This window comes from Mucilaginibacter calamicampi (genome assembly GCF_042676765.1).
Lineage (GTDB): Bacteria > Bacteroidota > Bacteroidia > Sphingobacteriales > Sphingobacteriaceae > Mucilaginibacter > Mucilaginibacter calamicampi.
Map to the genome: position 1 here is coordinate 1 of NZ_JBHTHU010000020.1, position 115343 is coordinate 115343.

At 42.7% G+C, this 115343-nt stretch carries 111 protein-coding genes; 52 read left to right on the forward strand and 59 right to left on the reverse strand.

Going from position 1 to position 115343, the window contains the following annotated elements; translation table 11 throughout:
* Positions 1–89: 89 nt before the first annotated feature.
* Positions 90–773: an HAD family hydrolase gene (locus ACFQZS_RS14815; RefSeq protein WP_377101576.1), complete on the reverse strand. Its 684-nt coding sequence runs from the start codon at positions 771–773 to the stop codon at positions 90–92.
* A gap of 198 nt (positions 774–971) precedes the next feature.
* Here ACFQZS_RS14815 and lysS point away from each other — a divergent pair, with 198 nt between their 5' ends.
* On the forward strand, positions 972–2693 hold the full coding sequence (gene lysS / locus ACFQZS_RS14820) for a lysine--tRNA ligase (RefSeq protein ID WP_377101578.1): 1722 nt from the start codon (positions 972–974) through the stop codon (positions 2691–2693).
* A 241-nt stretch (positions 2694–2934) separates the two neighbouring features.
* Positions 2935–3144 (forward strand): hypothetical protein, encoded by a 210-nt coding sequence (locus tag ACFQZS_RS14825; protein ID WP_377101581.1) that lies wholly within the window; start codon positions 2935–2937, stop codon positions 3142–3144.
* Between the two features lie 54 nt (positions 3145–3198).
* Here the strand turns inward: ACFQZS_RS14825 and ACFQZS_RS14830 are convergent, their stop codons facing one another.
* Entirely contained in the window at positions 3199–3750 is a 552-nt protein-coding gene (locus tag ACFQZS_RS14830; RefSeq protein WP_377101583.1) for a DUF2892 domain-containing protein, read from the reverse strand.
* Positions 3751–3831: 81 nt separating this feature from the next.
* On the opposite strand from ACFQZS_RS14830, the gene ung reads away from it, so the two are divergent.
* Complete coding sequence (ung, locus tag ACFQZS_RS14835) at positions 3832–4503, forward strand: uracil-DNA glycosylase (RefSeq protein WP_377101585.1); 672 nt, start codon at positions 3832–3834, stop codon at positions 4501–4503.
* A gap of 112 nt (positions 4504–4615) precedes the next feature.
* Here ung and ACFQZS_RS14840 read toward each other — a convergent pair whose 3' ends face one another.
* Positions 4616–5086, reverse strand: coding sequence for an Lrp/AsnC family transcriptional regulator (locus tag ACFQZS_RS14840; protein ID WP_377101587.1), 471 nt, complete (start codon positions 5084–5086; stop codon positions 4616–4618).
* 113 nt (positions 5087–5199) lie between these two features.
* On the opposite strand from ACFQZS_RS14840, the gene ACFQZS_RS14845 reads away from it, so the two are divergent.
* The 3 genes from ACFQZS_RS14845 (at position 5200) to smpB (ending at position 8349) form a co-directional block, all read left to right on the forward strand.
* Positions 5200–5850: a metal-dependent transcriptional regulator gene (locus ACFQZS_RS14845; protein ID WP_377101589.1), complete on the forward strand. Its 651-nt coding sequence runs from the start codon at positions 5200–5202 to the stop codon at positions 5848–5850.
* Positions 5847–7730, forward strand: coding sequence for an Nramp family divalent metal transporter (locus tag ACFQZS_RS14850; protein ID WP_377101591.1), 1884 nt, complete (start codon positions 5847–5849; stop codon positions 7728–7730). Before ACFQZS_RS14845 ends, ACFQZS_RS14850 begins: the two co-directional genes overlap by 4 nt.
* Positions 7731–7896: 166 nt before the next feature.
* Positions 7897–8349 carry an SsrA-binding protein SmpB gene (gene smpB / locus ACFQZS_RS14855; RefSeq protein WP_377101593.1) on the forward strand — a complete coding sequence of 151 codons (453 nt, stop codon included), beginning with the start codon at positions 7897–7899 and terminating at the stop codon, positions 8347–8349.
* Positions 8350–8439: 90 nt separating this feature from the next.
* Here the strand turns inward: smpB and ACFQZS_RS14860 are convergent, their stop codons facing one another.
* Positions 8440–9096, reverse strand: a complete 657-nt coding sequence (locus tag ACFQZS_RS14860; protein ID WP_377101595.1) for a protein-L-isoaspartate(D-aspartate) O-methyltransferase — start codon at positions 9094–9096, stop codon at positions 8440–8442.
* Positions 9097–9422: 326 nt separating this feature from the next.
* Positions 9423–10253, reverse strand: coding sequence for a metallophosphoesterase family protein (locus tag ACFQZS_RS14865; protein ID WP_377101596.1), 831 nt, complete (start codon positions 10251–10253; stop codon positions 9423–9425).
* 179 nt (positions 10254–10432) lie between these two features.
* Between ACFQZS_RS14865 and ACFQZS_RS14870 the strand changes: the two genes are divergently transcribed.
* Entirely contained in the window at positions 10433–10744 is a 312-nt protein-coding gene (locus ACFQZS_RS14870; RefSeq protein ID WP_377101598.1) for a hypothetical protein, read from the forward strand.
* Between the two features lie 330 nt (positions 10745–11074).
* On the opposite strand, the gene priA is transcribed toward ACFQZS_RS14870, so the two are convergent.
* Together priA and ACFQZS_RS14880 are read right to left on the reverse strand one after the other, a co-directional pair.
* Positions 11075–13561, reverse strand: a complete 2487-nt coding sequence (priA, locus tag ACFQZS_RS14875) for a replication restart helicase PriA (RefSeq protein ID WP_377101600.1) — start codon at positions 13559–13561, stop codon at positions 11075–11077.
* 1 nt (position 13562) lies between these two features.
* Complete coding sequence (locus ACFQZS_RS14880; protein WP_377101603.1) at positions 13563–13949, reverse strand: DUF423 domain-containing protein; 387 nt, start codon at positions 13947–13949, stop codon at positions 13563–13565.
* A gap of 88 nt (positions 13950–14037) precedes the next feature.
* Between ACFQZS_RS14880 and ACFQZS_RS14885 the strand changes: the two genes are divergently transcribed.
* Together ACFQZS_RS14885 and ACFQZS_RS14890 are read left to right on the forward strand one after the other, a co-directional pair.
* Positions 14038–15618, forward strand: coding sequence for a hypothetical protein (locus ACFQZS_RS14885; protein WP_377101605.1), 1581 nt, complete (start codon positions 14038–14040; stop codon positions 15616–15618).
* A gap of 41 nt (positions 15619–15659) precedes the next feature.
* Positions 15660–17096: a DUF5723 family protein gene (locus tag ACFQZS_RS14890; RefSeq protein ID WP_377101607.1), complete on the forward strand. Its 1437-nt coding sequence runs from the start codon at positions 15660–15662 to the stop codon at positions 17094–17096.
* Here ACFQZS_RS14890 and tsaB read toward each other — a convergent pair.
* The 5 genes from tsaB to mscL all read right to left on the reverse strand — a co-directional run bounded on the left by tsaB (position 17093) and on the right by mscL (position 19357).
* Entirely contained in the window at positions 17093–17770 is a 678-nt protein-coding gene (gene tsaB / locus ACFQZS_RS14895) for a tRNA (adenosine(37)-N6)-threonylcarbamoyltransferase complex dimerization subunit type 1 TsaB (protein ID WP_377101609.1), read from the reverse strand. The two genes, ACFQZS_RS14890 and tsaB, sit on opposite strands and share 4 nt — an antisense overlap.
* Before the next feature lie 73 nt (positions 17771–17843).
* Positions 17844–18086: a membrane protein insertion efficiency factor YidD gene (yidD, locus tag ACFQZS_RS14900; RefSeq protein ID WP_377101612.1), complete on the reverse strand. Its 243-nt coding sequence runs from the start codon at positions 18084–18086 to the stop codon at positions 17844–17846.
* Positions 18083–18466: a ribonuclease P protein component gene (rnpA, locus tag ACFQZS_RS14905; protein WP_377101614.1), complete on the reverse strand. Its 384-nt coding sequence runs from the start codon at positions 18464–18466 to the stop codon at positions 18083–18085. The genes yidD and rnpA overlap by 4 nt, the downstream gene beginning before the upstream one ends.
* Positions 18467–18542: 76 nt before the next feature.
* Entirely contained in the window at positions 18543–18701 is a 159-nt protein-coding gene (gene rpmH, locus ACFQZS_RS14910; protein ID WP_377101616.1) for a 50S ribosomal protein L34, read from the reverse strand.
* A gap of 266 nt (positions 18702–18967) precedes the next feature.
* Positions 18968–19357 (reverse strand): large-conductance mechanosensitive channel protein MscL, encoded by a 390-nt coding sequence (gene mscL / locus ACFQZS_RS14915; RefSeq protein ID WP_377101617.1) that lies wholly within the window; start codon positions 19355–19357, stop codon positions 18968–18970.
* A gap of 153 nt (positions 19358–19510) precedes the next feature.
* On the opposite strand from mscL, the gene rpoN reads away from it, so the two are divergent.
* Both rpoN and ACFQZS_RS14925 read left to right on the forward strand, forming a co-directional pair.
* Positions 19511–20986, forward strand: coding sequence for an RNA polymerase factor sigma-54 (gene rpoN, locus ACFQZS_RS14920; protein WP_377101620.1), 1476 nt, complete (start codon positions 19511–19513; stop codon positions 20984–20986).
* 248 nt (positions 20987–21234) lie between these two features.
* Positions 21235–22443, forward strand: coding sequence for a carboxypeptidase-like regulatory domain-containing protein (locus ACFQZS_RS14925; protein ID WP_377101622.1), 1209 nt, complete (start codon positions 21235–21237; stop codon positions 22441–22443).
* Positions 22444–22489: 46 nt separating this feature from the next.
* On the opposite strand, the gene ACFQZS_RS14930 is transcribed toward ACFQZS_RS14925, so the two are convergent.
* Entirely contained in the window at positions 22490–23521 is a 1032-nt protein-coding gene (locus tag ACFQZS_RS14930) for an SMP-30/gluconolactonase/LRE family protein (protein ID WP_377101625.1), read from the reverse strand.
* A gap of 294 nt (positions 23522–23815) precedes the next feature.
* Here ACFQZS_RS14930 and ACFQZS_RS14935 point away from each other — a divergent pair, with 294 nt between their 5' ends.
* Positions 23816–25285, forward strand: coding sequence for a glycoside hydrolase family 130 protein (locus ACFQZS_RS14935; protein ID WP_377101627.1), 1470 nt, complete (start codon positions 23816–23818; stop codon positions 25283–25285).
* A gap of 122 nt (positions 25286–25407) precedes the next feature.
* Here ACFQZS_RS14935 and ACFQZS_RS14940 read toward each other — a convergent pair whose 3' ends face one another.
* From ACFQZS_RS14940 to ACFQZS_RS14985, 10 genes are all read right to left on the reverse strand, one after another.
* Positions 25408–26418 carry a glycosyltransferase family 4 protein gene (locus tag ACFQZS_RS14940; protein ID WP_377101629.1) on the reverse strand — a complete coding sequence of 337 codons (1011 nt, stop codon included), beginning with the start codon at positions 26416–26418 and terminating at the stop codon, positions 25408–25410.
* Positions 26415–28697, reverse strand: coding sequence for a glycosyltransferase family 4 protein (locus ACFQZS_RS14945; protein ID WP_377101631.1), 2283 nt, complete (start codon positions 28695–28697; stop codon positions 26415–26417). The genes ACFQZS_RS14940 and ACFQZS_RS14945 overlap by 4 nt, the downstream gene beginning before the upstream one ends.
* Before the next feature lie 264 nt (positions 28698–28961).
* Complete coding sequence (locus tag ACFQZS_RS14950; RefSeq protein WP_377101634.1) at positions 28962–30149, reverse strand: aspartate aminotransferase family protein; 1188 nt, start codon at positions 30147–30149, stop codon at positions 28962–28964.
* Between the two features lie 60 nt (positions 30150–30209).
* Positions 30210–30692 (reverse strand): hypothetical protein, encoded by a 483-nt coding sequence (locus tag ACFQZS_RS14955; RefSeq protein ID WP_377101636.1) that lies wholly within the window; start codon positions 30690–30692, stop codon positions 30210–30212.
* Between the two features lie 10 nt (positions 30693–30702).
* Complete coding sequence (locus ACFQZS_RS14960; protein ID WP_377101639.1) at positions 30703–31521, reverse strand: hypothetical protein; 819 nt, start codon at positions 31519–31521, stop codon at positions 30703–30705.
* 51 nt (positions 31522–31572) lie between these two features.
* Positions 31573–32127, reverse strand: a complete 555-nt coding sequence (locus ACFQZS_RS14965) for an RNA polymerase sigma factor (RefSeq protein ID WP_377101642.1) — start codon at positions 32125–32127, stop codon at positions 31573–31575.
* 106 nt (positions 32128–32233) lie between these two features.
* Positions 32234–32695, reverse strand: a complete 462-nt coding sequence (gene bcp, locus ACFQZS_RS14970) for a thioredoxin-dependent thiol peroxidase (protein WP_377101644.1) — start codon at positions 32693–32695, stop codon at positions 32234–32236.
* On the reverse strand, positions 32695–34398 hold the full coding sequence (locus tag ACFQZS_RS14975) for a M23 family metallopeptidase (RefSeq protein ID WP_377101646.1): 1704 nt from the start codon (positions 34396–34398) through the stop codon (positions 32695–32697). The genes bcp and ACFQZS_RS14975 overlap by 1 nt, the downstream gene beginning before the upstream one ends.
* Positions 34399–34491: 93 nt before the next feature.
* On the reverse strand, positions 34492–35103 hold the full coding sequence (locus ACFQZS_RS14980; protein WP_377101648.1) for a fumarylacetoacetate hydrolase family protein: 612 nt from the start codon (positions 35101–35103) through the stop codon (positions 34492–34494).
* Positions 35104–35247: 144 nt separating this feature from the next.
* Positions 35248–35739, reverse strand: a complete 492-nt coding sequence (locus tag ACFQZS_RS14985; RefSeq protein WP_377101650.1) for a T9SS type A sorting domain-containing protein — start codon at positions 35737–35739, stop codon at positions 35248–35250.
* 203 nt (positions 35740–35942) lie between these two features.
* On the opposite strand from ACFQZS_RS14985, the gene ACFQZS_RS14990 reads away from it, so the two are divergent.
* Positions 35943–37928: a KUP/HAK/KT family potassium transporter gene (locus ACFQZS_RS14990; protein WP_377101652.1), complete on the forward strand. Its 1986-nt coding sequence runs from the start codon at positions 35943–35945 to the stop codon at positions 37926–37928.
* 53 nt (positions 37929–37981) lie between these two features.
* On the opposite strand, the gene ACFQZS_RS14995 is transcribed toward ACFQZS_RS14990, so the two are convergent.
* Entirely contained in the window at positions 37982–38641 is a 660-nt protein-coding gene (locus ACFQZS_RS14995) for a GDSL-type esterase/lipase family protein (protein WP_377101654.1), read from the reverse strand.
* Positions 38642–38644: 3 nt separating this feature from the next.
* Positions 38645–39133, reverse strand: coding sequence for a cytidine deaminase (locus ACFQZS_RS15000; protein WP_377101655.1), 489 nt, complete (start codon positions 39131–39133; stop codon positions 38645–38647).
* Positions 39134–39245: 112 nt separating this feature from the next.
* On the opposite strand from ACFQZS_RS15000, the gene ACFQZS_RS15005 reads away from it, so the two are divergent.
* Positions 39246–40325, forward strand: a complete 1080-nt coding sequence (locus ACFQZS_RS15005) for an Ldh family oxidoreductase (protein ID WP_377101657.1) — start codon at positions 39246–39248, stop codon at positions 40323–40325.
* Here the strand turns inward: ACFQZS_RS15005 and ACFQZS_RS15010 are convergent.
* Complete coding sequence (locus tag ACFQZS_RS15010) at positions 40306–41013, reverse strand: LysE family translocator (protein WP_377101661.1); 708 nt, start codon at positions 41011–41013, stop codon at positions 40306–40308. The two genes, ACFQZS_RS15005 and ACFQZS_RS15010, sit on opposite strands and share 20 nt — an antisense overlap.
* Before the next feature lie 141 nt (positions 41014–41154).
* Between ACFQZS_RS15010 and ACFQZS_RS15015 the strand changes: the two genes are divergently transcribed.
* A complete protein-coding gene (locus tag ACFQZS_RS15015) occupies positions 41155–41628 on the forward strand; it encodes an ABC transporter substrate-binding protein (protein WP_377101663.1) in 474 nt (157 codons plus the stop codon).
* A 159-nt stretch (positions 41629–41787) separates the two neighbouring features.
* Here the strand turns inward: ACFQZS_RS15015 and ACFQZS_RS15020 are convergent, their stop codons facing one another.
* From ACFQZS_RS15020 to ACFQZS_RS15055, 8 genes are all read right to left on the reverse strand, one after another.
* Positions 41788–43866 (reverse strand): TonB-dependent receptor, encoded by a 2079-nt coding sequence (locus ACFQZS_RS15020; protein WP_377101664.1) that lies wholly within the window; start codon positions 43864–43866, stop codon positions 41788–41790.
* Between the two features lie 110 nt (positions 43867–43976).
* Positions 43977–45293: a PQQ-dependent sugar dehydrogenase gene (locus tag ACFQZS_RS15025; RefSeq protein ID WP_377101667.1), complete on the reverse strand. Its 1317-nt coding sequence runs from the start codon at positions 45291–45293 to the stop codon at positions 43977–43979.
* Positions 45294–45391: 98 nt separating this feature from the next.
* Positions 45392–46612, reverse strand: a complete 1221-nt coding sequence (locus ACFQZS_RS15030) for a hypothetical protein (protein ID WP_377101670.1) — start codon at positions 46610–46612, stop codon at positions 45392–45394.
* A gap of 38 nt (positions 46613–46650) precedes the next feature.
* Positions 46651–47952, reverse strand: a complete 1302-nt coding sequence (locus tag ACFQZS_RS15035; protein WP_377101672.1) for a hypothetical protein — start codon at positions 47950–47952, stop codon at positions 46651–46653.
* Positions 47953–48003: 51 nt separating this feature from the next.
* The gene (locus tag ACFQZS_RS15040; RefSeq protein WP_377101674.1) at positions 48004–49281 is read right to left on the reverse strand and encodes a hypothetical protein; all 1278 of its coding nucleotides are present in this window, start codon (positions 49279–49281) and stop codon (positions 48004–48006) included.
* A 36-nt stretch (positions 49282–49317) separates the two neighbouring features.
* Positions 49318–50628 (reverse strand): hypothetical protein, encoded by a 1311-nt coding sequence (locus ACFQZS_RS15045; RefSeq protein ID WP_377101676.1) that lies wholly within the window; start codon positions 50626–50628, stop codon positions 49318–49320.
* Between the two features lie 14 nt (positions 50629–50642).
* Complete coding sequence (locus tag ACFQZS_RS15050) at positions 50643–51902, reverse strand: hypothetical protein (RefSeq protein WP_377101677.1); 1260 nt, start codon at positions 51900–51902, stop codon at positions 50643–50645.
* Positions 51903–51964: 62 nt separating this feature from the next.
* Positions 51965–52486, reverse strand: a complete 522-nt coding sequence (locus ACFQZS_RS15055) for an NADPH-dependent FMN reductase (protein ID WP_377101679.1) — start codon at positions 52484–52486, stop codon at positions 51965–51967.
* Positions 52487–52803: 317 nt separating this feature from the next.
* Between ACFQZS_RS15055 and ACFQZS_RS15060 the strand changes: the two genes are divergently transcribed.
* From ACFQZS_RS15060 to ACFQZS_RS15090, 7 genes are all read left to right on the forward strand, one after another.
* On the forward strand, positions 52804–53607 hold the full coding sequence (locus ACFQZS_RS15060) for a ParA family protein (RefSeq protein WP_377101681.1): 804 nt from the start codon (positions 52804–52806) through the stop codon (positions 53605–53607).
* Between the two features lie 2 nt (positions 53608–53609).
* Positions 53610–54521, forward strand: coding sequence for a ParB/RepB/Spo0J family partition protein (locus ACFQZS_RS15065; protein ID WP_377101683.1), 912 nt, complete (start codon positions 53610–53612; stop codon positions 54519–54521).
* A gap of 43 nt (positions 54522–54564) precedes the next feature.
* Positions 54565–55206, forward strand: coding sequence for a DUF5683 domain-containing protein (locus tag ACFQZS_RS15070; RefSeq protein WP_377101684.1), 642 nt, complete (start codon positions 54565–54567; stop codon positions 55204–55206).
* 44 nt (positions 55207–55250) lie between these two features.
* A complete protein-coding gene (dapB, locus tag ACFQZS_RS15075; protein ID WP_377101686.1) occupies positions 55251–56009 on the forward strand; it encodes a 4-hydroxy-tetrahydrodipicolinate reductase in 759 nt (252 codons plus the stop codon).
* 23 nt (positions 56010–56032) lie between these two features.
* Positions 56033–57148, forward strand: coding sequence for a signal peptidase I (gene lepB / locus ACFQZS_RS15080; protein WP_377101688.1), 1116 nt, complete (start codon positions 56033–56035; stop codon positions 57146–57148).
* 352 nt (positions 57149–57500) lie between these two features.
* The gene (locus ACFQZS_RS15085) at positions 57501–58331 is read left to right on the forward strand and encodes an ankyrin repeat domain-containing protein (RefSeq protein ID WP_377101690.1); all 831 of its coding nucleotides are present in this window, start codon (positions 57501–57503) and stop codon (positions 58329–58331) included.
* A gap of 370 nt (positions 58332–58701) precedes the next feature.
* Positions 58702–58965: a CPCC family cysteine-rich protein gene (locus tag ACFQZS_RS15090; RefSeq protein ID WP_377101692.1), complete on the forward strand. Its 264-nt coding sequence runs from the start codon at positions 58702–58704 to the stop codon at positions 58963–58965.
* Positions 58966–59084: 119 nt separating this feature from the next.
* On the opposite strand, the gene ACFQZS_RS15095 is transcribed toward ACFQZS_RS15090, so the two are convergent.
* The 3 genes from ACFQZS_RS15095 to truB form a co-directional block, all read right to left on the reverse strand.
* Positions 59085–60128 (reverse strand): DUF2157 domain-containing protein, encoded by a 1044-nt coding sequence (locus tag ACFQZS_RS15095; RefSeq protein ID WP_377101694.1) that lies wholly within the window; start codon positions 60126–60128, stop codon positions 59085–59087.
* 391 nt (positions 60129–60519) lie between these two features.
* A complete protein-coding gene (locus ACFQZS_RS15100; RefSeq protein WP_377101697.1) occupies positions 60520–61449 on the reverse strand; it encodes a bifunctional riboflavin kinase/FAD synthetase in 930 nt (309 codons plus the stop codon).
* 129 nt (positions 61450–61578) lie between these two features.
* Positions 61579–62295: a tRNA pseudouridine(55) synthase TruB gene (gene truB, locus ACFQZS_RS15105; RefSeq protein ID WP_377101698.1), complete on the reverse strand. Its 717-nt coding sequence runs from the start codon at positions 62293–62295 to the stop codon at positions 61579–61581.
* 310 nt (positions 62296–62605) lie between these two features.
* On the opposite strand from truB, the gene ACFQZS_RS15110 reads away from it, so the two are divergent.
* Together ACFQZS_RS15110 and ACFQZS_RS15115 are read left to right on the forward strand one after the other, a co-directional pair.
* On the forward strand, positions 62606–63202 hold the full coding sequence (locus ACFQZS_RS15110) for a TetR/AcrR family transcriptional regulator (protein WP_377101701.1): 597 nt from the start codon (positions 62606–62608) through the stop codon (positions 63200–63202).
* 66 nt (positions 63203–63268) lie between these two features.
* On the forward strand, positions 63269–63997 hold the full coding sequence (locus ACFQZS_RS15115) for an SDR family oxidoreductase (RefSeq protein ID WP_377101703.1): 729 nt from the start codon (positions 63269–63271) through the stop codon (positions 63995–63997).
* Positions 63998–64094: 97 nt separating this feature from the next.
* Here the strand turns inward: ACFQZS_RS15115 and ACFQZS_RS15120 are convergent, their stop codons facing one another.
* The 3 genes from ACFQZS_RS15120 to ACFQZS_RS15130 all read right to left on the reverse strand — a co-directional run bounded on the left by ACFQZS_RS15120 (position 64095) and on the right by ACFQZS_RS15130 (position 67302).
* Positions 64095–64778, reverse strand: coding sequence for a helix-turn-helix transcriptional regulator (locus ACFQZS_RS15120; protein ID WP_377101705.1), 684 nt, complete (start codon positions 64776–64778; stop codon positions 64095–64097).
* 471 nt (positions 64779–65249) lie between these two features.
* Positions 65250–65915: a DNA alkylation repair protein gene (locus ACFQZS_RS15125; RefSeq protein ID WP_377101708.1), complete on the reverse strand. Its 666-nt coding sequence runs from the start codon at positions 65913–65915 to the stop codon at positions 65250–65252.
* A gap of 1 nt (position 65916) precedes the next feature.
* Positions 65917–67302: a glycoside hydrolase family 28 protein gene (locus ACFQZS_RS15130; RefSeq protein WP_377101711.1), complete on the reverse strand. Its 1386-nt coding sequence runs from the start codon at positions 67300–67302 to the stop codon at positions 65917–65919.
* A 123-nt stretch (positions 67303–67425) separates the two neighbouring features.
* Between ACFQZS_RS15130 and ACFQZS_RS15135 the strand changes: the two genes are divergently transcribed.
* Positions 67426–68313 (forward strand): dienelactone hydrolase family protein, encoded by an 888-nt coding sequence (locus tag ACFQZS_RS15135; protein ID WP_377101713.1) that lies wholly within the window; start codon positions 67426–67428, stop codon positions 68311–68313.
* 179 nt (positions 68314–68492) lie between these two features.
* Complete coding sequence (locus tag ACFQZS_RS15140; protein ID WP_377101715.1) at positions 68493–69743, forward strand: carboxypeptidase-like regulatory domain-containing protein; 1251 nt, start codon at positions 68493–68495, stop codon at positions 69741–69743.
* 86 nt (positions 69744–69829) lie between these two features.
* Here the strand turns inward: ACFQZS_RS15140 and ACFQZS_RS15145 are convergent, their stop codons facing one another.
* Positions 69830–70918: a glycoside hydrolase family 43 protein gene (locus ACFQZS_RS15145; protein WP_377101717.1), complete on the reverse strand. Its 1089-nt coding sequence runs from the start codon at positions 70916–70918 to the stop codon at positions 69830–69832.
* Positions 70919–71129: 211 nt separating this feature from the next.
* Here ACFQZS_RS15145 and ACFQZS_RS15150 point away from each other — a divergent pair, with 211 nt between their 5' ends.
* Entirely contained in the window at positions 71130–71933 is an 804-nt protein-coding gene (locus ACFQZS_RS15150; RefSeq protein WP_377101719.1) for a polysaccharide deacetylase family protein, read from the forward strand.
* 45 nt (positions 71934–71978) lie between these two features.
* Here the strand turns inward: ACFQZS_RS15150 and ACFQZS_RS15155 are convergent, their stop codons facing one another.
* Positions 71979–74300, reverse strand: a complete 2322-nt coding sequence (locus tag ACFQZS_RS15155; RefSeq protein WP_377101721.1) for a S41 family peptidase — start codon at positions 74298–74300, stop codon at positions 71979–71981.
* Positions 74301–74699: 399 nt separating this feature from the next.
* On the opposite strand from ACFQZS_RS15155, the gene ACFQZS_RS15160 reads away from it, so the two are divergent.
* On the forward strand, positions 74700–75452 hold the full coding sequence (locus tag ACFQZS_RS15160; RefSeq protein ID WP_377101723.1) for an SDR family NAD(P)-dependent oxidoreductase: 753 nt from the start codon (positions 74700–74702) through the stop codon (positions 75450–75452).
* Positions 75453–75467: 15 nt separating this feature from the next.
* On the forward strand, positions 75468–76658 hold the full coding sequence (uxuA, locus tag ACFQZS_RS15165; protein WP_377101725.1) for a mannonate dehydratase: 1191 nt from the start codon (positions 75468–75470) through the stop codon (positions 76656–76658).
* A gap of 58 nt (positions 76659–76716) precedes the next feature.
* Here uxuA and ACFQZS_RS15170 read toward each other — a convergent pair whose 3' ends face one another.
* Positions 76717–77616 (reverse strand): hypothetical protein, encoded by a 900-nt coding sequence (locus ACFQZS_RS15170; RefSeq protein WP_377101727.1) that lies wholly within the window; start codon positions 77614–77616, stop codon positions 76717–76719.
* Between the two features lie 322 nt (positions 77617–77938).
* On the opposite strand from ACFQZS_RS15170, the gene ACFQZS_RS15175 reads away from it, so the two are divergent.
* The 6 genes from ACFQZS_RS15175 to ACFQZS_RS15200 are packed head-to-tail and all read left to right on the forward strand — an operon-like array spanning position 77939 to position 82087.
* On the forward strand, positions 77939–78658 hold the full coding sequence (locus ACFQZS_RS15175; protein ID WP_377101729.1) for an SDR family oxidoreductase: 720 nt from the start codon (positions 77939–77941) through the stop codon (positions 78656–78658).
* Between the two features lie 3 nt (positions 78659–78661).
* Entirely contained in the window at positions 78662–79240 is a 579-nt protein-coding gene (locus ACFQZS_RS15180; RefSeq protein WP_377101731.1) for a hypothetical protein, read from the forward strand.
* Positions 79241–79246: 6 nt separating this feature from the next.
* Positions 79247–79528, forward strand: a complete 282-nt coding sequence (locus tag ACFQZS_RS15185) for an acyl carrier protein (protein ID WP_377101733.1) — start codon at positions 79247–79249, stop codon at positions 79526–79528.
* Positions 79528–80880, forward strand: coding sequence for a beta-ketoacyl-[acyl-carrier-protein] synthase family protein (locus ACFQZS_RS15190; protein WP_377101734.1), 1353 nt, complete (start codon positions 79528–79530; stop codon positions 80878–80880). The genes ACFQZS_RS15185 and ACFQZS_RS15190 overlap by 1 nt, the downstream gene beginning before the upstream one ends.
* Positions 80881–80886: 6 nt before the next feature.
* Positions 80887–81708 carry an enoyl-ACP reductase FabI gene (locus ACFQZS_RS15195; protein WP_377101735.1) on the forward strand — a complete coding sequence of 274 codons (822 nt, stop codon included), beginning with the start codon at positions 80887–80889 and terminating at the stop codon, positions 81706–81708.
* Positions 81689–82087 carry a holo-ACP synthase gene (locus tag ACFQZS_RS15200; protein ID WP_377101738.1) on the forward strand — a complete coding sequence of 133 codons (399 nt, stop codon included), beginning with the start codon at positions 81689–81691 and terminating at the stop codon, positions 82085–82087. The genes ACFQZS_RS15195 and ACFQZS_RS15200 overlap by 20 nt, the downstream gene beginning before the upstream one ends.
* An 84-nt stretch (positions 82088–82171) precedes the next feature.
* Here the strand turns inward: ACFQZS_RS15200 and ACFQZS_RS15205 are convergent, their stop codons facing one another.
* From ACFQZS_RS15205 to ACFQZS_RS15220, 4 genes are all read right to left on the reverse strand, one after another.
* Positions 82172–82600 carry an endonuclease domain-containing protein gene (locus tag ACFQZS_RS15205; protein ID WP_377101741.1) on the reverse strand — a complete coding sequence of 143 codons (429 nt, stop codon included), beginning with the start codon at positions 82598–82600 and terminating at the stop codon, positions 82172–82174.
* A 167-nt stretch (positions 82601–82767) separates the two neighbouring features.
* Complete coding sequence (locus tag ACFQZS_RS15210; protein ID WP_377101744.1) at positions 82768–83826, reverse strand: AAA family ATPase; 1059 nt, start codon at positions 83824–83826, stop codon at positions 82768–82770.
* A gap of 128 nt (positions 83827–83954) precedes the next feature.
* On the reverse strand, positions 83955–84665 hold the full coding sequence (locus tag ACFQZS_RS15215; protein ID WP_377101746.1) for a methyltransferase domain-containing protein: 711 nt from the start codon (positions 84663–84665) through the stop codon (positions 83955–83957).
* Between the two features lie 18 nt (positions 84666–84683).
* On the reverse strand, positions 84684–85466 hold the full coding sequence (locus ACFQZS_RS15220) for an alpha/beta fold hydrolase (protein WP_377101749.1): 783 nt from the start codon (positions 85464–85466) through the stop codon (positions 84684–84686).
* A gap of 108 nt (positions 85467–85574) precedes the next feature.
* On the opposite strand from ACFQZS_RS15220, the gene ACFQZS_RS15225 reads away from it, so the two are divergent.
* A complete protein-coding gene (locus ACFQZS_RS15225) occupies positions 85575–86639 on the forward strand; it encodes an NADH:flavin oxidoreductase/NADH oxidase (RefSeq protein ID WP_377101751.1) in 1065 nt (354 codons plus the stop codon).
* Between the two features lie 143 nt (positions 86640–86782).
* On the opposite strand, the gene ACFQZS_RS15230 is transcribed toward ACFQZS_RS15225, so the two are convergent.
* Positions 86783–88672 (reverse strand): SPFH domain-containing protein, encoded by a 1890-nt coding sequence (locus tag ACFQZS_RS15230; RefSeq protein WP_377101753.1) that lies wholly within the window; start codon positions 88670–88672, stop codon positions 86783–86785.
* A gap of 214 nt (positions 88673–88886) precedes the next feature.
* Here ACFQZS_RS15230 and ACFQZS_RS15235 point away from each other — a divergent pair, with 214 nt between their 5' ends.
* Genes ACFQZS_RS15235 through ACFQZS_RS15245 form a run of 3 tightly spaced genes read left to right on the forward strand, consistent with a single transcriptional unit; the run spans position 88887 to position 89994 of the window.
* On the forward strand, positions 88887–89045 hold the full coding sequence (locus ACFQZS_RS15235; RefSeq protein ID WP_377101754.1) for a hypothetical protein: 159 nt from the start codon (positions 88887–88889) through the stop codon (positions 89043–89045).
* Positions 89046–89076: 31 nt separating this feature from the next.
* Positions 89077–89538 (forward strand): nuclear transport factor 2 family protein, encoded by a 462-nt coding sequence (locus ACFQZS_RS15240; protein ID WP_377101756.1) that lies wholly within the window; start codon positions 89077–89079, stop codon positions 89536–89538.
* A 51-nt stretch (positions 89539–89589) separates the two neighbouring features.
* On the forward strand, positions 89590–89994 hold the full coding sequence (locus ACFQZS_RS15245; protein ID WP_377101758.1) for a hypothetical protein: 405 nt from the start codon (positions 89590–89592) through the stop codon (positions 89992–89994).
* Between the two features lie 93 nt (positions 89995–90087).
* On the opposite strand, the gene ACFQZS_RS15250 is transcribed toward ACFQZS_RS15245, so the two are convergent.
* The 3 genes from ACFQZS_RS15250 to ACFQZS_RS15260 form a co-directional block, all read right to left on the reverse strand.
* Complete coding sequence (locus tag ACFQZS_RS15250) at positions 90088–90702, reverse strand: RDD family protein (protein ID WP_377101760.1); 615 nt, start codon at positions 90700–90702, stop codon at positions 90088–90090.
* A 61-nt stretch (positions 90703–90763) separates the two neighbouring features.
* The gene (locus ACFQZS_RS15255; protein ID WP_377101761.1) at positions 90764–91096 is read right to left on the reverse strand and encodes a DUF5615 family PIN-like protein; all 333 of its coding nucleotides are present in this window, start codon (positions 91094–91096) and stop codon (positions 90764–90766) included.
* Positions 91097–91098: 2 nt separating this feature from the next.
* Positions 91099–91326, reverse strand: a complete 228-nt coding sequence (locus ACFQZS_RS15260) for a DUF433 domain-containing protein (RefSeq protein WP_377101763.1) — start codon at positions 91324–91326, stop codon at positions 91099–91101.
* A 75-nt stretch (positions 91327–91401) separates the two neighbouring features.
* Here ACFQZS_RS15260 and ACFQZS_RS15265 point away from each other — a divergent pair, with 75 nt between their 5' ends.
* Positions 91402–91863 (forward strand): nuclear transport factor 2 family protein, encoded by a 462-nt coding sequence (locus tag ACFQZS_RS15265; protein WP_377101765.1) that lies wholly within the window; start codon positions 91402–91404, stop codon positions 91861–91863.
* On the opposite strand, the gene ACFQZS_RS15270 is transcribed toward ACFQZS_RS15265, so the two are convergent.
* Positions 91864–92679 (reverse strand): class I SAM-dependent methyltransferase, encoded by an 816-nt coding sequence (locus ACFQZS_RS15270; protein ID WP_377101767.1) that lies wholly within the window; start codon positions 92677–92679, stop codon positions 91864–91866.
* A 46-nt stretch (positions 92680–92725) separates the two neighbouring features.
* On the opposite strand from ACFQZS_RS15270, the gene ACFQZS_RS15275 reads away from it, so the two are divergent.
* Entirely contained in the window at positions 92726–93691 is a 966-nt protein-coding gene (locus tag ACFQZS_RS15275) for a nucleotide-diphospho-sugar transferase (protein ID WP_377101769.1), read from the forward strand.
* Here the strand turns inward: ACFQZS_RS15275 and ACFQZS_RS15280 are convergent.
* The 3 genes from ACFQZS_RS15280 to ACFQZS_RS15290 form a co-directional block, all read right to left on the reverse strand.
* Entirely contained in the window at positions 93688–94752 is a 1065-nt protein-coding gene (locus ACFQZS_RS15280) for an acyltransferase (protein WP_377101771.1), read from the reverse strand. The genes ACFQZS_RS15275 and ACFQZS_RS15280 overlap by 4 nt on opposite strands.
* Before the next feature lie 91 nt (positions 94753–94843).
* A complete protein-coding gene (locus ACFQZS_RS15285) occupies positions 94844–96013 on the reverse strand; it encodes a glycosyltransferase (protein WP_377101774.1) in 1170 nt (389 codons plus the stop codon).
* Positions 96010–96891 carry a glycosyltransferase family 2 protein gene (locus ACFQZS_RS15290; RefSeq protein WP_377101775.1) on the reverse strand — a complete coding sequence of 294 codons (882 nt, stop codon included), beginning with the start codon at positions 96889–96891 and terminating at the stop codon, positions 96010–96012. Before ACFQZS_RS15290 ends, ACFQZS_RS15285 begins: the two co-directional genes overlap by 4 nt.
* A 194-nt stretch (positions 96892–97085) precedes the next feature.
* On the opposite strand from ACFQZS_RS15290, the gene ACFQZS_RS15295 reads away from it, so the two are divergent.
* The gene (locus tag ACFQZS_RS15295) at positions 97086–97790 is read left to right on the forward strand and encodes a glycosyltransferase family 2 protein (protein WP_377101776.1); all 705 of its coding nucleotides are present in this window, start codon (positions 97086–97088) and stop codon (positions 97788–97790) included.
* Here ACFQZS_RS15295 and ACFQZS_RS15300 read toward each other — a convergent pair.
* Positions 97787–98842 (reverse strand): glycosyltransferase family 4 protein, encoded by a 1056-nt coding sequence (locus ACFQZS_RS15300; RefSeq protein WP_377101777.1) that lies wholly within the window; start codon positions 98840–98842, stop codon positions 97787–97789. The two genes, ACFQZS_RS15295 and ACFQZS_RS15300, sit on opposite strands and share 4 nt — an antisense overlap.
* 79 nt (positions 98843–98921) lie before the next feature.
* On the opposite strand from ACFQZS_RS15300, the gene meaB reads away from it, so the two are divergent.
* Positions 98922–99812, forward strand: coding sequence for a methylmalonyl Co-A mutase-associated GTPase MeaB (gene meaB / locus ACFQZS_RS15305; RefSeq protein ID WP_377101779.1), 891 nt, complete (start codon positions 98922–98924; stop codon positions 99810–99812).
* 153 nt (positions 99813–99965) lie between these two features.
* Here the strand turns inward: meaB and ACFQZS_RS15310 are convergent, their stop codons facing one another.
* A complete protein-coding gene (locus ACFQZS_RS15310) occupies positions 99966–101255 on the reverse strand; it encodes an aminopeptidase P N-terminal domain-containing protein (RefSeq protein WP_377101781.1) in 1290 nt (429 codons plus the stop codon).
* Positions 101256–101408: 153 nt separating this feature from the next.
* On the opposite strand from ACFQZS_RS15310, the gene ACFQZS_RS15315 reads away from it, so the two are divergent.
* The 4 genes from ACFQZS_RS15315 to recG all read left to right on the forward strand — a co-directional run bounded on the left by ACFQZS_RS15315 (position 101409) and on the right by recG (position 105558).
* Positions 101409–102788, forward strand: coding sequence for an OmpA family protein (locus ACFQZS_RS15315; protein ID WP_377101783.1), 1380 nt, complete (start codon positions 101409–101411; stop codon positions 102786–102788).
* 97 nt (positions 102789–102885) lie between these two features.
* The gene (locus ACFQZS_RS15320) at positions 102886–103029 is read left to right on the forward strand and encodes a DUF6728 family protein (RefSeq protein ID WP_377101785.1); all 144 of its coding nucleotides are present in this window, start codon (positions 102886–102888) and stop codon (positions 103027–103029) included.
* Positions 103030–103056: 27 nt separating this feature from the next.
* Positions 103057–103437, forward strand: coding sequence for a RidA family protein (locus tag ACFQZS_RS15325; protein ID WP_377101787.1), 381 nt, complete (start codon positions 103057–103059; stop codon positions 103435–103437).
* 12 nt (positions 103438–103449) lie between these two features.
* Positions 103450–105558 carry an ATP-dependent DNA helicase RecG gene (recG, locus tag ACFQZS_RS15330; protein ID WP_377101789.1) on the forward strand — a complete coding sequence of 703 codons (2109 nt, stop codon included), beginning with the start codon at positions 103450–103452 and terminating at the stop codon, positions 105556–105558.
* Between the two features lie 172 nt (positions 105559–105730).
* Here recG and ACFQZS_RS15335 read toward each other — a convergent pair whose 3' ends face one another.
* Both ACFQZS_RS15335 and ACFQZS_RS15340 read right to left on the reverse strand, forming a co-directional pair.
* Complete coding sequence (locus ACFQZS_RS15335; protein ID WP_377101791.1) at positions 105731–108898, reverse strand: ATP-dependent DNA helicase; 3168 nt, start codon at positions 108896–108898, stop codon at positions 105731–105733.
* Positions 108899–109098: 200 nt separating this feature from the next.
* A complete protein-coding gene (locus ACFQZS_RS15340) occupies positions 109099–110826 on the reverse strand; it encodes a glycoside hydrolase family 3 protein (protein ID WP_377101792.1) in 1728 nt (575 codons plus the stop codon).
* Positions 110827–110956: 130 nt separating this feature from the next.
* Between ACFQZS_RS15340 and ACFQZS_RS15345 the strand changes: the two genes are divergently transcribed.
* The 5 genes from ACFQZS_RS15345 (at position 110957) to ACFQZS_RS15365 (ending at position 115255) form a co-directional block, all read left to right on the forward strand.
* The gene (locus ACFQZS_RS15345) at positions 110957–111592 is read left to right on the forward strand and encodes a porin family protein (protein WP_377101793.1); all 636 of its coding nucleotides are present in this window, start codon (positions 110957–110959) and stop codon (positions 111590–111592) included.
* A gap of 158 nt (positions 111593–111750) precedes the next feature.
* Positions 111751–111945 (forward strand): cold-shock protein, encoded by a 195-nt coding sequence (locus ACFQZS_RS15350; protein ID WP_377101794.1) that lies wholly within the window; start codon positions 111751–111753, stop codon positions 111943–111945.
* 103 nt (positions 111946–112048) lie between these two features.
* The gene (locus ACFQZS_RS15355) at positions 112049–112180 is read left to right on the forward strand and encodes a hypothetical protein (RefSeq protein WP_377101795.1); all 132 of its coding nucleotides are present in this window, start codon (positions 112049–112051) and stop codon (positions 112178–112180) included.
* A gap of 107 nt (positions 112181–112287) precedes the next feature.
* Positions 112288–113379 (forward strand): glycosyltransferase family 4 protein, encoded by a 1092-nt coding sequence (locus ACFQZS_RS15360; RefSeq protein WP_377101796.1) that lies wholly within the window; start codon positions 112288–112290, stop codon positions 113377–113379.
* A 40-nt stretch (positions 113380–113419) separates the two neighbouring features.
* Positions 113420–115255, forward strand: coding sequence for an ABC transporter ATP-binding protein (locus tag ACFQZS_RS15365; RefSeq protein WP_377101798.1), 1836 nt, complete (start codon positions 113420–113422; stop codon positions 115253–115255).
* The last annotated feature ends 88 nt before the right edge of the window (positions 115256–115343 follow it).

A 115343-nucleotide genomic window follows, 5' to 3' on the forward strand; every position in this document is an offset into this window, starting at 1 on the left:
CGTGTTAATGCGCATAACTCTTAGCTTTGGTTTGTAAAGCTAATCTGTTACCGAATTATCTGACCTTTACAGCAATGACAAAAGTATAATTATAACACCGCCAACACCTCCCTTATCCCCTCCACATTTTTAAACCGCTCATTATCTATACTTCCCTCAATCTGTTCATGCGCCCAGGTTATATGGAAAGGCACATGTATAGCATGACCGCCAATATTCAGCACCGGCAGCACGTCGCTTTTAAGGGAATTGCCTATCATTAAAAATTCTTCGGGCTGTATATCCAGGTGTTTAAGCAGTTTGCGGTAGTTGGGTTCGTCTTTTTCAGACATCACCTCTACATGGTGAAAATAATCTGTCAATCCTGATTTTTTGAGTTTACGCTCCTGGTCCAGCAGGTCGCCTTTGGTGGCTACTACCAGGCGATATTTACCTTTCAGAGCTGCAAGCACTTCTTCCACCCCATCCAAAAGTTCAATAGGCTGGTTCAGCATTTGCCTGCCAAGCGCTAATATCTGTGCAATGCCTTGCGCATTGATAGTGCCGCCACTTATAGTTAAAGCCGCTTCCATCATAGAAAGAATAAAACCTTTTATGCCATATCCGTACAAACCCAGGTTGGCAATCTCTATCTTCAACAATTCACGCTCAAGGTCGCGCTCAGAAGCGTATTCCGACATTAGGGCACAAAATTCCTCTTCGGATGCACGGAAATAAGGTTCGTTTACCCATAAGGTATCATCTGCATCGAAAGCGATTACTTTGATATTCATGGATGTAAAAATAAAGATTAGTTAACTAAAGATTGAAGATTGGTATAACCTGTTCATATTTAAAATCTCAATACACCATCAACAACGTTCAATCATAAGTACCAAACAACTAATCTTTAATCTTCAATATCTAATCTTCAATCACTAATCAACTAAAAACCCTATTTTTGCACCCTTAATAAAACATAGTTACAAAACATGAGTATTGCATTATCCGAACAGGAAATTATTCGCCGCGAATCATTACAACAGCTTCGCGCTTTAGGTATCAACCCCTATCCTGCCGAAGAGTATAAGGTTACCGCCTTCGCGCAGGACATTGCCGATAATTTTAACACTGCTCCGGATAAGTATAAACAGGTTACCATAGCCGGCCGTATCATGACGCGCCGTATTATGGGCAGCGCTTCATTCTTTGAGATACAGGATAGCACCGGCCGCATGCAGGTGTATATAAAACGTGATGACATTTGCCCCGATGAGGACAAAACTTTATACAATACCGTATTTAAAAAACTACTGGATATTGGCGATTACGTTGGCGTTAAGGGCTTTGTATTTACCACCCAAACAGGCGAGATCTCTGTACATACTGAGGAGCTGACTATCCTGGCTAAATCATTAAAACCGCTTCCCGTTGTAAAACGCGACGAGGAAGGCAACATTCACGATGGTTTTACTGACCCGGAATTGCGTTACCGCCAGCGTTATGTTGACTTAACTGTCAACCCAGATTTTAAACAGATCTTCATCAAACGCTCAAAAGTTATCAGCGCCATGCGCGATTTCTTTAATAAGCAGGGATGGATGGAAGTGGAAACGCCTATACTGCAAGCCATACATGGTGGTGCAGCGGCGCGCCCGTTCAATACCCACCACAATACGCTGGACATGCCGCTGTTTTTGCGTATTGCTAACGAGCTTTACCTAAAACGCCTTATTGTAGCAGGCTTTGATGGTGTTTATGAGTTTGGCAAGATGTTCCGTAACGAGGGTATGGACCGCACCCACAACCCTGAGTTTACCGCCATGGAGATCTATATAGCCTACAAGGATTATATATGGATGATGGATATGGTTGAAACTTGCCTGGAGCAGGTTACCCGCGCCGTACACGGCATTGCAGCCGTACAGGTGGGTGGCAACGAGATAAACTTTGCAGGGCCATACACGCGCTTGTCTATGTATGATTCTATCCTGAAATATACAGGCATTGATGTATCTGCTATGGACGAGGGCGGTTTACGCGAAACTTGCGCTGAACTGGGTATAGAGGTAGACGCTACCATGGGCAAAGGCAAATTGATTGACGAGATATTTAGCGCTAAAGTTGAGGCCAGCTTGATACAGCCAACCTTTATAACCGACTATCCAATTGAAATGACCCCGCTGGCTAAAAAGCACCGCAGCAAGGATGGTTTGGTAGAGCGTTTTGAATTGTTTGTTAACGGTAAAGAGATAGCCAACGCATACTCGGAGTTAAACGACCCGATAGATCAGCGTGAGCGCCTGGAAGAACAGTTGATATTGGCCGGTCGCGGCGATGATGAAGCCATGGCAATGGACGACGACTTTTTACGCGCGCTGGAATACGGTATGCCACCGACATCAGGTTTAGGTATTGGTATTGACCGTTTGGTGATGTTGCTGACCAACCAAAGCACTATACAGGAAGTGTTGTTCTTCCCGCAGATGCGTCCTGAAAAGAAAGCGAAAGTGGCTACTGCCGAAGATTTTATTAAAATTGGCGTACCAGCAGTATGGGTACCGGTATTAAACCAAATGGGCTTTAACACAGTTGAGGAACTAAAAGCTGCCAATCCTAATAAGGTTTATAATGATCTGGGCGGGATGCGCAAAAAACTTAAACTGGATATTGCCATGCCTACTAAGGACGAGGTGATGGCCTGGTTTGCGTAAATCACCCAAAGTCATGCTGAACTTGTTTCAGCATCTCATTGACAGGTAATGAAGCGATAAAACCGTATACTTAGCATTTGGGGTGCCGAAACAAGTTCGGCATGACTACTACCTTAAGCAAGTTACCTAACTAATAATTAACACAAGTTGTTAACAATTCTTTAATATAATAATAAAATAATCAAAACTTTGGCATTGAATGTGTTGCTTAATTTTACAAAACACATTAATTAGAAAAGTTATGACTAACTCTATATTGGAGATCACGGAAAACGAATACCTGATTAAACTGAACAGACAAAATTTTAACCTGTCATTTATCAGAAGTTTGTTAAAAATTGTTGAAGTTGCAGATCCGGCTGCCGAGGCTGAAGTAACAGAGCGTTACACGTCAAGAGCTGATTTTAGCAGATCAGAACCTGCCTACTTCGGTTCAATTGAAGAAAAATAGGCTTTAAAACCGTTGGTTTTAAAGCCTATTTTATTTTTTACCCTAACCTATTCCTCAATACTGCGGGCGAAAGCCTTTTACCACTTGTTGCTTATCCATTTGAGCTAACTGGCCTTTCATCATTTTTATCTGATCTGCCAGCAGTTTATTTTTATCATCCTTAGTAGCTTCTGATAAGTACATCTGCGCTTCGCGCTTGTTGCGCTTTGCCATTGATATGCCCGCCAGGCTTATCTTAGCTAACGCGATATTGTGCGACATGGTCATACCCAGCGATAATGCCTTTTTGAAATATTTTTCAGACTTCATTGGCTGCTTACGCGATTCGATTAAACCCATAAGCAAATTGTAATAACCATGCTGGCTTTTATATAACTGCTTTTCGTAATCGGTAATTTTCAACAACCACTCTTCAGCTTTATCAGTATTCTCTTTACGCAGAAAATATTGTGCTACCAGCATTTTCTCATTAAAGAAGAAGGTAAGCAGTATAATTGCTCCTATCAGGAGCACCGGTATGCCCCATCCCCAAAAACCAAAAACGCAAAGTGCTATTGATCCGCCTAAAACTGTGCAGGCTATTACAAGCCTTATAATATTTGACATAATTTTCTTTTATTCCTGTTAAAAATCAGAGTGCAAATATCCGTTTATTTGCACTGTAAATCAACAGTTGTATAAACATTTATGGCGGTAGAATTAGAGCAATCGTGGTTAACGGTTTTAGGTGATGAATTTGAAAAAGATTACATGCTAAAACTTAAACAGTTTTTAAGGGAAGAGAAACATGCCGGAAAAATAATTTACCCAAAAGGTGCCGATATTTTTAACGCGTTCTGGAAGACACTTTTTGATGATGTTAAAGTTGTAATCATAGGGCAAGATCCTTATCACGGTGCTAACCAGGCACACGGCTTGTCGTTTTCTGTGCAACAAGGGGTTGCTACGCCGCCATCATTACAAAACATCTATAAAGAACTGGCTACGGATATCCCCGGCTTCGTTATCCCCCGCAGCGGGGATCTTACACATTGGGCAGAGCAAGGCGTTTTATTGTTGAATGCCACGTTAACTGTTCGCGCCGGCGAAGCAGCATCTCACCAAAAAAAGGGATGGGAACAGTTTACCGATACCGTAATTAAAACCGTATCTGATAAAAAAACCGGCGTGGTATTTATCCTATGGGGTGCCTACGCGCAATCAAAAGCCGTATTGATAGATGAAAGCAAACACCTGGTTATTAAATCAAGTCACCCATCGCCCATGGCAGTAATAAAAGGAAATTTCTTTGGCTCAAAACCTTTCTCAAAAACGAACGCTTATTTGGAGAAGGCGGGGAAGAGGCCGATCAACTGGTAGCCCCCTCCGCCCCCTAAAGGGGGAACTTTGAAAACTACTAACAAAAGCGGCCTATCAATATTCATCGATAGGCCGCTTTTGTTTGGTGTTCCCCCTTCAGGGGGTTAGGGGGCTAATATTCCAAAGGAACTATCGGTTCTTTCTTACTCGTGCTCATTATCATCATGGTTTGGAAAGTTTTAACCACGCTGATGCGGCTTATTTTTTCCATAATGAGTTGTTCGTATGATTTAATATCGCGCACATATACTTTCAACACAAAATCGCACAGTCCGGTTACGTGATGACATTCTGTAACCTCTTTAATTTGTTTTATCTCGTCAATAAAAATTTGGATGGTATTTTTCTGATGAAAGTCAAGCGAGATTTGGATGAATGTTTTTATACCAAGGCCAAGCTTCTCCTCGTCAACCAAAGCATGGTAGCTTTTAATGTAGCCCGCGTTTTCCAGTTTGCGCACACGCTCTAAAGTTGGCGCGGGTGAAAGGCCGATCTCGGTTGATAATTGGAGATTGGTTATCCTTCCGTTTTCCTGTAATATTTTAAGTATCTGCAGATCAATCTTATCTAATTCGGCGGCCATAGTGACAAATTTTGTACAATCTACAAAATTAAATTTTTTTAAATATCCAATAAAAGAATAAAATTCTTTGTGTATTTTTAGACAAGTCTAAATTTTTAATTAGATTTGTTTAAATGAATACGTTAGCCGAAGAGAATTATTTAAAAGCCATATACCATTTGTCGTTAAACAACGTCAGTGTAAGTACCAATCAAATTGCTGCTTCGCTCAACACCAAGGCGGCATCGGTTACAGATATGCTAAAGAAACTCGCTGAAAAGGTTTTAATAAACTACGCTAAATACCAGGGCGTTAGCCTTACCCCGGCAGGCGAAAAAATTGCCGTGTGCATTATCAGAAAACACCGCCTTTGGGAGTATTTTTTGGTAGAGAAATTAAATTTTAAGTGGGACGAGGTACATGATATGGCCGAAGAAATGGAGCATATATCATCATTAGAATTGATAGACCGGCTGGATAAATTTATGGGATACCCCAGGCACGATCCGCATGGCGACCCCATACCCGACCGTGACGGTAACATTAAATTGAACCAGTTGGTAAGCGTGGCCGAACTCCCCGTAAATGCTTGCGGAATTGTTTCAGGCGTGCGCGATCATTCACCTTCCTTTTTGCAATATCTTGAAAAACTGCAACTGATCATCGGTAAAAAAATATCAGTTACTGAAGTAGTTGATTATGACCGGTCTGTAGTATTAAACAGCGAAGGCATCAACATTAACATAAGCCGCGAGGTGGCAAGTAATTTACTAATAGCTGTATGAGTACCGGAAAAGAATCGCTATCAAACGTGCACAGCTCGGTGCAAACTGCCAATAAAACCGGCTGGCGAAAGATATTGGCCTTTATTGGTCCGGCCTATTTGGTAAGCGTTGGCTATATGGACCCGGGCAACTGGGCTACAGATATTGCGGGCGGCAGCGCTTTTGGCTATAGCTTGATATGGGTACTGCTGGCTTCTAACCTGATAGCTTTACTGCTGCAATCATTAAGCGCACGGTTGGGTATTGTGCGGGGGCTTGACCTGGCGCAGGCATCAAAAAACACCTACCCACGCGTAGTTAATTTCTTCCTTTACCTACTTGCGCAACTGGCCATTATCGCCTGCGACCTTGCCGAAATAATAGGCATGGCCATAGGTTTACAGCTATTGTTTGATCTGCCTTTAATATGGGGCGTATCCCTTACCATTACAGACACCTTGTTAATGCTGTTTTTAATGAACAAAGGCATGCGAAAGCTGGAATTGTTCATTGTATCTATGATATTCATCGTCGGCCTGTCCTTTTTGGTAGAGATGTTTATAGTGCAACCTGATGTAATAGAAGTTGCCAAGGGCTTTGTACCGGGCAACTTATCTGGCAACGCGCTGTACATTGCTATTGGTATTATAGGGGCAACAGTAATGCCGCATAACCTGTACCTCCACTCATCACTGGTACAAACGCGGCAGATAGTACGTACCCACGAAGGCATTAAAACAGCCATAAAATTTAACTTTTTTGATACCGTAATTGCGCTGAACCTGGCATTTTTAGTAAATGCCGCTATTTTAATATTAGCAGCAAGCGCGTTTTATAAGAACGGTTATTTTGAAATTGCCGAGATACAGGATGCCTACAAACTACTTGAACATATCTTCGGCAGAACGGCGCCGGTTTTATTTGCAGTGGCGTTGATAGCCGCGGGCCAAAGCTCTACCATAACCGGCACCCTGGCGGGACAAATAATTATGGAGGGCCACATTAACCTGCGTGTTGAGCCCTGGTTGCGCCGCTTGTTAACACGGGTACTGGCTATTGTTCCGGCTGTATTTACGATATTATATTATGGCGAAGACGGCCTGGGCAAGTTGATTATCTTGAGCCAGGTGGTGTTGAGTTTGCAGTTGGGTTTTGCCGTTATCCCGCTTATCCATTTTACCAGCGACAAGAAAAAGATGGGTAAGTTTGCTATTGGCAAATGGGCCAAATTGGGTGCATGGGCCAGCGCGGTAGTAATTGTTGGTCTTAACGGCAAGTTGGTTTACGAGCAGATCTTCAGCTGGATCAGCGAATCATCGGGCGGCACTTTGATCTGGATATATGCATTGGTTATCCCGGTGGTATTAGGCATAGTGAGTTTGCTTTTATACGTTTTTTTAAGGCCGCTGCTATTTAAACATAAAGATAACCCCATTTTCATTCCGCATGGTATTGCTACCGTTATAAACAATCTGGATGCCATACAGTATAATCACATAGGTATAGCCATTGATTTTTCAAAAAACGACAGTAATACTATTCGCCATGGTATTATGCAGGGTGGCGACAAGGCGCTATACACACTGATACATGTAGTAGAAACTGCCGGCGCGCAATACAACGGCGTAGAGGTAATGGACCACGAAACCCAAAGCGACGTGGATAATATTAATCAGTACGTAATAGCTATGCAAAAAATGGGTTATAACGCAAATGCCAAAGTAGGTTTTGGCATGGCGGCAAAATCTATTAGTAAAATAGTAATTGAGGAGAAGATAGAATTTGTGGTAATGGGCTCGCACGGGCATAAGGCTTTAAAAGATCTTATCTTCGGTACCACCGTTAATAAGGTTAGGCATATGATTGATGTACCGGTATTAGTTGTGAAGCCATTGCGTTAGTTGATTAGTGATTGGTTGACTAGTGACTAGGAGGATATTGCAACTAATCTCTGATCGATCAATCACTAATCTTGATCAACTAGTCAAACGGTATCTAATTAACTAGTCAACTAATCTCTGATCAACCGGTCAACTAATCTCCAAAAACATTAAGTTTGCAGCTGCAATGAGTCAGGATAAAGTCTACATAAAGAATAAGAAAGCCTATTTTGAATACCATATACTGGATAAGTACACAGCGGGGATAAAACTGCTGGGTACCGAGATCAAGTCTATCCGTGATGGTAAAGCCAACATTAATGATGCCTTCTGTACCTTTATAGGTGGCGAACTCTATGTACGCAACCTGCATATTTCTGAGTATTCCTTCGGCTCATTCTATAACCACGAAGCCAAACGCGACCGGGTTCTCCTTCTCAATAAAAAAGAATTAAAAAAGCTCCTCACCCGCGGCGAAGAAAAAGGATTAACCATTGTACCCCTGGCGCTGTTCATCAGCGAACGCGGCTTTGCCAAACTGGAGATAGCCCTGGCCCAGGGCAAGAAAACTTTTGATAAACGCGAAACCATGAAAGAGCGCGATACGAAGGTTGAGATGGATAGGGCGATGAAAAGGTAGCCTAGCCCCCCAGCCCCCTAAAGGGGGGAGCACTAAAAGCATAGAGCCGGGCCGCTTTTCAAAAATTCCCCCTTTAGGGGGTTAGGGGGCTTACCACGCTCTCTCACCTACCAGCGGTACAAACCTGAAGGTATCCAGCACATGTTTCTCGTAATCGTGCTCTGCGGTTTTTAGGATGGTTACCATTTTTTGCGATTCGGCATCGCCTACGGGTATAACCAGTATGCCTCCTATTTTAAGCTGACCCAGCAGTACATCGGGCACAGTCGGAGCTCCCGCTGTTACTATTATCTTGTCGTACGGGGCATGTAAGGCAATGCCTTTTGAACCATCGCCGCAAAAGAAACGGGCGCGGTAGCCTATGTGGGGCAATACCTGTTTGGTGCGTTCGTAAAGTTTTTCCTGGCGTTCTATGGTGTAAACTTTAGCGCCTACCTCAATCAGTACGCAGGTTTGGTAGCCCGAACCGGTGCCAATTTCCAGCACCTTGTCGCCTTTTTTTATGTGGAGCAGTTCTGTTTGATAAGCGACGGTGTATGGCTGCGAAATAGTTTGACCCTCGCCTATGGGGAAGGCGATATCTTTATAGGCCTGTGTCCAGAAAGTTTCGTCAAAGAAATAATGGCGGGGTACTTTACCTATTGCTTCTAACACCTGCCGATCTTCTATACCCTTCTTTTTCAGCTCATCAACCAGCTTTTTGCGCGCGCCCTGCTCCCGGTAATTATCAACGTATTTATATGCCATTATACAGCAAAGTTAATACGATTTGCCGCATTTTAACCCTGCACTAAAACGCTTTTAATTATGTGACTGATTGTCTGTATCATTAATTAATCACAACACGGGTGTTGCAGAAATATATGCAACAGTTTGCAACACTTGCAACAGCAGTTTTTCCATACAATTGATTATGACCAATTTACAATAATTATACGTTTAAACATGCAACACTTTGCAACAGACATATTCGTCAGTAAAATTACAGCTAAAGATTGATTAACTAATTTATTATCAATTAATTGAGAACAGCATTAAAACGACCCTTTTTAGCCGCTATCTGCAACAGGCCCTTAATCTACCTTAAACTCCCTGCCATCCACAAAACCGGAAAAATCCGGCGTCATCTTTCTTGATAACACATCCAGATGCTTGCCTTGCCGCCTTATCTCCAGGTAATGAAAAACGGGTTTATAATCGGCGGCAACATCGTTCATAACGTCATTGTTGGGTCGCACATCCTGATGCAAGCCACCACCACCGCCAATAACAACAAAGTCTTTTCCTTTTACTTTAAATTGCTCGTAATTATGCGAATGGCCCGAAATAAATAAAGCGCATTTAGCAGATGCTAAAAACGGTTCCACAAAATATTGCTGTACCTGCACGGATGGTTTAACAATTTTACTATTGGTATAAGGCGAATGATGGCACCCTACCATGATCAGTTTTATAGCCGGGTCGGCATCAAGCTCTTTCAATTTCTGTTTGTACCAGGTGTTTTGTTTGGTAACGTCTTCTGCGCTGAGCGCCCCAAAGTTAGAGTTAAGTAAAACAACCGCTACCGAATCAACAACTACCGTATAACCCGTTGGCTCATACGTTGGAAACCGCTGCTTAAAATTTTTCATGCCTTTTTTGGCATTAAACATTACATCGTGGTTGCCCAAAGTGGCGTATACGGGCACAGAGTCTTTCACGGCCTGACCCATGTACAGGTCTATATTTTTCCAGGCGCGCGGTTTTTTTCCGGATGATACCACATCGCCCAAAATAAAAAACGCCTTGGGCCGCCTTGAACCTACTTCCTTAAATATCATTTGCGTGGCTTCCAGGTTATGGTCGGCCTTCAGGAAGATCTTTTCTACCCACATAGGTTCCTGCGTATCGCTGGCAAAGGCCATTAAGGGTGGCTTTTGTTGGGCGATGGCTGCATTAACACAGATTAAGGATGCGGATAATAGTATATAAGCAAAGCGGCGCATTAATTAAAAACGGATGGTGAAAGAAATAATTGCTTTTAAACTCATTATGGTTGTAGCAAACCTATGCTAAGTTACGTTTCATCAACAAAAAACAAGCCATGAAAACCATCTTAAACTTTAAACTATTACTAACTGCTTTGCTGCTTACGGCAAGCATTTCGGCCTGCAAAAAAAACGACCAACCATTTACTGAAGCAAAAGTTATAAACGCCGGAGCAGTTGCGGCCGACGGCTGCGGATGGGTGATAAGAATTGGCGATACCAATTACAGCCCTACTAACCTTGCCGATCAGTTTAAAGAAACTGAACTTAAAGTGAGCATTCGCTACCAAACACTGTCATCAAAATTCCAATGCGGCTGGGGGCAGCAGATAACGGAGATAAAATTGGTGGATATAAAGAAGAGGTAGAGTAATCCGTGTCCTTACGCTAGCGATGGGTTTGAAACCCATCGCCAGTGTAAATCTCAATCTCCGGGCATTGAAACCTTTTTACTATGTCATGCTGAACTTGTTTCAGCACCCCACCAGACGGGCACGCGCGCTTAGCGAATGAGGTGCCGAAATAAATTCGGCATGACCTGGTACTGCTTTATCATTATGCGTAAAAAAGTTAACCCTACAATTACGCGCTTCGTTTTTGTTATTGCGAGGTACGAAGCAATCGCACGGAGAAAAGCCGAATGGAAGTTCGCGATTGCTTCGTTCCTCGCAATGACACGTTGTACACTTTTTATTATATCAATACGGATCCACATCCGGCTGCACAATGCTGCCTTTGCTGAGCTTGGTAGTTTGAAACTGCGTAATTACATCGCGAATGGTGGCTTTAACCTTGTTAACCGATACACCATCCTTTTCAAATTTTAGCAGGATAGACTTGATATAGTAATTGCGTATGCGACTGATCAGTGGTGTCTCCGGACCAATCACCCTGTCGCCAAAATTTTTACGTAATTCTGTTGCCAGGTAAGCCGCCTGGTTGTACAATACTTCCGGGTCCTTATGTTTTATGTCCAGGTTAATAACGCGGTAAAACGGAGGGTAGTTAAAGCTTTTGCGTTCTTCCATTTCGGTAAAATACAGGTCGCGGTAATCGTTTTCAATAACCTGTTTTATTACCCGGTGCTTAACATCATAGGTTTGTATAACCACCTTGCCCTGTTTGCCCCTGCGCCCTGCCCTGCCACTAACCTGCGCCAGCATTTGGTAGCTGCGCTCGTTAGCCCTATAGTCAGGGAACTTAAGCATACTATCGGCATTAATAATGCCGATAACGGTAACGTCGGCAAAATCAAGTCCTTTGGCCACCATTTGAGTACCCACCAATATGTCTATCTTTTTCTCTTCCAGGTCATTTAAAATATTCTGCAATGAATTGCGCGAGCGGGTGGTATCCAGGTCCATCCGGGCAATACGTGCATCAGGCAGCAGCATAGCCAGTTCATCTTCAATTTTTTCGGTGCCAAAGCCCTTATATTCTAAATGTGTTGAGCCACATGCCGGGCAAACAGATGGTGTATCTTCCTTATAGCCGCAGTAGTGGCAATGCAGCTTGCCGCTGTGTTTATGGTAGGTAAGGCTCACATCGCAATTAATGCATTTGGGCGTGTAGGCGCAAACCTTGCATAATAGTACAGGCGCGTAGCCTCTGCGGTTTTGAAACAGTATCACCTGTTCTTTATTATCCAGCGCCTGGTTTATATCCAACATCAGCGCGCTGGTAAAGTGCGATTGTATAGTTTTCTTTTTGGTTTCTTCTGCAATGCTTACTACCTCAATAACCGGCAGCTCGGTGCCGCCAAAGCGCTCTGTTAATTCGGCTAAACCGTATTTATGCGTACGTGCATTAAAATAACTCTCAAATGATGGTGTGGCCGATCCCAGCAGCACTTTACCCCCGTGCATATTAGCCAGGAAAATAGCCGCGTCGCGGGCGTTGTAGCGGGGGGCGGGGTCAAACTGCTTGTACGATACTTCGTGCTCCTCGTCAACTATAATCAGCCCTAGATCCTGAAAAGGTAAAAAAACTGCCGACCGTGCGCCCAGTATTACTTTATAATCATTGCTCAGCACCTTTTGCCAAACCTCTACCCGCTCGTTATCATTAAAACGCGAGTGGTAAACGCCTATGTTAGCGCCAAAATATTGGCGCAACCGTTCAATAATATGCGTGGTGAGGGCAATCTCAGGCAGCAGATACAACACCTGCCTGCCGGCTGCTATGGCATCTTCAATCAACCGGATATAGACCTGTGTTTTGCCGGATGAAGTAATGCCATGCAGCAGCACTACGTCCTTTTGCTCAAACTGCTGTTTAACATTGGTTAGCGCTTCCTGCTGGTGTGGGCTAAGATCAAAAACGTCAAAAATGCCTTCATCCTCCATATGCAGGCGGCTCACATTTTTCTCCTGCGCTATTAAAATTTCTTTCTCAATGAGCGAGTTGATACTTGATGCACCGGCACCACTTTCCTCAATTAATTCAGTTTTTGAGATGGCCTTTTGCTGCCGCGATAGTTTGATATAGGCCAGCACAGCGTCTGCCTGTTTAGGTGCGCGCTTTTCAAGGATGCCAAACAATTCGCGCAGTTGTTCCTGATCGTGATAAACAGGGTTGAGGGTTAAAAACGTACGCATGCGGGGTTTGTAACGCTCGTCTACCTCTTCGGATATATTGATGATGTTTTTTTCAAACAGCAGCTTCAATATGGGCATTACTGTTTTTTGGCCCAATAGTTTGGTAATGTCGCTTATGGTCAGTTCGGGCTGCAGGTCAAGCGCCTCCACTATCATAAACTCGCGGTCGTTCAGTTCCGTCTTATCACCTAAAAACTCCCGGTTTAAAGTTATTTTAGTTTCGCTGGCCAATTTTAATGCTGATGGCAGTGCGGCATTCATTACTTCGCCATCGTTACACATATAATACTCGGCCATCCATTTCCAAAAGCTGATTTGCGTTTCGGTAACAATGGGCCGGTCGTCTAAAATATCCAGTATATATTTGGCTTCGTACTTTTCAGGCGGCTGCTCCGTTATTTTATCAATAATAGCCGTATACATTCTGCTTTTGCCAAACTGCACCACCACGCGCTTACCTACCCGTATAGCGTTGTTCATTTCAAACGGCACGCGATAAGTGTAATTTTTGGCGATAGCCAAAGGCAATATCACCTCAACAAAATAGGTTTTACGCGATTGATAGTTAGCGTCGGCAAACTCCAGCATCTTACTTTTGCTTTAAGGCAGATAGCAACAGCATTAACCAGCCGCCAATAAACAGCAAGCCGCCTATAGGAGTTATTGGTCCAAAAAACTTTAGCCAGTCCCAGCCCAGCGCGTAGCGGCATGACAGCAGGTACAACGAACCCGAAAAAAATATAATACCGAAAGTAAACAGGTAAAAAGCCGCGTTGGTATAGCTGCTGTTTTGCTGCGCAAAAAACGCCAGAAACAGCAGCGCGAAAACATGGTAAAACTGGTACTGTACCGCGGTTTGCCACGTTTGTAATTGCTCTGCAGCCAACACTGCCTTTAAAGCGTGCGCCCCAAATGCTCCAGCTGCAACTGCCAGCATCCCGAAAACCGATGCTGTAATAATTATTTGCTTATCCATGCTTTTAATAAAAAGCTAAATTAACCAATTTGAAAGTATTAACGACCGCTATCGGCTAAAAATCCTAACTTGCACGTACTAACTAAACATGAGGCGACCCATAATTTTATCGGTAATACTGTTTATAGCTATTGTGTTTTTAGCGGTGCTGTATTTCAGGAACTTGAGCACACCGGGATCTCGCACTACTGCGGTGTTAAGTTCTATCCCCAACAATGCCGCCTTTATTTTTGAGTTTAATAACGAAGACAGTTTTTACGAGATGTACAACGGTAACAAACTGTTTGCCGCCGTTACCGGCAAGCAGCAGTTAGACGACCTGGATACATTGCGTAAGCAATTATTAGCCAGTAATTTATTAGGACAGTTTTTTAACGGGCAGGATGTTTTTATATCCTTTCATCCGCAAAAGGATAATAGCGTAGGTTTATTGATGACAACATCGGCAGACAGAAAGTTTGACCCCGAAATGCTTGATAAAACAATGCAGAACAAACAGGCCGGGCTAAAAATAAGTAAGATAAATTTAGGTTATGATGTTTATTCGGATGTTTTGAAAAGGCATTTTTACCTGGTAAGCAAACAAAAGGGTGTTTACGCCGCAAGTTTTTCAAAGGAACTAATCGATGCCTTTGTCGCTTATCAGCCCAAAAAGAACCAAAAGAACTTTATTTTGCTGCCACAACAGCAAACAGCAAATTCTTTAGCCAACCTGTATATAAACTACGCGCAGCTAAACCCACTGTTTGATAAGTTATTTAAGAACAAAAACAGTGATATTTTTAAAAGTCAGCGGTTATTACCTGCCTTAGGGGTGCTTGGCCTCAATTTTAAAAGTGACGCGCTTATGTTCAGCGGTTTTACCGAAACCGACCCTGCCAGAGGATCCAGTTACATCAGCTTATTTTTAGCGCAGCAGCCAATTGTTAGCGAGTTAAAAAATATATTTCCATCGACAACGGCCTATAGCGTAAACTTCGCGGTATCTGATGCTAAAAAATTTAAAATCGACCTTTCGCGATGGCAGGCAAAGGCAGGCCTACAGCACGAAAAGGATTCATTGTTCAATAAAATTAAAACCGAGACGGGTATTGAGCTGGTGGCAGAGTTTAATAAAGTTTTAGGTAATGAATTTGCAGCTGTGACCACGCGTTTTATAGAAAAACTGGCCATCGTAAAATTAACAGATGGTTCTGCACTCAGGCCGGTTATGAATAACATCAGCACCATGGAGGGCGATGAGATAGGCCGTTTCAATTATAATAAACTTCCTTTTTTTTTGCTGGGCGATGCGTTTAGTATGTTTAATCACCCCTGGTTTATGATAGTGGATAATTATCTGGTATTGGCTAACAGCAAAAACGAATTGGTGAGCTATCGCGACAGCTATTTTAACAGCAAGTTTCAAAGTAAGCAACAGGCTTATAATGAGTTTGACAAGTTACAGACCGGGCGAAGCAACGTTAACTGGTTTATCAATTTTAAAAACAGTCAGGCTATTTTTAAACGCGATATGAACGATAATTTTTATAAAGCATTTAGCGACAACGAACCCGGGTGGAAAAACTTTTATGGAGCATCGTACCAGCTATCCGCATCTGATAAAAATTTTTACACTGTTTTTTGTATGAATTTTAATCAGCCCGACACGGCTTCTGCAAACAAATAACTTTATTTTATATTTAACAAAAAAGGCATCGTACAACCCGGATGAAAAAAATAATTATTGTTAGTTGTCTCTTACTATCAACTGTTAAACTGTTCGGGCAGCAGTACACGCAATACAATACAGGAACTTTGTATGATTCCTTTGAAAATCCATCGCAGCGCTCCTTCATACCAGACTCAAGCCGGTCTGCAGCATCCAATTTTTTTCTGCCCAACTTTAATGCAAATTTTATTGTAACAGGCAACGCCCAGGATGCCGTACTCGATCGCTTTTTTAACGGTTACTATAATACGGCAGCGTTGCAGGTAGGTAAAGGCAAATACAGCAATATCCGCAGCAGCACCAACAATTATTGGTTAATGCTAAAGCTTTTTACCAGCCTTGACGGAAACCAGGAGATAGGGATGTCATTAAGCACCCGGACCGAGGCGAGGGGTTACGTTACGGATGAGTCTATAGCCTTGTTTAACGGATATAGCAACTTTGACAAATTGGCCTATTCAAACGTTTTTAATGATAACTATTTATACCAGGCCTATCATCAACTATCTTTCAGCTATCGCGAGCAGGTAAACAAACGACTTGCCCTGGGCTTAAAGCTGAGCTTTTTAACCGGGTTGACTTACGGCAAAGTAAATATCAACAAATCTGGCGTTGTGTTTGACCCGCCTAACGATGCAGCTACCCTCTCTATGAGCGGCACGGTGCGCATGGCAGATTCTCTTAAACTGTTTAACTTTCGCAATCCGGGTGTTGCCATTTCAATTGGTGCGGGCCATACCAACAGGGCGGGTTATCACTTTCAGTATAATTTAAAAGACCTCGGAGTAATACGTTGGGCAGATAACGCCAAAACCGCCGATTTTGAAAATAATGGCAGGCTTATACAAGATATCTCATCGGCACAACGGGAGGATAATATCATTAACGCCATACAAGGCATTACATCAGGTACTTTATCGGATCAGAAATATTTTTATACCAAAACAAATGCCCTTGCCGAAGTGAGCGTAAATAAAAACTATTGGCTGGATTACGCTAAAAAGTTTAAGCTTTCGCCAACGCTTTTGGCATCAAAAGCGTTGTTTTATGAGGATGCCACACTGGCGGCAATTGTGCCTGTTAGTTATTCAAATTACTCATTAACCGGCACAGCAGCATACAATACCCTTGGCCTGTTTAATTTTGGTGCGCAGTTGATGTATAAAACACCAAATGCAGAGATTTACTTGGGTACCGAACGCCTGTTGCAAAGTGTGCGGGGCGTTTTAGTAGCCACAGGCAATAATACAGAACACGAGCAAGTACAGCGTAGTCACTACAGCCACAGCGGCGCAGATATATATTTAGGCGTATCTTTTAAATTTGGTAACGTAATTGAGCACCCCATGAATGCCAGCTTTATACCCGATGGCGAGAAAGGCTTTTTGGGGAAGATGTGGGATAAGATATTTAAAGGCAAAGACAAAAACTATTAAGCCTTTTTAGCAGTCACCAAAAAATCTTTAAGATAATAGGGTTCAAAATAAGCCACGTCTTCAAACTGCGCGGCTTTAAATTTCTGGTAAGTCGCACTGGTTAAATGCGCGGCAGAATTGGCAAAATCATCTATAAACAACGCGTTAGGGTTACCGCTAAGGGTTTCGCGGCATTTAGGCGCGCCATCGCCAAAAAACAAGATCTTACTTTGTTCTAATTGTGCGGCAAAGCTGTTGGCGTCAATAATTTCGGCAGTGGTAGGCTGCAAGCGGTTGCCTGCGGCATCAAACAAGGCGGTATAAACCTCCATGCGGCGGGCATCTATCATGGGGCATAGGAGCACATCGCTATCAACGCCACTTACTATTAAGCCCCCGGCCATGGCTTCTAAAGTTTCTACAGCTATTAAGGGCTTATCCAAAGCATAACACAAACCCTTTGCCGTTGAAACGCCTATACGCAAACCGGTGTACGAGCCGGGGCCGCTGCTTACAGCTACAGCATCCAGTTCACTGTACTTTATACCTGCCTTATTCAATATTTCATCAATAAAAACAGTTATCGCTTCGGCATGTATATTGCGCTGGTTAGCTTCCTTAATGGCAATAACCCGGCCCTGGTTAGCTAATGCTACCGAACATACGGTTGTGGCTGTTTCTATTTGTAGTATCATTTTAATTGGTTGTAAGTTGCGTGTTGTGAGTTGTGAGTTAACCTGTAACTCAAAACCTACAACCTACAACTGCCTACGGCACCGGATCATGCCCATGGCCTCCCCAGGGGTGGCACCGGCCTATCCGTTTCAAAGTTAACCATCCGCCTTTAAATGGCCCATATTTTTTAATTGCCTCGGCACCATAATGCGAACAGGTAGGTGTAAATCTGCACGATGCCCCTGTTAAAGGTGAAATAAAGTATTGGTAAAACTTTATCAGCAACAGAAAAACCGCGCCTAAACCGGTTTTTATTATGTTGCCTATGGTGTTCATTTGGTAATCCCCTCGCAAAGCTGGCTCAGCAGCTTTAACATTTTCTTTTCAATCAGCTTATACTCGTTTATCTCTTTACCAATATAACTTACAGAAAGTGTGATGCTTTTACCGGCCTGTAATAAAAAATTATACAGATGCTCCTGCTTATGCAAGCGGTAAGCTTCGCGCATGCGGCGTTTTAGTAGGTTACGGTCTACCGCCCGTTTGTACCGCTTTTTGGCTACAGCAAATAGCACCTGTACCGGCGTATCCTGAGCACCATCCACAACTAACCAAGAAACTTTAAAGGGATAACATAAAAAGGAAGAACCGTTATGAAAAAGCTCATCAATAAGCCTTTTATTACATAACCGTTCTTCCTTTTTAAAGGTTTGCATTTGCTTGTACTGAACCGTAATTGTTTAAAATAACCGGTTCAGGCCTCTATATGCTGATAAGAAGCAACCGGAGGGTTTATGCTTTATGACGACGCTCGTCAGATACTGTTAATCTTTTTCTGCCTTTTGCTCTTCTGGCCGCTAAAATTCTTCTACCGTTAGCAGTTGACATGCGCTCACGGAAACCGTGTTTATTTCTTCTTTTCCTTTGAGAAGGCTGGAACGTTCTTTTCATGACTTCGTTATTCTATTTTGTTTTTAAAAACAAGAGCGCAAATGTAGTGGTAATTTTGCATTTTTCAAATACATTTATCCACATATTTTATACAGTATATTTACTTTGCTATTTACTTTTTATCGTTTTTAAATGATGGGGCTTCGTTTCTGGTTGTTTTTATTGGTAGAATATTGTCATTGCGAGGTACGAAGCAATCGCAAAATTTGCATGACCGCTTTTCTGCGTGCGATTGCTTCGTACCTCGCAATGACATAAATAACCCTTTACCCCTTCTTCGCCAGCAAATCCCGTATCTCAGTAAGCAAAACCTGCTCTTTGGTTGGCGCAGGTGGTGCCGATGGAGCTACCTCTTCTTTCTTTTTAAAGGTGTTGATGGCCTTGATAACAATAAATAAAGCGATGGCCACAATGATGAACGAAATTATCTGCGACAAGAAATTGCCGTATTTAATTGCCGTACCGGGTATCACCAGTTCAGACAGGTTGGTTAAGTGCGCCGCTTTAAGTGCAGGTGTTAAAATGGCCGGCGTAATAATATCATCAACCAACGAGCTTACTATTTTACCAAAAGCACCGCCAATAACAACGGCAACAGCCAGATCAACCACGTTGCCACGCATGGCAAACTCTTTAAATTCTTTTACAATAGCCATAGCATATAAAATTTGAGGTTTATAAACAGGTCGGTAAATTATTTATCAACCAAAACAAATCAATGGTTTTAGTATTTATAGGATAAATGTAACCATAGTAACTAAGTTTTCAAATTTAATGGTAATTGATGTAGATTTGCCCCTAATCTAAATATGCTTAAACAGAACCTTCAACAGAAACTTTTACAGAAACTTTCGCCGCAGCAAATTCAATTTATAAAATTGCTGCAGGTGCCTACTGTATCATTAGATACCCGTATAAAAGAGGAACTGGAAGAAAACCCGGCGTTGGAGGATCTGAGCCTTACCAACTTAAATGAACCTGAAGAACAATACCCTGACCGCGACCCTGATGAAGACAACTTTAACAGCGACGAGGAACATGGCGAAATGGACGAGTTTAATATTGACGATTACCTGCAGGAAGACAACGTAAACGAGTACGGATCGCGGTATGACCAGAATGGTGACGACGAAGAGGAGCGTAAGGAAATGCCCCTGGCTGTTCAAAATTCGTTTTTTGAAAGCCTGCAGGCGCAGTTGGATATGCTTCCTTTATCAGACAAAGACTTTGTTATTGGCAAGCAAATTATAGGCAGTTTAGATGATGATGGTTACCTGCGCCGCCCAATAACTTCGCTCACTGATGATCTGGCCTTTTCGCAAAATGTAATGGCCGAGGATGAAGAAGTGGAGGATATGCTAAAAGTGATACAGGGTTTTGACCCTGCAGGCGTGGGCGCGCGGAGTTTGCAAGAATGCCTATTGATACAATTGCGTAAAAAAGACCCGAACGACCAGATCATAAAAAAGGCCATTATGGTGGTTGAAGACTACCTTGATGAGTTTACCCGCAAACATTACGATAAACTGGAGCGCTCACTCAATATGAACTCGCAGGAACTGCGGGCAGTGGTAAGCGAGATATTGAAGCTTAACCCTAAGCCAGGCGACTCTAACGAGGTGAATACGAAGCAAATGCAGGTTATTCCTGATTTTCATATCAAAAACAGCGATGGGGTACTGATCCTTACGCTTAACTCAAAAAATGCCCCTGAACTGCGTGTAAGCCGCTCTTACCAGGAAATGTTTCAACATTATGATAAGGCATCGCAAAAGGATAAGAAACTAAAGGAAGCCGTGCAATTTGTAAAGCAAAAGCTGGACTCGGCCAAATGGTTTATTGATGCCATTAAACAGCGCCAGCAAACGCTGCTAAAGACCATGAATGCTATAATGCAATATCAGTACGAGTTTTTTCTTAGCGGCGACGATAAGAACCTGAAACCTATGATATTGAAGGACATAGCCGACCGCATTGGTATGGATATTTCCACCGTATCGCGGGTTGCCAATTCAAAATACGTACAAACAGAACACGGTACTTTTTTGCTAAAATCGTTCTTCTCTGAAGCCATACAAACCGAAAGCGGCGAAGAGGTATCTAACAAAGAGGTAAAAAAGATACTGGAAGAACACATTGGCAAAGAAGACAAACGCCACCCCCTTGCCGACGAAAAACTGACCGACATACTGAAAGATGCAGGCTACAACATTGCCCGCCGCACCGTTGCCAAATACCGCGAACAGATGAATATACCTGTTGCAAGGTTAAGGCGAGAGGTGTAATAAAATACCCCAACATTCAATTGTCATGCTGAACGCGGTGAAGCATCTTTATATAAGATACTTCGCCGGCGCTCAGAATCCTATCCCGACAAAAAACCAACTGCGCCGTCAGCAATATAGATCGCTTTGAAACCCATGGCTATTTTTTTCATGCTCCATTATATTGTTACAAACACCAATAAAAATAATAACTAATTTTATAGTCGATCAGCGTTATCTGCATAAACCTAAGCACTGAAACCGACTTTATGAAACGTTATAAATTACCATTTAAGCTTGGCTTTTATTTGATAATTATCTTTTTAGCGCTCAATGCCAGCGCGCAGGGTTTAAAGATATCAGGCCGTATTATAGATTCTGCAAATCACGAAGCCGTGCCAAATGTTACCGTATACATAGGCAATTCATCCATATCTACCGCGGCAAACAAAGACGGACGTTATACGCTGAATAACTTAATGCCCGGCTCCTACACGCTTGTTACCTCGTGCATAGGATATGCCCCAGAACAGGTGCAGGTTAGCTTAACAAAAGATGAAGTGGTTAACATTAATCTCAACATTCAGGCAACAGAACTCGCTGAGGTAAATATAAAATCTAACAATTATTGGGGAAGAAACCTGGGACTGTTTACTACTTATTTTATAGGCAACTCAGAATACTCGTCGTTATGCAAAATTATTAATGAAAAGGCTTTACGTTTAAATTTTGAAAACAGGATACTGAGTGCGAGTACTACTGATTTTTTGATAATAGAAAATAAAGCGCTGGGCTACAGAATAAAATTTTTAATAAATAACTATACTGTAGACATTGCTAAACGCGTGTTCCACTACAATGGCATAGCCATTTTTGAGGACCTGCAAGGGTCTGAAAAACAAAAGAAAAATTGGGCAAAACTACGGCAAAACGTATTTAAAGCTTCATTTAATGGCTTTTTGCACTCACTTGCTCGTAGCAAGGTTACGCAGGACGGTTTTATAGTGAGGCGTTTTTTAAGATACGATAACCCGGACAGGCCGGCAGATAGTGTTTTGCAAAAAAGCATTGAGCGCCTGATGACCATGAAACCAAGCAAAGCGGTAACAGACTCGTTGGCCAACCTTAGCTATACGCGTGCTTTACCTAAAAAAATTGAACAGGTTATAGGCAAAGTTTTAACCGCCGCAGACCTAACCAAACCATCAAAAGAGGCAGGACTTACCGACCTGGTTTTTGAGGATTATATTTATGTGATCTATAAAAAGAAAAGAATAAATTTCCGGGACAACCTGTATCGCACCAGGGAAGCTTCAGATAATCAACTTTCAATTATTGAGAACAAAAACATAGCCGACCCGGTACAGTTCAATGCAGATGGTTTAAAAATTACTAAAGGCGCGCTATTTTTTGACGGCGCCTGGGGCGACCCCAGCGTAAGTTATATGCTGCCTAACAATTATCTGCCTGATAACTAAATTAAGGTTTCCCGGCAACCGGGAAACCTTATCTCATTCAGTTGGATCAGAACTTCTCTACGCCCTTAACATTCATTTTTACAGAGGTCAGCTTATCAGATGGCCCTGTTATAAATAATATGTTATTGTCCTTGCCGCCAAAAACGTTATTGGTAGCGCCACCTTTAATTGGAATGCTCAACACTTTAGCGCCTGTTGGGTCAAAAGCAGTTATGCCCAGGCCGTTGCTGATATAAATATTCCCCTTTTCGTCCATTGACATACCGTCGCCGCCCATAGCATTAAATTTTTTCATGTTCGTAAGCGTACCATCGGCATTAATATCAAACACCCAGGTGCCGCCCATATTGTCGCCGGCCCATTTATTTACGTACAGCTTTTTACCATCCGGTGTGCCTACCACACCATTTGGCCATGAGTCGGCATCCCAGCCGGCCGCTTCGGATGTTACCCTAACCAAAGTTTTTGCACCCGGCGCAAGGTAATACACGTGCCCGCCTTTGCCGGTTGCTGCCTGTTCTGATCGTTTTGGTTCCCATGCCTGTTGGCGCGGATCGCCCACGGCCCAGTAATTACGCGGAAAAATAGGGTCGGTTATATATATACCACCGGTTACCCGGTTTACCCAAACATCGTTAGGTCCATTCAGCAATTTGCCGTTATAATTTTTAATCAGCACCGTTTTGTTTCCGTTTGGCGCTATTTTCCATAGTTCGCCATACATATCGGCACAGGCAATAAGGTAACCGTCTTTATCAAAGGTCATCCCGTTTGAGCGCCCGGTGCCTGTTAAAAAGGTAGATATTGAGTTACTGGCTATATCCCACCTAAAAATTTTATCATTAGGTTGGTCAGTAAAATATATGTTCCCCTGCTTATCAACCGCCGGTCCTTCAGAGAAACCGAAATCGCGGGCCACAGTGTCTAATTTTCCTTTAGCCGCAGCGGCAACCAGCCTGCCGGGGTCAACAATATCCGATGCAACATATTCATCATCATCGTTGCTACTGTCCTTTTTGCATGATGCCCAGGCCATTAAACATGCCATTCCAATAAAGAGTATTGATTTCTTTTTCATAATAAATAAATAAAAGGTTAAAAAATAGGTTATAGCTCCGCAAACGATACAGGAGCATTGTTGGTTAAATAAGGTTTCCTTTTAAATAAATAGTTTCTTAGGGGTAGGTGTATTTTAATAGGAGGTTAACTAAGGTAACAGTAGTTTTAATTAAAAAAGTATAATAATTACCAATGCAGAATATTATACAAGTTTTGGTGTAAGCGGCTATATCAATTTTCCGGCTTTCTCAAATTTTCCAAATCAATTTCAATTACTTGTTGTTACCTATAAAACTTACGCAGTTTATTATATATGAAGTTAGCTATTGAACGTATACCTGTAAGGGTTAACCCCGACCCAAAACGTGTTATTGCCAGATTTTTTTTTAATGGTAACGACCGCGCCAAAGAAGTAATTGAGCGGGTGATTGGTGTTACCGAAGAAACAGCATTCAGTATTATTTCGCCGCTATTGCAGGAATACTCCAGACGGCACAGAAACATAACCAGGGTACTTAACCGGCACGCCAGTAAGCTAAAACCTTTGTTTGAAGAGTTAGGAATTGATTTTGACGGGCTTACCGTTTATCGCAAACTGCTTATAGGATCGTACTTTACGCACGAGTATTCAATTGAGTCGGCCGCGTTTTTCAACCCATCAATAATTGACGATCCGGATCAATCAGAACTAACCGAAGGCGAGCGCCGGGTAATAATGAGCTTCCGTGCCGTCGGTGAAGGGCACATATCATCTATAACTTTCCGTCGCGCGCTGATTGATAAGGATAATAACATTACCGTACTGCCCGCCGGTAACTATATTGACGAGGCCGAAATTGTGCGTAACGCGGTTTATAATAAAAAACTGTTTTTTGATAAGGCTGCCATCACCCAGATAAGTATTGATGTGCTGCATGAACTGGAAGGAAAGCTTGATCATCACTTTGAATACGCCAACCTGCGCCGCATCATCCTTGATTCGCAGAAACTGCAGGAAAGCGACATGAAAAAGCTGGAATATGACAAGGTATTATGGCTTGCCGACTCCTACTACGAAATTGTTTTCTCGCTGGATACGGATATCTCTGACAGGGTGATCTTCCCGATATCTGAATATGAACGTAAGGGTATAGAGGATGCCCGCTTTGTTGAGTTTAAAAATGAGGACGGCAGTTCTGTTTACTATGCTACTTATACGGCTTATGATGGTTCGCTGATAATGCCGAAGCTTTTACAGACCAACGATTTCTACAACTTTAAAATAATGCCTTTGTATGGCGCAGGGGCGCAAAACAAGAACCTGGCGCTTTTTCCCCGTAAAATAAATGGCAAATACGCCATGATATCGCGTATTGACGGCTGCAACAACTACATCATGTATTCCGACAAGATCAACATATGGGAGAGCCCGATGTTGCTGCAAAAGCCAAAATTCCCCTGGGAGTTTGTACAGATAGGTAACTGCGGTTCGCCGATAGAAACTAAAGATGGCTGGATAGTGATAACGCACGGCGTAGGCCCAATGCGCCGCTATGTGCTTGGCGCGAGTTTGCTTAAGCTGGATGATCCACAGGTAGAAATTGGACGCCTGAGAGAGCCTTTATTGATCCCTAACAGCGATGAGCGCGAAGGTTACGTGCCCAACGTTATTTACTCATGCGGATCTATTATACATAAAAACAAATTGATAATCCCTTATGGCTTGTCTGATTATTCTACCTCATTTGCCGAAGTAGATCTGGACGATCTGATGGCTAAATTTAAGGAAGACGGGCTGGATTAAATGAATAAACCGGATTGTCATGCTGAACTTGTTTCAGCAACCCATTGACAGGTAAAAACCTATATAGGTTACCTGTCACAGAGCTAAGCAAGTGGGATGCCGAAACAAGTTCGGCATGACGTTTATTTATTATTTAATATCTTTTCATACAACGCAAAATAATCTTCAGCCATTTTTTTGCTGGAGAATCTGCTTTCGGCCCACTCACGGCAATAAGTGCGTTTAATGTTTTTAATATTCTTTACGGCATCAGCCGCTTCATCAACGTTTTTAACCAAATATCCGGTTTCGCCTTCCTTTATCAGCTCGGGCATTGATCCGCGGTTAAAGGCAATTACGGGTGTTCCGCAAAGCATGGCTTCGGCAACGCTCAAACCAAAAGGTTCATTAAAATTAATGGGGTGCAACAGCGCGGTGGCATCGCCTAAAAGGCAATTCCGCTTTTCTGGTCCGGCGGAGCCAATGTACTGGATCTGTTCATCTAACAGGGGCTCTACCTTTTCTTTAAAATAGCGCTCATCCTGTATTATACCTGCAATAAGCAACTTGCAGTTGCTCTTTTTAGCAATCGCTATAGCTTCTGCAATGCCTTTATCGGGGTGTATGCGACTGAAAGACAATAAATACTCCTGCGGGTATTCATTAAAAATGAATTTAGTAGCATCAAGCCCATTATAAACGGTGGCCAGGTATTCCAATTCAGGACTTCTGTCTGAGTTGCTTATTGAAACGTAATGCCCCCTGCTATTATATTTTTTATAAACCGGAATTATTCTGGGCGATGAAAAGCCGTGTATAGTAGTTATAAACGGCGTGTTTACCAATTGCGAGTACGTTAGCGGCAAAAAGTCGAAGTTGTTGTGGATGATATCAAACTCATCAGCACGCTCCATCAGGTTGCTAATGTGCAAACACTCCAGCACTTTTGCATCCTGCGACCGGTCTTCCTCATAGCCGGTTTGGCAAATTGAGTCTAACTTACCAGCGGTAACAGAGTCGCCGGTGGCAAAGAGTGTTACCTCTGCCCCCAGCTTTATAATTCCTTCTGCAATGTTTGATGCTACCTGTTCCCATGGTCCGTAATGCCTGGGCGGTGTGCGCCAGGCAACGGGCGATAATACGGCTACCTTCATTTAGCGCCTACCATTTTTTGGTGCGATAATTTATTGTACTCGTATTCCAGCTCAAAGGCTTGTAAAACAGTAAGGTGCGATATCAGGTAAGCCAATGTACTTTCGGCACCCTGATTACGGTTAATGCCGGTTGGCAGTAAGCCATCGCAGCAACCTTTTGTCTCATGGTCATATAACGGCGCGCGTAAAGTATTCTCGCCCAGGAACCATTTATAGCTCAGGAACATTTTCTCAATATGCTCGGGCTTTCTGAAGATCTGGTAAGCCTGAAAATGCATCAGCACCATAGCCATGGTTTCAATAGCTTGCTGGTCGTAAGTAGGGAATGTACCCCCGCGGTAGTACCAGCCATCGTTACCAACAGGGCTTAGATAACCGTTAGATAGGGTAAGCTTATCTAAAAACGCCATGGTTATTAACGCTATCTCTTTAACGCGCTCATTGCCGGTTATCTCGCACGAGTGAAGCAGCGCAAGCGGTAAAATAGCATTGTCATAGGTCATACCTTCTTCAAACCACTCCCAATCATCTGCACGGGTATTTTCATAAGCTTCAACCAAAGGTGTGGTAAGGCGTATCATCTCGTGCACCATGCCGTCATCAGTAGGGTGAACTCTAAGATAATGGGCAATGCCTATAATGGTATTAGCCATTCCCCTGAGGTGTTTAAGCGCTCTGAAATGCGGAAAAGATTTCTGGAAGATCTCTGTAGCGAACTCGCGGTACGAATTGCTTGATGCGCCGTCTATCAGGTATCCCAACGCCCATATTGTACGACCAAACGAGTCTTCTGAACCCACTTCGTCCAAATACATGCGGTTAAAACTTAAAAAGTTACGGAAGTTACCATCATCTGTCTGCATGTAGTGAATGTAGCTAAGATAGATAGGCAACAAATCAAAAGCTTCTTTGCTGTTATTACGCTTGTGCGCCATCAGCGCCATTATTAATGCCCGCGAGTTATCATCTAAACAATACCCCTCCTTTAAGTTAGGGATGCCATATTTTGCATGCTGTACAATACCTGTATCATCTGTAAGACGGATAACGTGCCCTAAACTAAATTTTGGCATTACTTCAGGGTCAACTATACTGTTTTTAAGTATTTTGTCCCTAAAATCATGGTGGTAGCATGCTTCCTGCGCCACTCTGATAAACGCTGCGCCAACTACCGGCCAGCGTAAATGCAGGCCATATTCGTAAGCGTTCGTTTTAAGTTCGTTTAATACGCGGTCCTGGTCAAGCAGTTCAATTACGTTATCGGCCAGCGCTTCAGCATTCTTAAAATCAAACAATCTGCCGCGGTTGTGTGCCAACAATTCAGTAGCGTGCCAATAAGGTGTTGACACAACCGCGGCCCCCGCTCCTACTGCATATGATAATGTTCCGCTTGTTATTTGCGCTTCATTAAGATAAGGCGTAACATAAATTTCAGCTGCCGTTAAGTACTGTATCAGTTCCTCTTCGGCAACAAATTTATTAATGAAGTACAGATTTTGAGATACGCCGAGCTGGCTGGCCAATGTTTTTAAATGATCGCGATATTCCTCTCCCGAATTTTTTATAACACCCGGATGCGTGTTACCCAACACCACATAACTAACATCAGGATGCTTTTGCACTATTTTAGGCAGCGCGCGCACAACGGTTTCTAAACCTTTGTTACGGCTTATTAAACCAAAAGTTAGCAGCGCTCTGTGGTTTTTAAATGGCGTAAGATTTTTTATCGGGTTATCCGTCGGTGCCTCCAGGTCAGGCACACCGTGTTCTATTATCTGGATCTTATCAGCAGGAATATCGTAAATAGTAGTTAAAAACTCTACCGCCCGCTGGCTCATTACAATAATTTTTGCAGACTGCTCCGCCATCTCGCGTATAATAATGCGCTGTACATAGCTCGGATCTTTTAGCACGGTATGCAAAATAGAGATCAGCGGCTTTTCCAGGCGATTGATCAGCGGCAGTATATAAATACCGCTTTCGCCACCATAAATGCCAAACTCATGTTCAATAATACAAACATCAGCTGTGCTGGTATTAACGTAATTAGCTGCGCGGATATAGTCTTTCTGGTGATTTTGCCTTACTATATACTTCACCTCGTCAGGGTATTCGTATTCATTCAGGTTTTCCGAATCAGTAAGCGCGACAACAAAATCGTTTCCAAGCAAATTTTTCCTTTCGGGGAAATTCGCGCCAATGGCACGCATTAAGTTCTGATTGAATGTGGCAATTCCACACTCGCGGGGCGGATAGGTTGATATATAGGCTATTTTCATATTTCTTGATAGATGGCTGACTTGGGTCATAACTATTTTTATTGTGTACACTAATTGACTATAAAAGCAATCAGTACCGGCTAAAAAATATGCACTTTATGCCCTTTTGGGCAAGTTTTGCAGTTATGTGCTTATAAATACACAAACTGTACCAACAATACGCTAAGAAGATGAATGAAGAGCATGGACAGGGAACTCCGTGGTATTCAACAATGCGTAATAATCTGAAATTGTTTGCCTTGCAATTAAATACAGACTTATGCGTCAGGAATAGAAATTTATAGCTTCAATGATAATTTTACAAGCCTCTGTTATTTGAGTGGAGGTTATAATGAGCGGTGGCGCTATACGCATGGCGTTGCTGCAATGCAGAAACCAATCGGTAATTACGCCATTGGCAATACAGCGGTCAATTATTTTTTTGTTAAGATCAAAGTTTTCCAGTTCAACAGCAAGCATAAGGCCCTTGCCGCGTATTTGTTTTATAGCCGGGTGCACCAGCAATTGGCGTATCAAAGCTTCCTTTTCGGCTACGCCTGATACCAGATCATCCTCCAACAAAACCTCCAAGGCTGCAAGCCCCGCTGCGCAACACACCGGGTGACCGCCAAAAGTGGTTATATGGCCAAGTATAGGATTCTCTTTTAGCGCGCCCATTATTTGGTTAGATGTAATAAATGCACCAATAGGCATACCACCACCCAAGGCTTTTGCCAACAACAAAACATCGGGTACTATATCAAAATGCTCAAAAGCAAACAGCTTGCCTGTACGGCCGAAGGCAGCCTGTATCTCATCAAGTATCAATAAGGTGCCTGTTTGGGTACAGCGCTTACGTAAGGCTTGCATGTAGGCAATATCAGGCACCCTTACGCCTGCTTCACCTTGTATGGTTTCAATAATTACGCAAGCAGTTTCAGTGGTAATCTGGGCCAGATCGTCGGCATTATTAAAGTTTATAAAACCAACGCCGGGCAAAAGTGGCCGGTAAGCTTGCTTGTACTCCTCATTCCCCATAACGCTTAAAGCACCGTTTGTGCTGCCATGGTATGAACCGTGGCACGCAACAATTTGCTGCCTGCCGGTAAAACGCTTAGCTAATTTAATTGCACCCTCTACGGCCTCGGCACCGGAGTTTACGAAATAGACAGATTGCAAATTTTCAGGCAGTACGGATACCAGCTTTTCGGCAAAGCGCACCTGCGGAGTTTGCACATACTCGCCGTAAACCATCAGGTGCATGTATTTATCAACCTGCTGCTTTACCGCTTCAATAACCTTTGGGTTGCCGTGGCCCAGGCTGCTTACGCCTATGCCCGATATCAGATCGATATAGGCTTTGTCTTCGCTGTTGTACAGGTAGATCCCTTCGGCACGCTCAAATTCCAGCAATAGCGGGAAATCAGTTGTTTGTGCATTGTTGGCTAAAAATAACTGGCGAAGCGTTGGCATGGGGTAAAAATACAAAAGGCCCGCCATTTATGTGGCAGGCCCTTCGGTTTTAATATTTTGTTATTGCTCGTTTATCTTTCTTATCAGCTCATCGTTAAACTCGCGCTCACTTTTATAAAGCTGACTTAGTTTTTCGGGTGGCAGTATCTTCAAAAATTCCTGGTTGTAACGTGTTTTTATTTCCACTAAACGGCCGTCGTATTCCAGATCTTTCTTTACCTGTTCGCGACCGTTGGCCTGCGCGTCAGAATTGTTTAGCCGCTTTAACCTGCGTACCTCTATCACTTCATCCTGGTATTTTCTGTACAAGGGCCAAAAACGACCCGCTTCATCACTGGTAAGCTGCAGCTTCTGATCCAGAAAATTCTCTTTTACCGCCTGGATCTTCTGCATGCCCGATGGGTTTGGCATTTGGTTAAAACGCTGATTACCCCTTGGATTAGCGGGACGGAAACTATTACGCGGAATACCCTGCGCTGAAACGCCATACGCCGTTGCAAACAGTAATAAAATAACAAGAATGTGTTGGTTAAACTTTTTCATTATTATTAATTTATTGCTCAATGTAATCTTGTAACTCAGGATTGAAAGCAGCATCCTTAACCGGAAGCTCTTCAACAACTACCGTATGCTGAACATCACTGCCATCCATACTTACTTCAATATAGCCCTGTAGTTCGTCCTTAGGGATATTAGATAGTTCTTTATGTAAATACGATGCATCGTGCGCCTCAATACTTGTTGCCGATGGCCATAACATAAAACTTGCACCGGCTACAAGTAAAAAACAAGCAGCAGTTGCATATTTAAACGCGGTTGAACGCATCAATCTAACAACACCAACCTTGCGCTGAACAACCTCCTGCGTAACGGTTTTATTTAAAATTTTGGCGTTAAGCTGCTCAAAATATCCATCGGGCACTGTAAATGTCTCATCCGCAGACAACGTCTCTTCAACAAAAACCCGGCTTTGTATCTGGCTGCTTAAATTTTCAAAGTAACCCGCAGGCACTTCAAAACCCTCGCCGGCTTCCATCGCCTCTTCAACCGCTATGCGGCTCTGTATATTGTCACTTAAGTTCTCAAAATAACCTGCAGGTACGGCAAAACCGGCATCCCGGCCGTTAACCATTTCCTCTACAGTTATCCTGGCCTGAATATTTCCGGCCAGTTGCTCAAAATAATCCCCAGGCATTGTAAAACCCGCATCAGGCATATTACTTTTCAGTTCATCCATTTTTACGGCAGCCATTATCCGCTCATCTAATCCCTCAAAATAACCATCGGGCACCGCAAACGGGTTGGCTTTACCAACCAATTCAGGCAGTTTACCGTCTTCCGGCCATTCTTTATTTTCTATATCAATTGTCATGATACCCCTATAGATGAAATTTAGATGAAAAGGTTTAACAGCAAATTTAATTTATTCTTCGGCTAATAAAATAGCTTCTATTTTTTTTACTGCTAAATGGTACGATGCTTTTAAAGCGCCAACGCTGGTACCCAGCACTTCAGACATTTCTTCGTACTTCATATCCTCGTAATACTTCATATTAAATACCAGGCGTTGTTTTTCGGGCAGGGTAATTATGGCTTCCTGGAGTTTTTTTTGTGCTTTGTCGCCATTAAAATAGCTTCCTTCAACCAGCGTATCAGCCAATGAGTAGTCTACATCATCTAATGATACATTATTCTTTTGCTTCTTTTTATTGAGAAAGGTAATGCACTCGTTACTGGCTATACGGTACATCCAGGTATACAATTGCGAGTCGCTTCTGAAAGTGCCCAGGTTTTTCCAAACTTTTATAAATACGTCCTGCACCAGGTCGTCGGCGTCGTCATGGTCAATCACCATGCGGCGAATGTGCCAGTAAATTTTTTGCTGATATTTTTTAAGCAGCAGGTTAAACGCCTCATTGCGGGTGCGCTCATCCTGAAATTTGCTTAATATCTCTGCGTCTTCTACCTGTGTTGACATATTTTTTATTTTAACTACGTATTAAATAGTTTTAAAGGTTTTTTGTTTGCCGTTCAGCACTCCGGCCCCCTCTAAGGCTCTCCATACCGGGCAAGATTCAGTGGGGCTACCCAACCAGATCAAGCACCTGCTGTGATGCCGTTGCAGACGTAACTTTATCTATTACGTGCGCTATCTTGCCTTCGGCATCTATAATAAAAGTGGTGCGTAATATACCCTGGTACTCGCGCCCAAAAAGCACTTTATCGCCCCAAACGCCGTAAGCATTTACAATTTTCATATCCGTATCGGCAATCAGCGGAAAAGGCAGATTAAATTTTTTCTCAAATTTTTTATGCGATTTTTCATCATCGGCACTTACGCCAATAACCTGGTAGCCCTTGCCTAAAAGCGATTGGTAATTGTCTCTAAAATCGCAGGCCTCAACTGTGCACGTTGGGGTATTATCCTTTGGGTAGAAATAAAGAATAACGGTTTTCCCTTTAAAATCAGCCAAAGAAACCGGTTTCCCGTTCTGGTCGTTCGCGGTAAATTCAGGGGCTTTGTCGCCCGCTTTTAATTGTGACATTATCTGTAAAATTCGGCTTTAAACTGTTTAGTATTGTTTTTGTAATCGCTCACGTTCAGTTCAAACTGATGCTTGCCCGCGGCAACACTATCATCAAAGGTATAACTTAACACGCGTGTTTTATAATCCCACTCCATTAAAACCCATTTGCCATCAATATAACCTTTATAACTTTTTATGCCCGATAAATTATCGCTTATGCGGAAAGATACCCGCTTTACCGCAGCCAGATTACTACCCTCTTTTATATTTATGGGAGTAATATTGGGGGCCACGGTATCTACCCTGATATAATAATCGCCGAAGGCGCGGGGTGTAGCTTTCAGGAATGCCCCGTCTGTTGTGGTGCTGTCGCAATAACCCGCGGTGTTTACAATTACGGCTTTACCAAGCAGCGCGCCCATATCAACATCAGGCTTTATCCATAGTTCAAAATCTTCGTGAATTGGCGTAAACTTATTATGTATGCGATGCGTAGCAGAATAAGCTCCCTCCCGTTTAGGCAGTAGCGAATAGATAAAGTCAACATCATCATACAAATTGCCGGGGGCTATGCTCACCTTAACCTTGTCTGTAGTAAAATTGTTCTTTTTATCATATTTGAACAGCGTCCCCTTTAAAGGCACGTCGGCAACAGAGGGTTTGATTACCGAGCGCACCTTTACTTTAAGTGTTGATGTATTACCGGCTATATCTTTTACCACATATTCCACATCATGTGTGGCTATATCATTAAAAGTAACAATGCCCCGGTTTTCTGATTGAGGGTATAATGTAATTGTACTGCCCGGCATAATAAAACACTTTTGTATCTGCCTGCCTTCTCTTAAATAAGTTGGATAATCAACATAAGCGTTAATTGCGTGCGTTTGATCAAAGGCAAAACGCTCTACAGCAAAGGTGTATACTGTGCGGCCATCCACTTTTAATTCTATTGAGTATGCACCATTCTTATTGGCCGAGGTGCTGTTAACATCAACAGTGCTTATACCAAACCCTGTATTGCCGCTAACTTCTATTACCTGCGGCTTGGTTAGTCGGTAATTGCCAGCACTGCCGGCAACCGCGAAAAGTTTATGCGGTGTGTTTTCGCTAAAAGGCTTATCGCCTAATTGATAAACCACAGCTGCTGTAATCGTAGGCGGAACTTTGTCTGGTATGGTTAATCCAAATAGCTGCGGATTTATGGTTTGCTCTGTAGCGGCGTCGCGCAGCTCGAAATGCAGGTGCGGACCAGCCGAAGCGCCTGTATTGCCTGACATGGCTATAACCTGACCCTGGTTTACCGGCATAAGCAGCGGGCCAACCGGAAAATCTACGTCGTATTTTTGCTGGTCATATTGTGCTTGCCGCACAGCCCGTGCAATTTCAGGGCTAAAACTTTGCAGGTGCCCGTAAACACTTGTAAAGCCATTGGGGTGGGTTATATAAACCGCGTTTCCAAACCCACCAAACTGCACGCGCAGCCTTGAAATATAACCCACAGCTACCGCATGCACGGGGTATCCGGTACGCTGGTTGGTTTTAAAATCAAGCCCGGAGTGAAAATGATTTGGCCTTAACTCGCCGAATGAGCCTGCGGTGCTGGGCGGAAGATCAAGCGGATACTTAAAAAAATCGTTTGGGTACTGCCTGCTTTGTATAGTTTGCGCATGGGCAGAAAAAGTAATGCTTAAAAAAAGCAGGGTTAGTAATTTATTCATTTGGCAGAAGATGGACAAAGCAGTGTGCTGCTTTAATTATTCAGTTAACCTGTTATTAAAATAACATAAGCCCAAATTCGAAATTTTGTTTAACTACTTTATGTAAAAATCCAGTAACTTTTGTCCTTCAAGGTAACCCTCCAGCCTGTCGCCAATATTTACTTTAGCAACGCCCTGGGGCGTGCCGGTAAATATCAGGTCGCCTTTTTTCAGGGTGATGTATCGCGATACAAACGCTATAATAAACTCAAAAGAGAAGATAAGATCCTTTGTATTACCAACCTGCCTGCTCTCGCCATTTACATCCAGGTTAAAATTCAGGGTATACAGATCAGCAAATTGGTCCTTGGGTAAAAAATTACTAACCGGCGCCGAGTTATCAAATGCTTTGGCCAGTTCCCAGGGCAGGCCTTTTTCTTTTTGGCGCTGCTGAATATCGCGCGCGGTAAAGTCTATGCCCAAAGCAATTTCATCAAAATAACCGGCGGCAAACTTTTCGCTTATGTGCTTCCCTTCCTTGCTTATTTTTAACACAACCTCTATCTCATGATGCACATCCTCAGAAAAATCCGGATGATAAAAAGGTTTGTTATCTTTTACCAACGCGGTATCAGGCTTCATAAATATAACCGGCGATGTTGGCACAGGGTTATTTAGTTCCTTAGCATGTTCGGCATAGTTGCGGCCAATGGCGATGATCTTCATGTTTTTACTGAGTGATTGAGCGAATTAGTGATTTATTGCGTTAAGCCCGCAGGCAAATTAATAATTAAAAGAATAATCAACGATGAAGTACCTGAATAATTACAACTATTCACTCAATCACTAATTCGCTAATTCACTCAATAATTATAAAATAGATATCCGTTTGATCACAGATTCTGTACCTGCTACAACCCGTATAAAATAGAAGCCTTTGTTTAGCGTATTACCTATGGGGAAAGAACCATTTTGTTCGCCGGGGTCAACCCTTCTTGAAAACAGGGTGCGTACATCGTTACCCAATACATCAACAATTTTTATGGTTACGTTGGTGTTTTTTGATGTATAATACCGCAGATTTATCTGGTCTGTTATGGGGTTAGGGTAAACCTCCACGCTGTTTAGCAGTTTATCGTCAGGCCTTGGTACGTTTAATTTGATATTTGATATTGTGCCGGCTTTCATCGGCGGCAACGTAAAGGTAAGCGTACTGCTTTTTTTGGTTTTCTTCTTCGGGAAAAAGTTATAAGTAGTATCGCGTTGCTGAGGAGGAGCAGCAAATGAGCGGGCAATATTTGCCGGCACCGCTATCGCGATAACACTTAGGCAAAAATAAGTATACGTAAAAAGTCTCCTCATACTAAATCCCACGCAAAAGTATAAATAAACCCCTCATTCCTTTTAAAACCGATAATTTTGTTACCCATTTTAACACTTTTTAACAATCAAGGTTTAATTGAGTAACTGATTTATACGATTTTAATAAAAATTAGTTGTAACCATATAATTATCAGTTGTAATCATATTTTTTATAATTTTGGGCTTTTTATAACAAAAAAATAGTGTCTCAACATAAAGATCTATCAAAACTGTCAGCCGCCGGGCTCCTGATCAGTTTGGGAATAATTTACGGTGATATAGGTACATCGCCGCTCTATGTATTCAAAGCCATTATTGGTTCGCAAAAAATTACCGGTTCTGACCAGCTTCCGCGCATTTCTGAATTACTGGTATTAGGCGGGGTTTCGTGCATTTTTTGGACGCTTACTTTACAAACAACCCTTAAATATGTTATTATAACCCTTAGGGCAGATAATAAGGGCGAAGGTGGTATTTTCTCACTTTTTTCGCTAGTGAGGCGTAAGGCTAAGTGGCTAATTGTACCGGCTGTAGTGGGTGGATGCGCCTTGCTTGCCGATGGCATTATTACTCCGCCCATAACCATCTCTTCGGCTATTGAAGGATTGCATAGCTACTACCCCAAGTTGTATACCGAGGCGGTAGTTATTGCAATTATCACAGCTTTATTTATTATACAGCAGTTTGGCACATCGTTGGTAGGCAAGGCTTTTGGCCCTATCATGTTTATCTGGTTTAGTATGATGGGGGTACTGGGGATACATTTTATACTTCAGAATCCAACTATTTTAAAGGCGCTCAGTCCACATTACGCTTTTCAGGTATTAACAAGTAACCCTAAAGCATTCGCTATTTTAGGAGCAGTTTTTTTATGCACAACGGGGGCCGAGGCACTTTATTCAGATTTGGGGCATTGCGGCCGTAAAAATATTCAGATGAGCTGGATATATGTTAAAACATGTCTTGTTTTAAATTATCTTGGGCAAGCGGTTTGGCTTTTACAACACAATGGTCAAGCTATTGACCTGGATAAGCTCAATCCCTTCTACCAGATCATGCCGCAGGAGTTTTTGATCGTCGGAATAGCAATAGCCACCGCCGCTGCAGTTATTGCCAGCCAGGCACTTATATCAGGTTCCTTTACGTTAATAGCCGAAGCCGTGCGCTTAAACTTGTGGCCTAAGGTTAAAATAAGATATCCGAGCGAGCAGAAAGGCCAGCTTTACGTACCCAGTATAAACTGGATACTTTGCCTTGGATGTATAGGCGTAGTGCTACTATTTAAAGAATCTTCAAAAATGGAAGCGGCTTATGGGTTGAGTATAACCCTGGCCATGTTGATGACCACTATTTTAGTATCAAAGTTTTTACAGCGCAAAAAGGTTCCCAACTATTTAGTTGGCCTTTTTCTGGTGATGTATTTGCTTATTGAAGGCACATTTTTAGTAGGTAACCTTGGGAAATTTACTGAAGGGGGCTGGTTTACGCTCTCGATGGGTTTTGTACTCTTCACCGTAATGTGGACGTGGCATCATGCACGGCAAATTCGCAACCGGTATGTTAAATTCATTGAGATTGAAGATTATTACGGTATTTTAAAAGAGATGAGCGAGGATGAATCTGTACCTAAATATGCTTCGCAACTGGTGTACTTAACCAGCGCCAATTTCAATTCAGAGATTGAATCTAAGATCATCTACTCCATCCTTCAAAAACAACCTAAACGTGCTGATGTATACTGGCTGGTGCATGTGGATGTGGTTGATGAGCCTTATAAACGCGAATACGAGGTTGACTTTTTGGTACCCAACAAACTCATCAGGATAGACTTTAAATTAGGCTTCCGTGTGGAGCAGCAGATCAATTTGCTATTCCGCCGGGTTGTTGAAGACCTGGTGAAGAACGGCGAGGTAGACATTACAAGTACCTACAAATCATTAAACAAACATAAAATTGTAGGCGATTTCCGTTTTGTGGTGATAGAAAAGGTATTGTCGCGCTCGCATAACTTATCGCTTTACGAGAAGATAACAATGTTGTTGTATGGCTATTTGAAAAATCTCAGCTTGTCAGAAGAGCGGGGGTTTGGGCTCGACCTAAGCTTTGTTACTATTGAAAAAGTACCATTGATGCTCACCACGCCTGATGCCGTTGAGATAGAACGGGTATACCCGCAAAGCGTTCACTAAAGCTGAGCTAAAAAACTAATTTGATATTAACCCGCACGTTTGTGCGGGTTTTTTTATTTTAAAAGGGGCTTTAAAAGGGCTTCCCATTTATCATATCCCTTGCTGTTAAAGTGAACCATGTCCTGAACAAATAAGGCAGAATCGGGCAGCGTGGTGCCGGCCTTTAAAATAGGCGTGGCCGTATCAACAAAATAAGTTTTTGTTTTGGTGGTTGTAATTGCTTTTATAATTTGATTAGCCATGTCTACTTTATCATAAGCTTGCCACCTGGCGGGGCTTTTTTTGATAGCCATAAAATAGATCGCGGCATCTGGTAGCTTTTCCCTTATCATTTGCCAAAGCAGGCTAAACTGATCTGCTACATATTGTGCGGTTTTCCCTTTTGCCAGGTCATTGTCGCCTACGTATATAAATATTTTAGCAGGTTTATAGGGCGTAACTACATAAGGCACGTAATAACTTACCCATTGGCCAATCTCTGTGCCGCCAAGCCCGCGATTGATAAGAGGCGCACCGGGGAAACGTTGTTCCATATCCGTCCAGCGCCTTATTGATGAAGAGCCTATAAAAAGCGTACCACCGGGTTTAGGGAAGTTCAGACTATCCTGATGTTGAAATTGCTTAACCTCATTAGCAAAAGGAAAAGTCTGCTGCGCGTAAACTCCGCAGCAGGCAAGGCTGATCAGCAGCGCGAGCAAAAAATGTTTCTTCATAAATTAACCGTTTAAGCGTTCCTCAAAAAACAAAAATGGCAAAAATGTTTCAATGCCGTTAATTACCCAGGTTGGCCCTTCAAGGCAGTACAATATGGTTTTTACAGGCGTACCCTGCTTCTTTTCGTACTCGGCCAGTACCTGCAGGCACGATCCGCACGAGGCTACGGGTTTAAGCAGCGCAAACTCTTCTGTATAGGCCGTAACTGCCATGGCTTCTATAGGATCATTGGGATGGTTGGCGCCCCAATGGAATAATGCAACACGTTCCGCGCATAAGCCCGAGGGGTAGGCCGCGTTCTCCTGGTTACTGCCCAATATTATTTTGCCGCTTTGCAAACGCAGCGCGGCCCCTACCCTGAACTTTGAATAAGGCGAGTGCGAGTTTTCCATTGCATTTACCGCGTGCTGGCACAGGTTCTGGTCTGCCGCATCAAGCTCCTTTACCGACCCGTATTCCTGAAAGGATATTTTTATTTCGTGTTCTATCATTATTATGTAGTACCCGCTGTGGTTATCAAAACGGGGAAAACAAGATAGGGATTAATACTTGTATTGAAAAGTAGCGATTGTGTCAATGGGCGGGAAAGCAATATATTTGCAAATGCTCGTTACTGAAACCTCTTTACGCAAATTTACTACCGGCATATTTTTAGCCATGGGCTGCAGCACAGAACATGCTGAGCTTGCAACCAATGTTTTGCTACTTGCCGATCTGCGTGGTATTGATTCGCATGGGGTGGCACGGTTAACGGGTTATGTAAGGCTGTGGGAGAAGCAAAGGATCAATGCCCGGCCCAACATACAGATAGTACATCAAACGCCAACAACAGCTACGGTTGATGGCGATGCCGGACTTGGATTGGTAGTGGCACCATTTGCTATGGAACTAGCTATTGAAAAGGCCAGGCAATACGGCTCCGGCTGGGTGGCTATACGCAACTCTAATCACTTCGGTATAGCGGGCTATCATGCGCTGATGGCCGTTGAACAGGATATGATAGGCTATGCCCTAACCAATGCCAGTCCGCTGGTGGTGCCTACGTTTTCTAATGAGCGGATGCTGGGTACCAATCCCATTTGTTATGGTTTTCCGGCAGGTAAGTATCCCCCTGTAATTATTGATATGGCTACATCGGCAGCGGCTAACGGCAAGTTGGAGATAGCCCAGCGCTCCGGCAAAACGGTACCCGAGGGCTGGATCCAGGCAAAAGATGGCGGTTATACCACTGATCCTTTCGCGTTAAAAAGCGGCGGGGGTTTGTTACCGCTGGGCAGCGACCGCGAACACGGCAGCCATAAAGGTTTTGGCCTGGCGGCAGCTGTTGATATTCTTTCGGGGGTGCTTTCCGGCGCTAATTACGGGCCTTGGGTGCCTCCCTTTGTGGCGTTTTTAGAACCGCCGACTGACCCTGTAGGCGCAGGCATTGGTCACTTTGTTGGTGCTATGCGGATAGATGGTTTTCGCCCTGCCGGGGAATTTAAGGACCATATGGATAACTGGATAAGCCGCTTTAAATCCGCTTCGCGGGTTAACGAGGAACAAGGCGTTATCATCCCCGGCGAACCGGAGTTTGAAGCTGAGGCCGACCGCCGTGCCAACGGTATACCATTGGTTGATGCTGTGGTGGATGACTTGAATGAGGTGGCGAGGAAGCTTAAGGTTAGCCCGTTAGCCCCCTAACCCCCTGAAGGGGGAACGATGGCAGATGGTGTTGATAGTTATTAATATGGTGTGCACTTACGTGCTGCGCGGCCCTAACCCCTAAATACACCCGCTTTACCAAATGATATCCAGCCAGGCCAAAAAACAGTATAGCCACCGCGGTATTAATTAGGCGTGTACTTAGCGCAAACTTGTTTTGAATATACCGCGCAAACTCGGCGTATAAAAACAGGCACAGAAAGGAACCTCCTGCTGAGCCGAGGCTGAAAATTATCAGGGCCAATCTGCCATCCAATATCCATTCGTGTGTTATAAGGTAAGTGCCGCATATCATCCAGAAGGGCACTTGCATGGGGTTAATAATGCCTAACAACAAACCGTATTTTATGCTGGCATGCTCAGAGTATTTTGTTTTAGGCGGCTTGTTGCGGCCCAACCAGGTAACCGTACCCAATGTTAAAAATAAAGCGAACATCACCCAGTCTATCACCACATCAAGATGCACTTGTGCAGATAGCCATTTGGCGGCGTTCATTATAAAAAATGTAAAGAAAAACTCAACAATTGAGAAAGCTGTGATGAAACGGATAGCCTCTTTAAAGCCCCGGTTTATGGTGATGCGTACCAGCGTAAGGTTAACGTTTCCGGGTGGAACATAGCCAATAAAATTGGCTATCAAACCCAGAAAAAAGGTAAGTACCATCATGCAAAAAAGAAATTAGATCTTGGTTTAAAGCCTGGCATTTAATGCACAAATGTGCACAACGTGTTTTAAAGTTAAAATTATCAATGCATAAATTTTATAATTATCCGCACCTTTGCCTACGTAAAAGCCGTTTTATACTACATGCTTAACCTGACAGAATACCAACGCGAGCGATTAGAACTGATTGAACATAAATTAAAGTTTGTAACAGACAGACCACTGGTAGCCTGTATTACTCCCGCGGGCAACCTTAAACCTGCAGAGGGTTATGTTAACGAACTGATTGGATTGGCAGGCGGAAAAGCATTGCTTTTTTCTGACGGGCAGGAAGGCTATGATGCATTTATTGAACAAAACCCTGATGTGGTGATTATTTTGCCCGAAAGCGGATCAGCAATAAGTGCTATGAGTGTTGTACCTGGTTTGTTGGACGAAGCAGGTTTCGGCAATATCAAAGCTGTTAAAAACAACAGATTGTATATTTTAGATAATGATGTATTTACCGGCGAATCGCTTAACGAGGTTGACAAAACCGAACTACTGGCCGAGATAATTTACCCTAAACAATTCATTTTCGGGTACGAAGGGCAAGGCTGGATAAAGTTTGGATTGTAAAATTTTTTCTAACCTGTTGTCATTTTGATAGAGCAGCGGGATGGCATGGTGCTAAAGGGCGACTGAGAAATCTTTTCGAAGCGACAATGCCGCTTAATATTCGAAAAGATCTCTCACTCCACCCTGCGCCGTTCGTCTAAAAGACAACCGGAGTTTAGTTTAAAATATCACATTCATACCGCCGTAATAGTTACGCGGCGGCGATTGGTTGAAATATCTGTTACCAACCGGGTTAATGTCGTTACCCAATCCGTAAGCTTTGTTCAAAAGGTTGTCTGCTCCGGCAAAAACTTCCAATCTGGCTTTTCCAGATAGTTTGTATTGCCAGCCTACTCTTGCCTGTAACAAATCGTATGGGGCAGAGTAAACGGTATTGGCATCATTTAAAGGTATGTAGCTGGTGCGGTTATATTGTATAAACGCGTATAACGATGCCGGGAACTTAATTTGAGCGCTTGGCACCAAAACATGCTGCGGTACGCCTGTTAGCCAGTTGCCGGTAAAATTAGCCGCGCCGGTATTGTAGTTGCCAAATTTAAAGCGACTGCGGGTGTACGACAGGTTTAACTGCAACCCACGGATAAAATCATGGTCATTCTGTTTAATGGCCCACCAGGTAGCATAAGCCTCAAAACCCAGTTGCTTGGTTTCGCCCGCGTTTAAAAATGTCGCGGTTTCGCCTGGGTTATTACGTATAACTATAGCATTTTTAAGGTGGTAATAATAGATGGATGCATCTATCAGCAAACTCTCATCTTTAGTACGGAAACGGAAACCCGACTCGTAGTTCCAGCCTTGCTGCGGCTGTAGGGCCGTGTTAACCACGTTATCTGTCGATCGGATCTCGGCAGTAGTTGGGGTAGAATACCCCTTGCTCACAGAGGCGCGCCAAACAAAATCATGCGTAATGTTGTACGATAAGGCTACGCGCGGCATAAACTGCTCGTCAAACGTGCGTTTAGTAAACGCGGTTTGGTTAGCCGGGAATAAGTTTTTAAAGTTATAGCTATAATAGTTTAAACTGGCGGCAGCCTCTGCATGCAATCTCCCAAAGAAAGTTGCTTCGTATCGCGCAAAGAAAAAGTGCTGGTCTGTATTCACTTTATCCAAAGCCTGTGGATTGCCCCTTACGGCTTTGTTGTTATCGTAGTTATTGATATCAGAACTGGTTTTTTGCCACTCTAAACCTAAGTTAGCTTTCCAGTCAAAGTTCGGTTTTTGCTCACCCTTAAGCTCAAAGTAAGAACGCATTCCAACAGTACCCTCGTAACGCTGCTCCCAATTGGTAATAAACGGATTGGTAAAATTAACATAGCTGCCGTATACCGCTAACACATTGCGCAGGTTGTTGGTTATCTGCACGTCGTTAACAGCGCCACCTAATAACATTTTGGTGCTTACCTTAATATCCTGCGTAATAGCGCTTGGCAGGGTTGGCGTGGCCGGCCGCGAAGCACGCGGATTAGCTGCTAATTGCGCGGCTGTTAAGCCACCTGGTGTTTGATAACCCAGGTCTGAGTAAAAGCCTAATATTTTAAGGCTGTTGTTGCGGCCATAGCCAATCTTGTCGCTGGCTTGCACAAATATGCGTTGCATGTAGCTATGATCTCGATAGCCACCATAAGTTTGGTAAGCCTGGCTTAAATTAAATTGATTTCTGCCTTTGGTTTGCTGTGTAGAAAAGTTCTGCTGAAATAATCCATACGAACCAAAATTAACACCCGCCTTAACAAAATTTTGCGTCGCGTTACGGTTTACCGGGCTCAATAAAACAACACCGCCAGAGTTGGCGCCAAATAAGCTGCCATCAGGACCTTTTAATATTTCAACTCCCAGAACCGCGTTAAAGTCGAGCGCGTTTAAGTAAGAGTTGCCACCTGCATCAGTAAGCGGGATCTCATCATAATAGATCTTTACATCGCGCACACCAAAAGGCGAGCGGAGTAAGCTGCCACGTACAGATAAACGATAACTGCCGGGTGAGCGTTCTTCCATACGTACACCCGGTACGGTATTCATAGCAGGCACCAAGGTTGCAGGCGCCTGCAACTGGAGTTGAGATGGCGTAATAACACCAACAGAAGCCGGTGTGGTTAACATGGGCCGTTCTGACAGATAACCCCTGATGGTTAACTCTTTTATTGTGTCAGATTTGGCAATATCGGCATTGGTTTGAGCTTTGGCGGTAGTGATGCCAAAAGCAAACCCTGAAAGCATAAAAATGTAAAGTTTTCTCACTATAATAGATTCTATTGGGTGCGCAAAAATATGCCTTTTTGCGACCAATAGAACCTAAAATTGATGTAAGATGTTAGATACATTATAATTTAACAGTGTAAAGACACTAATTAATCAGGAAGTACGCGCCATAAGCAGTTACCTACGTCGTCGGCAACCAGCAGCGTACCATCTTTAGCCACTGCTACACCTACCGGGCGACCGTGTACTTCCTTTTGGCCAGACTTGACTATGAAGCCGGTAAGGAAATCTTCGGGTATACCTGGTTTGCCATTGGTAAACGGTACAAATACCACCTTATAGCCTGATAATTGCGAGCGGTTCCATGAACCGTGCTGACCTATAAACGCGCCGCCGTTATACCTGGCGGGAAACTTTTTGCCGTTGTAAAACGCCAACCCCAACGAAGCGGTATGGGCACCCAGCGCAACATCGGGCACAATGGTGCGGGCAATCAACGCTTTATCAACCGGTCCTTTATAAGATGGATCTGCATTAGGGCCAAAGTAGGCAAGCGGCCATCCATAAAAGCCACCAGGTTTAACGCTGGTCAAATAATCGGGCACCAGCTCATCCCCTAGTTTGTCGCGCTCATTTACCGCAGCCCAAAGCGTGGCCGTACCCGGCTGAAGGGCAATCCCAACAGGATTACGTAAACCACCTGCATAAACATGCTTGCCCGTACCATCCGGATTTATCTCTAATATAGCGGCGCGGTTAACCTCGTTAGCCAAACCATGCTCTGCTATATTACTGCCTGATCCAACCGAGATATAAATTTTTGATCCATCAGCATTAGCTAAAAGGTTTCGCGTCCAGTGGTTGTTATACCCACCGGCAGGTAATTGTGTTATCATTTTGCCGGGGGCGGTAATTTTGGTATCGCCGGTTTTGTAAGGGTAGCGCCATAAGCCATCGGTATTTGCAACATAAAACCAATCTTTTAAAATCAGCATACCAAAAGGCTGATTAAGGCCGGTTAAAAATACTGTTCTGGTATCGGCATTGCCGTCGCCGTTCACATCCCTGAATAGTATTACTTTATTACCGCTTTCTGATAATTTTTGCGATCCGGCAGCGCCATTAAGCGCGGCACCCACCTTCTTAATCCCGCTAACTTCTGTATTAGCTTCGGCGACCAACACATCGCCGTTTGGCGCTACGTAAATATTACGCGGATTGTTTAAGGCCCCTGCAAATCTTTCAACCTTAAACCCGGCCGGTGCTACAGGTGTTTGGTTTTTGGCCCAGCCTACAACTTTACTATATAAGGTAGTTGATTTAGTTTGATAGGGCGCAGGCAAATTTACCTTTTGTCCGCTGCGCGTGGTAACGGTTAAGGCTTTGTTAGCATCGGGTTTTTTACTTTGGCAGCTTGCTGCCGATGCTGCAAAAACCGCGCATAATATAAGTATGTTGCTTTTCATGGTGAGCTATGTTTATAGCAAAACCTGTATAAAGCAACATTTGTTTTAGTAAGATAATAACCAACACCAGGCTGCTAAGCACCTACCAATTGTTTTGATTATTTAAGAAAATAATTAAAACCAAGTTGATAAGAGCGCCTAATGACATCTACGCCCACAAAATCAGACAGTGGTTGGGTATAGGCGGCATAAATTTCAAAGGTTTTAAAGCTCACACCCGCCTTGCCTATTGTTGAAATATAGGTGCTGGAAGGCGACGCCATACCGTATTCTGTATTGCCCACATAATATTTTACGTTTGAGTAGACACTGTAGTTGGCGGCCATACCCAGTCCCAAAAACCCTTTCACCGCATCAGTATTGTAAACGTTATAAATAATTTGTGGTACCAGGCTTACTGTAAACTGATTAAAGGTTAGCCGCTCTGTATATATATTGCTGCCGGATAAGACGGTTTGTTGGGTGGCGTCTGCCTTATTCCCCGTTAAATTCAACTCGGTGCGGAACAGCAATTTGCGAACATTCTTATTGAAAAAATAATTAAAGCCTGCGTTTAATTGAGGGAGTACAGATGTATTAGATTTTACACCGGCTATTCTGTAGCCAATGTGCGTTGCGTTGGCGGCTATGCCTGCAAAAAAAACGGTGGCCCCGCGTTTTGCGGCCATGTCTTTTTGCGTTTGTTCAAGCCCGTTAATGGCAAACGCAATTTTTGCAAGGTCGTCCATTTCGTATTCTGCGCGTTGCACCTGCTCAACCAGCGCCCGGTTACCGGGCTGGTAGATAGCTACTAATCTTTGTAATTGCTGCCCAAAGGTGTTGGTAGTGACTACTTGGTTAGCGCGTTTTACGTCTAAATATCTGTAATACTTTAACTCTGCCGGTTCGCCGCTGCCTTCGGAAACATAAAAGTGCTGTTTTAAATTATCGGTATACTGAAAGAGCGTTACATTTTTACCTGCTGCAACTGTTCTTAAAAAAACACGGTCCGTTACAGAAGCCGTATCCTTAAATGAATCCAGGGTACCGGTTGCCACATTGTTTTTACTAATTGATACACGGTAAGCCGTATAAATTTCCTGGTTGTTAATACCAAAAGCTTTTATATCTGCTACCGTATGAATGCTTGCATTACCTGCTTGTCCGTTGGTGCTAAAGGTTATACTGCGGGGGTTTTCATCCCATTCTTTATAATCAACAAAACCTTTAGTGGTATCGCCTTTTAAAGCAATTATATAGCCGGGTTTAAAGTTGCGCTGGGCATTTGCGTAAAATGGAGTTAAAACACAAAGCAATAAAAGGATATACAAATGTTTCATTATAGTTTTAAATTGTAGTTGCATATTTATTAAAGCGCTTATTTTTTGCTGATAAGGTAATTTATTCCCAACCGATAAACAGACATGTCAATACCGTAGTTTGGATAATCGGTTATTGTAACCGGAGCGCAGTATCCTAAATAAATGTCAAACTTGTTTGCAAGTGTTACACCGGTTTTAGCGGTTACATTTGTTGTCATTGTTCTATAAAAAACCGGGTAGTCCGTTTTGCTTTCTGGTTTTCCATTCAAAAAGTTTTGTCCATAATAATGCGTGTTGTTAAATAACGAGAAAGTAAGCTGTAAACCACCGGCAACGAAGAATTTAAAACTATTTGCATTATATAGGTTATACACAAACTGAGGGTTAAAGGCAACAGCCGTTTGATTGAACGTTAACTCTTCTTCTCTGTCTACTTTATTTATATAATCCATATACGAGCTTTTGTAGGTAGCGTGCCCCTTATACATTGTTAAATTAAGTTCCGCTCTAAAAAATAGCTTTTTAACATTTTTGTTAATATAGAAGTCCATTCCGCCTGCTATTATCGGCACTACTGATTGAAGACGGGTTTTTGCGGTAAATATATTTTCTAAGTAATTAGTCTTTTCAACACCAAAAAAAGAAGCATTTGCAAGGCTTGCACCAATTCCAATAAAAAACTGCGAGTTGCCGCCCCCGTCCTCATTTTTAAACTTATAATTATTAGTATTACCGTTTAGTTGTAAAATAACAGCTTCAAGATACTGAGCCCTGTATGATGCCGAATTAATACTTGCTGTAAGCACTGCATTATTGGGTGCATATTTTATAGCAAGGGCCAATAACTGCTGCGTATAAAAATTAAACTCGCGTATCTTGTTAGCTTGTGTGTTGTCAAGGTAAACGTATCGCCTTAATTCTGCCGGTGGTAACTTACCATCAGCAATAAAAAACCGGGTTTTTATTTTATCGCGATAGCTGTAGAGCGTTACGTTTTTACCACCACTAACTACACGCAAAAAAACGGTGTCTGTAACGTACGATGAATCTATGCCGCTACTCAGGTCGGCCAGATCAACAGCGCCTTTGGTTATCGGGCCATTGTATCGTTGGTAGCTATCTAATTGGTAAACACCAAAGGCTTTTATCTTATTTGGCGAATATTGTTGTGATGCAGCCTGTTCTGTTGTTTTAAAGGTTATATCCCGTGGATTTTGATTCCACTCTTTATAGTCAATAAAGCCTTTAGTAGTATCACCTTCTAAGGTTACAATATAGCCTGGTTTAAAATTACGTTGCGCATTTGATTGAAAGGGAGTAATTGCCGCAAGCAGCAAAAAAAAGAATAAGTACTTCATGATGTTAGGGTAGGCCAGGTTGATTATTTATGTAAGTATTTTTAGTTATTATTATTTACCAAATCTGTAGTTAACTCCAACACGATAGGAATCTATATTGAAAGATTGACCATTCTCGTTGTAATTGCTTAAATAGGCGCGCGTACTATAGCCCGCATATAGCTCAACCACATTGTTTAACACACAACCGGCTTTAAATATGGCGCCGGGATATATTGTAGTTAAATTGGGGTCGGTGCGGTGATTATCATTAATTATTGAATTGTTCAGGGATTCTTTCAAATGGCTATCGAAATTGTTATAACTGGTTAAGTTAATTTGAACCCCACCAGACAGGTACGCTTTAATGTTAGTTTTATTAAAAACATTATAAACTAACTGTGGCGTTAAAGTTACTGTAAACTGGTTAAATGATAGGTTATACTCTTTTACATAGCCTGTATTGTTAGCTACCGGGCTGGTTGCATTTGCTAAATGAACATTGTTAGCAGATAAACTAACTTCAGTTCTGTATATCAATTTACCTTCACTTTTATTAAAATACATATCCATTCCCAAATTCACGCCCGGAAGTATTGATTGGGAAGGTCCGCTGTCAGCTAAAAAATCATCACCGCCCACCCCTGTTGTTTTAAAATAGTTTGCACTTAGCCCGGCAAACAGTGTTACTCCGCCACGAGAACTGGTTGGTTTTTTGTGTTGACCACTTGCGCCATCTATTGCCCATACCACACTTTCAACTTCCGGAGCACGGTATATCACTTTTTGTATCAGATCCGCAAGTTTACTGTTGTCTGGCTGGTATTTTACTGCCAACTCAAGCAGTTGCTGCCTAAATACATTGTCTTCTGTAACTTTGCCAGACCGCTTTTTGTCCAAATAAACATATCTTTTTAATTCAACCGGAAGGCCATTTTTTTCTGAGATAAAAAACCTGGTTTTTATTTTATCTGTATAAGAATACAGCGCAATATTTTTGCCTTTGAAAATGCGCTTTAAAAATACCGTTTCGGTGGTAAATGATGAATCTATGCCGCTACTAAGGGCTCCCAGATTTACTGCCGCTTTGCTTATAGGGCCATTGTATAGTTGGTAATATTCCAATTGATCAATACCAAAGCCTTTTATATTAAGATAGGAATATTGCTTGGTAATACCTGCCAGTTCAAAGGCTATTTCCTGTGGATTTTGGTTCCACTTACGATAATCAACAAGGCCCTTCGTGGTATCGCCGCTTAAAGATACAATATAGCCCGGCTTAAAGTTACGCTGCGCCTGTACACTAAAACAAATTGTAGTGATGAAGAATAGCGCGTATAAATATCTCATAAGGTTAACTTTATAGCATTGCTATCATTTTAAACTTTATTTTGTACCAAAGTGATAGTTTAAACCTAATTTAAATGTTGACAAACTTGCTGAAAGGGATGTATTATTTAAAATTTCTGCAGGTGCATTATAACCCACATATATCTCTGCAATATTTGGCAACACAAGCCCCGCTTTAAACGTAGGGGTTAAATATAGCCCCCTGAATTGTAATTGCACTTCATTTCTTTTGTTCAAAGCATTGTTTTCGTAAAAATCTAAATAATAATAACTATTGCTGTAAGATAGTTTGTTGAATTGCGCACCACCGGCTAAATAAAACTTAAGCTTATTATTATTAACTAAGTTATAAATAACCTGTGGGTTTAAAGATATATTTAATTGGTTTGCATTAAATGTTTCCTTAACGTTAAAAACCCGTATGGCATCAACAAAAGGGTGCTCATTAAAACCGGTTATTTTATTAATGCCAACAGCCAATTCAAACCGGAAAATTAATTTCCCCGAATTTCGGTTGAAATAATAATCCAGCCCACCTGTAAAAGATGGCCCGACTGATTGTGTTTTCACGCCTGCAGAAAACATATCGGCGTTTGAGTTTCTACTAGTGCTGCTAAAAGTTGTCTGGTTAAAATTGGCGGCAGCACCAACAAAAAATTTTATCTCTTCGCGTTTTGCTATCGCTATTTTGGGCACCTCATTTAAACCGTTAATGGCAGCGATGATTTTCTGCATTTCGTTTGTTTGGTAGCTCGCCCGCTGAATTCTATTGGCCAGCGTTGCATTACCAGGTTGATATTTATCAGCAATAATTTTCAATTGTTCCTGATAAACTTTTCTTTCTACTATGCTGCTGCTATTTGAATTATCGCGGTACACATACCACTCCAATTCGGTTGGATTGGCGTTTGCTTCAGCAATAAAAAAACGATTCTTAATAACATCATTGTAACCATACAGCGTTACTTTTGATCCGGCTATTATTGTTCTTAAAAAAATGGTATCCGTAATCTTTGTTGTATTAACGCCATTGCTAAGGTTGGCCAAATCTACGGCTCCCTGGGTAATGGGGCCAACGTATCTTTTATAATGATCAATCAGATCAACACCAAAAGCTGTTAGTTTAGCTGTTGAATATTGCCGCGCTACAGGCTGTTCTGTTGTTTTAAACGATATCTCGCGTGGGTTTTGGTTCCATTCCCGGTAGTCAACAAAACCTTTTGCGGTATCGCCATTTAATGTTACAATATAGCCGGGCTTAAAATTACTTTGCGCAAATAGTTGTGCCGAAACGAACGTAAACAATAAAAGTGTTAGCAGAGATTTAACTTGTGTACATGGATTCATAAAAAACACTTTTATTATTTATTGCTAAAAAAATAATTTACACCCAGGCTGTAAGTGGTTGATTGTAAACTGTATTTTGCCGGGCCAAGTAGTCTACCTGGTAAAGAATAGCCTCCGAAAAATTGAAATTTAACGGTGGTTACACCTATTCTGGTCGCAATTGGCATTCCACCATTTTTTAGTCCCACACCGATTGGTCCTTGCGAAGTACTGGTAATTTTGTTGTTTTCAATACCTCTGAGTACACTAACCTTGTTTGAGTAAAAGGAATAAAACCAGCTTGGACCTGCAGCTAAAAAGAACTTGAGCTTCTCACCTCTATACACATTGTACACCAATAGAGGCGTTAAATTTAAATTAAATGCTGAATATGAAAATTCCTGTTCGTAGTTAGTGGGGGCAACAAAAGAGTAGAAGATATACTTGGCGCGCGATGTCCAGGCGTTCAGCTCCAGCCTTAAAAATAATTTGGGTACCTGCTTATTAGATAAAATGTCCATTCCCAAATTTAGCTGAGGCGAATAAGACCACTGCTTACCCATGGGTTGGTACAAAGATCCTACAAAATGTACTTCATTGGCACTTAAGCCTAAGCCCGCAAAATAGCGAATAGACGACCGTTTAGGTTCAATATACTTGACAGCCGCGGTGCCATTAATTTTTGCAATGATAGTTTTAAAATCCTGCTCACCGTAAAAAACCTCCTGTATTTGTCTGCTTAAATTAGCGTTACCTGTTTGATAAATGGCTGCCAGCCGCTGTAATTGCTGCCTGAAGGTTTCTACCTCAATAATTTTGCTATTACCTGTAGGGCCCATATATTTATATCGCAAAAGTTCTACCGGAGCAGCAGTTCCTTCGGCTATGTAACAACGGTTTTTAAAGAAGTCTTCATAAACAAATAAGCTTACCTTTTCTCCGGTAACTATCGTTCTTAAAAACACCTTTTGTATAATTACAGATGAATCAATATTATTAGTCAGATCGCTTACAGCGAGCGTATTCTGACTTAACGATACAGTTAAAGCCCGGTAATTTTCGTAACTGTCAATACCAAATGCGTTAATATCATTAACCCCATAACTTTTTTCATCACCGCCCGGGGCTTTAAAAGTAACATGAGTAGGATTACGGTGTCCCCACTGTTTGTAATCTATAAAACCTTTGGTGGTATCGCCATTAAGTGTAACAACATATCCGGGTTTAAAATTGGTTTGCGCCCGCAGATTAAAACAAATTGCGGTGATAAGGAATAAAGAGAAAAAGTACTTCATAATTGCGATTAGGGTGACGCAAATATAAAATAATAACTAAGTTTTAAGTAAATGGAGCAGCCTTAAAATCTAATAAACTTGTCTATCTGCTCATTAGTAAACTTCAATGTATCTTCTTTAAACAGATCGCCGTTTTCGTTAAACTCGGGTCTTATATTGGGGATATGCAGTTTTAACGGCATAACGTTTAAATGCATATAATGGCAAACACCGGTAAAATGGTCAATGCCACGTATATTACCATACTTGCCTGATGACAGGCCCACCAGCGCCGCTTTTTTCTCATAAAAACTCTGCGGGAACGCGCAAACATCAATAAAAAACTTAAGTATACCGGGGAAGCTGCCATTATACTCAGGTATTATAAAAATGAATTTTTGGGTAGCAGCAACCCGCTCTTGTATCTGTTCAAATGCAGGGTTTGCTTTACCGTACATAACGGTTTCAATCAGGTTTCCCGGCAGTTCAGTCATTGAAAGTATATCCGCCTCCACGCCTTTTTCAAGCAATTGCCTTTGATAGTATAAAGCCAGCTTTTGTGTTGAGCTGCCCGGGCGGTTAGTGGATGATATGATGGTGATCATTGTTTTAATGAGTGAACGTCTTTTTAATGAGTGAATGAGTGAGTTAGTGGATGAGTGAATTGGCGGGTTAGCGATTTCATGGTTACAGCCTCCTAAACATCTGTACTAAAACCAAAAGAAAAAATCACTCATTCACTCATTCAGTCATTCACTCATTACATTCAAATATGTTTGTAAATTGCCAAAACCTGTGGATTTTGCGTTGGTATAAATCCGTATCTTAGCGCCTGCTTAAAAAAAGTTTTTCCGAAGGTAGAAATTTATATTGCTACTTTTCGTTGTTATAACCACAGTTTACACAAATTTGAACATCTGTAATGAGTAAAATTATTGCTTTAGCCAACCAGAAAGGCGGGGTGGGTAAAACCACATCATCTATTAATCTGGCGGCAAGCCTGGCTGTATTAGAGTATAAAACATTGCTGGTTGATGCTGATCCGCAGGCCAACTCAACATCAGGAATAGGGTTTGACCCGCGCAATGTAAAAAACAGCATTTACGAGTGCATAATCAATCAGGTTGAGGCGCGTAAGGCCATCATTAAAACCGAAACACCCAACCTTGATCTGTTGCCCGCGCACATAGATCTGGTTGGTGCCGAAATTGAAATGATAAACCTGGAAAACCGCGAGTTTAAAATGCGTGAGGTTTTTGCACAGATAAGGGATGATTATGATTTTATAATTATTGATTGTTCGCCATCATTAGGCCTTATTACGGTTAACGCGTTAACAGCCGCAGATTCTGTTATTATCCCGGTACAATGCGAGTATTTTGCGTTAGAAGGTTTGGGTAAATTATTAAACACCGTAAAAATTGTACAAAACCGCTTAAACACCGCTTTAGAAATTGAAGGCATACTATTAACCATGTATGATGTAAGGCTGCGCCTATCCAACCAAGTGGTTGAAGAGGTGCGCTCGCATTTTGAAGACATGGTGTTTGAAACTATAATACAACGCAACACCCGCTTAAGCGAAGCACCAAGCTTTGGCCTGTCGGTTATTATGCACGATGCAAACTCAAAAGGAGCTATTAACTACCTTAACCTGGCCCGCGAAATATTGCGCAAAAACGGCCTTGTAAAAGATGCAGTACAGCACACAACCGAAACCGTATAACAATGAGTGCAGAAAAAAGAAGAGCATTAGGTAAAGGCTTAAGCGCGTTGTTAAATGATAGCGAAGATGTGCTGCCTTATAAAAGAAATAATAACCCTACTAACGCGGAGCCGGAAGTAAGCAGCCCGGGGTCAGTAAATGAGATAAAGCTGGATGAAATTGAGGTTAACCCGTTTCAGCCACGTACCGATTTTGATGAGATAGCCTTAGGCGAACTGGCAGACTCAATAAAACTGCAGGGACTTATACAGCCCATAACCGTTAGGCGTGTTAACGCGCACAGCTACCAGCTAATATCAGGCGAGCGCAGGTTGCGGGCATCAAAAATTGCCGGGCTTAAAAGTATACCTGCCTACGTACGTACCGCCAACGACCAGCAAATGCTGGAGATGGCACTGATAGAAAATATTCAACGCGAAAACCTAAACGCTATTGAGGTTGCGTTAAGCTTTCAGCGCATGTTAGATGAGTGCAGTCTTAAACAGGAAGAACTCGGCGATCGCGTTAGCAAAAACAGATCAACCGTAAATAACTACCTGCGTTTGTTAAAACTGCCGCCGGCTATTCAGGCTGCTATACGCGATGGTGGCATAAGCATGGGCCATGCCCGCGCTTTGATAACTATTGACGACCCGGCACAGCAACTTTATATATTTAAACAAATACTACAACAGGGCTTATCTGTTAGAAAGGTAGAAGAAATTGTACGCGATCTGCAAAGATCAAAAGTGAAGAAGGAAGGCAAGCAGCCCGAGCCGATGTCATTTCAGGTACAAAAGATACAGGACGACCTTGCATCAAAATTTAGCTCTAAAGTAAGGTTAAAAATAAATTCGCAGGGCAATGGAAGTATAGAAATACCGTTCTTGTCAGAAGAAGATCTTAACCGCATTCTTGAAATGCTTGACTGGTAAAATGCAGAAAACGGTTTTAACGTTTTTAATATTATTTTGTGTAATGGGTGCGGCATGGGCTCAGAGGCCGGATTTTAGCGCGCCTAAAACCAGGGCCGACAGCGTTAAGGCCCGGCAGGATTCTATCAAATCAAAAATTTTTGCGCCAAGCATTGTTGATGAGAAAGTATATCACCCCGATAGCACACACAGCCCCAAAAAAGCTGTTTTGCACTCATTAATGGTGCCCGGCTGGGGCCAGGCTTATAACCGCAAATGGTGGAAAGTTCCTATTGCTTACGGCGGTTTGGGCCTTATAGGCTGGATGTATGCGTTCAATCAGGAAAACTATTCTCAAAACCTTACTATAGCGCAATACCGCAAGCGCGGCTACGTGCCCAATCCTAACGACGCCGAATATCAGCTATATCAGCAATATGCGCAATATGGTTATTCTGATGCCACTATTAACGAAGCTGTAAGAGGCTACCGCCGTTACAGGGATTTGAGTGTATTGCTTTTTGTGGGCATGTGGGGCATACAGGTTATTGATGCCTACATTGATGCCAAGTTTATCCATTCGTATTCTATGGATAACAACCTGTCATTCAAGGTATCGCCGCAACTGCTCACACAACCAATGTATGCTTATGGTTTTGCCAGTGCTTATGTTCCGGGTTTAAAAGTTACCTTTACCCTCAAATAAAAATAAACCTTCTTTCTTTTTACATATAAAAAGATCAACACAAAATGAAAATTGCATTATTAGGCTACGGTAAAATGGGTAAGATCATAGAAAAGATCGCTATGGACCGTAAGCACGAAATTGTTTTAAAAATAGACCAGGATAATATAAGCGACTTAACCGCAGACAACCTGCAAAAGGCTGATGTTGCCATAGAGTTTAGTACCCCGCATACCGCTTTAACCAATATAACGGAATGCCTTAATGCAGGTGTTCCGGTTGTGGTAGGCACAACGGGCTGGCATGATAGTTTGCCGGCCATAAAACAGCGTTGCGAAAATGAGGGCCTTGCATTTATATATGGCACTAACTTTAGCGTTGGCGTTAACATATTCTTCCATGTAAATAAAATGCTGGCCAAAATAATGAACGGTTACAGCTATTATGATGTACAGGTAGAAGAGATCCATCATACCCAAAAACTGGACTCGCCGAGTGGTACCGCTATTACCATTGCCGAGGGTATTATTGATAATCTTGACGCTAAAAAACAATGGATAAACGTGTTAACTGCCGAGGGCTTAGAAGGAACAGACAATGCAACTGCCGATGAACTACTGATAGAATCATACCGTATTGATAGTGTTCCGGGTACCCATACCGTTATTTATGACTCCGAAGTAGATTCTATCGAATTTAAACATACCGCCCACAACCGCAATGGCTTTGCTTTAGGCGCTGTTATGGCTGCAGAATGGATACAAAATAAAAAAGGGTTTTATTCTGTAGAAGATATGTTTGATTTTACCCTAAATAATAAATAACATTGACAGATATTTAAAACAAAATGAACTGGAAATTCTGGAACAGAAAAAAAACTAAAACTGCCGATAAAAAGAAGAAAAGTGCTACCCGCGAGTGGACAGACGCTATCATCTTTGCCGTTATAGCCGCTACTTTAATACGCACCTTTTTTATAGAGGCCTACACTATCCCTACGCCATCAATGGAACGCTCATTGTTAGTGGGCGATTTTTTGTTTGTAAGTAAGTTAAATTATGGCCCGCGTACACCCATGACGCCTATAGCGTTTCCGTTTGCACACCATACCATGCCCCTTATTAATACCAAGGCTTACTGGGATGGCTGGGAATTGGGTTACCACCGTTTACCGGGACTGAGCGAAGTAAAACGCCAGGACGTGGTAGTGTTTAACTACCCCATGGAAGCCGACTCGCCTTATCTGCGCCCGGTTGATAAACGCGAAAACTACATTAAACGTTGCATAGGTATTGCCGGCGATACGGTAAAACTGATTGACGCGCAGGTATATGTTAATGGCAAAGCCATTGAAAATAAGCCGGGCCAGCAGATAGATTATGACGTTACTACAAGCGGTGTTGATATTAACCCCGAGGTGCTGCGCGATCTGCATGTTTCTAACTACGAAGGAAACCCGTATTATACCATGACAGCCGAGGCTGCAAACACTATAAAAGGGTACTCAAACGTAACTTCTATAAAGCCCCGGATACAGCCTAAAAATGGTGGCGATCTGGGTGTTTTTCCTATAGATCTGAGATACAAGGATCATAGGTTTGGCTGGAATGTTGACAATTTTGGCCCTATCATTATCCCTAAAAAAGGCTGGACGGTTAAGTTAGATAGTTTAACCCTGCCCATTTACCGCCGCGCTATTACGGTTTATGAGGGTAACACCTTAAAAGAAACCGGCAGCGATATATTGATAAACGGTAAAAAAACCGACAGCTATACCTTTAAAATGGATTATTACTGGATGATGGGCGATAACCGTCACGATTCGCTCGACTCGCGTTTCTGGGGTTTTGTTCCCGAAGATCATATTGTAGGTAAAGCCCTTTTCATTTGGATGAGTTGGGATAGCGATGCATCTTTCTTTAGCAAAATACGCTGGAGCAGATTATTTAGAGGAATAAATTAAGCGTTTTATAATATTTTGTAATTGCGAGGCACGAAGCAATCGCACGGAGAAAGCCGCCGTAAATAGTCCGCGATTGCTTCGTACCTCGCAATGACAATTTTATTTTCAGCCCTACGGTTTACCGCAGGGCTTTTTTGTGTACCTCTTTAGTTCGGGATTATAAATCTGCCTATCCAAGCGTGGGGCTTGGTACCAACCATTTTAAGCGTCCCGCTTAAAATTTAACCAATTAACTGTAACATGGATTATGAAATTTAATATATTTAAGCGTCCCGCTTAAATATTAATGCGTCCAAGCTTGTAACTTGGACGGACGAAGTGCCTGCTGTTATTAGTTATATGAAACATTAACATGAGCTACAGAACAAGAAACTTACTAATGGTGTTGCTACTTCCTGTATTGTTTGGTAGTTGCTCCGAAAACAAAAAGAATCTATCTGGTCTAGACATTGAACTATTTCAGGAAACGCCGGTTTGGGATTTAGCTAAAGCCGTTCGTGATGAAAATGTTGATGAGATTAAGCGAATCTTAATGTATAGGAAGGTTAAAGTCGATTACCAAGAGCCAACATTCGGAGAATCGCTGTTGCTTTGGGCGGTATGGTCTAACCATTATAAGTCAGCGAAAGCTTTATTAGAAGGTGGGGCCAATCCTAACTTGCCAGACCATCAAGACGGGAAAACCCCTTTTATTTTCTCAGCAGAAAAGTTTGAGACGTCAGACTATTTAAAACTTCTTTTAACGCACGGTGGCAATATAAACTTTGTTACTACGAATGACAGCACTAATATGTATACCACACCTTTGGTTACAGCATCATATCATCGATTAGAAAGTGTTAAGTTGCTTGTTGATGCAGGTGCTGATATTAATTACGTTGATAAGGGATTCAGATCACCGTTATCGGCGGCATTTACCTTTAAGAAGGTAGAGATAATTCGCTATTTATTAATTGATAAAGGAGCTCAATATGATATACCTATGGGTGAGACGGTGGATGGCAAGCCCTTGACTATTGCAAATCATTTAAGAACGTTAGTGTTTCCACTTGACTCAAAGCAATATAAAGTTAAGATGGAAATAGTGAAATACTTAAAGACGAAAGGCATAGACTACTTTAAAACACCTATTCCTAGACACTATCACAAAAACTATAATAAAGACTTCTTAGAACGCTATTAATGTTGCAGTAAGTGCGCCCCGTTAGTCCGGATTTATAATTAGTCGTGTTCGAAAGATTGGTTACCATCAAAACTCCTTCCTTGGGAAAGGGCGGGGTGGGCTGTGAAATGGCGGGTAGGGGTTTTACGCAAACTTAAAACAGCTATTTACCCCTTCCTCCTCCTTCCCCAAGGAAGGAATCGCACAGCCCACCGCTTGTCTTAAATCTTTCGAACACGACTAATTTATAATCCCGGACTCAATAGCCGCGGATTTGCAATCCGCGTAGAAATTCTTACGTTTATTAGAAAGTTTTTGTCTACGATTAAATTCACATTCTTCAGAAGGTTATCAGAACCCAGCAAATAGTGGGTAGAACAGGTATCAAAATATGGACAATAAAAATAATTACGGAAGGAAGCAGTGTGCGTGCTGCGGTCATTACACAATCACAGAAATAAAGGAAACGTGTCCTGTTTGCTTTTGGGAGGAAGATTCTTATCAGGAGAAATATATTGATGATAGTGGGGGGCCGAATAACGTTTCCCTACGGCAAGCTGTAGCAAACTATAAAAAAATGCGTGTTATAGAAGAACGTTTTGTAAATGATGTCCGACCACCTCAACAAGATGAATTGGGTAGTGTCTCAAAATAGCCACTTTTTTATAAATACCTGTTAGTCCGGATTTATAATCCCGGACTCAATAGCCGCGGATTTGCAATCCGCGTAGAAATTCTTACAGCGTACCGCGAGACTTTCTGCTTCAATAATTATCAGTCGGTTCTTTTCAAATTCCAGATCTTCTCTGCCTTGCGGCCTATCAGCCAGAACGAGGCCGCCAGGATGGCGAAGAACAGCGTTTTATTGATGTTATCCCAAAAATACTCAACGTATTTGGTGTAGATAAACAGGATGAGGAAGGTTATACCAAATTCGCGGGCAATGGTATCATTACGCTTTAAACCGTAGAGTAAAAATACTCCGGCCACAACGGCGGATATAATGCCCCAATAAAAAAAGCTGATCTGTTTTACATTGTACCACTTATCCAGGTTACCGTAATTGCCAAAAATGCTTAGCATCCATAAAGAAAGAAAAAGATAAAGCAGACCTACCACATAAGTGTGCTCCCAGAAATAAGCAAACCATTTTCTGTTACGCAGCAACTGGCAGGTACCCACCAGTACTAAACCAAACATTACGAAGCGCAGCGGGTAGTTCATACCTAAAAAGTAGTCTGCCCAGCGGGTTTGATAGCCCGTTTCGGTGCCGAACCAACTGCCTAAGGATACCAGCGCGAACAACCAGATAAGTTTAGATTGCATGCGCCATGCTAAAAAGCCGTACACAAAAACGGATGCGAAGAATAGCAATGAATAATGACCCGAGCCGTTATCGAACGTTTTGCCCAGGTAGGCAATGCAGCAGGCCGTAAACAATACGCCTGTAAAAACCACGGCCTCATTGCTGAAAACCTTTTCGGGATACAATTTCTCGCGCCTGCGCCCCAGGAAAAAAAGAGCTGCTGCAGCTACACCCGAAATTATACTGATAATAATATCCGGTGTGTAATAAAGGCTTTTCATCCACTTTACAACAGCATCATTAACTATCAGAAAAGTAAACGACACGCCGCCGCAAACAAGCGCTATCCAAAATGAATATTTGGCCAGCCGCATCCAGTCAAAACCCTTAATCTCTAAAGTTGAGCGAAGCTCATCTGCTTTGTCGGCATGGAGTAGTCCGTCTTTTTCCCAATGCTTTATGGCATCCTTTAAAAACTCATGCTCCTGCTTGTCAATTTTAAGTTTGGTCATAGGTTGTCGCGGTGTATGTTACGAACGCAACCACAAGATAAAAGGTTTTTATGAAGAGAAAATGAAAAATTGCCCGGTGATTTATTAACATGGCACCGTCACTGGTGCAAGTCGATCTTTTTGTCATTGCAAGGTACGAAGCAATCGCACGGAGAAAAGCCGCAGTGCATAGTTCGCGATTGCTTCGTACCTCGCAATGACAACTTTTCTCTCTGAACTATCAAAGGATTAGCATATGTATAGATCTCTCACTGTCGTTCGAGATGACAATTGGGGTGGGATGGGCCACGAAGGCTGCGGCGGGTGTTTGAGCCACAGGATTAGCATATGTATAGATCTCTCACTCTCGTTCGAGATGACAATTAGATTGTGTACGTTGACAAACTATCAACTATGACCCAAAATAAGCAAGTATCTCTTCCTTATCCTGTGCAATGCGTGCCTTTAGTTCATCCAGGCCGTTAAGCTTCATATCGCCACGCACAAAATGATGAAACTCCATGCGGATAGGTTGTTTATAGATCTCCTCATCAAAATCAAACAGGTTCACTTCAATATTGCGGGTGCTGCCGTTAACTGTGGGGCGGGTGCCTATGTAGGCCATGCCTGTATGCGTTTGGTCTTTAACCAAAACCTTTACCGCGAAAATACCGTCGCCTGGTATCAGTTTATATTTCTCTTCAATGGCGATGTTGGCTGTAGGAAAACCTATCTGCGTACCAATCCTATCGCCCCGCATTACCTTGCCGGTTAAAAAGAAGGGGTATCCCAAACACGCATTGGCCAACTCAAAATTGCCTTCCTTAAGCGCTTCGCGTATGCGGGTAGAGCTTACCGCCACATCATCAATATCCTGTTCTGGTATCTCTATCACTTCATAACCAAACACTGGGGACAGTTTAAGCAGATCGGCCAGGCCGCCTTTTCTGTCTTTACCAAAATGATGGTCGTAACCTATCACTATCTTTCGTGTGCCTATCTTATTTACCAGCACATCGCGGATATAGTCCTCGGGTGTTTGGTTAGAAAAATCGCGCGAAAATGGTGTTATTATCAAATGATCTACACCCAATTGCTCCAACAGTTCGGCCTTTTCATTAATGGTGCTGATCAGTTTGATGCTTTCATCTTCCGGATGCAATATCATCCGCGGATGCGGAAAAAAAGTAAGAATAACCGTTTCGCCACCCGACGCCTGCGCCAGCTCTTTTATTTGCGCAATAATTTTGCGATGTCCCACATGTACCCCATCAAATGTACCAATGGTAACCACCGCGTTATTTACGGGCTTAAATTCGTCTATATTGTGGTAGATCTTCATTTAAATTTCGGATTTCGAATGTTCAATTTCGAATTTTGAATATCCGGAAACAGCAATTCAGTAATTTTTCATTTCGGGTGTGTGATTTCGGATTTTTTACTTTTTTATAATCACTCATTCAAAAATCACTCATTCACTCATTAATTTCTGCTCCCTTATAAAACTCACCAGGTCCGTTACTTCCCAGGCGTTATCAATATGGAAGCTGCCGCTGCGGGTACGTGTTAATTTTGACAGATATGCGCCATTGTTAAGCGCCTTACCAAAATCATTAACTAACGACCGTATATAGGTTCCCTTGCTGCACACCACCCTGAAATCAACTTCGGGTAATTCAATTCTTGTTATCTCAAACTCAGTGATAGTTACGTTGCGCAGGCGCAGTTCTACCTCTTCGCCGCGGCGGGCCTTTTCGTACAGGCGCTCGCCGTCAACTTTTATCGCCGAATGGGCGGGTGGATATTGCTGTATATCGCCCATAAACTGCGCACAGGCATTACGTATGGCATCGCTGCTAAGGTTGCTTATATCAAAAGTTTGGTCAACCTCTGTCTCCATATCGTATGATGGCGTGGTGGCACCGAGCACCAGCGTACCGGTATACTCTTTCTCCTCTGCCTGGAACGTATCTATCTGCTTGGTCATTTTGCCGGTGCAGATAATAAGTAATCCGGTAGCCAGCGGATCAAGCGTACCCGCATGGCCCACTTTTAACTTAAGCGGTTTAAACGAGTTACGCAACTTGCCCACTACATCAAAGCTGGTCCATTTATAAGGTTTGTTTACCAGCAGTAGTTCGCCTGCGGCAAAATCATAAACCTTTGTTGGTGTTTCTATCTCGTTCACGCGGCAAAGATAGTGATTAGTTAATTAGTGACCAGAGATTAGGCCCTTCCGGGCTTCAAATTAGAAAGTTCAAGATTGGTTACCATCAAAACTCCTTCCCCGGGGAAGGGTGCGACTGGCTGTGAAGTGGCGGGAAGGGGTTAATAAAGAGGCTAAACCCCTCCCTACACCCTCCCAAGGGAGGGAATCGCACAATCCACCGCTTCCTTTAATCTTTCTAACACTACTATCTTAAAATCCTATAAATCTTAGTTTATACAAATGACAATAAAAAGACACACAATAATATACCGATTGGTATATTTGTACCATGAATAAGGAATTATCCAAAGCAGAACGCACCCGCCAGTTTATTATTGAAGCCACCGCACCGGTTTTCAATAAAAAGGGTTATGCGGGTACTTCCCTATCAGACCTTACCGAAGCAACAGGCCTTACTAAGGGGAGCATTTACGGTAATTTTGAAAATAAAGAAGAAGTTGCCCTGGCCGTTTTTGATTTTAATACCTGCCGCGTTACGGACATGGTAGAACGCGAAATGGCAGCTGCAAATACCTATTACGAAAAGTTGATGGTATACACCCGCGTTTATAACGACGAACGTTTGGCTGCGCACGGAGGATGCGCGGTTTTGAATACCGCGGTTGAGGCAGACGATACCAACGAGGCGTTAAAAATTAAAGCGGCGCAAGCCATACTGAAATGGGAAAAAAAGATAGTGACTTTGATAAACGGCGGTAAAGCAACAGGCGAATTTAAAGCAGATGTTAACGCCGGCGAAAATGCCTTAGCCATTATAGCTTTAATTGAGGGCGGCGTGATGATATCTAAAGTAACCAACAGCAGTAACAATTTGCAAAAAGTATTAAACACGATTGAGCTTTTGATTAACCAGATGAAGAAATAAAAAAATTTAACATAAAATATACCGATTGGTATAAAATATTCACAATAATTTAAAATAACAAACATCATGAACATTAACAACAAAACAGTGCTGGTAACCGGTGGAGGATCTGGCATTGGTTTAGCAATTGCACAACAATTAAGCGAAAGAAATAACAAAGTGATAATAACCGGCAGACGAGCCGAAACATTACAGGCAGCAGCGGCCGGATTAAAAAATGTAACCGCCATTGCTGCAGATGTTACCAATGAGGACGATATTAAACGTTTGATTGCTACCATACAAGCCGATTTTGGCGGATTAGACATTTTGATAAACAACGCCGGATTCGCACACTATTATAGTATAGACGCTGATTCGAATACCTATAAAAAAGGGCTTGAAGAATTTAACACTAATTTCTTTTCTATCCTTAACCTTACAGAACAATTGCTGCCAACCCTTCAAAAATCAGCTGAGGCTGCGGTGGTAAATGTTTCGTCTATATTGGCTTTGGTACCGCGTTCAACTATCCCAACTTACTCTGCAAGCAAAGCCGCTTTGCACTCTTATACACAATCGTTAAGGTTTGCACTTAAAGATACCTCGGTTAAAGTTTTTGAACTGATGCCGCCACTGGTTAATACTGATTTTTCTAAAGAGATTGGTGGAGAGAACGGCATTCCCCCAAGCCAGGTGGCGGCTGATCTGATCAATGCTTTTGAAAACGATAGCTATGAGATACATGTGGGCAATACCGCGCACATTTATGCCTTATCAGACAGCGACAGGTTTAATGCAATAAACGCTGCATAAGGGCTAAATTACATAATGTACTTTGTGTGTTCGCGGTGGTTTTATCGGTTAATAGTTAGCCAGGCAATTGCCGTTAGAATATACAAAGTGCCTTATTTTAAATCAGATCAAATGCCCTTGCATACTGGCTCAGTTCAAAAAAGGATGTCGTATCCAGTTTCTTCCTGATGTTCTTTCGATGCGTTTCAACGGTAGCCATGGCAATAAACATTTCGTCGGCTGTTTCCTGGGCACTTTTGCCTAATGCTAAATGCTTTAACACTTCGTGCTCACGCTTACTCAATTTTGCAAACTGTTGAAGATTGCGTCGCAGAAAATTATTTTCTTCCAGCAAACGTTCTGCCTTTGCAGTCATATGATGCATCGAGTCTATGGGGAGGGCTATAGTGATAGCTAACAGGGGTTTCCCCTCTTCGTCGCGCAGTAAAACCATGGTGCTGGCCATGTGCCAGTTCCAGTCGGTATGCTTATCAAAACGCACTTGCTGAAATTGAGTACATAGCTCATCGGCTATGTTACGTTCCATTAAACTAAGTATCTTGGGTACATAATCCTTTGAATCCTCTGTATTAAAATAGCGTGAGTAATACTGTTCTGATGTGAGGCTGGTAAGTTCTTCAAGCGTTACATTCAATTGCGCCAGGCCCCTGGGCGACATCCACGCCACGCTCCAGTCGCGCAGATCATGGATTATAATTACGCCCGGCAATTTAGTGGCAACGGTGGCAATTTCTGTAATGCATTGTGTTATAAGGCTTTCGGCGGATATTTTATTTGTCATTTATAATGCGTGGTAACAGTGCATTATAACTATTATTACCCGCTTTTAGATATTGATATTGCAAACTTTACAATTATCTCGTGGGGCAGGGACAACAGTATCTTTTTAGTTAAAATACCCATAATCAGGTATTGATGCACCGTGTTTATTTGCCTTGCTTTGTGTTACAGTTTACTAAGAACTAGTCTTTAACGCTTTCGGGGGGAAGCTGTTGAACCTAACCATTATCAAGGCCCGGCTAAACCCGGGCCTTACATTTTTTTAGGATATTCCTGGTTTTTTGAACCGAGGGTGGCACAAAAATCTCATTTTTTTTATCATGCTGTAAACCAACTATTTACACTGACACCACAGCTAATGTCCCTGACGAATAAGTAGCTTCGCTTTGTTCCATAAAAAATCACAAACCACTTACCGTCAAACACTTATTAAAATGACTGTTCCGGTGTGTTCCGCTTGTTCCGGAACAGTTTAGCCCTGCCTCCTCACCATCTCATTGATCCATATCGGCGCAAAGGGTGAGGTACAACCTTTTGATGTAGGGTAATCGCGGTAAATACCCAGCCGCTCTCCTACCTGCAACGCACGTTCACGTAACTCGGGGTGATGAATACCGGTATAGGCAAGGGCGAAGTTCATGGTCCACTGTGTTTCGGGTGGCGCGGTGGGCATTTCGGCTTCAATACGGTCAAGCAACGCGGGTATGTCCAGGCCCTCGGCGCTGCGGGCTATACGGCCGGCGGTAAGGCTCCAACCGGCACGGGCAGCCATGGGGTGGTCGCTTTTCATCCATAACAGGCGTAATTGCTCCCTATCAGCATGTTCTTTGAGGATGTACGAGCTGAACCAATCGGCCACATGGTTAAATTGCTCTGAGCGTACCATGTCATCAATCTCCTCAACTGACAATTTCTTAGGCTCAATGATCAGCACCGCCAGAAAGCGGGCCTCTATATTGCCCGTTGCCCATAACTCTTTAGCCAGTTGGTGGTTGGTTTTGATGGATTTGGCCAGCGCCCGGATATCGCCCATCTTTACACCGAACTGATCGTCGCGGGCGCCTTGCTTTTTGTTAATGGCACGCACTTTTTCGTTGCCGAGTGATTCCAGTTTTTCAAGTATCTCTGTAACTGTCATATTATTTTATGTTTATTGCCGTTGCTATCGTACCGTTAATTTTAACATTATCAAAGGCCATATTAGCCACATGGTCAACCTCTACCGGTATTTTTACCCCGCGGATATTGCTGTTAACCACTCGTAAATTCTGCACCGGCGACTCGGGGTAGGCATGTACAAACACACCAAAGTTACCGCCTTTTTCAACATCCAGGTTCTCCACCCAAATGTTGCGTATGGTGGGCATAAAGTTACCGGGCGTTTCATAAAACATGTTAAAAGACAGGGCGGCATCTTTATAGGTACCTACTTTAGTGTCCTTCATAAAAACATTCTCAATGATACCTCCACGTGATGAGCTGGTTTTAAGGCGCAGCACCCTGTCCAGATCTTTGGAGTCCATGATGTTGTTAATGGCATAGATATTACGCGCACCTCCGGCAATTTCGCTGCCTATGCTTACGCCGCCGTGCCCGTCTTTCATCATACAGTTCTCTATAATATGATTTTCGGCCGGGCGGGCAACACGCCGCCCATCCTCGTCCCTGCCCGATTTTATGGCAATACAATCATCGCCGGTATCAAACAGGCAATTCCTTATCAATACATTTTTGCATGATTCCGGGTCGCAGCCATCGTTATTGGGGCCGTGAGATATCACCTTAACGTTTTCAACAATAATATTCTCAGACAACAGCGGATGGATGATCCACATAGGCGAGTTGGTTATTTTAACATCCGCTATACGGATGTTCCTGCTGTTTTTAAACTGAATAAAATTTGGCCGCAGGAAACTACCATCGCCAAAAACACGCGTTTTAGGGTCGGTTTTCTGGTGCATGTAATCATGTAGTTTGTTGCGTGCCGTAACCTGGTTAATGGCCGGGCCGCCATAAACCCAGTTCCACCAGTGCTCCCTATCGGCATTACCATCCAGCGTTCCGTTACCTGTAATTGCTATATTGGTTTCGCCATCGGCATAGATCAGCGCCGAGTAGTTCATGCACTCCATTCCCTCCCAGCGGGTAGCCACAATGGGATAATCTTTTGTATCCCTGCTAAAAATAATTTTCGCGCTATCTGCAAGGTGCAGGTTTACATTACTTTTTAGGTAGATGGCCCCTGTTAACCAGGTACCAACAGGAACAATAACCCTGCCGCCGCCTGCCCTGCTGCAAGCATCAATGGCCGCATTAATTGCTTTTGTATTATTGGCCATGCCCCCACTAACCGCCCCATATTTTGTTATCAGGTAATCGGTTTTTTTGAACGCCGGTGCTTTTATCAGGCTACGCAGCGTCTTTATCTCGGCCAGAGGCTCGGCGCTGCTTTTCCATACTTTGCCCTGCGCTACAGCCGAAACTGCAAACAGCAGACACGCTGCTCCAATTAATAATGCCTTCATCAAAATTGTATTTTAAATAGTTAAAGATAACATTCGGGAACGTTGCCGCGATAATTATATAATTAGCAATAATTTAAATAAGTCTTATCATCAATTTACTAAATTTGAACAAAGCCTTTAATTATGAGTGAAATAAACAAAGAAGATATTAAACAGGAAGTGTTTGACCTGTATGATGATTACGCGCACAACCGGTTAGACAGGCGCGATTTTATGGAGAAACTATCATTGTATGCGGTAGGCGGCCTAACGGTTACATCGCTAATGAGTTTTTTAATGCCTGATTATAAGGGTAACATCCAGATAAAAAACGACGATGCCCGCCTAAAATCTGAATTCATCAACTATCCATCGCCAAAAGGTGGTGGTACTATAAAAGCCTTATTATCCAAACCCGTTGATGCAAAGGGAAAGCTGGGTGGTATACTGGTAGTACACGAAAACCGGGGACTAAATCCTTACATTGAAGATGTAGGCAGAAGAGCCGCACTTGCAGGGTTTATTTCTATTGCGCCGGATGCGCTTTCTCCATTGGGAGGCTATCCGGGTAATGACGACGAAGGCCGCACCATGCAAGCCAAGCGCAACCCAAAAGAAATGGAAGAGGATTTTATAGCCGCTTATGAGTATCTGAAAAACCATAAAGATTGTAATGGCAAGGTAGGTGTGGTAGGTTTCTGCTACGGCGGCGGCATATCGAACACATTAGCAGTTCGGGTGCCTGATCTGGCCGCTGCTGTACCGTTTTATGGTGGTCAGCCCGCTGCTGCTGACGTACCTAAAATAAAAGCGCCCCTAATGATCCACAACGCATCATTAGACACCCGTATAATGGCCGGTGCGCCTGCTTACGAGGCTGCATTAAAAGAGAACGGCAAAAAGTACCAGGCCTTCGTTTATGAAGGTGCCAATCACGGCTTTCATAACGACACTACGCCGCGCTATGATAAGGCAGCGGCAGAACTGGCCTGGACGCGTACCATTGATTTCTTTAAACAGAACTTAAAATAAGCTATCCCACTACACCGTATACAGCCCCGGCATCACCAGATGCCGGGGTTTTGTTTTTTCTGGCAAAACGGGTGGTCGTTATAGTGACTCATGTGGTCGCTTAAATGCTGTGCATGGTCTACATTAATTTGTTTATCAGGTACTTTTAGTCAACTTAGCATTGAATTAATATTGTTGCCATGAATAAATCCATTTTTTATCCTTTTGTACTACTTCTGCTGCTGGTTTCTTTATTCAACTCTGCATCGGCGCAGCAGCGTATCATCATCAGCGGTAAGGTAACTATCGACCAAACAGATCAACCCATAAGCCGGGCCAGTATCAGCATAAATAACAAAGGCATAGGCACCGGCACTAATGATGCAGGGCAATATATCCTTCTTATTCCGCAAGCCAACCTTAACGATACTTTAAGCATTAGCTGCATTGGCTTTGATAGCAAGCGCATACCGGTAGCCGGCCTAAAAAACGAGCAGGTACTGAACATCGCCCTTGCAAAAAGCACCATCGAACTAATGGAGGTAACCATTACGCATTATGATGCGGTAAAGATCCTGCAAAAAGCCATAGCCCGCATTCCAGAAAACAATATAAACCAGCCGCACCTGTTACGCGGATTTTACCGCATGTATACTTCTAAAAAGGATGCGCCATTGCAGCTATCAGAAGCTGTTTTTGACGTTTTCAACTTTGGCTATGGCGATAAACGCGCAGACCTTTTCAGATTGATAAAGGCCCGGAACGAAAAGAATACGCGCGATTTCAGTTCCCTTGAATTTGGGCAAAAACCTAATACCATTTTTGAGCAGGATATAGTGAACCACCTGCCTGCATGTGGCTTTTTAAATGAAGAAGGGCTGGAGCGGCACGAGTATGAAATTGATGGCGTAGTTGACATTAACGGACGCGACGCTTTTGAATTGGTATTTAAAGAAAAACGCGGTCAAACAAAAGATACCTACCGCGGGGTTATGTATATTGATACAAAAACCTACGCATTTATATCTTTTGACTATAGCTTAAGCCCGGGCGCGTTACAAACACCCGCCAAGAACAATTTTATTCTGAAATCAATTATAGGAATAGGCGGCGTTGGCCTTAACATGACAGGCGACCGTATGCAGATCAATTATCAAAAGGTGGACAACAAGTGGGTACTGGCTTCGGTAGAAGGTACAGATACTATTAAGGTTAACGGACCATCGCCCAAAGATAATTTTACCGCGCAAATAAAATTCAACTATCAAATAACTACAGTTGATACGAAGGAAAGTCCGTTTGAATCAACAATGGGCCGCAACGAAAGTATTAATAACTACAAAAGCAGCGGCGGCGAGCGGTTTTGGAAAGATTATAACATTCTGTTGTCAGACTATAATGTGGATGATATTTTAAAACAAATACAAACCATCAACAAAGAAAAATCTTAATAAACCTATCATAATGAGCCGGTAACGGCAAAAAAAATAGCGCCCCGGCCAATCGGGGCGCTATTTTTTGTATGGTTAAATATCAATTATGGTTTTATTAACGCAATACTGCCATCGGCATTGTGCGTTAAGGCAGTAACCTTAATGTTTCTTAAATGGGTTTTGCCTGATAGTTGGGTATCATGATAGAAAATGTACCATTTACCTTTCCACTCAATAATGGAGTGGTGGGTTGTCCAGCCTTCAACAGGCTCCATAAACTTACCTCCGTAAGTGAATGGGCCCATTGGCTTATCACCAATAGCATAGCACAAAAAGTGGGTATCGCCGGTAGAGTACGTTAAATAGTATTTGCCATTGTATTTATGCATCCATGATCCTTCAAAGAAACGGCGGTCGTGGTCTTTACCTAACAGGGGCTTGCCGTCTTTATCTAAAATAACAGCATCCTCTACCTTACCGTCAAAGCTCTTCATGTCTTTGCTCATTTTAACTACGCGGCAATTGATAGCAGCTTCATCAGGTTTTTCCAAATCGGTTTTTGATTCATTGATCTTTTTACCGTCTTTCCAACGCTGCAGCTGGCCGCCCCAAATACCACCAAAGTACATGTAGCTGGTGCCATCGTCATCAGTAAATACGGCAGGGTCAATACTGTAGCTACCTGCAATTGGTTGTGGTTCCGCTTTAAACGGCCCTTCGGGCGTTTTTGAAGTAGCCACACCTATCTTAAATATGTCTTGCTTATCCTTAACAGGGAAATACAAATAGTAAGTACCATCCTTAAAAGCCGCGTCGGGCGCCCAAAGCTGGCGGCCTGCCCACGGAATATCTTTAACTGCCAAACCAACACCATGGTCGGTAACCTTACCATCATTTACATCGTCCATTGATAAAATATGATAGTCATTCATAGCGAAGTGATCGCCATTGTCATTCTGAGGTATACCAGCCTCAATATCATGCGATGGGTAGATGTAGATCTTGCCGTTAAAAACATGTGCTGATGGATCGGCGGTAAAGATGTCGCGGATAAGGGGCTCAGCTAAATACTTTTTCCCTGTGTCCTGCGCAGCTACTTTTGGAGAATCTGCTGCTTCTTTTTTTTCTTGCCCCTGGCAGGCGGCAAGAGCCAGCATTAGCGCGAATGCCGACAGTTTAAACGCTTTATTCATTTTAGTTAAATTGGTTTTAGAATGGTTGGGTTAAATGGGTCGCGTTGCTAACGCGTTTGTTACAATATTAATCTTTTTGTTTCAAAATCTAAATTTTACAGAATTAATGAGTAGGTTAAAGTTTCGCATTCGTTTGCGTTATTTATACAGCGGTGGCATGGTAAATAAATCCGGAACATCGTATTTTGTACCCACCATAAATCAATATTAAATGAGAATTATAAAAGTTATTGCGTCAGCCGCGTTTATGCTGATGACAGCAACCACCTTTGCGCAAGACACTAAAATTTGGAACAATAAACAATGCGCCGTAGTGCTTACCTATGATGATGCAATTGACATAGATATTGACAACGTGGCACCGGCCTTAGATTCGTTAAACCTGAAAGGAACTTTTTACCTGATAGGCTCATCCCCTGTTATAGAAAAGCGACTGCCCGAGTGGCGTAAAATAGCCGCCAATGGGCATGAGCTGGGTAACCATGGCCTGTTCCACCCCTGCGACGGTAGCCAGCCGGGGCGTTCATTTGTAAAGCCCGATCATGACCTGAGCAAATATACTGTTGTGCGTGCCGTTGACGAGATACGTGTTTACAATACCTTTTTAAAAGCTATTGATGGTAAAGATAAACGCACCTACGCCTACCCCTGCGGCGACCTTACTATAAACGGAGCGCCGTTTTATAAAGACCTTGAAAAAGACTTTGCGGGCGCGCGGGGCGTAACCGGCGGACTTAAAACAGCAGGAGACGTTAACCTGGCTGATATTAACAGTTACATGATAAGCAATCAATCTGGTGATGAACTAATAGAACTGGTAAAGAAAGCCCAGCAATCGCATACGCTCATCGTATTCCTTTTTCATGGCGTAGGCGGCGGGCACAGCATTAATGTTAGTCTGGATGCCCACAGCAAACTTTTACATTACCTTAAAAACAACGAAAAAGATATTTGGGTTGCGCCAATGGTTGATGTGGCGGAACGGGTAGCGGCTTATCAGAAGAAAGCAAAATGATCTGTCATTCTGAACGCAGCGAAGAATGACAGGGTCGTATCGTTACTATTCAATTACCCGGTTAGCTATTTCTATCGCCTTCTCCAAAAATTCGTCTCTTCCTTCGCGTATGCCTTTAATGGTTTTGGCAATATACACATCCGGCTTTGTACCAACACCCTGGTGCGGTGAAAGATCTAATTGCGTTATTTTCACTCCCGAAAACATTATTTGGTAGCCGCCCGATAAGGATAATGTTTTTACGTCGCCATTTGTTCCGGCAGTAGGTTGGCCAACAATGGTGGCCAGTTTGTAATGCGCTATAATACTGATATAACTTTCTGCCCAGCTGTAGGCGGTAGCATCAACCAGGAAAATTATCTTAGCATTTAAATGGGGTTTTGCAGGTACCAGGTCAAATCCCTCGGTAAAATATCCGGATATGTTTTCCTGGTCGGGGTAAATTATGTGAGCTGTCTGCGCCCAATGTGCGGCAGTGTCTTTTTTTGTTAGCAGATATTCAATAAAATGATTGGTAGTCCAGTTATCAAACATCGCGTTTCGCAAGTCGCAGATGATAGCTTTGCTTTTCTTCAGTTGGGGTAATAGCTTATTAATGGTTTTACCGCTCACAGTAGCAATGTTAAGGTAGATAATATTGGTATCTATCTGTTTAACACTATCGCCCTCGCTCTGCGCTTTATTATTATCCCCATTAGTTAGCTTCCTGATAAGCGATACCTGAGCCGGCATGTTATCATGGTTTAAATAAGATAATTGTAACGAGGTTCCTTTGCCACCCAGCAGGGTCTCGGTTTGCGCCCTATCTGTCAGTCCTCCGGGGGTTGCGGCAGAGATAAATTGCTCTATATTTTCAAAATAAGCTTTGGGGGTCTGGTTGTCAATAGCAGTTATAATATCGCCTTTTGTTATTGGCAGGGACTTGTCAAGCACCTTGGTAACTACCAATTTATTTTCTATCCATTCCCAGTTAATAGCAGGTAAATAAGCATTCTGATCTTTGCCCCAAAACACCCTAGTATGTTCGTCTTTAAGCTTGGCTGTAAATTTTCTCAGCGTCTTTAAAAAGTCATTCCCGTCCTTATCGTCAAGTGCATTAGCAAAGGCATCGCGCAGATCATGCGTCCAATCTGTTTTCGCAACATCAAAATAAGGGAAAAAGTGTTGAAATACATTCCACGTTATCACCAGGTTGGCAAGGCGTGTAGTTAAACTATCGGCAGTTTTTACCTGTGAAGACACAGCGTTTAAATCGCTTTTTAATTCATCAAACTTAGCGGCGTCGGGTATGGGATAAGTATTATTTGAGGTTCCGTAAAGTGCTATCGGCATAATTATCTTTAAGCCACCGCCAATGTTTTTGGTAATATACTCGCCAACTTTGGGGTAAGCCTTAAAAGAATTGGTGTGGTTCTGAACTTTTTGTTTTGAAGCCTGCTTGCTTTTAATAACCAGCCATTTTTCCCTGGCATTGTTGGGGTCTTCTGTTATGTAGGCCCTATAATATGTATTCGGTTTTCCAGGCGACATCCCGCGTAAAACAACGCTACTTTTTAGGCCCGTGGTGTCTGCATTAAAATCATTCTTATATATATTTTTCCATGTGTTCCCTTCTTGTACATCAACGCTCAGGTTGTCTATCCATAACTCACCGCTGCCCGATAGCATAGATCCAAACCCTATGTGCATACCAGTTGAATCTACTTCGCCTCGAATTTCGAAGTCGGTCAAATCGCTTGTTGTCAAAAGGTTATCAGCTGTATTTTTAAAAAAGCCCCCGGTTTTATCAGCAAGATCAACATTTGCATAAAAAAGGGCGAAGCCACTGCCGCCTACCAATTTAGCCCGGACTTTTACAACAAACTTTTTGTTTCTGTAAGCAACTGCATCTACCCAATTAGGCGCAGAGACCCTATTTTCGCTGTATTCAGCTAAATAAATGGGCCGGTTGGTGCGTGCGCTTCTGAAAGGGTCCTCCTCATAATTTAAAGCTCGTGTTTGGCCGCCCACATGTTGCCAAGCTATGGTTTTATAACCATTAAGTGACGGTGGAATAATTGATTGTTTATTAAAAACAATGTTCTCATTACTGTCAACCAGTTGCAGTGTGGGTGCAATTGGGTCAAACAGCTGATGTAAGGTATGTTTCAATGCTTCCTTATTGGCGCAGCCAGCAACCTTTTCGGCCCCGTAGATAGCAAAATTATCCCAGTTGATAGATGCAGCTTCATCGCCTGGGTAAAAGTATTTTACATAGCCGTATAGTTTGGCAAAGGCTGTCTCGTTGGCTATTATCTGTTGCCTGCTTTGTGCATTGGATAAAACGAAAGCAAATACAAAAACGAGAGATAAGACGGCTTTTTTCATTTAGCGTTAGGAGAAAGGAATAAGCAATCTTACAACTAATGATATCAGCTATAAAATAATTAACAAATTTTAACATCGGCGCGGACGACGGCAGTCGGTCAATCATTTAAACTGATAGCGGACAAATCACCTTAAACAAAAATAGCGATGTGTAAAACCCATCGCTATTCTTATTGGCGCTTTAGTATCTTGTTAAAAATCAACTACTTTGTACAACAACGCTGCATGTTATTGGTTTTATAGAATAATAAGGGAGTTTACAACTTATAGGATTGTCTATCAACTACATCGTGTTAGTATAAAAAGTCCTCCCATTTTTTATTAATGATTTAAAACCTCCATATATTGGCGGCGAATTTACACGAGAAGATAAATCGCATCTTCACAAACAAAAAATAAATGTCTTTATTAACAAATACTAAAGTAGCTGTTGTTACCGGGGGTGCTTCAGGGTTAGGGTTGGCAACCACAAAAAAGTTTGTTGCACAAAATATTAAAACTATAATAGTTGGCCGCAACGAAGCTAACCTTAAACAAACCGCTGATGAATTAGGCGGGCTTTGCAGCTATAAAGTTTGCGATCTGAGTGATCTGGCAGCCATACCCGCGCTGATAAAAGAAATTGAAGCCGAATTTGGCACCATTGACATATTAGTTAACAACGCGGGTATCAACCTGAAAAAGAAATTTGAAGAAGTTAGCGATGAGGAGTTTCAACGCATTGTTCAAACTAACGTAAATTCTGTTTTCACTATAAGTCGCGAAGTGGTTAAACTGATGTTAGAGAAAGGCACAGGCAGTATTGTCAACATCAGCTCAATGGCCGCCCAATACGGCATTCCTTATGTAATTGCTTATACCGCAGCAAAAACCGCGATAGATGGTATGACAAAGGCTATGGCTGTTGAGCTGTCGCCAAAAGGCATCCGCGTAAATTGCGTAGCACCGGGTTTTATAAAGACCGCCATGAGCGCCAAAGCGTTGGATAGCGACCCTGAACGTAAGAACAAGGTACTGTCGCGCACCCCAATGGGTTATTTAGGAGTACCCGAGGATGTAGCTGAAGCTGTTTACTTCCTTGCATCTGATTCGGCTAAATACGTAACAGGTGCAATATTGCCCGTTGATGGCGGAAACTCCATCGGCTTTTAATTTTGATTTAATACTATGATACCAAATTTAGAACAAACCTTTCGCTGGTTCGGCCCTAATGATGATGTAACATTAAAGGCCATCAGCCAAACCGGAGCTACAGGCGTAGTTACTGCCCTGCACCACATACAGCCGGGTGAAGTATGGAGCCCTGAAGAGATAAAAAAACGCAAGGATATTATTGAAGCGGCAGGCCTTACGTGGTCTGTTGTGGAGAGCGTTAATATTCACGAAAGCATTAAAATTGCAGGCCCCGACCGAGACAGGGCGATAAAGAATTATATAGAAACGTTGCATAATCTGGCAGCGCAAGGCATTTATATTGTTTGCTATAACTTTATGCCGGTGCTGGATTGGACACGTACCAATCTGGATTTCAGGTTGGGGAACGATGCTTCGGCACTGCGTTACGAGGCAAGAGCCTTACATGCGTTTGATCTGTACATTTTGCAGCGCCCCGAAGCTTTTGACGAGTTTACCCCTGAGCAGCAAAAAGCGGCCAAAGAATATCTGGATAGCCTGAGCGAAGAAGAAAAAACATTGCTTACCAACACCGTTATGGCGGGCTTGCCCGGTACTACTGATGTTTTTACTATCCAGGAATTTAAAGAGCATCTTAAAAAATACGAAAAAATAGACGCGGCTACCCTTAAGGCAAACCTTGCCTATTTTTTACAGGCCATTATGCCCGATTGCGAAAAGCTGGGTATAAAAATGTGCATCCACCCGGACGATCCGCCGTTTGCTATTTTAGGCTTACCGCGTGTAGTTTCTACAGAGGCCGACCTGAAATTTTTGGTCGATGCCGCGCCATCGCCAAGCAATGGCATTACGTTCTGCACCGGATCGTTAGGTGCCCGTGGCGACAATGACCTACCGGGCATTGTTGAGCGCTTGGGTCAGCATTTTCACTTTATACACCTGCGCAATGTTAGGCGCGAGGCTGATGGTAGTTTTTATGAAGACCACCATTTGGAAGGTACCACAGATATGTATGCCGTTATGAAAGCCTTGATATTAGAACAAAAGAAACGTACCGAAGCGGGCAGAACGGATATCGCTATCCCTATGCGCCCGGACCATGGTCATAAAATACTGGATGATTACCGTTACAATACTTACCCGGGTTATTCTGTAGCCGGACGTATGAAGGGCTTAGCCGAACTGCGTGGTTTGGAAATGGGTATAAAGCGGACGATATTATAATTAAACCTCCGATTGACAAAATAAAAAGCCTTCCTGTTAAACAGGAAGGCTTTTTACTTTAATTGGCTGGCAAAAGTCCTGTACTGCTGCCGCTGTCTTCCTCCCAACCCGTTATTGACTCCTTCTTCGTTTTGTTGATAAAAGTGCCAGACCAAGGGTTAAAAACATACACATCGTATTTATCGACAACAGTTGATCGGCCCCTAGGACGGATACTGCTTATCGAGCCGGTTTTTATAGTAACATATATTCTAAAATGCCCGCTATAAATAGTGTTTGATGATTCATTTTCCCAAGTCAGAAAAGCGTTCGCTTTATTTTTTGAAGTTTCTTTCAAACCCATCAGCTTTGCTGTAGTTATTGCTTTTTGCAAAGTAAGCGCAAAAGATTTACTAGTTTTAGTAGATAGTTTTTCCAAACCTTTAACGTCTTCCCCCTTTACAAATTTTCCATCTTTGTCAATATGTAGTTCAATCATCTCAAAATAGGTTTTGCCATCGAACTTTATGGCATAACGCATCAAAAATTCTTTAGGTTTTAGTTCAAGGCTGTCCGTCCAATTGCCTGACAATGTTCCATTGTATATAAAAGAACCACCAATATCCCAAATAATATGCTTTTTGAAAAACTCATCGCCATAAACATGTTTAATCAAGGCATCAGCCTTTGATTTGATATTCAACTGGTAATCATAGAACGGATAGGCTGTTTTATTGAAAAAAGTAATTTTCCCGATAGCATAATTTATTTCCCGTTTTAACTTTCCATTTGGAAAAAATTCGCGCCAAACTCCATAGCTACCATTATTTAAAAAAGCACCGGTTTCTCTAACTTTTTTTGAGTCGTAGTAATAATCGGTATAATAACTTTTGTTTTGTTTGTTAAGATTATTAAAAACCCTGATAGAATTTAGAGACTGATAATATTTTGTTTCAATTGTTGACGAATCTGTTTTCACTATGCGATTAGCTTGTGCAAATACGGCAGTTGAATTTACCAGCAAGAGTAGAATAAATAACCTGTTTAACATCAATTCGGATAAGTTAGATCTGGAAATAAAGTTAACCTTTTAAATTACACTTGTTCAGTTTACCCAAAGGCTTATTTATCTATGTTTTCTGTTTTTGACAACATTAAGGCCAAAATATTGTTGTAAAGCCGTTAACCTGTAAAACATGGCATTAGTATTAAAATAATCGCTCAAAAAGTATTTATCTTTAAAACCATATTAGCTTGGCAGTTTTAACCCTGCTATGCTGATCAATTCAACCACAACAACATTGAAGAAAAAGGTACTTATCACCGGGGCAAGCAGAGGACTTGGTTTGGCTATTTCAAAAATATTGGCCAATGATTATCACCTCATCCTGCACGCCACCACCCCCGAAAGTTTTACTGAAACGATACCCGGCAGTGATATTTTATGTGCCGATCTGTCTGATGCCGAACAGCTAACTGAATTTTGCAAGCAGCTTAAAAAGCAGCATGGCAGCGATTTATATGGTGTTATTAATAACGCCGGTGTAACCTTTGATACATCTATCATTTATCAGCAGGAAAAAAATATAGATGCCATGCTAAACATTAACCTGCGGGCGCCTATAATGATCTGCAAAACCGTTATGAAGTTGTTCAGCGTGAATGGCGGCGGGGTTATTATCAATATGAGCTCTGTTGTTGGCGAAAGCGGCAACGCTTTTCAGGCGGTTTATGCGGCCACAAAGGCCGGGTTGGTTGCTTTCTCCAAGTCGCTGGCGCAAGAGGCGGCGGCATTTGGCGAGGATCATAACATACGTGTGCTATGTGTATCGCCGGGCTTTATTGATACAGATATGACGGCCAACATCCCTGCCGAAATGAAGGAAAAATATTTAAATATGATACCTGCAAAACGACTGGGAAAACCGGATGATGTTGCGCAAACCATTTGTTTCCTGCTATCAGAAAAAGCATCGTACATTAACGGAACCAACATACATATTAACGGAGGTTTATTTTAATTCATGGCCGGTACTAAGAACATCACTTATCACGAAACGCTTGTGGGCGATCAGCCTAAACACTGGTTACTGCATGGCCCTACCAAGCGCCTGGTTGATGCTTATCATTACCATTCGCCAAAAGTTGGCGTAGTGGCCAGTTACACACCTAAAGCGCGCGACGTTAAAGATCATTTCGGCATATTCAGAGGTGTTGATCAGTTGGAATCTTTCGTGCAGGCCAGCATAGCATCGTGCGGCACGTACTCGCAATGTAAAAAGCAAAACTGCAAACCCGAAGATCTGAGGGATGATTTTGTACCCGTATTCACCAATATTGGTAGTGTTACTTACCATAATTACTTGCAAAAGGGTGAAACATTTATTAACATTGGTATCATCAAGTTTTACAAGTTCAGGCAGATGATCTGTGATGGCCGGATCTACAGGGTACCGTCCGGATTGGACCTTGACGCGTATTTTAAAAACTTTACCGACGAGCGCCTGTTGGGCTATGATCTGCCAAAAGATTTTAAACTGATAGCCGAACTGTTTGACATAACCGGCGTTGCCATAAAAAAGGAAATTTTTAACTCGCTATAACACAGCATGGAAAACTATACTCAGGAAGATAGACAACAAATATTGAATGAACTAATAGAGGTATTAAAGACCGTTAGGACGATTGACCCTGCCAGATTGGAAGGCGTTACAGAAGAAACCGATTTCCTGACAGATATGAATGCACCCAGTACCGAACTGATAAACATAGCTGTAAAGGTGGAGCAAAAGTTTGACGTTGAGTTTGAAGACGACGACATAGATCGTTTAGGTTCAAAAGTAAAGGATGTAATCGATCTGATCATATTAGCTAAAGAAAGAAGCAAATAATGCCTGTACAGGGGAGAAAAGTGGCCGTAGTGGGCATGAGTATTGTAGCACCCACCTGCAAAAATCTGGACGATTTTAGCAGCAAGCTGTTTGCAGGCGAGAGCATGATACGCCTTTGGGACAAAGCGGCGGCTTATGGTAAGCAAGTACGCTCGACCGTGGCAGGCTTTGTAAACCCGGAGGATACAGACCTTGAGCCAATTTACGGCGGTGTTTCTGCTGAATATCCTGAAACGTATATTGACAACAAAGGCCGCATACCCGATATTAACCTGGCCACTGCCGATCTGGGCAGTATCTGGGCCATGATAGGTGCCAAAGAAAGCATTGAAATGGCCGGCTGGACACCAGCTGAAGTACAATCAGAAGGTACGGGTGTAGTAATAGGTTCTGGTGGCGGCGGTAATGAGATATCAAGAATTGCGTGGCATGGCTTTTTTAAGGAAGGCAAAAAAACACGCTATGCAGGCTCGCACACGGTTGACCGCGCAATGGGCTACCGCGAGGCAGCCAATGTGTCCTGCTTTATAAAAAACCGTGGCGCTTGTGAAGCCATAGTTTCAGCCTGCGCTACAGGCCTGGGTAATATTGGCTATGCTTATCGCTTAATAAAATTCGGTCTTCAAGACAGGGCGATAACCGGCGGCATAGAGGGTACCGCTTTAGAAACCTTTATAGGTTTTGATGCGATGCAGGTTTTGAGTAAAGGGTTTAGTCCGGAGCAAAGCTCGCGCCCTTTTGATCTGCACCGCAACGGGTTTGTATGCTCCTTTGGCAGTGGTGTTATTGCTTTGGAAGAATACGAAATGGCCAAAGCACGCGGGGCCAAAATTTATGGGGTTATTGATGAGTACTTTAACAACTCCGACGGCGACGGCGACATGTTTGCTCCATCATTTGCAGGGCAGCAGCGTTTGTGGGCCGGCCTATCGGCAGGCGGAGCGCGTATAAAACCCGATGTGGTAAAAGTGCATGGCACCTCTACCCCGGTTGGCGACATTATTGAATTACTAAGCGTTGCCGAAGTTTTGGGCGAGAGCGGTTATCATGTATCGGCTCCAAAATCGCAGTTTGGGCATATGCTGGGTGCGGCGGGGTCAGTTGAGTTTATTGCTGCATTGCAGATGCTGGATAAACAGAAAGTATCGCCTTGCGTTAATTCAGACACCTTAAATACAGAGCTTGAGTTCTTCCAGTTAAAAGATAACTGGAAAGGCCCCATGAAACCGGTTGCCGAATACAGGCACCTGATACCGCAACAGGCGGTTGAAAAAGAAATTAACCAGATAGTTTGCTTAAACTACGGCTTTGGCGGCACTAACAGCGCCCTGGCCGTATCAAGAGACGTTTAAAGCATTATGATAGACAACCAGGGTAAAGTAGCGGTAATATTTGGCGTACGTAACGAAGCATCTATTGCCTGGGATGTGGCTTTAAAGCTGCACCGCTCGGGCTGTAAGGTGGCGCTTAGCTACATGGCCGATACCAAAGCCGAGGTGCTGCATATGATGCAACAAAACGGCATGGACCCGCAATATGCTGCCGAGGTTGACGTACGTGATGAGGAGCAGATAACCGCGTTTATAAAAGGCGTGCATGATGGGCTTGGGCAGATGAATTATATTTTGCATGGGGTTGCTTTTGGCAGCCAGAGCGTGATGTGCTACACCATACCCGGTATTGACGAACCCGCGCCCGAATACATTAATATTCCTTTTGAGGATTTTATGGATGCGTTCAACATCAGTGCCTATTCTCTGCTCAGGATAGCTCGGGTAGCCGAGCAATTCTGCACAGATGATGCATCTATCCTAACCCTTACCTACAATGCCTCGCAAAGGGTATTTCCGCCGTATGCGGGCATGGCCATTTGCAAGGCGGCGTTAGAGAATATAATGATCTACCTGGCCAGCTATTTCAGAACCAGGAAGATCCGCGTTAACGCTATATCTGCCGGCCTGGTTATGACCACCTCTGCAGGGGGTATAAACGGCGTACGTACTTTACGCAAAATAGGCAAGTTTACTGCGCCGTTAGGCAATATTACGGCAAGCGATGTAGGCGATGCCTCTCTTTACTACTTCTCTGATCTTTCAAAAAGGGTTACAGGCAATATTCATTTTGTTGATGGTGGTTTTAACGTTATGGGGATTGGCGTAGATGGAGACAAAACTAACTGAGACCCTTGAAGGCTTAACCGCGCAACAATTTGCCGTAGGCAACGACCTGGTTTTTGTACCTGGTTTTGAACCCTCCCTCACCCCCGGCTTTAAAAACAAAGTTTACACCGAACAGGAAATAGCCTGGTGCGACCAGTTTGCCGATTCGCTGCTGCGCTACGCCTCCACCTGGGCCGCCAAAGAAGCCGTTTATAAAGCTGTTAAACAGTTAGATAAAACTACAGCCGGCTGGAAAAAGATCGAGATCATTCGTGAGAAGATTGGGGGCAGGCCGCATGTTATTTTGCACCAGCCGCAGCTTTCTGCCATTAACGTAAGTTTGAGTATTACGCATGATGGGGATTATGCCTGGGCGGTGGCGATAGCGAAGGTGAAGTAAATTAGTGGAGTTTGGCCGTTAAACTCCCTCCCCTGGGAGGGGTGGGAAAGCCTGCGCGTAATAGCGGGGAGGGGTTTAGTCAGATTACCAATCAACCAAAGACTTATCAAAATTAAGCGGAAGTTTCACATCAGGTTGGGTTTTCAATATGGCTACTATTGCCCCCTCAATAGCCCTTAACACATTAAGCATATCCGTCTTAGTCTCGGCCTCAGTAAATCTGATAACAGTTACTCCCAAATATTCAAGTCTTTTCTGTCTCTTTTCATCTTTCGCATGCACTTCTTCCCAAGTATGATAAATGCCATCAACCTCAATCACCAACATAAGGTCTTTACAAAAAAAATCAACTATATACTCGTCGATACAACGTTGTCGGTCAAAATCAAAACCCCACAGCTTATCATCCTTCAATTCATTCCAAAGCAACACTTCGCCAAACGTCATGTCTTTACGCAGTTTTCGCGCAAGTTGTTTAAGTTTAGGGTTATATGGGATGATTTTTCTGAGCATTAACTTTTCTTCTAAAATACAGATTTTTCCTATAGCTCTTTTAACCCCTCCCTACACCCTCCCAAGGGAGGGAATCGCACTGGGCCATCGCTTTTTAACCTCTTAAACTTTAGACTAACTTGGCGAAATGGTTGGATGCAATTGTATTTAGACACTAATGTTCATTCTTACTTATACCTCTTCACCGTCGCCACACTAATCTTCAAATTATCCGCTACCTGCCTGTTACTAAGACCCTGCTGGCTGAGCTCTGCAATTCGTCCTTTCGTTTCTTCGCTTAGTGCTGTACCTGGTCGTTGTAAATGATTATGTTCAGTATCATATCCTATAAACTCCAAATTTAAAAAGCTTAATTCCTGCTTAATTTGAAACAGACAAACGTTACTGGCACCGTAATCATTAGCTGTATTGCGTTGTTTTATCTGCTTTAAATAACGCAAGCCCGGCTGTGTACAACTTTGGCCTAAGGCAAACGCACTATCTGCAAAATTGATGAGCATTTTACTGCCTTGCAGGTCATTAACCGTAATAGGCTGATAAATATTCCGCTTCGGCGTATACGCCAGCACCAGCACACTCAACTTGTATTTTGATTTTAAGGCTTTTAATTTGTTCATAAGCGGCAATGCGCCTGTGGAGTTACCTGTTTGGCTGCCAATACAGGTAATGTTATCAATTATTAACACCTGCGCTTTGGTGCTTTTGATGGCGCTCTCAATATTATCCTGTACATAATCATCATAGCGCTCGTACAAAATAGGGTTGCTGCCCGCGGGATTAAATTCAGCGCGTATAAAATGTTCGCCAAAGTGGTGCAAGCCATACTCCCGGTGCGTATACCTTGCCCTGAACTGAGCGGTAGTCAGTTCAAAATCAATGTACAATACTTTAAGTGGCTCATCAACCTGGCAGCCAAAAGGCTCCATCATGCTTTGCTTGGCAAGTCCACACCCTATTTGCACCGCTAAAACAGACTTGCCTAAATTAGTATCAGCAAATAAAATACAAAGTTCGTGCTCGTGCCAAAGGCTACCCATAAGTTTGCGGGCAATAGGCTTCCCATAATCATCAGCTAACCATTTGTCGGCAGTCTTAATTTTGAACAAGTCGTTATCGGGGTTACGTCTAAGCTGTGTTCGCATAGAGTTTTGCATACGTTGGCGGTGAGTGGTCGCCTGCACTTCTGCGCGTATTTCTTCAATAAAAGGTGGGCGGGCAAAGGTCATATCTTTAAATTAAATACAATAATAAAGATATTTCTTTATAAATACAAATAAAATAAAGATTTTTACTAAATAATGCAAGTGGTTCACGCAGGCTCACGGGGCTCACGGCGGCTCACCCGGCTCTGAGCCTATCTCTTAACCGCCCTGATGCTCATAAATGCCGGAAACTCGCTTAACTCTTTAAAATGTTTTGGGTCCAGCAGCTCAAACTCTTTTGTTGGTTTCGGCTCAACTAACTTGTCTATATAAAAACCATTGTCGGTTAGTGGCGCTATGCATTCGTGTAAAGGTCTCCTGAAACTATTAACTTCAACCGGCCGCCCAAAACCTTTCCAGGTACATTTCACATTTTCAACATCAAAGTATTTTTTTGATTTAAAAAAAGTGTATTCATAAAACGGATGTTCTATTGAAATAACAAGTGTTCCGTTGGGTTTTAAAACCCGGTGAAACTCTTTGATGGTGAGCGCCCAATCTTCAACGTAATGTAATGCCAGCGCGCAAAGCACAATATCGCACGAGCCGGTAGCTATGGCGTCAATGTTACAAGAAAGGTCGTGAACAAAAAAATGGCCCTTATTACCGTTTCTTATGTTTGCCAGTTCAACCATTTTGGGGCTAATGTCAAATCCGGTTACTGTTGCTCCTTTTTCTATCAATATCTCCGCGTATTTTCCGGGTCCGCAGGCCGCGTCCAGAATTGTCTTTCCGCTAACATCGGGCAGCAAAGCCAGCGTGTTGGGGCGATCGTAATACGCGTTATGGGGCTTATGGTCGATAAGGCTGTTATACGTTTCGGCCATTTCTTCATAAGCGGCTCTAATTTTTTCTTTGATCACTTGCTTGTAGTTAGATATCTACCCTTTCAAAAACTCCCCTATCAAAATAGCCGTTGCCTGTGGCGCTTTGTTACCATCATCCGGCGAACCCAGCTCCCCAAAAAACTGCCCGTGTACGCCCGGCAGCACAATCAACTGCGCACCATTGATCAAGCGCGACATGGCGATGGTATGTTCTATAGTTATCACGTCTTTATCAGCAACCATAAACAACGCGGGGGCCTTTATGGCGCTTATGGCCTCGTCGGCAATATCAGTGAAGTTGATCATACGTTGCTTGTCTTTGTTGAACATGTTGAGCAAACCGGCGGGGTTGGGCGTTACTTTTAAATAAGCATCTTTTAAAGGCTGGGGCATACTGTCAAAGGTGGCCGTCTGCATAAAATCAAAAAAGCCATTGATAAAGCCATCGCGTTTGTAAGCGCCAGCCATTACCACTATTTTATTAACCAGCTGCGGGTGGCGTATGGCCAGTTGCAGCGTGGTTGTGCCGCCATTACTAAAGCCTACGATATCTGCCTTGTTTATATTAAGATGTTTCAACAAGCCTGCAACATCGTCGGCATCCTGCATAAAAGTTTCCGGCGCGTCGCGGTCGGTAGTGCGGCCGTGGGCCTGTAATTCTACCGCTACAATTTTATGGCATGTAGCTAATAAGGGCAATAGCACACCAAACGATGTTTGGATGGTTGAGCCTCCGCCATGGATTAAAACCACCGGTATTTCTCCTTCGCCATGTATTTCGTAATACAAGCTGATGCCGTTTATCGGCGCGTGGGCTGATGTTTTTAATGTAGTCATTTTGTGGAGCAGTTTAATTCAAATGTAAAAAATCCCCACGTTAGTTGAGTTTTACAAAACCATGTAAAATGCAAAAGGTTATTTAGTCATCTTCGTTAAAAAAAGACAATGGCGCACCTTTTCTCTCCTATAAAAATAAAAAATATTGAATTTAAGAATCGCTTAGTGGTATCGCCCATGTGCCAGTACAGCGCCGAAGATGGCTTTGCCAACAACTGGCACCTTGTGCATCTGGGCAGCCGGGCGGTTGGTGGCGCAGCGCTGATCATCACCGAGGCTACCGCCGTTTCGCCCGAGGGTAGAATAAGTTATGCTGATCTGGGTATTTATAAAGATGAACATATTGCTAAGCTGAAGGAAATAACCGATTTTATTCATCAAAATGGTTCGATAGCGGGTATCCAACTGGCGCACGCGGGCAGAAAGGCCAGTCACGAGGTGCCCTGGAAAGGTAACGCGCAAATAAAGTCAGACCAGCCTAACGGCTGGAAAACTTACAGCGCCAGCGCTGTTCCATTAGGCGAAGGTGAACAGGCCCCGATTGAACTGGATAAAGCAGGTATTGAAAAAATTAAGGCTGATTTTAAAGCAGCGGCTATCCGCGCTTTGCAATCCGGTTTTAAGGTAATAGAGATCCACGCAGCGCATGGCTATTTGCTGCACCAGTTTTACTCGCCACTAAGCAATAAACGCATTGATGAGTATGGGGGCAGTTTTGAGAACCGTATCCGCTTGTTGCTGGAGGTTATTGCAACCGTGCAGGAAGTGTGGCCTGCCGAAAATCCATTATTTGTACGCCTCTCTGCAACCGAATGGACCGAAGGTGGTTGGACCATAGGCGACTCGGTACAGCTTGCCAAAATTTTAAAAGACAAAGGGGTTGATTTTATAGACAGCTCATCAGGAGGTAATGTAAAGGCGCAGATACCTTTAAAACCGGGCTACCAGGTGGAATTTGCCCAAGCCATCCGCAAAACGGGTATATTAACAGGAGCCGTAGGACTTATAACCACTCCTACCCAGGCCGACGAAATAATAAAAACCGGCGAAGCCGACATGGTAATAATGGCGCGCGAAATGCTGCGTGATCCATACTTCCCGCTGCATGCAGCACGTGAGTTGGGGCATGATGTGAAGTGGCCGGATCAATACGAAAGGGCGAAGTTAGTCTGAACTATGATTTATAGGATTAGTAGATTTTAGGATGCCCTATATAATTTTAATCTTATAATCCACTAATCCTACAAATCATGGTTCAGACAACAAAAAAGCGCCCTTTACGGGGCGCTCTGCGTGATATAGATTAGGTAGGAGCCTTATTTATTTTGTTTATTATCTGCCGCTGTTAATGCGGTTTCCTGCTGAATTTTCTTCAGCATTTCGCTGCCTATCAGGGCATCTAGCAATCCGTTACCTTGCCCGTTTGCGCCGCTCACCAAAATCTCCGGCACCAGCTTAATATGGTTAGCGGCCAGTGTTTCCGCTACGCGCACAATGGCATATTGCTCAGAACCCATGGCATCAGTTTTTTGCTTGGTCACTTCAGCTTCGGCCAAACCAACTGCTTTGATCTTACCTGCTTCGGCGGCACCGTTAAGACGGGTGGTGTTGGCATCGGCAGTGGCATTGACTGTTTTAACCTCTGCGTCGGCCCTGGCGTTAATGGTCTTCACTTCGGCATCCGCTTTAGCGTTAATGGTTTTTGACTCGGCCTCGCCATGTGCGGCGGCCACTTTTGATGCTGCTAATTGCGTATTGATCTCCACCTGACGGGTTGATTTTACCACCTCGGGCTGCATATCGGCACCGGCTTTGGCGCTTTCAAATTCCTGGCGTTCCAGTTGGGCATTGCATTGTATCTCGTAGGTGATCTTTTCCTGCTCCGCCAGTTTACGGTCGGTTAAGGTTTTCATCAGCGCTTCAGGTGGCACAATGTCGCCTATCAGGGTATCAACACCAATAACATTATAGTCTGCCAGCACTTTGCTAATGTGTTGCTTTGCTTCATCCTGTCTTTGTATCCGGTTAGCCAAAAATTCAATCACATCACTTTTTTGTGTCGAGTTACGGAAATAGTTGGCAATGGTAGGCTCCAGCACCTGCGATACCAGGTTAAGCGTATTACCAAATCGCGCTATCACCTTTGGCGCTTCGTTACGCGGTATGTGTATGATCTGTGATACATCAAGATTGAACGTAAACCCATCATGCGACCGCACTTTGATGGTGCACAGGTTTTTATCCAACTCGTGCGCCTCGGTACGGCTGTTGGCCCAGTTTAAAACAATATTGGTGGTGGGCACAATCTCTACCGCGTGGGTGTGAATGTTAATAGGGTGTTTACCCGGGTCAAGCGGTTCGTCCCAAACACCTTTTTCGTGCTTTTTAACTATAAAGCCGTGCTTAAAGCTATCGCCGCTGGTATCTGTACCCTCTGGGCCTACGAAGGAGTTTACCACACCTACATAGCCAATAGGAATATAGACCATATCTACCTGTTCAACCGTTACAAACCAGGGGTTAAGGTAGTACGTACCTGCCAGTATAACATCCTCCTGCAAGCCCTTCATACCACCGGCGTTGATGAATGCTATAGGGTCCTGGTAGTTTTTGTGGCCGGTTACCGGCATACCGGCAATTTCGCCTTTACCCAGTGGTTCGCCATCGCGGGTAGTTACAACGCCTACTTTGTTCTCGTGTATCTGCGTTGTGGGTACCATCTCCACCTCAAACAGAAAGTTATTTATACGGTAGCTTCCCGGCGTTAAAAACGCGGCCTGCGGACCTTTTTGCCCCTTATTATCAAGGAAAGCTATAGCATCCTGAAACTTGTCGCAATCAACCGGTTTGCCCAGTACGCGGCCAATATCCAGCGGGGCACCATCCTTTGCCTTTACCAAGCCAAGCTTATTCTGCTCAATAATAGTGAACGGTGCCATAGTAATGGCGTACTGCCAGGGCCACATGCGCCAATACAAACCCGGCGCCAGGGTTTTTGCCTGCATACCTGCCTCGCCATGAATGGCAACTATACGGCCATCAGGCAGCCGGTTATTGCTTGACAGGGTATACTTTTTAACAACCAAACCAATGCGGTCATCAGGAACGATAACCATACCACAGAAAACGCGGAGTACAAATTTGTACATCACCAACAATGCTACGACGGGTGCTACCCACCATAACTGGAGAACTAATTGATTCATTACTTTATTTGATTTTTTTTATTACCGGAACCCTTAAGATGCGGGCCCTCACAATAACTTATAGCTTTTATTGAGACCTTAGTTATAAGTGTTTATTTGACACTTATAAATTTAGGTTGTTACAAAAACTTCGGTATTTTTTTAAAGAACATATCCACGCCTGATTTGTAGATAACATTAAAGCCACATGCCGTTAACCTAAAATTATTATGCTATGAAAACCACCGAAAAAGACACCAGGCAACCCGTTAAAAAAAGTGAAGGGAATAAAACCGCAGCCAAAGAGCTGAAAACCGATTTCCCGATGAGCGAAAAAGATGAAGTAAAGCAGGCCGAACGTAACACGCAAAAGCAACAAAACAAAGACAGATAATTTGTTACTTTAGTCTGAATTTAATTTTATAATGAAAAAATCAGGGCTAATATTGTTGCTTGTTTTATGGTTCTGTTCGCTTAACACGTTTTCTCAAATACCGGATGGCAAGCAGCTTTATAACGACATTGTGCGAATGGACAGCATTTATTTTGATGCCTATAACCACTGTGATATAGATAAACAGGCCACTATTTTTGCGGATATCCTTGAGTTTTACCATGACAACAGCGGCCTTGAAACATCCAAGACTAAACTGTTAGCAGCAATAAAAGAAAACATCTGCGGTAAAGTAACGCGTGTGCTGGTGCCCGGTAGTATTGAAGTATATCCCCTGCCCGGCTACGGAGCAGTAGAGATAGCGCTGCACCAATTCAGGAACAAGGCCGAGGGCGACCAATTATCTAAACCGGATAAGTTTGTGGTGGTAAGGCGATATCAAAATAAGAAATGGCAGATTACGCGTGTAATTAGCCTGCACGTGAAGGGCTAACCGTTACATTTAAGCCCAAAACAAAAGCATATAATTTGCTACTTTAGCCTGATGAAACCTATCAGTTTAAAAAATTACAGCTTAATTTTATTGAGCATTTTACTATTTAGCGGCTGTGACCACGCTGTTAAAACAACAGATCTTTATGGCAAATGGAACTATATTAAAATAGAAAATCCGGGCCAAACTACGCCCGGTGTGTCTGATATTCAGCTTAAGCAGGAATCTCCGTATATCGAATTCACCAAAGCAGATAGCCTGCGCATGTTTTGGGGAGGCAAACTACTTTCGCACGGTACTTTTACGGTTGATGGCACCAACATTCAATACAAAGAAATTTTGGCCGATGGCAGTACCCGCAGCTTTCCTTTTTTTATTTCAGACTTTAAAGACGGTAAGATGGTGTTTGAAACTCTGGGGGCAGATGCATCAAGGGTGACGGTGGTAAAGGAGTAGATTATGAGTTGTAAGCTGTAGGTGTCGGTTTTAAAACGTTAATAGCTATATCCCTAATGACCATTGACTAATGACCATTGACCAAGACTATAACTAATCCAACCTGTCTTTTATAACTAATGTACCCGCTATAATATCATGCAGCCCCTGCTGCTTTTTGTTAAAAAAGATATATACATAGCCAACGCACAAAGTAAGCATTGAAAATATTTTGGCCAGATTTCTGCCAGCTGAATGTCTGAAAGTAAGGCGGTTTCCCTCCATATCGCACACCCGTATTTTAATTAGCTGTTTGCCATAAGTGCCCTGTTTGGGGCCACTCTCCATAATTATGTGGTATATAAGATTTGCCAGTGGTATAACTACCATGAGCCCGGCTACCGACATCAATATACGGATAAGCTGGCTTTTGATGAGCATTTCTGTAACAAATATAGTTGTGGCGCATACCGTTGATACCAGGATCAGATCAATTGCCGACGCGGTTAAACGCTGGTCAAAACTGCCATAGTATTGTATAAGCAGGGCGGCTTTACTAAAACCAAAAAGCTCCCTGAGCTCAACAATTTCATGCGCCTCTTTATAATCAACCATAGCATCGGTTTTAACAAAGTCGGTTGGCTTTATTTTGTGCTCCCGCAATTGGTCAATTGTAAAGGGGCCTTCGGGTTTGCCGTTGATAACAAGGATGTAGGAGTTGACTGCCATTGTAAGCTAATGTAGTACAATTCTTTTAAAATTTGGCAGGTAAATAGTGTAGCTGCGAATGCTATAAGTAAAGTTCCAAAATACCAGTCTCCTTATCGGCTACAAAATCGGTTATTTTACTTTCATGCTTTTTAAGAATGCGAGCAATTTCATGAGTGGCCACGTTGCCTGTTCTAAGCCAAACTATTTTAGGTGGGAAAGAAAATAAATTTTGAAGTTCGGAAAAATCTTCATCAAAGGTGACAATTGTGTAATTATTTGATTTGGCAAACCGCCATATCATACTGTCAGACAGTCTTTCAAAAGGAGTTATTTCGTTTACGGGCAAAATATCCCAATCCGGAATAAGCTTTTTCAATCGCCATGAAATGTTTTCATCTGCAATAAGTCGCATGCCTACGCAACTTTTATAATTCGTTCTTTGTTAGCCGCATAAGATAAGCATGCTAATATTTTCTCCTCGTTAAGTTGAGGAAAATCGGCTATAATGGCTTCATGATTCATGCCTGACGCAAGCCATTGCAGAACATCGTAAACAGTGATACGAGTACCTTTTAAAACAGGTTTCCCAAACCGTATTTCCGGTATAACTTCTATATACTCCTTATAATCAACTTGCGGCATACACAAATTTACTTAAAAATATATAATGATATCACATATTAAAATAACTATTACTTATAAATTTATATTAGTATTATGAAAAAACTAACCTTCTTTACAGCGTTCATCCTTTACTGCAACATAAGCATGGCTCAGCAAACAGAGACAGCAGCCATAAAACAAACCATAACTAAAATGTTTGATGCCGTACGTAAAGGCGACAGTACGGCACTGCGGTCAACTTTTGCAAAAGGTGTGATATTGCATAGCATAGGTGAAGCAAAGGACGGCTCTGTAGCAATGACATTGGAAAGCCCGGAGGAATTTGTGAAAACTGTTGGCACTCCGCACAAAGGCATTTATGATGAGCGCATTGTTTTTGGCGATATAAAAGTGGATGGCAAATTAGCCAGTGTTTGGGCACCCTATAAGTTTTACGTCGATGATAAATTTAGCCACTGCGGCGTTGATGTTTTCCAATTAATGAAAACCTCTGCGGGATGGAAGATAATTTATATTGTAGATACGAGGCGCAAAGATGGCTGTGTGGTAATGTAATTACCCCTCGCCATTCAGTTTATCCTTAATAAACTGCCAGTCGGTCATCATTAAACTTTCGGGCTGGCCCAGTTTTTTCCCTGCTTTTCTTACATACTTTTTAGCTTTCTTTAATAAAAACCCGTCCTTAGCTGGGGCTAATGGGTTACTGCTAAAATTGGTTTGCGTAAACAGATGCAGAAATTTGCCGTCGGTATAAAAGTTATATCCCAATTGGTCGGCAATGGCTTTTAATGATGCCTGATTATAAAATGCTACATGCTGCCCGGTTTCGGTAGAGAAGTAATGCCAATCGTCTAATTTCTGCACATTTTCCGGCTGGAGTTCTGTACTGAAAAGCAGGTTGTACGAAAAGCCCAGCATGCGTTTAATATCTTCCAGCGGATTAGCCAGATGCTCAAAAACTTCAAAAGCGGTAACCATTTCAAACCGCTGGCCGGCGGATAACGTGTTCAGATCGAAATACTCGGCAAATATATTCTGGCAGTAAGGGTCTGTATGATAAAAATTGAAGCCTTTATCGCGCATTAAACGGGTAAATAAACCGTACCCGCCTGCATAATCTAAAAACCGGGCGCTTTTGTTAAATGACGAAAGCAGCAGGTCGCCTGTTCTTTCGGCTAACTGTAGGTTGCGGTACACCATACCCACGTCCAGTTTGGTTATGGCCGATGAATAAGCGTCTGCCAGCCAGTAAGGCTCTTCGGTTTGGATAAAGCCGGTATCCGCGCAGCGATAAAATTTAACGTCGTATTTATTGAGCACTTTGGCCGTAAACAGTAAGCTGGTGGCACCACCGGTTATTTTGCTTTGCATGGGCTAAATATGCAAAATTTAACTGCAAAATAAACATCTTTGCTGCATGAGTAAGAGCGCAGGGCACAAGTATCAAACTAAATCGGCTGTATTATTTATCGTTTTTAATCGTCCGGCAGAAACGGCGGCGGTATTAGAGAAGATACGTGAGGCCCGCCCGCCGCGCTTGTATATTGGCGCCGACGGCCCCCGTGCCAACAAACCCGGCGAAGAGGAACTATGCCGCCAAACCCGCGAGAACGCGCTTAAAGTAGATTGGGATTGCGAGGTAAAAACGCTTTTTAAAGACAGCAACGTAGGTTGTAAAATTGGCGAAGCATCTGCCATGCAATGGTTTTTTGACAATGAAGAAGAAGGAATTATTTTAGAGGATGATACGCTGCCCAGCAATAGCTTTTTTATGTTTTGCGATGAATTGCTTGAAAAATACAGGCATGATACCCGCATAAGAATTATAGCCGGGGCCAACTTTCAACATGGAAAAAAATGGGGAGATGGGACCTATTATTTCTCCAACCTGATACATGGCTGGGGCTGGGCCGGTTGGCGCAGAGTTTGGAACGAGTATGACATAAACCTCAATCAATACGATGAAAGTGATGTAAAGGAAAAGTTGGCCAACATCTTCAATGATCCGCTGGTAATTAACAGGTGGTACAATATATTCAACGGTGTTAAATCGGGAAAGCATAATACCTGGGATTATCAGTTTGCCTTTAGCAGCTTTTTTAACCACGGTTTGTGTATTATACCCAATTACAACCTGATAACGAATATTGGATTCGGCGAAAATGCCACGCACACCAAAAACGCTGATGATATGATGTCTGGCGTACCGCTGGAGGAAATAACCGAAATAATACACCCCAGATATATAGTACCCGAAAAGCAGGCCGACTTGTTTACAATGAATAACGAATTTCATTTAGCGGCAGAACGCAAAAACACTCCGTTCAAAAAGTTCAGGCGAAAGGTAAAAGCGTTATTTGGATTTGGACCCAAAGGCAGTTAATTGCCTACCAATACCCGTGCCCTGCCCCGGTTAAGCAATAGTACAATACCCAGCGTTAACAGGTAGGCTACTAAAAAAGTAGCTATTTTAAGTAATACAAAGGCTGTAGCGCCCATGGTATTAACATCAAAACTGAAGTGACCCAATATTTCGGGCATTAAAAATGATACGAGTATATAATGAATAAGGTAAATGCCATAAGTGGTTTGCCTTGGCTTTAAGTACGTTGTAAACGGAAAAGTTTTTATGCGCAACAGCAATACAAAAAACACCAAAGAGTAAAGCACATTGCTAAAACGAAGCGTATTTAAATAATCTGCACTAAAGTTGCTTAACTCATATGTTTCATAAACAGATAGCGAGAAAGTTAGCACAAAGGCGACAAAAATGGCCAGGTATGACAAGTTGCTAACCCACTTTTCTATTTGCTGCCAGTGTTTGCGCAACTGCGCGCCCATCCATAAAAAAAACACGAATCCTAAAATAGCTGTAGTATGGCTTGTTTGTATCCACTCAAAATGGATATTTACTGCATAGAAAACAGTAAAGCACAGCAAAATAATACCCATATAAATGGAGTACACATACCGCCTGAAAATCAATAAAATGCTTATACTTATTAAAAAATTAATTATGAACCAGTAGTTGGTATACAGGTAAACCGTTTCAATAGCATTAAGTATGTTTATCAGGGTAAAATCGCCGCGATGATAGATGCGTTCTTTAACAGCCATGTTGATTATCATAGCCAGCACGTATACTAACGACCAGAATATCCACGGCCCAAATGTGGTAGAGATACGCCTTTTAAGGTATTCGGCAGGCGTGTAATCGGTAAATTTTTCGCTTATTAAAAATCCCGCAAGCAGGAAGAACGCTATGGTGCCAAACTTTGCAAATTGGGTAAAGCCAATATAGGCCCAATAAAGATCAGTGCCTTTGGTAAAATTATAGCTGCCAATGCTGTGTTCAACCACAATAGCCATCATGGCAATACAGCGAATGGCATCAATAAAATCGTAATTTTTTTTTACAGGAGCGCCGTTGATCAGATTCTGCATAGATGTGCCGGCAAATATAACGATAAGTGAGGCAATAAGTTTACGGTGTTTAAGTTATTCCGGGCAGTTAATTGCTATAGTAGCGTCGCCGTTAAAAAACCTTATCCAGCTCGGTATAAACCGTTTCTGTGCTGAAACCATTACTAAAGGCCTGCTCAGCTAACCTGCTTTGCCGCTTGTAAAAATCATTGTCATTAAGTAACGCAACAATGTTGTGCGCAAATTGAGCGGAATCGTCAGTAACCAGGCAGCCGTTCAGGGTTTTGTTAGGTAATCCGTCAACCCCGCGTGTTGTGCATACTACGGGGAGCGCGTGGGCCAGGGCTTCTACTACTTTCACTTTAACGCCGGTACCTGTAAGCATAGGGCACAGCGATATTTTTGATTGCGTATATAAATTGTCCAGGTCATCAGCAAAAACTATCTGTTCCGCTTCCTCCCTATCGCCTAAAACTTTATTAATACCTCCAACCATGCAGATCCTGATATTTTTTGGCAATAAGGGATAAACTTCGTCAAAAAACCATTTGGCCGATCTCTCATTGTGCACGTTATTACTGGCTACGTAGATCAGGTCATATTTTTTTTCCGGGGGATTAGCAGACGGCGTTTTCGGCTCCATCATTAGCGGAACCAGGCGCACCTTAGTTTTGCAAAACTGACCAAACACATATTGCTCCTCGCCGGATATTGCCCAAACCTCGTTAAATTGATCAAGGCGTTTTATCTCATCCTGAAAGGTGATGCCGAGGTTAAAGCTTTTGCGGTATTTAAACTGCGCGGTAATAAAATCGTGCGTGTCAATTATTGTAGTTGCACCCTTTAATAACTCTTTATTGCCAACCAGTTCGGCATAGTAGATATAGCTTATCACGACATGATCATATTGATTTTTTTGCAGCAACTCCTCAAAAGCACGCTTAAGGGTTAGCGTCATAAAGGTTGGTATGTCCGACCGTAAAGGGAACGTAAACCAGTAATAGAACAGATCCCACAGTTTATATTTTAAAAAATAAAACAGCGCATTGCTTTTGCCCGGTTTGCGCGGCAGCAGGTAAACATTTTGTGCCAAAACGCTATCTTTTACAAAATCTATGGTTTGGTTGGTACAACCCCTATCCGGCCCTTCATACTGCAAACTGGCAAAATCAACCGCTATCTGCCGGTGTTTAAAATATTTAAGCAGCTCTAACGCGCGTGTTTTATTGCCCGCGTTTTGTACGGCTACATCATCCGGAAAGAAGTACAGTACCTTTTTCATTTCACTAATTTATAGTTTCTGTACTCGCTTATGCGCCAACCGGTTAAATCTTCTATTTTTTGCAATATGCGCCGTCTTAATGTTGCCTTTTTATGCAGTTGCTTCAAATCAATATCCAGTTTCCAGTTGGTAGCGGCAATGCGTTTTTGCATAACCGCGGGGTGCGTATCGGTAAAGTGGATCAGCCTGTCGGCATTTTTGTAATCAAACTCATAAGTTTCGGGCACGTGTTGCTCAATCCAGGCATCATCATGATAAAACTTGTTAAAACTGCGCAGCTTATGTTTTAATCCCGAAGGTGGTTTTACCCAACCATAATGGTATATATATGCGTCAATCAGCTTAACATTCAGTTTGCGGTTGTCATTCCACCTAAAGCCTTGCGCGTCCCGATACGAATGGATGCCTTTATTATTGCGAATGATGCGGATCTCGCGGCGGTACCAGCGGCGCGAATGACCGTAATAATCATATGAGCCGTAAAAATGGAGATATTTAAAAAGAAGGCCCTCAACTTTTAGGTTGTTAAGGTTATCCGCCATTTCGCGGCGTATCACATCATAATACTTTTCGTGTACACACTCATCACCCTGAATATAAAATGCCCAGTCAAAATCGGCCGCTATCGCGTCAAAAGCTTTATCGGTTTCCTGGGCAAAAACGGTTCCACCTTCGCGCAGGCTTTCGTCCCAAACGGTATTGATTATTTTAATTTTAGGCGATTTGATGCCTTTTACCAGGTCAGCTGTCTCATCATCACTGTTACCAAGTGCTACTATAAACGCATCGCAAAGCGGCAAAACCGAGGTTATGGCCTCTACAACAGGATAATCGTTTTTAACTGCATTGCGAATAAAAGTAAAACCGGCAACCTTCATTTATATTCTATATGGTTTACGTTAAATAAAGTACTTAATTTGTGTAGACATTATTTAACAGCAAGCACCAAATATACATTGTATGTTATAAATAATGTCAGGGTGATGCTGAACTTGTTTCGGCAACCCATAAGAAAGGCGGTTTAGCGTATAAGGTACCGAAACAAGTTCGGCATGACTATTCATTATTATCAATGACATTACCCAAAATATCCATCATCATTGTAACCTATAACGCGGCAAGCACTTTGCAGGCGTGTTTGGATAGCATTTACCGCCAAAAATATGCTGCCATTGAAATAGTGGTTATTGACGGTGAAAGCACAGATGGAACAATTGATATTATAAAGCAAAATGCCGGTAGCCTTGGCTACTGGGTGAGCGAGAAAGATGCCGGAATTTACGACGCCATGAACAAAGGCTTAAAACACGCTACCGGCCAATGGATCTACTTTTTAGGTGCCGACGACATTTTGTTTGATGGCTTTAGCGACCTTGCTATTGAGCTAAAAGACAAAAAACTGATCTACTATAGCAGGGTAATGACGCTGGGCGGACCCACCATTCCGGCCAATGCTTACGATTTTGCCAAATACGGTTTATGCCATCAGGCCATGATATACCCGCGCGAAGTTTTTGAGGGGCGGGAGTTTGATACGCGGTACCCAATATCCGCAGATTATGCTTTTAATATGGCTTTGTTTAACAGCGGCCAATTCAGGTTTGTATTTAAAGATCACCTGGTGGCTAACTTTAATCAAACAGGGGTATCAAGCACATCAATTGATAAGGTTTTTGAACAAGACAGGAGCGCATTGGTAAAAAAACACTTCGGCTCAAAAATATGGCTGCGCTTTTTGTTCTGGCGCTTTAAAAAGGGATTGAAAAAGAAACGCTAACCCCTCAGCAATTCATCATATAATTTCAGGTATTCATTAGCAGCATTGTCCCATGTGTAGCGTGCCGCGTGCGCCATAACGGCCCCGGCCCTGTTGTTTTCTATATGGTCTTGCAGGCCTGTTTTAAAAACATGCTGCATATGCTCCGGGTCAAAATTATTAAAATAGTAGGCAGCTTTACCGCCAACATCGGGCAGTGAAGTGGCGTTGGCTAAAAAAACCGGTTTACCAAAATTCATAGCCTCAATAACAGGCAAGCCAAAACCTTCGGCAATGGACGGAAACACAAATGCCAGGCAATTTTTAAAATACCAGGCTTTGTCGTCATCACTAACGGGGCCCGTTATGGTAACGCGGTCAAGGCAGTCAAATTTTTTTGCCGCTTCAATAATATTATCCTTATGCGTGGTTTCAATACCGGCAATAATTAAGTGCAGGTCATTGTTCTGCAACAAGGCCGGCAGGTAATGAAATCCCTTTTGAGGCGACAGCAAGCCTATGGTAAATAAAAAGGGCTTAACAGGCGTGTAAGCCGGCTGGTGTCCCTCGGGTACTGTCAGTTTATCTGCACCATTGTATATCACGCTCATTTTAGGGGCAGCCTCAGGTATGTAATAGATCACATCATCGGCAACAAATTTTGATATGGCTACTACCCTATCACAGTAACCTATAAATTTGCGCAGTTTGTTAACGCGCTTTTCAATATTCCTTTTTGATTTAAAGCCCAAATGCACGTTATTAATATCATGTATGGTCATTACCTTTTTTGCGCTTACACGATAAGGTCTTAAACGGCAGGTTTGATCAGTAAAATGAACAACATCAAACTCGCGCCCGTGCGGAAAAAACAACCTGTGCAGCCTGAAAAGATGAATAATATTTACGCGCTTATTAAAATAAGTAGTGATCCTAAATAAATAATAAGTTAGGGTAAAGCGGTTGTTATTATGTTTCAGCAAGGCGTCGCCTAAACCTTTGCCGAATGAAAAGTATCCTGAATTAGGATTCTTCATAGAATCAAACGTCACTAAAACGGATGGCTTCTTCATTATTTGTTTATCTTGCTGATGGGTGCAATTATAAAGTATATTAATTTATGTTACGATAATTTTATTCATTTGCAGCTACATGGCATCAGCACGCAACCTACCGGTAAACATCAGCGCCAACGATTTTAAAACCGTTGCCCGCGCGCTTACTGTTGTAGAGAATGACTTGCCGGGATACGAAGAGCTTTTAAAAGGCCTTAGGTTTACTAAACCATCTGTTATAATTGGCATTACCGGGCCGCCCGGCGCGGGGAAGAGTACCGTAGTGAGCCAACTGATTTCAGCTTTACTTGCAAAGGGTAGCAAAATAGCGGTTTTAGCTATCGACCCTACCTCGCCCTTTAACTTTGGTTCTTTATTGGGCGACAGGATCAGGATGTCCGCGCATTTTAACCATCCTGATGTTTTTATCCGTTCGCTGGCTACGCGTGGCTCGCTTGGCGGCTTGTCGGCAAAAACCATTGAAATGACCGATGTTTTACGCGCGGCAGGGTTTGATCATATTATTGTTGAAACCGTTGGCGTTGGCCAGTCTGAAGTAGAAGTGGCCGGCCTGGCGGATGTAACTTTGGTAGTTTTAGTTCCGGAAGCGGGTGATGAGGTTCAGAACATAAAATCAGGCTTAATGGAAATTGCGGATGCCTTTGTGATCAACAAAGCCGACAGGCCCGATGCCGATCTGTTTGCCAATAATCTTAAAAAAATAATTCACCAAAAACCCGGTAAAGAAATACCTGTGTTTAAAACTGTGGCTACAACAGGTGAGGGAATGGCTGAAATTACGGGCTTTGTTTTATCAGAAAAGACCGCGGGTAACAATCGTAAAGCTATGCTCTTGACCGAAAAAGCATATCGGCTGATACAGCAGAAGCGTATGGCGGGGGTTGATAAAAGGAAACTGCGAGAGGAGATTGCTGTGGCAATGGGCGGTCAAGAGTGGAATTTGTATGAATTTATAGGCAGGTACTAAAACAAATTGTCATTCTGAGCGACAGCGAAGAATCTTATACGCTTTGCAATCCCGGCACCCGGTTTAACATGGTTTATAAGATTCTTCGCTGTCGCTCAGAATGACAATCAAAACTAAATTCGAAATCGAAAATTCGAAATCCGAAATCCGAAATCACGAATTCATTATCTCCTCAATCTCCTCTGCCTCAACCGGAATATCAGCCATCAGGTCAATATTACCGCCTTTGGTAATCAGGATATTATTTTCCAGGCGAATGCCCAGGCCCTCCGCAGGGATATAGATACCCGGCTCGCACGTAAGCAGGTTACCCACTTCAAAAGCTTTGTAACGGCTGGCAAAATCATGTACGTCTAAACCCAAATGGTGCGATGTGCCGTGCATAAAGTAGTTTTTGTAGGCAGGTAATTTAGGGTCCTGCTTCTCTACATCGTGTTTAGTTAACAAGCCAAGCCCTATCAGTTCGCTGGTCATTATTTTACCAACTTCATCGTGATACTCATTCCAAACGGCCCCCTCAACAATCATTTGTGTTGCTGCACGCATAACACGCAAAACGGCATCATAAACCTGGCGCTGGCGTGGTGTAAAGCGGCCATTAACGGGTATAGAGCGGCTCATATCAGCATTGTAGTTACCGTACTCGGCGCCAAAATCAAATAGTATCACATCGCCATCATTGCACACCTGGTTGTTATCTACATAATGCAATACAATGGCATTTTTGCCCGAAGCTATAATAGGGTTATAAGCGTGCCCTGTTGCGCGCTGCCTTATAAATTCGTGTATCACTTCGGCTTCAATCTCGTACTCGGTTACCCCGGGCTTTACAAATTTAAGCACCCTTATAAAAGCGTCGCGGGTAATGGCGCAGGCCTTTTTTGTTAATTCTATTTCGGGTGCCGATTTTATCACACGCAGGTCGCGCATAATAGGTGCCGAACGCTCATAGTGATGCAAAGGATATTTTCTGCGCAGATCTTCCAGCATCCTTACATCGCGATAAGGCACCGTGTGCGCATACCGGTCATTCTCGTTGGTATTAATATAAATATTGTCTGCGTAGTTAATAATACTGTGCAAAATATTGTCAAAATCAGCTAACCAATATATATTTTGTATACCTGATGCTTGTCTCGCCTCGTCTTTGGTGTACTTGTGTCCCTCCCAAACTGCAATATGTTCGTTAGTTTGTCTTAAAAAGAGTACTTCTTTGTATAGTGGATTAGGACAATCCGGAAAAAGCAACAAAATACTTTGCTCCTGGTCTATACCCGACAAATAAAAAAAATCAGGATTTTGCTTAAATAAAAAGGCCTGATCACCGCTGCGCGGGAACTCGTCATTCGAATAAAAAAGTGCCAGAGAAGCCGGTTTTATTCTTGAAACGAAACTTTTTCTATTATTTGTAAATAAATTATTTTCAACAGGAAGATATTTCATACAGTTAATTGTAATGTGTACTATTTATACAACATTTTTCATTTATTTGTGTTATTATTTGTAATTTTTGGAACAGTATTTGGTAATCGTTTCAAACATAATTAGTATTTTTGAAAAAAATCACAATTAAAAAATTGTTTAATCTTAAAACTTATGAACTATTCTACATTAAAAAAAACAGTCGCTTTTTCGTTTGCGTCTCTGTTGGTAGCGGGTGCTGTTAATGCCCAAACCACCGCGAGCGGATCGACAACCTCAGGCGCCAAATTGTTTGGCGGCGCGGGTCAGTACAGAACCTGGGCCATTGGTATTAACGCCGGTGTTACTTCGCCAGCCCTTATAACAGGTGGCTCAAGTGATTTCAATGGTGTGCAAATCGGGCCAGGCTTCGGTGTATCATTGAAAAATCAATTATCACATGTTTTCGGTATTCAATTAGATTTGAATGGTGGCCGCGTTAGAGCTGATGCCGGTAAAGGTGTACCGGGACAAATTGGTCAGAGACCGTTTGTAGGCGATGGTGTAACCAATCAACGTTTTGTAGCTACCTCAACTAACTTCTTACAAGGAAGCATCAGCGGTACTGTAAACATTGGTTCTATTGACTTCCTTCACCGCGAAAATGCCATTAACTTTTATGGTAAAGCAGGTTTAGGTATTGCAACTTACAAACCGGATATTAAAGGTTATGGTACAGATGGTACAAACGGTGGTTGGGAACAATACCGCGCTGCAGATGGCGGTTCTATCTCTGAGTTAGTTGTCCCTATCGGTGTAGGTACCAAATTTAAATTATCAGACGTTACTTCATTAAACATTGGTTACACTGAAAACTTTATTGACGGTGATAACTTTGATGGTGTACGTAAAAGCTATCCTACTAAAGACCGTTACGGTTATGGTTACGCTGGTTTAGAGTTCACTTTGGGTTCAAAATCAAAACCAGCTTTAGAGTGGGTTAACCCGGTAGCTATGATGTATGACGAATTGTATGATGCTGCTCTACGTCGTGAAGTTGAAGCTTTAAAAGGCCGTGTTACTAACGTTGAAAACGCTGTTAACGACCTGAAAAAAGACTCTGACGGTGACGGTGTTGCTGATCAATTTGACAAATGCCCAGGTACTCCAGCAGGTACAAGCCCTGTTGATGGTTCAGGTTGCCCTATCGTGTTCCCTAAACCAGAGCCTGTTGCTGCTGCTCCTGCTGCTGCTGGTTATACCAACATTCAGTTTGAATTTGATAGCTCAGTATTAAGAACTTCTTCTTACCCTGTGCTTGATGCAACTTCTGCTGACTTACGTACTACCGGTTCTGCTGTTGAAGTACAAGGCTTCGCATCATCTGAAGGTACTGCTGCTCACAACTTGAAATTATCTCGTGACCGTGCTAACTCTGTAAAAACTTACTTAGTTAACTCTGGTGTTGCAGCAAGCAAAGTAACTGTTAAAGCTTTCGGCGAAACTCAGCCAATTGCTGACAACTCAACTGAAGAAGGACGTGTATTAAACCGTCGTGTTCAATTCAGAAAATAATATCTGATTCAGTTTAGAATATTAAGAAGGCTTCCCGCAACGGAAGCCTTCTTTTTTTGCATAAAACTTCGCCTAAAAATATTGTAGATTTGCTGATATGTATTTTTTTAGAAAGAAGGATACTAACAGGCCCCACAATATCAACCTTAAAATAATGCACATTATTAATGCTACGGCTATCATAATGTTCATAGGGGGTATTATATGGAAACTGCTACAGTGGTTTGTACTAAAAAAATAATTTGCGCATTACCTATATTTATAAAACATGAAAACCGTAGTAAACACAACCGACGCACCGCCACCTATAGGCCCATACAGCCAGGCTATAATAGCCGGTAATCTTATATTCGTTTCCGGACAAATAGCTTTGCACCCGTTTACTAATGAGCTGGTTACCGATAATATAACATCGGCCACGCATTTGGTAATGGAGAACATAGGGGCAATTTTAACCGCCGCCGGCGCTGATTTTGACGATATAGTAAAAACTACCATATTTTTAAAAAACATGGCCGACTTTGCCGAGGTAAACGAGGTTTATGGTACTTACTTTACTGATAAATTTCCGGCGCGCGAGACGGTGCAGGCCGCAGCTTTACCTAAGGGCGTTAGCGTTGAAATATCTGTTATAGCAGCCAAACCCTGATAGCAGCATATCTTGAACGGCCAGGCATTACAAACCCCTGTTGAGTACTTAAAAGGCGTTGGCGCTACCCGCGCCGAAGTGCTGAAAAAAGAGCTGGCCATTTATACTTTTGATGATCTGCTGAAGCATTTCCCCTTCAGGCATATTGACCGTACGCGTTTTTATAAAATAAAGGATATTAATGACGATTTGCCTTATGTACAGGTGATAGCCCGTTTGCTGCGTAAGGAAATATTAGGGGAAAAGCACACTAAGCGTTTGGTAGCCATTGTACAGGATGATACCGGTATAATGGAGTTGGTGTGGTTTCAAGGCATAAAGTGGATAGAGAAAACTTTGATACCGGGCAAGGCGTATGTGCTTTTCGGCAAGCCATCATCCTTTAACGGCAAGGCGCAAATGTCGCACCCGGAGATGGATCTCTACTCGCCTGAGGCAGCAAAACGCAAAGGCAACCTTACCCTGCAGCCGGTTTACAGTTCTACCGAAAAGTTAAAGCAATTTACCCTGGATAGTAAGGGCATACAAAAACTAGTAGCAGGGTTACTTGAGCAATACGGAAATACCATCAGCGAAAACTTACCCTTATATATTTTAAACAGGTTTAAGCTGATGGGCCGTGCTGATGCTTACCGTAATTTCCATTTCCCCGAGGATGCGATAAAATTAGCAGAAGCGCAACACCGGCTTAAGTTTGAGGAACTGTTTGTATTGCAGTTAAAACTGCTGCGTACCAAATTGCTGCGTGTACAAAAATTTAAAGGGAATATATTTGATAAGGTTGGCACTTATTTTAATGAGTTTTATCACCATAAGTTACCTTTTGAGCTAACCAATGCGCAAAAACGTGTTTTAAAAGAAATACGGCAAGACACCCAGCGCGGCGTTCAAATGAACCGCTTGCTGCAAGGGGATGTGGGCAGTGGCAAAACCATTGTGGCCCTAATGAGCATGTTGATAGCCATTGATAACGGTTTTCAGACCTGCATTATGGCCCCTACAGAAATATTGGCCAATCAGCATTACCAAACTATTAAGGGTGTTATTGGCGATGATTTTTTAGAGGTGGCGCTGCTTACCGGCTCAACATCGCAAAAAGCCCGCAGGGTAATACATGAGCGCCTGGAAAGCGGCGAACTTAAAATATTAATAGGTACACATGCGCTAATTGAAGACAAGGTGCAATACCAAAACCTGGGCTTTGTGGTAATTGACGAACAGCACCGCTTTGGTGTTGAACAGCGGGCAAAACTTTGGCGTAAAAACACCATACCGCCGCATGTTTTGGTAATGACGGCTACACCCATCCCCCGTACTTTGGCTATGACATTGTATGGTGATTTGGATGTATCAGTAATTGATGAATTGCCTGCGGGGCGCAAACCTATTGAAACCCTGCATTTTTACGAAAGCCGGCGGCTACGTATGTTCGGGTTTATGAAAGAGGAGATAGCCAAGGGGCGACAGATCTATGTGGTATATCCGCTGATAAAAGAGAGTGAGAAGCTTGATCTGAAAAATCTGGAAGACGGTACCGAAATAATGAGGAGGGAATTTCCGCTGCCGCAGTATCACATCAGTATAGTGCATGGCAAATTAAAGCCCGCCGAAAAAGAAGCCGAAATGCAGCGCTTCATAAAAGGGCAAACGCAGATAATGGTGGCTACTACGGTTATTGAAGTTGGCGTAAATGTACCTAATGCATCGGTAATGATCATTGAAAATGCCGAGCGCTTTGGCCTTTCGCAATTACATCAGTTACGGGGCCGGGTGGGGCGCGGGGCAGAGCAAAGCTATTGCCTGTTAATGAGCAAAGACAAGCTAAGTCCGGATGGGCGCGTAAGGTTAAATACCATGGTTAAAACTAATAACGGCTTTGAGATATCAGAAATTGACTTGCAACTGCGTGGGCCGGGTAATATTGAAGGCACACAACAGAGTGGATTGTTAGATCTGAAAGTGGCCGACCTTACCACCGATCAGGAACTTCTGATCCAGATAAGAAAGTTTGTTGAAGATGTTTTTGCCAAAGACCCTCAACTGGCCGCACCTGAGAACCAAGTGTTAAACCAGGCTTTTCAATCCAAACATGCGGGCTTGAGTTGGGATAAGATATCATAAGCACAACCCATCCCTCATGTCATTTCGACGACCAGCATGGCCTGAGCGAGGCGGGAGGAGAAATCTTTTCGAAGCGGTCGGCCAAGCCTTGAATAGCTCGAAAAGATTTCTCTATCGCGCCAACGCACCTACCCCCTCCTTCTGCTCATCGAAATGACATCGGTGGGATATACTACTCCTCTCCCTCCTCCTCTTCACTAATCGTTATCTCATCAGCCTGTGCAAAATTACTGCGCACAAAGTGGCACCAATCGCATTCTTTTTTACCGCAGCCGGTGTTAAAATCATGCGCTTGTATTTTTTCATACACAGTAGTGATCTGCTTTGTTACCGTATCAATATCCTCAGGTGTTATAACCACCTTTTCTTTGCGGTAATCGTCGCCGTCTGGCTCCACAAAATCAAAAACGGTTGTAGTTACTTCCCAATCATTACTGCGGTCGTTGTCAATTAATATCTTATAAAAAACGGACTGGCGCCAGTAATCTCCGCCGTTGGGTTGGTCATCATCGGGGCCTTTTAGTTTTTTTATGGCGTTCTTTATTTTGCCGGTTTTATAATCAACTATAGTAGCCTGTTTGCCTACAAATTCAATTTTATCCAGGTTACCTTTTATGGGTACGCCCTGCACCTCAATATTTTTAATAGGGCGTTCTGTTACCGCAATTTTGTTCCATACCTGTATGTTCTGTTCGTAATAAGGCGGTAAGATCTTTTCGCCATAATCATTACGCAGTTTAAACTCCTCCTTAGTAAACGAGTCGCGGTTGCGGTACATATACCACCTAAACTCTTTCATAAACTGCTCTGTTGACGGGAAGTTATCCTCATCATCTTTTAACCATTTAAAGGCCTTATTTAGCGCCCAGTGCACTGCCTGCCCAAACGTAGCCGACGGACTTTTACCCGACGGCACCCTGATCAAACACTGAAAATAAAAACGGAGCGGACAATCTAAATAGTTGTTTAAGTGCGTTACCGACAGTGTGTAGTTTTGCAGCAGCTGGTTAATATAGTTGGTATCCAGCAGCTCAACCTTTGGTTTATCTGCCTCGCTAAACTGCGTGGCATAAAACTCCAGCATAGCAACGTCAGAAACCATAGGGCGCTCCACCATCATATCCGTCTCTGCAATAATTTCTCCCACAAATTGCGATGCTTCCTGCTCTTTCCCTTTTTTGTCGGCACCCGCGTAGGATATGGTTAAATGCTGCTTAGCTCGGGTAATGGCCACATAAAATAACCGTCGCGCTTCCTCCTTTTGCGCTGTTTCATCTGCCGCTGCTTGTGTTAAAGTATCAGGATAGCTAAAACCGCGGCTGCGGCCCTTGCTGTCCCAGGTTTTTTTATCGCAGCCTATTAAAAACACATGCTCAAACTCCAAGCCTTTTGAGCCGTGCGCTGTAAGAAAGTTTACGCCATTGTCTGAATAGATAACGCGGTTCAATTCTAATCGAATGCCATTTTCTTTCATCAGGTCAATAGTTTCCAGCAGATGCGACAATTTTATTTCGGGCGATTTGCGGCTCTCATCCTTTAAAAAGTCAAAAAAGTTGGTCAGCATTTGCATGTACGAACCTTTGTCCGGCTGCTGCATAATGAACCTGAGGATACCCATTTTAGCAATAACGCTTTGAAAAAGCTGCTGCAGTGTGGTGCTTACCGCCTCTTTCAACAGATAGTCAATATTGCTAACCAGATATTTCATCTCCTCGTGCTGCACCTTATCAAATAATCCCGGCTGGGCTGGCGAGCGTAACTCGCTGATGTAGCGGCGCAATGATGTTTTAGGTTGATTATTTGCAGCTGTACTAAAGTTCTCTTTTGATACGGCTATGCTGGCTTTAGCGATCTCAATAACCGGGATATTAAAGAAATCATAATGCAAGATCTCAAATAGCAGATTATCGCCACTGTAGGGCGAATCCAGCTCCATGGCAAGATATCTTAATATGGTGATGATCTTTTCGCCAAATGGAACGGCAAGGATATCAATTTTACGGCGGGTGTTTACCGCTATCTTTTTAACATCCAGAAAATGTATCAGATCCTCCACCTGGCTATGGTTACGATAAATAACGGCGATCTCACCCGGGGGAGTGCCGCCCTCTACCAAATGCTGTATACTCAGTGCAACATGAACCAGCTCCTTATTAGGATTCTCGTACTCGCGGATGGTGGGATGGATAGTATCTTCAATAAAGCGGGTATGCGCCGAGCGCAGATTTTTATCCAAAGAAAGCTGACGGGTAAGACGCTCGGCATTATTGGCAATCAACGCCTTTGAAATATCCAGAATATGCTGATTAGAGCGGTAATTATGTTTTAGCACTACTGTTGAAAGGGTTGCTACATAATCATTCGCAAAATCAAGGATATTCTTCATGTTGGCACCCTGAAACTTGAAAATAGACTGGTCATCATCGCCTACTACAAATACGTTAGGCGTTTCCCAATAATTCAGCAAAAATTTAAGCAGCTCGTTTTGCGATCCGCTGGTATCCTGAAACTCATCAACCAAAATATAATGGTATCGCTCCTGATAGCGGCGTAATATTTCTGGGTTTTCCCTGAATGCCTTTAGCACCCAGATGATCATATCATCATAATCATACCTACCGCGGGCACTCATTTTAGCTGAGTATTTTTGATACTCTGCAACAGCCGCCAGCAATTTCTTCATCAGATCATGCGCGTTATCGATATCCTTCTGCTTCGGGTCGCCTACTTTGATGCCTCTGGCTGCGTTGGCACGTTTGTAAACAAATTCTTCGCGGTTGGGCAAGTCATCAACATACTCCTTAATGGCTTTTTCAATAAATGCTTCGTCCCAGTTCTCGCGCTTCATGGTAGAGAACAGATCTTTTAGACGAGGTACATCGTAATAAACATCGCCGGTAAAGCGCTTTAGCTGATGGTCATTCGGAAATTCATCAACCAATTCCCTAAACAACATAGCCGATTCCAGGTCAGACAGCGGCTCCAGGTTCAACTTTCCAAAGTACTCCAGGTTTTCCTGGATCACCTCATTACAAAACGCGTGAAAGGTATATATGTTAATGCGATAAGCATCCGGCCCAATAAACTCAAACAAGCGTTTGCGCATGGCAACAGCACCTGCATCAGTATAGGTAAGGCACAAAATCTCGCTTGGCAGGGCGTCGGTATCGGTGAGTATTTTACCGATTCTTGCTGCCAATATTTGCGTTTTACCCGTACCCGGCCCGGCAATAACCAACACCGGGCCATCCATTTTATTAACGGCGGCCAACTGCTCGGGGTTTAAACCCGCCAGCGCCTGTTGAAATTTTATATTGTATTTGTTGGGATCGGTTTGCATAAGAGAATAAAGATAGAAAACGGCAGGGCATTGCAGAAATTAAACGGATGTCATGCCGAATTTATTTCGGCATCCCACATGACATTCACGCAAGATAGTTTTATAAACTTTCCTGATGAATGCCAATCGATAGGCTACATGTAGTATAATGAGATGCCGAAATAAATTCGACATGACGGCGTAGTTGTAAAATATCCCCCTTACAACCCCACCTGCCCCGCTCCCGTACGGAAAAACCCATTTATACTAACCGGCAGCTTACCCATTGGCTTAATTTGCTGGGTAATGGCTTTTACAGCCGCTTGCTGCATCTCCTCGCTATTTTGATAACAAACTAATAAGGCGCGGGCCTTTTCAATGCCCGTTATACCTGCCAGGGCGTAGGGGTTGGTAAAAAAGCTGATAACTGTATTTTCGCGCGCGGCTACCGTAGACACAAACTGAGTTACACCGGCGCTGTAATCCAGTTTACTTTGCGGGCGGGTGCGGGTATCATGCACGCCTACAAATACCTGGGTATATTGGGGTAAGGCTTTTATAATGCTGTTGAGCTCTTCAACAGGTGTGGTTTTGTTTACTAAAAACAATGTACTGTTAGGGTACCAGCGCCGCAACTCTGCCTCGTAAGCTGAAGGATTAGTTATGCCCACACCAATAATAGCAGTTTGTAAAAGCGGATTTAGTTGCAGATCGCGCGGACTGCCACGTAACTGCGTTACTGCTGCATTGCTTAATTGCTCTATCAGCTCTTTAGTTGCCGGGCGATTTAAATCGGCTACAACATTTTTAACATTCGCCTCCTGCGGCTTATTTAATCCCGCCCAATACTTGGCCATTAGCACTTTTTTCACTTTAGCTTCAAACTCTTCGGCAGCTAATTTATGGTGGCGCATAGCCTTTAATATTTTATGAATTGCCTCTTTTGAGTCCATAGACAGCTCAATGATATCATTACCTGCCATAAAAGCCCTTAATTCCGCTTCGCCATCCGGAAAGTATTTTATTACGCCCTGCATTTCCATGGCGTCGCAAACAACCAGGCCCTTAAAGCCCAGTGAATCTTTTAACAGGTTGGTAACTATTTTGCGCGATAAGGTAGAAGGGAGATTTTTAGTATCATCTAAAGCAGGTATAGCCATGTGCGCTATCATAACGCCGCTAACGCCGCCTTCAATTGCCTGTTTAAAAGGATATAGCTCCAGCGAATCCAATCGCTGCCGCGAGAACGGAAGCAGTGGCAAATCATAATGCGAATCTACATTCGTATCGCCATGACCGGGGAAATGTTTAGTAGTGGTTAGCAGCCCTGCGCTCTGCATACCTTTAAGGTAGGCCAGGCCTTTACTTGCCACGTTATATTTATTATCGCCAAAAGAGCGGTAGTTTATAACAGGATTATCCGGATTGTTGTTCACATCCATCACGGGCGCAAAATTCATGTGCATACCTAAACGCTTAAAGTCGTACGCTATTTGCTGCCCCATTTTATAGATCAGACTTTCGCCTTGTATGGCACCCAATGTCATCTGATATGGGTATAAAAGTGTGGAATCCAGTCGCATACCAATTCCCCATTCCCCATCCTGGGCTATTAATAGCGGCACCCTGCTTTCCCGCTGATACCTTTTTATCAGGCTAGCTTGCCTTCCCGGCCCACCCTGGAAGAAAACCAAACCGCCAACGTGCTGACTATGAATGACTTTAGCTACAGAATCTTCGTATTTTTTACCCTTATTGGTATGCGCCCTAACAAAGAATAGCTGCGCTATCCGTTGCTTTTTATTGAGCTTATTGTACACAGAATCAACCCATTGGTTGGGTTGGCCCAATAGTTGGATATAACTTCCTTGTTGAGCAAATGCGGTATTTGCAAAAAACAAAACAGTTATAAATAAACAAAAGGCTGAATTTTTTTTAAAGGATCTCATAAACATTCCAAAAGTAATTTAAAAAAATACAGACTAATGCAACTCTTTGTCATAAACATCGTATACAACGGTAATTTCTGCGCAGAGAGAATTTTATAAGCTATAGTTAACAATAGTAAATTATAATGCTATGAAAAAGACTCTCTATCTACTTATTGGACTATTTATTACAGTTAATGCCAGCGCGCAGCAATTTTTTGGCGCCCGTGCAGATTATGACGACGCCTTCAGGCCTCGCTTCGGCTTTACTATGGGTGCAGCATTTTCAAATGCCGTGCCCGCATCAAAAAGCAATTATGATACGGGAGCGCTGGCAGGATTTAGCCTGGGCTTTACCTACAACCATCCGGTTTCCTACCTGGTTTCAATTGGTGCCGAAGCGCTTTATTCGCAAAAGGGCTATGCAGCAACAACGCAATCAGGCAGGTTTAGCCAGCATTCGCAATTTTTAGACATACCCGTTTACGTTAAGCTAAATGCGGGGAATAAATTAAATGTGTTTGCCGGGCCGCAGATATCGCACCTGCTTTCGTCAAACAACCTTTATAATGAGGGTTTTGATGAATCTGTACGCGGCTTTTACCAGTACAGTGGCATAAAAACTTTTTTCGCTGGCGTTATAGGCGCGGGCGTAGATATTAACAATCATGTTAACGTAAATGCGCGGTATACCATTGACCTGAAAGGCACTAATGCTAATGGTAACCGCTATGTGCCCGAATACAAACACCAGGCTTTACAACTTGCGTTTGGCTTTAAATTTTAATCCTTCTTTTTAACTGATCTATAATTACTACTACTGCCACCCCTGACCGGGTGGCTATTTTTTTGCCATCCATTTAACATATTGTTAAAATATTTTATCTACGGTAAAAATAGCCCGGTTTTAATGCGTACCTTGCGTACTTATTAAAATACAATAAAATGCAAAAAGAAGGAACAGTGAAATTTTTCAACGACCAAAAGGGTTTTGGATTTATTTCGCAAAGCGAGAACAGAAGCGATATTTTTGTTCACGTAACGGGTTTAATAGACGAGATCCGTGAGAATGATCAAGTACAGTACGATGTAGAAGAAGGTAAAAAAGGCCTTAACGCTATTAACGTTAGAGTCATTTAATCATAGCTATTATTACAAGAAAAGCATCCTGAATACCGGGATGCTTTTTTTTTGTTCTGATAATAAAAACAAAGAAAGCTACAGACCATTTAAAATTAAAACCATGAGTAAAGACAAAGGCGTTAAAAACGTAAAAAAAGCACCTGCGGTTGGAGGCAAAACATCTACTTCTGATTATCAGGCAGGTAAAAAATCGGCATCAAAAGACGATGCTGCTATGGGTAAGAAAAAGTAATTCTAACATCCAGAATAAAAATCCTAAACCCATACTTTATTTTCATATTTGCAAGGTTGCGCTATAGAGCTTGTGGCTTTGCCATGTTGCTATTTTGCATTAATTAAATGAAAATACTTTTTGATCATCAGGCTTTTACTAACCAAAAATATGGCGGTATCTCCAGGTATTTCGCCAATTTGCACTATGGTTTAAAAACAACCAAAGGGGCAACGTCAAAGCTTGGATTATTACTTACCCACAACGCTTATATCTCAAAAGATAGTTTACCTGCAGGTAGTTTGTTTGAGCAATTGGTTAAAAAGCAATCGCGCCGCGATAAATACAATAAATGGTATTGCAGGCATTTGTTAAAGCAAGGCGATTATGATGTGTTTCACCCCACCTATTATGATCCTTATTTTTTATCATCGGTAAAAAAGCCTTTTGTAGTAACGGTGCATGATATGATACACGAATTGTATCCGCATTATTTTGCCAAGCAAGACCCTTTGACTGCCGGTTACAAGGCGCAGGTTATTAATAAAGCCGATCATATCATTGCGATATCAGAATGCACCAAACGAGACCTGCAAAAATTCTATAAAATACCTGACGAGAAAATAACCGTAGTGTACCACGGTTATAAAATGAATAGCGATTTGGCCCCCGCCGTACAATTTAAAAGACCTGATAAATACCTGCTGTTTGTTGGCGACAGGGCGGTTTATAAAAATTTTGAACCGTTTATCAACGCAGTGGCGCCATTGCTGTTAACGCACACCTTACAGCTGATATGCTCAGGCGGCGGAAGTTTTACGGCTGATGAACACCGACTTTTAATTGATAATAATATTGCCGACCGTGTGCAACAAATATCCGCCAGCGATGGGGAGCTAGCCGCCTTATATGCCAATGCCGAAGCATTTGTTTACCCATCGCTTTATGAGGGTTTTGGCCTGCCCGTATTGGAAGCTTTTTATAATAATTGCCCGGTTATTATGAGCAATACTTCATCCCTGCCCGAAGTTGGGGGGGATGCCGCGCAGTACTTCGACCCTACCAGCCAGGAATCTATGGCTAACGCAATAGAGGAGGTCATCAATAATAAAAATCGTCAAGCGGAGTTAAGAACAAAAGGCAAACAGCGCCTAAACTTGTTTGATTTTGATAACACACTGATGCAAACTATAAATGTTTACCAACAGGTTATGCGGTAATAGCCTGTAATTTGCATAGTTTTGCTCCATTAATTTTTAAATGAAGACTTATTTCAGACTACTCTCCTTTGCCAAGCCAATTGAAAAATTTGCGGTACCGTATGTGTTGGTAACGTTATTGGCAATTGTATTTAACACCCTTAATCTGGCGCTTTTAGCTCCCTTGTTGCAGACTTTGTTTTCTGAAACAAAAACCGGCATTGCTGAGGTGGCAGTGGCGGTTAAGCCATCGTCATGGACTGATATTATGGGGATGTTTAAGTACTATGTGCAGTATCTTATTGTGCATTACGACGGCAAATTTGCGCTTAAGGTCGTGTGCAGTATTATAGTGATATCAGTTGTATTGAGCAATATTTTCAGGTACACTTCGCAGCGCATTATGGAAAACCTAAGGCTGCACACCGTTTTAAACTTACGTAAGGCGGTTTTTAATAATGTTATGGACCTGCACCTTGGCTTTTTTAACAATGAACGCAAAGGCGATATCATATCTAAGGTAGCATCTGATGTAACCGTGGTGCAATACACGGTTACAGGCACGCTGCAGGTTATTTTTAAAGAGCCTGTTCAGCTCATATTTTATGTTGTTACGTTATTTTTAATAAGCTCTCAACTCACTTTTTTTTCATTGCTGGTTGTACCTGTTTCGGGCTTTATAATATCGCGCATTGTTAAGCGCTTAAAGGCGCAGGCGGTTGAATCGCAACAGCGGTTTGGCACGATGATAAGCTACCTGGATGAAGCGCTTTCAGGCGTGCGCATAATTAAAGCATTTAATGCCTCGGCTTTTATAAAACAGCGCTTTAACGACGAAAACAAGCGCTACTCATCACTTTTACGGTCCATGGCGAAACGACAACAGTCGGCTTCTCCTGTATCAGAAACACTGGGTGTTATCATGGTATCCGGCATTGTGTTATATGGTGGTGGGATGATATTGGATGGTACATCAAAACTATCCGGTGGAGATTTTATAGCTTACATAGCCATATTTTCGCAGGTAATGCGCCCGGCCAAGGCCATATCTGACGCTTTCAGCAATATACACTCCGGCATAGCTGCCGGAGAGCGCGTGCTGGAACTAATAGATGAGAAACCACTTATCAGCGATGCTGAAGACGCGGTTACCCTTACGTCTTTTGAAGAAGGGATTCAATTTGAAGATGTATCATTTGCCTATGGTGACAGAACAGTATTATCTAACGTAAATTTTGTGGTACCAAAAGGTAAAACTGTAGCTTTGGTTGGCCCCTCGGGCGGTGGTAAATCAACGCTGATGGATATGATACCCCGCTTTATGGATCCGCAGCAGGGCAATATATTTATTGATGGTAAAAACCTGAAACAGGTTACTGCCAATTCGCTTCGTAATTTAATGGGTGTGGTTAACCAGGAGTCTATCCTTTTTAATGATACTATTTACAACAACATAGCTTTTGGTAAACAGGATGTAATACCGCAACAGGTTGAAGAAGCCGCGCGCATTGCCAACGCCCATAACTTTATAATAGAGACTGAGCAGGGGTATCAAACTAATATAGGCGACAGGGGAGCAAAATTATCGGGCGGGCAGCGGCAGCGGATCTGTATAGCGCGCGCGGTGTTAAATAACCCGCCTATTATGTTGCTTGACGAGGCAACATCTGCCTTGGATACAGAATCAGAAAAATTGGTGCAGGATGCCCTGAATAACCTGATGAAGAACCGTACCTCGCTTATTATAGCGCACAGGTTAAGCACCATTCAAAACGCTGATGTTATTGTGGTGCTTGAAAGCGGAAAAATTATTGAGCAGGGCAATCACCAGGAACTGATGCAGCATAACGGTTTATACCGTAAGCTGATAGATATGCAAACCTTTACGGAGGATTAATATAATAAAACAAAGACTGTCATCCCGAACGCGGTGAGAGATGTATACACAAACCTGTGCTGTGGCTCAGCAGTGTATAGATTTCTCG

Bases quoted from the DNA above. Each gene is read 5' to 3' on its own strand.
- ACFQZS_RS15120 (WP_377101705.1), bottom strand. From the start codon at position 64,778: ATGACAAATAAAATATCCGCCGAAAGCCTTATAACACAATGCATTACA.
- ACFQZS_RS15325 (WP_377101787.1), top strand. From the start codon at position 103,057: ATGAAAACCGTAGTAAACACAACCGACGCACCGCCACCTATAGGCCCA.
- rnpA (WP_377101614.1), bottom strand. From the start codon at position 18,466: ATGCAAACCTTTAAAAAGGAAGAACGGTTATGTAATAAAAGGCTTATT.
- ACFQZS_RS15005 (WP_377101657.1), top strand. From the start codon at position 39,246: ATGCTCGTTACTGAAACCTCTTTACGCAAATTTACTACCGGCATATTT.
- ACFQZS_RS14865 (WP_377101596.1), bottom strand. From the start codon at position 10,253: ATGGCCTTTGCCAGCGATACGCAGGAACCTATGTGGGTAGAAAAGATC.
- ACFQZS_RS14940 (WP_377101629.1), bottom strand. From the start codon at position 26,418: ATGAAGGTAGCCGTATTATCGCCCGTTGCCTGGCGCACACCGCCCAGG.
- uxuA (WP_377101725.1), top strand. From the start codon at position 75,468: ATGATACCAAATTTAGAACAAACCTTTCGCTGGTTCGGCCCTAATGAT.
- ACFQZS_RS15350 (WP_377101794.1), top strand. From the start codon at position 111,751: ATGCAAAAAGAAGGAACAGTGAAATTTTTCAACGACCAAAAGGGTTTT.
- ACFQZS_RS14860 (WP_377101595.1), bottom strand. From the start codon at position 9,096: ATGGCATATAAATACGTTGATAATTACCGGGAGCAGGGCGCGCGCAAA.
- ACFQZS_RS15045 (WP_377101676.1), bottom strand. From the start codon at position 50,628: ATGAATCCATGTACACAAGTTAAATCTCTGCTAACACTTTTATTGTTT.
- ung (WP_377101585.1), top strand. From the start codon at position 3,832: ATGGCGGTAGAATTAGAGCAATCGTGGTTAACGGTTTTAGGTGATGAA.
- ACFQZS_RS14825 (WP_377101581.1), top strand. From the start codon at position 2,935: ATGACTAACTCTATATTGGAGATCACGGAAAACGAATACCTGATTAAA.
- ACFQZS_RS14975 (WP_377101646.1), bottom strand. From the start codon at position 34,398: ATGAATAAATTACTAACCCTGCTTTTTTTAAGCATTACTTTTTCTGCC.
- ACFQZS_RS14830 (WP_377101583.1), bottom strand. From the start codon at position 3,750: ATGTCAAATATTATAAGGCTTGTAATAGCCTGCACAGTTTTAGGCGGA.
- ACFQZS_RS15040 (WP_377101674.1), bottom strand. From the start codon at position 49,281: ATGAGATATTTATACGCGCTATTCTTCATCACTACAATTTGTTTTAGT.
- ACFQZS_RS14995 (WP_377101654.1), bottom strand. From the start codon at position 38,641: ATGAAGAAACATTTTTTGCTCGCGCTGCTGATCAGCCTTGCCTGCTGC.
- ACFQZS_RS15345 (WP_377101793.1), top strand. From the start codon at position 110,957: ATGAAAAAGACTCTCTATCTACTTATTGGACTATTTATTACAGTTAAT.
- ACFQZS_RS15130 (WP_377101711.1), bottom strand. From the start codon at position 67,302: ATGAAGGCATTATTAATTGGAGCAGCGTGTCTGCTGTTTGCAGTTTCG.
- meaB (WP_377101779.1), top strand. From the start codon at position 98,922: ATGGCATCAGCACGCAACCTACCGGTAAACATCAGCGCCAACGATTTT.
- ACFQZS_RS15310 (WP_377101781.1), bottom strand. From the start codon at position 101,255: ATGAAATATCTTCCTGTTGAAAATAATTTATTTACAAATAATAGAAAA.
- ACFQZS_RS15125 (WP_377101708.1), bottom strand. From the start codon at position 65,915: ATGACAGTTACAGAGATACTTGAAAAACTGGAATCACTCGGCAACGAA.
- ACFQZS_RS15025 (WP_377101667.1), bottom strand. From the start codon at position 45,293: ATGAAAAGCAACATACTTATATTATGCGCGGTTTTTGCAGCATCGGCA.
- ACFQZS_RS15095 (WP_377101694.1), bottom strand. From the start codon at position 60,128: ATGACCAAACTTAAAATTGACAAGCAGGAGCATGAGTTTTTAAAGGAT.
- ACFQZS_RS15320 (WP_377101785.1), top strand. From the start codon at position 102,886: ATGTATTTTTTTAGAAAGAAGGATACTAACAGGCCCCACAATATCAAC.
- ACFQZS_RS15225 (WP_377101751.1), top strand. From the start codon at position 85,575: ATGGCGCACCTTTTCTCTCCTATAAAAATAAAAAATATTGAATTTAAG.
- ACFQZS_RS15090 (WP_377101692.1), top strand. From the start codon at position 58,702: ATGGACAATAAAAATAATTACGGAAGGAAGCAGTGTGCGTGCTGCGGT.
- ACFQZS_RS15360 (WP_377101796.1), top strand. From the start codon at position 112,288: ATGAAAATACTTTTTGATCATCAGGCTTTTACTAACCAAAAATATGGC.
- ACFQZS_RS14960 (WP_377101639.1), bottom strand. From the start codon at position 31,521: ATGACAATTGATATAGAAAATAAAGAATGGCCGGAAGACGGTAAACTG.
- ACFQZS_RS15190 (WP_377101734.1), top strand. From the start codon at position 79,528: ATGCCTGTACAGGGGAGAAAAGTGGCCGTAGTGGGCATGAGTATTGTA.
- ACFQZS_RS15145 (WP_377101717.1), bottom strand. From the start codon at position 70,918: ATGAATAAAGCGTTTAAACTGTCGGCATTCGCGCTAATGCTGGCTCTT.
- mscL (WP_377101617.1), bottom strand. From the start codon at position 19,357: ATGGCTATTGTAAAAGAATTTAAAGAGTTTGCCATGCGTGGCAACGTG.
- ACFQZS_RS15055 (WP_377101679.1), bottom strand. From the start codon at position 52,486: ATGATCACCATCATATCATCCACTAACCGCCCGGGCAGCTCAACACAA.
- lepB (WP_377101688.1), top strand. From the start codon at position 56,033: ATGAACTGGAAATTCTGGAACAGAAAAAAAACTAAAACTGCCGATAAA.
- ACFQZS_RS15180 (WP_377101731.1), top strand. From the start codon at position 78,662: ATGGCCGGTACTAAGAACATCACTTATCACGAAACGCTTGTGGGCGAT.
- ACFQZS_RS15290 (WP_377101775.1), bottom strand. From the start codon at position 96,891: ATGAAGGTTGCCGGTTTTACTTTTATTCGCAATGCAGTTAAAAACGAT.
- ACFQZS_RS15100 (WP_377101697.1), bottom strand. From the start codon at position 61,449: ATGAAGATCTACCACAATATAGACGAATTTAAGCCCGTAAATAACGCG.
- ACFQZS_RS15065 (WP_377101683.1), top strand. From the start codon at position 53,610: ATGAGTGCAGAAAAAAGAAGAGCATTAGGTAAAGGCTTAAGCGCGTTG.
- ACFQZS_RS15205 (WP_377101741.1), bottom strand. From the start codon at position 82,600: ATGCTCAGAAAAATCATCCCATATAACCCTAAACTTAAACAACTTGCG.
- ACFQZS_RS15010 (WP_377101661.1), bottom strand. From the start codon at position 41,013: ATGATGGTACTTACCTTTTTTCTGGGTTTGATAGCCAATTTTATTGGC.
- lysS (WP_377101578.1), top strand. From the start codon at position 972: ATGAGTATTGCATTATCCGAACAGGAAATTATTCGCCGCGAATCATTA.
- ACFQZS_RS15135 (WP_377101713.1), top strand. From the start codon at position 67,426: ATGAGTGAAATAAACAAAGAAGATATTAAACAGGAAGTGTTTGACCTG.
- ACFQZS_RS15365 (WP_377101798.1), top strand. From the start codon at position 113,420: ATGAAGACTTATTTCAGACTACTCTCCTTTGCCAAGCCAATTGAAAAA.
- ACFQZS_RS15230 (WP_377101753.1), bottom strand. From the start codon at position 88,672: ATGAATCAATTAGTTCTCCAGTTATGGTGGGTAGCACCCGTCGTAGCA.
- ACFQZS_RS15220 (WP_377101749.1), bottom strand. From the start codon at position 85,466: ATGACTACATTAAAAACATCAGCCCACGCGCCGATAAACGGCATCAGC.
- ACFQZS_RS14955 (WP_377101636.1), bottom strand. From the start codon at position 30,692: ATGAAAAAGTTTAACCAACACATTCTTGTTATTTTATTACTGTTTGCA.
- ACFQZS_RS15255 (WP_377101761.1), bottom strand. From the start codon at position 91,096: ATGCGACTTATTGCAGATGAAAACATTTCATGGCGATTGAAAAAGCTT.
- ACFQZS_RS15030 (WP_377101670.1), bottom strand. From the start codon at position 46,612: ATGAAACATTTGTATATCCTTTTATTGCTTTGTGTTTTAACTCCATTT.
- ACFQZS_RS15245 (WP_377101758.1), top strand. From the start codon at position 89,590: ATGAAACCTATCAGTTTAAAAAATTACAGCTTAATTTTATTGAGCATT.
- ACFQZS_RS14965 (WP_377101642.1), bottom strand. From the start codon at position 32,127: ATGTCAACACAGGTAGAAGACGCAGAGATATTAAGCAAATTTCAGGAT.
- priA (WP_377101600.1), bottom strand. From the start codon at position 13,561: ATGCTGGAGTTTGCCGACGCTAACTATCAATCGCGTAAAACCTATTTT.
- smpB (WP_377101593.1), top strand. From the start codon at position 7,897: ATGAGTCAGGATAAAGTCTACATAAAGAATAAGAAAGCCTATTTTGAA.
- rpmH (WP_377101616.1), bottom strand. From the start codon at position 18,701: ATGAAAAGAACGTTCCAGCCTTCTCAAAGGAAAAGAAGAAATAAACAC.
- ACFQZS_RS15035 (WP_377101672.1), bottom strand. From the start codon at position 47,952: ATGAAGTACTTATTCTTTTTTTTGCTGCTTGCGGCAATTACTCCCTTT.
- ACFQZS_RS15240 (WP_377101756.1), top strand. From the start codon at position 89,077: ATGAAAAAATCAGGGCTAATATTGTTGCTTGTTTTATGGTTCTGTTCG.
- ACFQZS_RS15260 (WP_377101763.1), bottom strand. From the start codon at position 91,326: ATGCCGCAAGTTGATTATAAGGAGTATATAGAAGTTATACCGGAAATA.
- ACFQZS_RS15265 (WP_377101765.1), top strand. From the start codon at position 91,402: ATGAAAAAACTAACCTTCTTTACAGCGTTCATCCTTTACTGCAACATA.
- ACFQZS_RS15015 (WP_377101663.1), top strand. From the start codon at position 41,155: ATGCTTAACCTGACAGAATACCAACGCGAGCGATTAGAACTGATTGAA.
- ACFQZS_RS14950 (WP_377101634.1), bottom strand. From the start codon at position 30,149: ATGCCAACGCTTCGCCAGTTATTTTTAGCCAACAATGCACAAACAACT.
- ACFQZS_RS14935 (WP_377101627.1), top strand. From the start codon at position 23,816: ATGAAGTTAGCTATTGAACGTATACCTGTAAGGGTTAACCCCGACCCA.
- ACFQZS_RS14885 (WP_377101605.1), top strand. From the start codon at position 14,038: ATGAGGCGACCCATAATTTTATCGGTAATACTGTTTATAGCTATTGTG.
- ACFQZS_RS15340 (WP_377101792.1), bottom strand. From the start codon at position 110,826: ATGAGATCCTTTAAAAAAAATTCAGCCTTTTGTTTATTTATAACTGTT.
- ACFQZS_RS14985 (WP_377101650.1), bottom strand. From the start codon at position 35,739: ATGAGGAGACTTTTTACGTATACTTATTTTTGCCTAAGTGTTATCGCG.
- ACFQZS_RS14815 (WP_377101576.1), bottom strand. From the start codon at position 773: ATGAATATCAAAGTAATCGCTTTCGATGCAGATGATACCTTATGGGTA.
- ACFQZS_RS15300 (WP_377101777.1), bottom strand. From the start codon at position 98,842: ATGAAGAAGCCATCCGTTTTAGTGACGTTTGATTCTATGAAGAATCCT.
- ACFQZS_RS14870 (WP_377101598.1), top strand. From the start codon at position 10,433: ATGAAAACCATCTTAAACTTTAAACTATTACTAACTGCTTTGCTGCTT.
- ACFQZS_RS15315 (WP_377101783.1), top strand. From the start codon at position 101,409: ATGAACTATTCTACATTAAAAAAAACAGTCGCTTTTTCGTTTGCGTCT.
- ACFQZS_RS15355 (WP_377101795.1), top strand. From the start codon at position 112,049: ATGAGTAAAGACAAAGGCGTTAAAAACGTAAAAAAAGCACCTGCGGTT.
- ACFQZS_RS15155 (WP_377101721.1), bottom strand. From the start codon at position 74,300: ATGAAAAAAGCCGTCTTATCTCTCGTTTTTGTATTTGCTTTCGTTTTA.
- ACFQZS_RS15285 (WP_377101774.1), bottom strand. From the start codon at position 96,013: ATGAAAAAGGTACTGTACTTCTTTCCGGATGATGTAGCCGTACAAAAC.
- rpoN (WP_377101620.1), top strand. From the start codon at position 19,511: ATGCTTAAACAGAACCTTCAACAGAAACTTTTACAGAAACTTTCGCCG.
- ACFQZS_RS15335 (WP_377101791.1), bottom strand. From the start codon at position 108,898: ATGCAAACCGATCCCAACAAATACAATATAAAATTTCAACAGGCGCTG.
- ACFQZS_RS15160 (WP_377101723.1), top strand. From the start codon at position 74,700: ATGTCTTTATTAACAAATACTAAAGTAGCTGTTGTTACCGGGGGTGCT.
- ACFQZS_RS15200 (WP_377101738.1), top strand. From the start codon at position 81,689: ATGGAGACAAAACTAACTGAGACCCTTGAAGGCTTAACCGCGCAACAA.
- dapB (WP_377101686.1), top strand. From the start codon at position 55,251: ATGAAAATTGCATTATTAGGCTACGGTAAAATGGGTAAGATCATAGAA.
- yidD (WP_377101612.1), bottom strand. From the start codon at position 18,086: ATGAACACCATAGGCAACATAATAAAAACCGGTTTAGGCGCGGTTTTT.
- ACFQZS_RS15115 (WP_377101703.1), top strand. From the start codon at position 63,269: ATGAACATTAACAACAAAACAGTGCTGGTAACCGGTGGAGGATCTGGC.
- ACFQZS_RS15060 (WP_377101681.1), top strand. From the start codon at position 52,804: ATGAGTAAAATTATTGCTTTAGCCAACCAGAAAGGCGGGGTGGGTAAA.
- ACFQZS_RS14850 (WP_377101591.1), top strand. From the start codon at position 5,847: ATGAGTACCGGAAAAGAATCGCTATCAAACGTGCACAGCTCGGTGCAA.
- ACFQZS_RS15070 (WP_377101684.1), top strand. From the start codon at position 54,565: ATGGGTGCGGCATGGGCTCAGAGGCCGGATTTTAGCGCGCCTAAAACC.
- tsaB (WP_377101609.1), bottom strand. From the start codon at position 17,770: ATGATACTACAAATAGAAACAGCCACAACCGTATGTTCGGTAGCATTA.
- ACFQZS_RS15275 (WP_377101769.1), top strand. From the start codon at position 92,726: ATGAGTAAGAGCGCAGGGCACAAGTATCAAACTAAATCGGCTGTATTA.
- ACFQZS_RS15185 (WP_377101733.1), top strand. From the start codon at position 79,247: ATGGAAAACTATACTCAGGAAGATAGACAACAAATATTGAATGAACTA.
- ACFQZS_RS15085 (WP_377101690.1), top strand. From the start codon at position 57,501: ATGAGCTACAGAACAAGAAACTTACTAATGGTGTTGCTACTTCCTGTA.
- ACFQZS_RS15280 (WP_377101771.1), bottom strand. From the start codon at position 94,752: ATGCAGAATCTGATCAACGGCGCTCCTGTAAAAAAAAATTACGATTTT.
- ACFQZS_RS14880 (WP_377101603.1), bottom strand. From the start codon at position 13,949: ATGGATAAGCAAATAATTATTACAGCATCGGTTTTCGGGATGCTGGCA.
- ACFQZS_RS15295 (WP_377101776.1), top strand. From the start codon at position 97,086: ATGACATTACCCAAAATATCCATCATCATTGTAACCTATAACGCGGCA.
- ACFQZS_RS15210 (WP_377101744.1), bottom strand. From the start codon at position 83,826: ATGACCTTTGCCCGCCCACCTTTTATTGAAGAAATACGCGCAGAAGTG.
- ACFQZS_RS15270 (WP_377101767.1), bottom strand. From the start codon at position 92,679: ATGCAAAGCAAAATAACCGGTGGTGCCACCAGCTTACTGTTTACGGCC.
- ACFQZS_RS15050 (WP_377101677.1), bottom strand. From the start codon at position 51,902: ATGAAGTACTTTTTCTCTTTATTCCTTATCACCGCAATTTGTTTTAAT.
- ACFQZS_RS15195 (WP_377101735.1), top strand. From the start codon at position 80,887: ATGATAGACAACCAGGGTAAAGTAGCGGTAATATTTGGCGTACGTAAC.
- ACFQZS_RS14840 (WP_377101587.1), bottom strand. From the start codon at position 5,086: ATGGCCGCCGAATTAGATAAGATTGATCTGCAGATACTTAAAATATTA.
- ACFQZS_RS14890 (WP_377101607.1), top strand. From the start codon at position 15,660: ATGAAAAAAATAATTATTGTTAGTTGTCTCTTACTATCAACTGTTAAA.
- ACFQZS_RS14845 (WP_377101589.1), top strand. From the start codon at position 5,200: ATGAATACGTTAGCCGAAGAGAATTATTTAAAAGCCATATACCATTTG.
- ACFQZS_RS15235 (WP_377101754.1), top strand. From the start codon at position 88,887: ATGAAAACCACCGAAAAAGACACCAGGCAACCCGTTAAAAAAAGTGAA.
- ACFQZS_RS15250 (WP_377101760.1), bottom strand. From the start codon at position 90,702: ATGGCAGTCAACTCCTACATCCTTGTTATCAACGGCAAACCCGAAGGC.
- ACFQZS_RS14925 (WP_377101622.1), top strand. From the start codon at position 21,235: ATGAAACGTTATAAATTACCATTTAAGCTTGGCTTTTATTTGATAATT.
- ACFQZS_RS14930 (WP_377101625.1), bottom strand. From the start codon at position 23,521: ATGAAAAAGAAATCAATACTCTTTATTGGAATGGCATGTTTAATGGCC.
- ACFQZS_RS15150 (WP_377101719.1), top strand. From the start codon at position 71,130: ATGAGAATTATAAAAGTTATTGCGTCAGCCGCGTTTATGCTGATGACA.
- bcp (WP_377101644.1), bottom strand. From the start codon at position 32,695: ATGTCACAATTAAAAGCGGGCGACAAAGCCCCTGAATTTACCGCGAAC.
- ACFQZS_RS15110 (WP_377101701.1), top strand. From the start codon at position 62,606: ATGAATAAGGAATTATCCAAAGCAGAACGCACCCGCCAGTTTATTATT.
- ACFQZS_RS14945 (WP_377101631.1), bottom strand. From the start codon at position 28,697: ATGAAAATAGCCTATATATCAACCTATCCGCCCCGCGAGTGTGGAATT.
- ACFQZS_RS14980 (WP_377101648.1), bottom strand. From the start codon at position 35,103: ATGAAGATCATCGCCATTGGCCGCAACTATGCCGAACATGCTAAGGAA.
- ACFQZS_RS15140 (WP_377101715.1), top strand. From the start codon at position 68,493: ATGAATAAATCCATTTTTTATCCTTTTGTACTACTTCTGCTGCTGGTT.
- ACFQZS_RS15000 (WP_377101655.1), bottom strand. From the start codon at position 39,133: ATGATAGAACACGAAATAAAAATATCCTTTCAGGAATACGGGTCGGTA.